The sequence below is a fragment of the Chryseobacterium sp. CBTAP 102 genome (genome assembly GCF_003201365.1).
GTDB lineage: Bacteria > Bacteroidota > Bacteroidia > Flavobacteriales > Weeksellaceae > Chryseobacterium > Chryseobacterium candidae.
This window is the reverse complement of the sequence record NZ_QICX01000004.1, coordinates 1-101,031: the sequence shown is the minus strand read 5'-3', so window position 1 is coordinate 101,031 and position 101,031 is coordinate 1. Positions and strand designations below refer to the sequence as shown.

At 35.7% G+C, this 101,031-nt stretch carries 101 protein-coding genes, 1 tRNA gene and 1 pseudogene; 68 read left to right on the top strand and 35 right to left on the bottom strand.

What is annotated here, in order from left to right; all coding sequences use genetic code 11:
- The first annotated feature begins 213 nt into the window (after positions 1-213).
- From purB to C8D70_RS07295, 9 genes are all read left to right on the top strand, one after another.
- The gene (gene purB / locus C8D70_RS07335) at positions 214-1,641 is read left to right on the top strand and encodes an adenylosuccinate lyase (protein ID WP_076597264.1); all 1,428 of its coding nucleotides are present in this window, start codon (positions 214-216) and stop codon (positions 1,639-1,641) included.
- Between the two features lie 48 nt (positions 1,642-1,689).
- Positions 1,690-2,661, top strand: a complete 972-nt coding sequence (locus tag C8D70_RS07330) for a WG repeat-containing protein (protein WP_228407999.1) — start codon at positions 1,690-1,692, stop codon at positions 2,659-2,661.
- Between the two features lie 17 nt (positions 2,662-2,678).
- Entirely contained in the window at positions 2,679-4,106 is a 1,428-nt protein-coding gene (locus C8D70_RS07325; RefSeq protein ID WP_110366885.1) for a serine hydrolase, read from the top strand.
- A 211-nt stretch (positions 4,107-4,317) separates the two neighbouring features.
- On the top strand, positions 4,318-5,319 hold the full coding sequence (locus tag C8D70_RS07320; protein ID WP_228407998.1) for a YhcG family protein: 1,002 nt from the start codon (positions 4,318-4,320) through the stop codon (positions 5,317-5,319).
- 26 nt (positions 5,320-5,345) lie between these two features.
- Positions 5,346-9,041 (top strand): phosphoribosylformylglycinamidine synthase, encoded by a 3,696-nt coding sequence (locus C8D70_RS07315; RefSeq protein ID WP_110366883.1) that lies wholly within the window; start codon positions 5,346-5,348, stop codon positions 9,039-9,041.
- The gene (locus C8D70_RS07310) at positions 9,022-9,435 is read left to right on the top strand and encodes a ribonuclease inhibitor (protein WP_110366882.1); all 414 of its coding nucleotides are present in this window, start codon (positions 9,022-9,024) and stop codon (positions 9,433-9,435) included. Before C8D70_RS07315 ends, C8D70_RS07310 begins: the two co-directional genes overlap by 20 nt.
- A gap of 451 nt (positions 9,436-9,886) precedes the next feature.
- Positions 9,887-10,516: an SGNH/GDSL hydrolase family protein gene (locus tag C8D70_RS07305; RefSeq protein WP_110366881.1), complete on the top strand. Its 630-nt coding sequence runs from the start codon at positions 9,887-9,889 to the stop codon at positions 10,514-10,516.
- Positions 10,516-10,848 (top strand): gamma-glutamylcyclotransferase family protein, encoded by a 333-nt coding sequence (locus C8D70_RS07300; RefSeq protein WP_076597270.1) that lies wholly within the window; start codon positions 10,516-10,518, stop codon positions 10,846-10,848. The genes C8D70_RS07305 and C8D70_RS07300 overlap by 1 nt, the downstream gene beginning before the upstream one ends.
- Before the next feature lie 334 nt (positions 10,849-11,182).
- On the top strand, positions 11,183-11,641 hold the full coding sequence (locus C8D70_RS07295) for a GyrI-like domain-containing protein (RefSeq protein WP_110366880.1): 459 nt from the start codon (positions 11,183-11,185) through the stop codon (positions 11,639-11,641).
- Positions 11,642-11,787: 146 nt separating this feature from the next.
- Here the strand turns inward: C8D70_RS07295 and C8D70_RS07290 are convergent, their stop codons facing one another.
- A complete protein-coding gene (locus C8D70_RS07290) occupies positions 11,788-12,144 on the bottom strand; it encodes a diacylglycerol kinase family protein (protein WP_110366879.1) in 357 nt (118 codons plus the stop codon).
- A gap of 184 nt (positions 12,145-12,328) precedes the next feature.
- On the opposite strand from C8D70_RS07290, the gene dnaN reads away from it, so the two are divergent.
- The 5 genes from dnaN to C8D70_RS07265 all read left to right on the top strand — a co-directional run bounded on the left by dnaN (position 12,329) and on the right by C8D70_RS07265 (position 18,830).
- A complete protein-coding gene (gene dnaN / locus C8D70_RS07285; RefSeq protein ID WP_110366878.1) occupies positions 12,329-13,459 on the top strand; it encodes a DNA polymerase III subunit beta in 1,131 nt (376 codons plus the stop codon).
- 349 nt (positions 13,460-13,808) lie between these two features.
- On the top strand, positions 13,809-14,639 hold the full coding sequence (locus C8D70_RS07280) for an AraC family transcriptional regulator (RefSeq protein WP_076597273.1): 831 nt from the start codon (positions 13,809-13,811) through the stop codon (positions 14,637-14,639).
- 63 nt (positions 14,640-14,702) lie between these two features.
- Positions 14,703-15,320 carry a DUF417 family protein gene (locus C8D70_RS07275; RefSeq protein WP_110366877.1) on the top strand — a complete coding sequence of 206 codons (618 nt, stop codon included), beginning with the start codon at positions 14,703-14,705 and terminating at the stop codon, positions 15,318-15,320.
- Positions 15,321-15,526: 206 nt separating this feature from the next.
- Positions 15,527-17,929 carry a phenylalanine--tRNA ligase subunit beta gene (gene pheT / locus C8D70_RS07270; RefSeq protein WP_110366876.1) on the top strand — a complete coding sequence of 801 codons (2,403 nt, stop codon included), beginning with the start codon at positions 15,527-15,529 and terminating at the stop codon, positions 17,927-17,929.
- Between the two features lie 490 nt (positions 17,930-18,419).
- On the top strand, positions 18,420-18,830 hold the full coding sequence (locus C8D70_RS07265; RefSeq protein ID WP_047433591.1) for an META domain-containing protein: 411 nt from the start codon (positions 18,420-18,422) through the stop codon (positions 18,828-18,830).
- Positions 18,831-18,878: 48 nt separating this feature from the next.
- Here the strand turns inward: C8D70_RS07265 and C8D70_RS07260 are convergent, their stop codons facing one another.
- The 7 genes from C8D70_RS07260 to C8D70_RS07230 form a co-directional block, all read right to left on the bottom strand.
- Positions 18,879-19,118, bottom strand: a complete 240-nt coding sequence (locus C8D70_RS07260; protein ID WP_002977986.1) for a hypothetical protein — start codon at positions 19,116-19,118, stop codon at positions 18,879-18,881.
- Positions 19,119-19,163: 45 nt separating this feature from the next.
- Positions 19,164-20,060 carry a 3-hydroxybutyryl-CoA dehydrogenase gene (locus C8D70_RS07255; protein ID WP_170872097.1) on the bottom strand — a complete coding sequence of 299 codons (897 nt, stop codon included), beginning with the start codon at positions 20,058-20,060 and terminating at the stop codon, positions 19,164-19,166.
- 10 nt (positions 20,061-20,070) lie between these two features.
- Positions 20,071-20,481, bottom strand: coding sequence for a hypothetical protein (locus tag C8D70_RS07250; protein ID WP_110366875.1), 411 nt, complete (start codon positions 20,479-20,481; stop codon positions 20,071-20,073).
- Positions 20,482-20,512: 31 nt separating this feature from the next.
- Positions 20,513-21,391: a CGA/CIA family class A beta-lactamase gene (bla-A, locus tag C8D70_RS07245; protein ID WP_110366874.1), complete on the bottom strand. Its 879-nt coding sequence runs from the start codon at positions 21,389-21,391 to the stop codon at positions 20,513-20,515.
- 68 nt (positions 21,392-21,459) lie between these two features.
- Positions 21,460-23,190, bottom strand: coding sequence for a cellulase family glycosylhydrolase (locus C8D70_RS07240; protein WP_110366873.1), 1,731 nt, complete (start codon positions 23,188-23,190; stop codon positions 21,460-21,462).
- A gap of 41 nt (positions 23,191-23,231) precedes the next feature.
- Complete coding sequence (locus C8D70_RS07235; protein ID WP_110366872.1) at positions 23,232-23,681, bottom strand: hypothetical protein; 450 nt, start codon at positions 23,679-23,681, stop codon at positions 23,232-23,234.
- Between the two features lie 285 nt (positions 23,682-23,966).
- Positions 23,967-24,929, bottom strand: a complete 963-nt coding sequence (locus tag C8D70_RS07230) for a Gfo/Idh/MocA family protein (RefSeq protein WP_076597280.1) — start codon at positions 24,927-24,929, stop codon at positions 23,967-23,969.
- Between the two features lie 134 nt (positions 24,930-25,063).
- Between C8D70_RS07230 and C8D70_RS07225 the strand changes: the two genes are divergently transcribed.
- From C8D70_RS07225 to C8D70_RS07210, 4 genes are all read left to right on the top strand, one after another.
- Positions 25,064-25,711 carry a hypothetical protein gene (locus C8D70_RS07225; protein WP_146212862.1) on the top strand — a complete coding sequence of 216 codons (648 nt, stop codon included), beginning with the start codon at positions 25,064-25,066 and terminating at the stop codon, positions 25,709-25,711.
- 101 nt (positions 25,712-25,812) lie between these two features.
- Positions 25,813-26,463 carry a protein-L-isoaspartate(D-aspartate) O-methyltransferase gene (locus C8D70_RS07220; protein ID WP_110366870.1) on the top strand — a complete coding sequence of 217 codons (651 nt, stop codon included), beginning with the start codon at positions 25,813-25,815 and terminating at the stop codon, positions 26,461-26,463.
- Between the two features lie 321 nt (positions 26,464-26,784).
- Positions 26,785-26,976, top strand: a complete 192-nt coding sequence (locus tag C8D70_RS07215; RefSeq protein ID WP_110366869.1) for a hypothetical protein — start codon at positions 26,785-26,787, stop codon at positions 26,974-26,976.
- Positions 26,977-27,112: 136 nt separating this feature from the next.
- Complete coding sequence (locus C8D70_RS07210) at positions 27,113-27,406, top strand: hypothetical protein (protein WP_076597284.1); 294 nt, start codon at positions 27,113-27,115, stop codon at positions 27,404-27,406.
- Between the two features lie 114 nt (positions 27,407-27,520).
- Here C8D70_RS07210 and C8D70_RS07205 read toward each other — a convergent pair whose 3' ends face one another.
- Complete coding sequence (locus C8D70_RS07205) at positions 27,521-27,958, bottom strand: endonuclease domain-containing protein (protein WP_110366868.1); 438 nt, start codon at positions 27,956-27,958, stop codon at positions 27,521-27,523.
- 245 nt (positions 27,959-28,203) lie between these two features.
- Between C8D70_RS07205 and C8D70_RS07200 the strand changes: the two genes are divergently transcribed.
- Positions 28,204-30,189, top strand: a complete 1,986-nt coding sequence (locus C8D70_RS07200) for a urocanate hydratase (protein WP_110366867.1) — start codon at positions 28,204-28,206, stop codon at positions 30,187-30,189.
- 585 nt (positions 30,190-30,774) lie between these two features.
- Here the strand turns inward: C8D70_RS07200 and C8D70_RS07195 are convergent.
- A complete protein-coding gene (locus C8D70_RS07195) occupies positions 30,775-32,577 on the bottom strand; it encodes an ATP-dependent nuclease (RefSeq protein WP_110366866.1) in 1,803 nt (600 codons plus the stop codon).
- Positions 32,578-32,890: 313 nt separating this feature from the next.
- Between C8D70_RS07195 and C8D70_RS07185 the strand changes: the two genes are divergently transcribed.
- A complete protein-coding gene (locus C8D70_RS07185; RefSeq protein WP_110366864.1) occupies positions 32,891-33,601 on the top strand; it encodes a DUF6261 family protein in 711 nt (236 codons plus the stop codon).
- Between the two features lie 601 nt (positions 33,602-34,202).
- Here C8D70_RS07185 and C8D70_RS07180 read toward each other — a convergent pair.
- Positions 34,203-34,580, bottom strand: a complete 378-nt coding sequence (locus C8D70_RS07180) for a helix-turn-helix domain-containing protein (protein WP_110366863.1) — start codon at positions 34,578-34,580, stop codon at positions 34,203-34,205.
- 583 nt (positions 34,581-35,163) lie between these two features.
- Positions 35,164-35,733 (bottom strand): thiol peroxidase, encoded by a 570-nt coding sequence (tpx, locus tag C8D70_RS07175; protein WP_181416102.1) that lies wholly within the window; start codon positions 35,731-35,733, stop codon positions 35,164-35,166.
- Between the two features lie 307 nt (positions 35,734-36,040).
- Here tpx (C8D70_RS07175) and C8D70_RS07170 point away from each other — a divergent pair, with 307 nt between their 5' ends.
- The 4 genes from C8D70_RS07170 (at position 36,041) to C8D70_RS07155 (ending at position 39,433) form a co-directional block, all read left to right on the top strand.
- Complete coding sequence (locus tag C8D70_RS07170; protein ID WP_110366861.1) at positions 36,041-37,669, top strand: NADP-dependent glyceraldehyde-3-phosphate dehydrogenase; 1,629 nt, start codon at positions 36,041-36,043, stop codon at positions 37,667-37,669.
- 166 nt (positions 37,670-37,835) lie between these two features.
- Entirely contained in the window at positions 37,836-38,195 is a 360-nt protein-coding gene (locus C8D70_RS07165; protein ID WP_076597292.1) for a hypothetical protein, read from the top strand.
- A 124-nt stretch (positions 38,196-38,319) separates the two neighbouring features.
- Entirely contained in the window at positions 38,320-38,829 is a 510-nt protein-coding gene (locus C8D70_RS07160; RefSeq protein ID WP_110366860.1) for an RNA polymerase sigma factor, read from the top strand.
- Positions 38,830-38,842: 13 nt separating this feature from the next.
- On the top strand, positions 38,843-39,433 hold the full coding sequence (locus tag C8D70_RS07155; protein ID WP_076597294.1) for a hypothetical protein: 591 nt from the start codon (positions 38,843-38,845) through the stop codon (positions 39,431-39,433).
- A gap of 41 nt (positions 39,434-39,474) precedes the next feature.
- On the opposite strand, the gene C8D70_RS07150 is transcribed toward C8D70_RS07155, so the two are convergent.
- The gene (locus C8D70_RS07150) at positions 39,475-41,013 is read right to left on the bottom strand and encodes a S41 family peptidase (protein WP_110366859.1); all 1,539 of its coding nucleotides are present in this window, start codon (positions 41,011-41,013) and stop codon (positions 39,475-39,477) included.
- A 170-nt stretch (positions 41,014-41,183) separates the two neighbouring features.
- Between C8D70_RS07150 and C8D70_RS07145 the strand changes: the two genes are divergently transcribed.
- Positions 41,184-42,281 carry an MBL fold metallo-hydrolase gene (locus C8D70_RS07145; RefSeq protein ID WP_110366858.1) on the top strand — a complete coding sequence of 366 codons (1,098 nt, stop codon included), beginning with the start codon at positions 41,184-41,186 and terminating at the stop codon, positions 42,279-42,281.
- Here the strand turns inward: C8D70_RS07145 and C8D70_RS07140 are convergent, their stop codons facing one another.
- A complete protein-coding gene (locus C8D70_RS07140) occupies positions 42,282-42,569 on the bottom strand; it encodes a GNAT family N-acetyltransferase (protein ID WP_047433564.1) in 288 nt (95 codons plus the stop codon). It abuts the gene before it with no gap.
- A gap of 375 nt (positions 42,570-42,944) precedes the next feature.
- Here C8D70_RS07140 and C8D70_RS07135 point away from each other — a divergent pair, with 375 nt between their 5' ends.
- From C8D70_RS07135 to C8D70_RS21175, 5 genes are all read left to right on the top strand, one after another.
- A complete protein-coding gene (locus C8D70_RS07135; RefSeq protein WP_110366857.1) occupies positions 42,945-43,403 on the top strand; it encodes a hypothetical protein in 459 nt (152 codons plus the stop codon).
- 104 nt (positions 43,404-43,507) lie between these two features.
- Entirely contained in the window at positions 43,508-44,413 is a 906-nt protein-coding gene (locus tag C8D70_RS07130; protein WP_110366856.1) for a helix-turn-helix domain-containing protein, read from the top strand.
- Positions 44,414-44,499: 86 nt separating this feature from the next.
- A complete protein-coding gene (locus C8D70_RS07125; RefSeq protein WP_110366855.1) occupies positions 44,500-45,501 on the top strand; it encodes an aldo/keto reductase in 1,002 nt (333 codons plus the stop codon).
- A gap of 82 nt (positions 45,502-45,583) precedes the next feature.
- The gene (locus C8D70_RS21180) at positions 45,584-45,718 is read left to right on the top strand and encodes a hypothetical protein (protein WP_262484573.1); all 135 of its coding nucleotides are present in this window, start codon (positions 45,584-45,586) and stop codon (positions 45,716-45,718) included.
- Between the two features lie 2 nt (positions 45,719-45,720).
- Positions 45,721-45,852, top strand: coding sequence for a hypothetical protein (locus C8D70_RS21175; protein ID WP_262509783.1), 132 nt, complete (start codon positions 45,721-45,723; stop codon positions 45,850-45,852).
- 129 nt (positions 45,853-45,981) lie between these two features.
- On the opposite strand, the gene C8D70_RS21315 is transcribed toward C8D70_RS21175, so the two are convergent.
- Both C8D70_RS21315 and C8D70_RS21035 read right to left on the bottom strand, forming a co-directional pair.
- Entirely contained in the window at positions 45,982-46,173 is a 192-nt protein-coding gene (locus C8D70_RS21315; RefSeq protein WP_410493707.1) for a transposase, read from the bottom strand.
- Positions 46,174-46,222: 49 nt separating this feature from the next.
- Positions 46,223-46,372 carry a hypothetical protein gene (locus tag C8D70_RS21035; RefSeq protein WP_170872118.1) on the bottom strand — a complete coding sequence of 50 codons (150 nt, stop codon included), beginning with the start codon at positions 46,370-46,372 and terminating at the stop codon, positions 46,223-46,225.
- 54 nt (positions 46,373-46,426) lie between these two features.
- Here C8D70_RS21035 and C8D70_RS07110 point away from each other — a divergent pair, with 54 nt between their 5' ends.
- Entirely contained in the window at positions 46,427-46,897 is a 471-nt protein-coding gene (locus C8D70_RS07110) for a winged helix-turn-helix transcriptional regulator (protein WP_228402675.1), read from the top strand.
- Positions 46,898-46,935: 38 nt separating this feature from the next.
- Here the strand turns inward: C8D70_RS07110 and C8D70_RS07105 are convergent, their stop codons facing one another.
- The 4 genes from C8D70_RS07105 to C8D70_RS07090 all read right to left on the bottom strand — a co-directional run bounded on the left by C8D70_RS07105 (position 46,936) and on the right by C8D70_RS07090 (position 52,141).
- Positions 46,936-48,234 carry a hypothetical protein gene (locus C8D70_RS07105; protein WP_110366854.1) on the bottom strand — a complete coding sequence of 433 codons (1,299 nt, stop codon included), beginning with the start codon at positions 48,232-48,234 and terminating at the stop codon, positions 46,936-46,938.
- A 6-nt stretch (positions 48,235-48,240) separates the two neighbouring features.
- Positions 48,241-50,460 (bottom strand): NADP-dependent isocitrate dehydrogenase, encoded by a 2,220-nt coding sequence (locus C8D70_RS07100; protein ID WP_110366853.1) that lies wholly within the window; start codon positions 50,458-50,460, stop codon positions 48,241-48,243.
- Positions 50,461-50,568: 108 nt separating this feature from the next.
- Complete coding sequence (locus C8D70_RS07095; protein WP_110366852.1) at positions 50,569-51,675, bottom strand: hypothetical protein; 1,107 nt, start codon at positions 51,673-51,675, stop codon at positions 50,569-50,571.
- A gap of 13 nt (positions 51,676-51,688) precedes the next feature.
- Complete coding sequence (locus C8D70_RS07090) at positions 51,689-52,141, bottom strand: T9SS type A sorting domain-containing protein (RefSeq protein ID WP_076597954.1); 453 nt, start codon at positions 52,139-52,141, stop codon at positions 51,689-51,691.
- A gap of 158 nt (positions 52,142-52,299) precedes the next feature.
- Between C8D70_RS07090 and tpx (C8D70_RS07085) the strand changes: the two genes are divergently transcribed.
- From tpx (C8D70_RS07085) to C8D70_RS06990, 20 genes are all read left to right on the top strand, one after another.
- A complete protein-coding gene (gene tpx / locus C8D70_RS07085; protein ID WP_076597953.1) occupies positions 52,300-52,800 on the top strand; it encodes a thiol peroxidase in 501 nt (166 codons plus the stop codon).
- Positions 52,801-52,876: 76 nt separating this feature from the next.
- Entirely contained in the window at positions 52,877-53,224 is a 348-nt protein-coding gene (locus C8D70_RS07080; RefSeq protein ID WP_110366851.1) for a VOC family protein, read from the top strand.
- Between the two features lie 124 nt (positions 53,225-53,348).
- Entirely contained in the window at positions 53,349-54,560 is a 1,212-nt protein-coding gene (locus C8D70_RS07075; RefSeq protein ID WP_110366850.1) for a DUF763 domain-containing protein, read from the top strand.
- A 266-nt stretch (positions 54,561-54,826) separates the two neighbouring features.
- Positions 54,827-55,417 carry a Crp/Fnr family transcriptional regulator gene (locus C8D70_RS07070; protein WP_110366849.1) on the top strand — a complete coding sequence of 197 codons (591 nt, stop codon included), beginning with the start codon at positions 54,827-54,829 and terminating at the stop codon, positions 55,415-55,417.
- A gap of 77 nt (positions 55,418-55,494) precedes the next feature.
- The gene (locus C8D70_RS07065; RefSeq protein WP_110366848.1) at positions 55,495-55,902 is read left to right on the top strand and encodes a VOC family protein; all 408 of its coding nucleotides are present in this window, start codon (positions 55,495-55,497) and stop codon (positions 55,900-55,902) included.
- A gap of 25 nt (positions 55,903-55,927) precedes the next feature.
- A complete protein-coding gene (locus tag C8D70_RS07060) occupies positions 55,928-56,389 on the top strand; it encodes a hypothetical protein (protein ID WP_076597949.1) in 462 nt (153 codons plus the stop codon).
- Positions 56,390-56,568: 179 nt separating this feature from the next.
- On the top strand, positions 56,569-57,093 hold the full coding sequence (locus tag C8D70_RS07055; RefSeq protein WP_110366847.1) for a DinB family protein: 525 nt from the start codon (positions 56,569-56,571) through the stop codon (positions 57,091-57,093).
- A 2-nt stretch (positions 57,094-57,095) separates the two neighbouring features.
- Positions 57,096-57,872 carry an alpha/beta fold hydrolase gene (locus tag C8D70_RS07050; RefSeq protein WP_110366846.1) on the top strand — a complete coding sequence of 259 codons (777 nt, stop codon included), beginning with the start codon at positions 57,096-57,098 and terminating at the stop codon, positions 57,870-57,872.
- Positions 57,873-57,961: 89 nt separating this feature from the next.
- Entirely contained in the window at positions 57,962-58,393 is a 432-nt protein-coding gene (locus C8D70_RS07045; RefSeq protein WP_076597946.1) for a VOC family protein, read from the top strand.
- Positions 58,394-58,473: 80 nt separating this feature from the next.
- A complete protein-coding gene (locus C8D70_RS07040) occupies positions 58,474-58,887 on the top strand; it encodes an SRPBCC family protein (RefSeq protein ID WP_076597945.1) in 414 nt (137 codons plus the stop codon).
- A gap of 36 nt (positions 58,888-58,923) precedes the next feature.
- Positions 58,924-59,163: a hypothetical protein gene (locus C8D70_RS07035; RefSeq protein WP_228402671.1), complete on the top strand. Its 240-nt coding sequence runs from the start codon at positions 58,924-58,926 to the stop codon at positions 59,161-59,163.
- 131 nt (positions 59,164-59,294) lie between these two features.
- Positions 59,295-60,161 (top strand): VOC family protein, encoded by an 867-nt coding sequence (locus tag C8D70_RS07030; protein ID WP_076597943.1) that lies wholly within the window; start codon positions 59,295-59,297, stop codon positions 60,159-60,161.
- Positions 60,162-60,238: 77 nt separating this feature from the next.
- The gene (locus tag C8D70_RS07025) at positions 60,239-60,667 is read left to right on the top strand and encodes an SRPBCC domain-containing protein (RefSeq protein ID WP_110366845.1); all 429 of its coding nucleotides are present in this window, start codon (positions 60,239-60,241) and stop codon (positions 60,665-60,667) included.
- Positions 60,668-60,762: 95 nt separating this feature from the next.
- Positions 60,763-61,221: an SRPBCC family protein gene (locus C8D70_RS07020; protein WP_110366844.1), complete on the top strand. Its 459-nt coding sequence runs from the start codon at positions 60,763-60,765 to the stop codon at positions 61,219-61,221.
- 104 nt (positions 61,222-61,325) lie between these two features.
- Positions 61,326-61,784 (top strand): DoxX family protein, encoded by a 459-nt coding sequence (locus tag C8D70_RS07015; protein WP_076597940.1) that lies wholly within the window; start codon positions 61,326-61,328, stop codon positions 61,782-61,784.
- Positions 61,785-61,956: 172 nt separating this feature from the next.
- Positions 61,957-63,960 (top strand): alpha/beta hydrolase family protein, encoded by a 2,004-nt coding sequence (locus tag C8D70_RS07010; protein WP_110367011.1) that lies wholly within the window; start codon positions 61,957-61,959, stop codon positions 63,958-63,960.
- 329 nt (positions 63,961-64,289) lie between these two features.
- Positions 64,290-64,868 carry an RNA polymerase sigma factor gene (locus tag C8D70_RS07005; RefSeq protein WP_034697053.1) on the top strand — a complete coding sequence of 193 codons (579 nt, stop codon included), beginning with the start codon at positions 64,290-64,292 and terminating at the stop codon, positions 64,866-64,868.
- An 11-nt stretch (positions 64,869-64,879) separates the two neighbouring features.
- Positions 64,880-65,212 (top strand): hypothetical protein, encoded by a 333-nt coding sequence (locus C8D70_RS07000; protein WP_076597938.1) that lies wholly within the window; start codon positions 64,880-64,882, stop codon positions 65,210-65,212.
- A gap of 91 nt (positions 65,213-65,303) precedes the next feature.
- On the top strand, positions 65,304-65,561 hold the full coding sequence (locus tag C8D70_RS06995) for a hypothetical protein (protein WP_076597937.1): 258 nt from the start codon (positions 65,304-65,306) through the stop codon (positions 65,559-65,561).
- 441 nt (positions 65,562-66,002) lie between these two features.
- Positions 66,003-66,650, top strand: a complete 648-nt coding sequence (locus C8D70_RS06990; RefSeq protein ID WP_110366843.1) for a J domain-containing protein — start codon at positions 66,003-66,005, stop codon at positions 66,648-66,650.
- Positions 66,651-66,656: 6 nt separating this feature from the next.
- On the opposite strand, the gene C8D70_RS20755 is transcribed toward C8D70_RS06990, so the two are convergent.
- Positions 66,657-66,806 (bottom strand): hypothetical protein, encoded by a 150-nt coding sequence (locus tag C8D70_RS20755; RefSeq protein WP_164723264.1) that lies wholly within the window; start codon positions 66,804-66,806, stop codon positions 66,657-66,659.
- Between the two features lie 486 nt (positions 66,807-67,292).
- Between C8D70_RS20755 and gcvP the strand changes: the two genes are divergently transcribed.
- Entirely contained in the window at positions 67,293-70,151 is a 2,859-nt protein-coding gene (gene gcvP, locus C8D70_RS06980) for an aminomethyl-transferring glycine dehydrogenase (RefSeq protein ID WP_110366841.1), read from the top strand.
- A 104-nt stretch (positions 70,152-70,255) separates the two neighbouring features.
- Here gcvP and C8D70_RS06975 read toward each other — a convergent pair whose 3' ends face one another.
- From C8D70_RS06975 to C8D70_RS06955, 5 genes are all read right to left on the bottom strand, one after another.
- Positions 70,256-70,654 carry a helix-turn-helix domain-containing protein gene (locus C8D70_RS06975; protein WP_110366840.1) on the bottom strand — a complete coding sequence of 133 codons (399 nt, stop codon included), beginning with the start codon at positions 70,652-70,654 and terminating at the stop codon, positions 70,256-70,258.
- A gap of 247 nt (positions 70,655-70,901) precedes the next feature.
- Positions 70,902-71,075, bottom strand: a complete 174-nt coding sequence (locus tag C8D70_RS20750; protein WP_168802023.1) for a hypothetical protein — start codon at positions 71,073-71,075, stop codon at positions 70,902-70,904.
- 253 nt (positions 71,076-71,328) lie between these two features.
- The gene (locus C8D70_RS06965; RefSeq protein ID WP_110366839.1) at positions 71,329-71,769 is read right to left on the bottom strand and encodes a hypothetical protein; all 441 of its coding nucleotides are present in this window, start codon (positions 71,767-71,769) and stop codon (positions 71,329-71,331) included.
- Positions 71,770-71,775: 6 nt separating this feature from the next.
- Positions 71,776-72,522, bottom strand: a complete 747-nt coding sequence (locus C8D70_RS06960) for a YggS family pyridoxal phosphate-dependent enzyme (RefSeq protein ID WP_110366838.1) — start codon at positions 72,520-72,522, stop codon at positions 71,776-71,778.
- On the bottom strand, positions 72,519-73,238 hold the full coding sequence (locus tag C8D70_RS06955) for an AAA family ATPase (protein WP_076597912.1): 720 nt from the start codon (positions 73,236-73,238) through the stop codon (positions 72,519-72,521). The genes C8D70_RS06960 and C8D70_RS06955 overlap by 4 nt, the downstream gene beginning before the upstream one ends.
- A 1,132-nt stretch (positions 73,239-74,370) precedes the next feature.
- Here C8D70_RS06955 and C8D70_RS06950 point away from each other — a divergent pair.
- Positions 74,371-74,706: a DMT family transporter gene (locus C8D70_RS06950; protein WP_047433528.1), complete on the top strand. Its 336-nt coding sequence runs from the start codon at positions 74,371-74,373 to the stop codon at positions 74,704-74,706.
- Between the two features lie 310 nt (positions 74,707-75,016).
- On the opposite strand, the gene C8D70_RS06940 is transcribed toward C8D70_RS06950, so the two are convergent.
- On the bottom strand, positions 75,017-75,445 hold the full coding sequence (locus C8D70_RS06940; protein ID WP_076597913.1) for a hypothetical protein: 429 nt from the start codon (positions 75,443-75,445) through the stop codon (positions 75,017-75,019).
- Between the two features lie 191 nt (positions 75,446-75,636).
- On the opposite strand from C8D70_RS06940, the gene C8D70_RS06935 reads away from it, so the two are divergent.
- Both C8D70_RS06935 and C8D70_RS06930 read left to right on the top strand, forming a co-directional pair.
- Entirely contained in the window at positions 75,637-76,713 is a 1,077-nt protein-coding gene (locus C8D70_RS06935) for a sensor histidine kinase (RefSeq protein ID WP_076597914.1), read from the top strand.
- Positions 76,713-77,435 (top strand): LytR/AlgR family response regulator transcription factor, encoded by a 723-nt coding sequence (locus C8D70_RS06930; protein ID WP_110366837.1) that lies wholly within the window; start codon positions 76,713-76,715, stop codon positions 77,433-77,435. Before C8D70_RS06935 ends, C8D70_RS06930 begins: the two co-directional genes overlap by 1 nt.
- Before the next feature lie 164 nt (positions 77,436-77,599).
- Here C8D70_RS06930 and C8D70_RS06925 read toward each other — a convergent pair whose 3' ends face one another.
- Complete coding sequence (locus tag C8D70_RS06925; RefSeq protein WP_110366836.1) at positions 77,600-78,229, bottom strand: class I SAM-dependent methyltransferase; 630 nt, start codon at positions 78,227-78,229, stop codon at positions 77,600-77,602.
- A gap of 204 nt (positions 78,230-78,433) precedes the next feature.
- Between C8D70_RS06925 and C8D70_RS06920 the strand changes: the two genes are divergently transcribed.
- Positions 78,434-79,789, top strand: coding sequence for a deoxyguanosinetriphosphate triphosphohydrolase (locus tag C8D70_RS06920; RefSeq protein WP_076597931.1), 1,356 nt, complete (start codon positions 78,434-78,436; stop codon positions 79,787-79,789).
- A 234-nt stretch (positions 79,790-80,023) separates the two neighbouring features.
- The gene (locus tag C8D70_RS06915; RefSeq protein WP_076597917.1) at positions 80,024-80,962 is read left to right on the top strand and encodes an SPFH domain-containing protein; all 939 of its coding nucleotides are present in this window, start codon (positions 80,024-80,026) and stop codon (positions 80,960-80,962) included.
- Between the two features lie 128 nt (positions 80,963-81,090).
- Here the strand turns inward: C8D70_RS06915 and C8D70_RS21030 are convergent, their stop codons facing one another.
- The gene (locus C8D70_RS21030; RefSeq protein WP_228407997.1) at positions 81,091-81,705 is read right to left on the bottom strand and encodes a DUF4377 domain-containing protein; all 615 of its coding nucleotides are present in this window, start codon (positions 81,703-81,705) and stop codon (positions 81,091-81,093) included.
- Positions 81,706-81,862: 157 nt separating this feature from the next.
- Between C8D70_RS21030 and C8D70_RS06900 the strand changes: the two genes are divergently transcribed.
- The 3 genes from C8D70_RS06900 (at position 81,863) to C8D70_RS06890 (ending at position 84,928) form a co-directional block, all read left to right on the top strand.
- Entirely contained in the window at positions 81,863-83,872 is a 2,010-nt protein-coding gene (locus C8D70_RS06900; protein WP_410493706.1) for a hypothetical protein, read from the top strand.
- Positions 83,873-83,983: 111 nt separating this feature from the next.
- Positions 83,984-84,439, top strand: a complete 456-nt coding sequence (locus C8D70_RS06895; protein WP_110366834.1) for a lipocalin family protein — start codon at positions 83,984-83,986, stop codon at positions 84,437-84,439.
- 24 nt (positions 84,440-84,463) lie between these two features.
- Entirely contained in the window at positions 84,464-84,928 is a 465-nt protein-coding gene (locus C8D70_RS06890; protein WP_110366833.1) for a hypothetical protein, read from the top strand.
- A gap of 420 nt (positions 84,929-85,348) precedes the next feature.
- On the opposite strand, the gene C8D70_RS06885 is transcribed toward C8D70_RS06890, so the two are convergent.
- From C8D70_RS06885 to C8D70_RS06875, 3 genes are all read right to left on the bottom strand, one after another.
- Positions 85,349-85,687 carry a DUF962 domain-containing protein gene (locus C8D70_RS06885; RefSeq protein WP_062675236.1) on the bottom strand — a complete coding sequence of 113 codons (339 nt, stop codon included), beginning with the start codon at positions 85,685-85,687 and terminating at the stop codon, positions 85,349-85,351.
- 157 nt (positions 85,688-85,844) lie between these two features.
- Complete coding sequence (locus tag C8D70_RS06880; RefSeq protein WP_076597921.1) at positions 85,845-87,527, bottom strand: APC family permease; 1,683 nt, start codon at positions 87,525-87,527, stop codon at positions 85,845-85,847.
- A 170-nt stretch (positions 87,528-87,697) separates the two neighbouring features.
- Entirely contained in the window at positions 87,698-88,030 is a 333-nt protein-coding gene (locus C8D70_RS06875; protein ID WP_181416101.1) for a hypothetical protein, read from the bottom strand.
- A gap of 257 nt (positions 88,031-88,287) precedes the next feature.
- Between C8D70_RS06875 and C8D70_RS06870 the strand changes: the two genes are divergently transcribed.
- The 6 genes from C8D70_RS06870 to C8D70_RS06845 all read left to right on the top strand — a co-directional run bounded on the left by C8D70_RS06870 (position 88,288) and on the right by C8D70_RS06845 (position 96,499).
- On the top strand, positions 88,288-91,251 hold the full coding sequence (locus tag C8D70_RS06870) for a tetratricopeptide repeat protein (protein ID WP_110366832.1): 2,964 nt from the start codon (positions 88,288-88,290) through the stop codon (positions 91,249-91,251).
- Positions 91,252-91,254: 3 nt separating this feature from the next.
- Positions 91,255-91,746, top strand: coding sequence for a hypothetical protein (locus C8D70_RS06865; protein ID WP_110366831.1), 492 nt, complete (start codon positions 91,255-91,257; stop codon positions 91,744-91,746).
- 35 nt (positions 91,747-91,781) lie between these two features.
- Complete coding sequence (locus tag C8D70_RS06860) at positions 91,782-93,545, top strand: TonB-dependent receptor (RefSeq protein WP_110366830.1); 1,764 nt, start codon at positions 91,782-91,784, stop codon at positions 93,543-93,545.
- A gap of 69 nt (positions 93,546-93,614) precedes the next feature.
- Positions 93,615-93,686: transfer RNA gene (locus tag C8D70_RS06855), tRNA-Arg, on the top strand.
- A gap of 1,040 nt (positions 93,687-94,726) precedes the next feature.
- The gene (locus C8D70_RS21025) at positions 94,727-94,864 is read left to right on the top strand and encodes a hypothetical protein (RefSeq protein WP_262509782.1); all 138 of its coding nucleotides are present in this window, start codon (positions 94,727-94,729) and stop codon (positions 94,862-94,864) included.
- Positions 94,865-95,374: 510 nt separating this feature from the next.
- Entirely contained in the window at positions 95,375-96,499 is a 1,125-nt protein-coding gene (locus tag C8D70_RS06845; RefSeq protein WP_110366829.1) for a hypothetical protein, read from the top strand.
- A gap of 149 nt (positions 96,500-96,648) precedes the next feature.
- Here C8D70_RS06845 and C8D70_RS06840 read toward each other — a convergent pair whose 3' ends face one another.
- Together C8D70_RS06840 and C8D70_RS06835 are read right to left on the bottom strand one after the other, a co-directional pair.
- Positions 96,649-97,287 (bottom strand): response regulator transcription factor, encoded by a 639-nt coding sequence (locus C8D70_RS06840; RefSeq protein WP_076597927.1) that lies wholly within the window; start codon positions 97,285-97,287, stop codon positions 96,649-96,651.
- A gap of 187 nt (positions 97,288-97,474) precedes the next feature.
- Positions 97,475-98,464: a hypothetical protein gene (locus C8D70_RS06835; protein WP_110366828.1), complete on the bottom strand. Its 990-nt coding sequence runs from the start codon at positions 98,462-98,464 to the stop codon at positions 97,475-97,477.
- A gap of 863 nt (positions 98,465-99,327) precedes the next feature.
- Here C8D70_RS06835 and C8D70_RS06830 point away from each other — a divergent pair.
- Together C8D70_RS06830 and C8D70_RS06820 are read left to right on the top strand one after the other, a co-directional pair.
- Positions 99,328-99,789, top strand: coding sequence for a hypothetical protein (locus tag C8D70_RS06830; RefSeq protein ID WP_110366827.1), 462 nt, complete (start codon positions 99,328-99,330; stop codon positions 99,787-99,789).
- Between the two features lie 435 nt (positions 99,790-100,224).
- Entirely contained in the window at positions 100,225-100,551 is a 327-nt protein-coding gene (locus C8D70_RS06820) for a transposase (RefSeq protein WP_076597930.1), read from the top strand.
- Between the two features lie 297 nt (positions 100,552-100,848).
- Here the strand turns inward: C8D70_RS06820 and C8D70_RS06815 are convergent.
- Positions 100,849-101,031: pseudogene (locus C8D70_RS06815) on the bottom strand (IS256 family transposase); the annotation flags it as partial.

Here is a 101,031-nt window from a genome sequence, read left to right as displayed (position 1 = left end):
TATGATCCATGCGAGTTTGGAAATTTTAGGAGTACATTCAAATTTTTAGCGGATGATTCCCGTCTTGAACTTTTGTATACTTTTGCTTCAAGGCAAAAGTATAAATGAAAATCTTTTATTTGATTCAGAATAGGGTTGAAAAATCATAAAATCAGAATTTTTATCTCTCACTGAAAAACCGTATTTTTGTGCATCTAAAAAGTAAAAGAACGAATGAATTCCTACAAAAATCCATTGGAAGAGCGCTACTCCAGTGAAGAAATGTTATTTAACTTCTCACACAATAACAAATTCCAGAATTGGAGAAAGCTTTGGATAGCTCTTGCTGAAATCGAAAAAGACCTCGGACTTGATATTACAGACGAGCAGATCGCTGAGTTAAAAGCTAATGCTGAAAACATCGATTACGTAAAAGCTGCAGAGTACGAAAAAAAATTCCGTCATGATGTAATGGCTCACGTTCACGCTTATGGTGATGTGGCGCCTTCAGCAAAAGGAATTATCCACCTGGGAGCAACTTCGGCTTTTGTAGGAGACAATACAGACTTAATTCAAATCCGTGACGGACTTTTAATCTTGAAGAAAAAGTTGGTGAACGTGATGAAAAATCTTTCGGATTTTGCGATTCAATATAAAGACCTTCCCACTTTAGGATTCACCCACTTCCAGCCGGCTCAGTTAACAACAGTTGGAAAAAGAGCTACACTTTGGTTGCAGAGTTTGGTTCTTGACATCGAAGAATTGGATTTCTTCCTTGAAACCCTGCGTTTCAGAGGAGTAAAAGGAACTACAGGAACTGCTGCAAGTTTCCTTGAACTGTTCAACGGTGATTATTCTAAAGTAAAGCATTTAGATAAAGAACTTTCAAAAAGATTCGGATTCGAAAAAGTTTTTGGAGTTTCCGGACAGACTTACGATAGAAAAATTGATGCGAAAGTAGTTGCTTTATTAGGAAATATTGCACAATCTGCGCATAAATTCACAAACGATTTACGTCTACTTCAAAACCTTAAGGAAATTGAAGAACCATTCGAGAAAAACCAGATCGGTTCATCGGCGATGGCTTACAAGCGTAACCCAATGAGAAGCGAAAGAATCGGAGCATTGGCAAAATATGTAATGTCTCTTACAACGAGTTCTGCAATGGTAGCTTCTACACAATGGTTTGAAAGAACACTGGATGACTCTGCAAACAAGAGATTAACAATTCCTCAGGCATTTTTAGCAGTTGATGCTATTCTATTAATCTGGAATAACATTATGAACGGAATCGTTGTTTATCCAAACAGAATCAACAAGCACATTATGGAGGAACTTCCTTTCATGGCAACAGAATACATTATCATGGAAGAAGTAAAAGCTGGTGGTGACCGTCAGGAAATCCACGAAGTGATCAGAGTTCACTCGATGGAAGCTTCCAAGAAAGTGAAAGAAGAAGGAAAAGAAAACGACCTTATCGAAAGAATCTTAAACGATGATTCTTTAAAACTGGACAAATCAAAACTGAAAGAAGTTTTAGATCCTAAAAACTTTATTGGTTTCGCGCCGATCCAGACGGAGGAATTCATTAAAAATGAAGTGCAGCCGATTATAGACCAAAACAAAGATTTAATAGGATTGGAAGCTGATCTTAAAGTATAAAACAATATGCAGTCTTTTGGGCTGCATATTTTATTTCCAACCCCGTTTATGAAAAAACTACTGGTAGCCATTTTATTAACACCAATCATTTCCTTTTCTCAAAATAAGGTGGATTTACATTATTTTAAATCCAAAGATTCTTTAGTTGGAGTAAAAGATAAAGCTGGAAAAATAATTGTTCCGGCACAGTTCAAAATCTTTTCATTCCTTAAAGACGGAGATCCTGTAGAAGGAGAAACCATTCTTTTTGATGGAAGTAAAGAAGGCGAAGAACCGGAGAAAAATGCATGGGGATATGTGTATGACAAAAATGGAAAATTTCTGTACCAGCCTTTCCTTTATGATAATGGAGCAGATTACTTCTCCGAAGGTTTAAGAAGATTGGTTAAAAATGGTAAAGTAGGATTTGCAGACCGAAACGGAAAGATAATTATTGAAGCTGAGCATGATTTTGCATTTCCTTTTAATTACGGATATGCCACCTTTTGTGACGGCTGCGACTGGGAAAAAACAAATGACGAGCACAGATCTATTGTAGGCGGAAAATGGGGTGTAATGAATGTCAAAGGACAAACCATTCAGCCATTGTCAAAACCAACAGAGAAAGAGGTGGAAATAGACGGAAAATATTATCCGAACCCTTTTCAATACAATGAAAAAGAGAAGAATATCCTTCAGTTTTTTGAAAAGCAGAAGAAAAAGCTTTCAGATCTTCATTATGTAAATTTTTACAGCAAACTCTCTGAAAAAGAAAAAAATCTGTTTTTTGAAATTGTAGAAAGACCCAAAGAAAACTTCCCCTTTTATCAGGTAAATGCCTATGATTACAGGAAAAAAGAATTGGATATGCTTTATAGTTTCAAATTTCTGGTCTCAGAAGATGGAAAAACATTTTATGCAATAGGGGATTTTAATGAAAAGAAGATTCCTTTTGAAAACTGGTTAAAGGAAGAAATAGAAAGTGCAGAAGATTTTCAGAGGAAGCATAAGGATAACCCTAATAAATTTATAAACAAATAGCAGAACTTACTTAGCAGATGACAAAACATATAATAGTATTGATGTTGGCTTTGGGATTTGTGAAAAATTATGCACAAACAGATAAAGCAGTTTATTCATTCATAGATGCAGCTGCGAAGAAAGTTGCAGAAGAATCAAAAGCATACTCAGTTTCTGTCGGAATTATAAAAGATGGAAAAATCTATACCAGACACTTTGGAGAAATAGACAAAGGAAAAGGGAATAAAGCGGATGATAATACTTATTTTGCTATAGCTTCCATTACCAAACTTTTTACAGGGCAATTGCTGGCACAGGCAGTCCTGGATGGGAAAGTAAGCCTTGACGATGATATACGCAAGTATCTGAAAGAACCTTATCCCAACTTAGAATACAATGGTGTTCCCATAAAAGTCAGGAATGTAATTTCTTATGAAACCGCCTTACCTAGAAATCTCCCTATTGATGATGAGCTGAGAAAAAACATGACAGATGAAACGGCTTTTCTATACGAAAAGCTTAATGACGGATATACAAAAGAAGACTTTAAAAAAGACCTGGCTGCTGTAAAATTAGATGCACAACCAGGTACAAAATATAAATACAGCAATACAAGTCTGGAATTAACCGGTCTTATGCTGGAAAATATTTACGGAAAGAGCTATGAAACCCTTTTGAAAGAAAATATCTTTTCAAAAACCGGAATGAACCATACTAAACTGGAGCTTGATAAAAATGAAGTTCAGGCTAATGGATATCATGATAATTATCGTTTAATGCCCGTTTCACGAAGCCTTCTGTGGGGTTCAGGGGGTTCGAAAACAGAATCTACAATGGGTGATATGGTGAAGTTTTTAAAAGAAGAACTCGATTTACAAAACAAAACCGTACAGGAATCTCAAAGAAATATTGAAAATAGTAAAGAAGCTTGGTATGGATATTTTTGGGACAGATATTGCATTACCGAACATGGTAAAAGAGGCTTTAAGCATGGTGGATCTTATGGGATAAATAGCCTGTTTACAGTGTTTCCAGAATTGAATATTGGAGTATGCATCATTGTAAACATTAATGGACCTGAAACATTTTCCGCACTTTATAATGGTACAACAAGTTTAGTAGCTGATCTTGTCTCTACTTCAGATAAAAAGCAGGTGTATGGATATTACATAAAGAAGGATAAAATCGTTTTTTCTTACGCACATCCGAAAAATATGAATGGAAACCTTATCAATACCATGACTGTAGCAGGAAGTTTCAATAACTGGGATCCAGAAAATAAAGAATATCAGATGATAAAGAAGGGTAAAAACCTTTATGAACTTGAAGTTCCTGTCTCTCGATTTGAAAAAGGAAAGTCCTATTCCTTTAAATTTGTACTGAATAAAGAAGAATGGATTGGAGCTTCTAAAAACGCATCCAATAATGACGGTACCAAAGATAATAATCTGACACTGGTATTATAGGAAAAAGATAGAAGAAAAAGAAAGTAAAAGAGTAAATTTGTACTCAATAATATAGAGTGGATGATAACACTCAAACAGAGGATCTGTACAGAATGCAACAATCTGATAGGGATACTCTGAACTCAGAAAGTAAAAAGAAAAATAAATCTAATATTAAAAATCTGATATTTAATTTTTAATGATGTTACAGAATCAAAATCATCAACAATTAATGACCGATCTTAAGGAGCTGGTAGACAAGACAAGAAGTCAGGTTGCAGCTCAGGTAAACTCGGCAATGGTGGTTTTATACTGGGAAATAGGGAAAAGAATAAATGAAGATGTTTTAGATAATAAGAGAGCAAAGTATGGCAAAGAAGTTATTGTACAGATCTCTCAACAACTTACGTTAGAATTTGGAAATTCATTTTCCGAGAAAAATATCCGAAAAATGATGCAGTTTGCGTCTGTTTTTAATGATTTTAATATTGTCGCATCAGCGATGCGACAATTATCGTGGACTCACTTCCTGCTTCTCATTCCTATTTCACAAGATACTAAAAGAAATTTTTATCTTGAAGTTTGTAAAATTGAAAATTGGAGTGTCAGAGTCTTGAGAGAAAAAATCAATTCTCTGCTTTTTGAACGAACAGCAATAAGCAAAAAGCCTGAGGAAATAATAGATAAAGAATTGAAAAACTGGTCTGAAAAGAATATTTTAAATCCTGATTTAGTTTTTAAAGACCCCTATTTTCTTGATTTTTTAGAATTGAAAGATACCTTTTCTGAAAAAGATTTGGAAGAAGCCATTATCGTGGAGCTGCAAAAATTCATTTCTGAGTTGGGAAGTGATTTTGCCTTTCTTTCAAGACAAAAAAGAATCACAATAGATAATAGAGATTACTACCTGGATTTACTTTTCTATCATAGGAAACTAAAATCTTTAGTTGTTATCGAGCTAAAATTAGGTGAATTTGAAGCCAGTCATAAAGGTCAGATGGAGCTATATCTCTCATATCTGAATAAATATGAAAAAGTAGAAGGGGAGAACCCTCCCATTGGTTTAATCCTTTGTTCAGGAAAAAATTCCGAACATATAGAACTCATGAATCTGGAAGGGGATAATATAAAAGTAGCAGAATATTTACTTATCTTACCTTCTGAAAAAGTTTTGCTTGAAAAATTGCATCGTTCAATAGAGATAGCAAGAAATAAATTTGAAAATAAAAAATAAATCTAATATTAAAAATCTGACATCTAATGTCTAATAACAAAAGAATTTTCGTAGAAAAAAGAGGAATTTTCGATGTTGAAAGTCCAAAAATTTTTGATGAAGTAAAAGCGGTTATCCCGGCAGTTCAAAGCGTGAAAGTATACAATGTATATGATATTTTCAACCTGAATGACGGAGAATTTGAAAAAGTGGTGAATAACACTTTCGTAGACCCTGTTACTGATATTTTACACTCAGAAAACCCTGCAAAAGCTATTCATTTCGGAATGGAATTTTTACCGGGACAGTATGATCAGAGAGCAGACTCTGCACAACAGTGTATCGCTTTGCTGACAGAAAATGAAAAATCAAAAGTAAGAAGTGGAAAGCTGATCGAATTTGAAGGCGTTTCCGAATCAGATTTGGTTAAAATCAAAGACCTTCTGATCAACAAAGTGGAATCTCAGGAAAAAGACTTATCCGTTCTGGATATTCCTGCAGAAGAAGCACCGTCAAAAGTAATCATCCATGAAAATTTCATCAATTTTAATGATGCTGAACTTGAAAACTTCTATAACAATCATGGTTTTGCATTAGGATTGGATGACCTGAAATTCATTCAGGAATACTTCAAAACTGAAGAAAGAAATCCTACGGAAACAGAATTAAAAGTATTAGACACGTATTGGAGCGACCACTGTCGTCACACCACTTTCGAAACACAGTTGTCAGACATTCAGTTTGAAGGTCAGTTCAAACACACATTGGAAACCATTTTCAATGATTATATCGAAAAAAGAAAATTCTTAGGCCGTGAGCTGAAGCCCATTTCATTAATGGACCTTGCAACAGTATGCGGTAAATATTTCCATAAGACAGGAAACCTGGATAATCTTGTTATCTCAGACGAGATCAATGCATGTACCATCCAGATTGAAGCAGAATACGACGGTAAAAAAGAGCCTTGGTATTTATTATTCAAAAATGAAACACACAACCACCCAACAGAAATTGAACCTTTCGGAGGGGCTTCTACTTGTTTGGGAGGTGCTATCAGAGACCCATTATCCGGAAGATCTTTCGTTTTCCAGGCGATGAGATTAACAGGTGCTGCAGACGTTTTAGAATCTGTTGACAAAACTTTACCAGGAAAATTACCTCAGAAAACCATTACAAAACAGGCTGCCAACGGATATTCATCTTACGGTAACCAGATCGGTCTTGCTACCACAATGGTTTCTGAAATCTATGACGAAGGCTACAAAGCCAAAAGAATGGAAGTAGGTTTCGTTACCGGAGCAGTTCCTGTAGATTGGGTAAGACGTGAAAAACCTGAAAATGGTGATTCCATCATTATCTTAGGAGGTGCAACAGGTCGTGACGGAGTAGGAGGAGCAAGCGGAAGTTCAAAAGAACAGGACGAGACTTCAATCCACACCATGAGTTCCGAAGTTCAGAAAGGAAATGCGGTAGAAGAACGTAAAATTCAGAGACTATTCAGAAATCCTGAAGTAACGAAGCTGATCAAAAAATCAAACGACTTCGGAGCAGGAGGAGTTTCCGTGGCAATCGGTGAGATTGCAGACTCTTTAGAAGTGAACCTTGATGTATTACCATTAAAATATGAAGGATTAAACGGAACCGAGCTGGCTATTTCTGAATCTCAGGAAAGAATGGCGGTGGTAGTAGATCCTCAGGATAAAGAAAAATTCATCAGATTCTGTGAAGCTGAAAACATTGTTGCCGTAGAAGTAGCAAAAGTGACAGATTCAGGAAGAATGCAGATGTTCTGGAAAGGAGACAAAATTGTAGACCTTTCAAGAGCTTTCTTAGATACCAACGGATGTTCAAAATCTCAGGAAGTGAAGATCACTCACCTTGAAGAAGTCAAAGAAGAAACAAAAGCTTTCACCGCAGAAAACTTCCTGAACATCTTAAAAGATAAAAACGTAGCTTCCCAGAAAGGACTGCTTGAAATGTTCGACTCTTCAATTGGAGCAACAACAGTAGCAATGCCTTTAGGTGGAAAATATCAGCAAACCTTAATGGAAGGAAGTGTGCAGACACTACCAATTTTAGGAGCAAAAGACATTAAAACCGTTTCTCTGGCGAGCTGGGGATTCGATGCTGAAATCTCAAAACAAAACTCATTATTGGGAGCATCTTACGCTGTTGTAGAAAGTGTGGCGAAGATTGTAGCCATGGGAGGTGATTATAAAAACATCAGACTTAGCTTCCAGGAATACTTCGAAAAATTAGGACAAAATCCTGAAAAATGGGGTAAACCTTTAGCTTCACTTTTAGGAGCTTATGATGCGCAGATCAATTTAGGTCTTGCAGCCATCGGAGGTAAAGATTCCATGAGTGGAACGTATCAGGATCTTAATGTTCCGCCAACCCTGATTTCTTTTGCATGTGCTAACGGAGATAAAGAAAATATCATTTCTCCTGAACTGAAAAGCGCAGGAAACAAACTGTATTTCTTCAATCATATCGCTCAGGAAAGCGGGCTTCCAGATTATAGTGCTTTAAAAGAAATTTTTGAATTCATTTTCGAAAACATCAAAGCAGGAAAAATTGTTTCTGTGAAAACAGTGAAAGAAGGAGGTCTTGCAGTTGCTTTAGCCAAAATGAGCTTCGGAAACAGATTAGGAGCAGAGATCAATGCTGATGAAAATGCATTATTAGCGAAAAATATCGGAAGCTTAGTTATCGAGGCGAAAGAAGAATTAAGCGCAGCTGCCCTTCAGTTGATCGGAGAAGTAAAAGGCTCAGGAACCTTGAAAATTAACGGTATTGAATCAAACATTACAGATCTTGTAGCTGCTAATACCAATACTTTCGAGAACCTTTTCCCGACAGTAGAAAAAGAAAAGATCACGGTTGAAATTGATGCAAAATCAAACTCAATCCATCCAAGAAATATTATCATTAAAAAACACGGGATTGCACAGCCTAAAGTGTTTGCTCCGGTATTCCCGGGAACCAACTGTGAATATGACACGCTGAATGCATTCCAGAAAGAAGGCGCTGTAGTAAGCAGTCTGCCTTTAATCAATATCAATCACCAGTTACTCGATGAAAGCATTGATGCATGGGTGGAAGAGATCAGAACATCTCAGATCCTTGCTTTCTCAGGAGGCTTCTCTGCGGGCGATGAGCCGGATGGTTCTGCAAAATTCATTGTAAACGTTCTGAAAAACGAAAAAATGAAAAATGCAGTACACGAATTATTAGGCAGAGATGGAATGATTATCGGGATCTGTAACGGATTCCAGGCATTGGTGAAATCAGGATTGTTACCTTACGGAAGAATCAAGGATTTGGATGAAAACTCTCCAACATTAGCTCACAATGCCATCAGAAGACACATTTCTCAGATGGTTACTGTAAAGGTAGTGAACGATGAAAGTCCATGGTTAAAAGGAATGAAAGGTCAGACTTACACCATTCCGATCTCTCATGGAGAAGGACGTTTCATGGCTTCAGAAGAAGAAATCAGGAAATTGTATGAAAACGGGCAGATTGCAACACAGTACATCGACTTCGATGGAAACATTGCTCACGGAATGCCGTTCAACCCGAACAATTCATTATTCGGAATTGAAGGAGTGACCAGCCCATGTGGAAAGATCTACGGAAGAATGGGACATCCGGAACGTTTTGCTGAAGGTCTCATGAAGAATATACCAACCGCGAATTATCACAACATATTCAAAAACGGTGTTGAATACTTCAAATAACAATACAAGAAAAATGATCGTCATCCATGGCGGTCATTTTTCGTCTTTAGGAGGTTTTTACGAAGAAGCTTCCCGCGTGCTGATGAAGGATTTGGATTGGAAAGTAGGAACGTTGGATGGCTTTGATGACATCCTTTACGGAGGTTTCGGAGTATTTGAAAACAAAGAAGAAATTGAAATCATCTGGAAAGAATCACAGAAGTCAAAAGAAGACTTAGGCTTTAAGGCTACCCGTGAATTCTATGAAAATAAAATCAGACAGGGAAAACCTTTCAACATAGAATTGATTCAGCGGAAATTAGACGAATTGATTGAAGGAAAAGAACAAACGCTTTTTGAAATCCTGATTGAAATTATAAAATCACATACCAATATTATACTGAGACTGGAATGATGAGTAATGAGTAATGAGTAATGAGTGGAAATTTTGTAGCGTTGACATTTCCAGCTAGCTTTATCAAATCAACTTGTTGATTCCTTCTTTGCTTACTTTGGTCAATATGCTAACAATAAGATCTTTGCGTCAAAAAAACAGAAAATATTATTAACCATTAAGAATAATAAAGATTGTAAGGTGAGTTAAGATTCATCTAGGATGAATAAATAAATAATAACTTCAGCTGTTACCTTAATAATTCTTCATTTCTTACAAAACCTTAATGGTTCAAATCACTTAATTCAACAAGGATATAAATACGTCTATTGCTGAGTGAAACGCCCTTGCGAACGAAAAAATTAATATAATACTTTGCGCCTTTTGCGTTAAAAACTTACAATTTGAAAGATATTAATATAATTTTTCTCACTATTTTTACTTTAACAAAAAAGGAAACAATAGAAGTTGAATGAAGAAAATTATGTACGGGCTGTTCTTTGGTGACAGCATTACTTACGGAGAATATGACGGAGTTTTTGGCGGTTGGGTAGATATTCTGAAAAGATATGCCCTGCAGAAATTTCATGAAGGAAACAGAGATGAACTCATCCTGTTCAATCTAGGAATAGGAGGAGAAACCACTGAAGGATTACTGAAAAGAATGCCTTACGAATTAAAAGCAAGAAATTCAGCTGATGGAAATATTGTTTTTCTAAGTTACGGAGCCAATGATCTTGCGGTAAAAGATGGAGTACAGATCGTAGATCCTGAAAAATTTAAAAATAATATTAAAGAAGCTGTAGCACATGCCAGACAGTTTTCCAATGAGATTTATCTGGTAAGTATTCTCCCTTTTTCTCAAAAGATACATGGAGTAGTGGTAAGCTCCGGGAAAAAGAGAATCAATGAAGATGTAGTGCTTTATAATCAGATTCTGAAAAATATTGCAGCCGAAGAGGCGTTGGTGTATATTGATTTTTATTCTGCATTTTTAGAAGATAAGGAAATTTTATTGTCTGCAGACGGTGTACACCCCAACGAAAAAGGCTATGGAATGATGGCCGAAATCGCAATCCCAATCATTGAAAAATATTTATAATGCCTCATTTATTTTCTTACGGAACCCTGCAGAAAGAGCAGGTTCAAATGGAAACCTTCGGAAGACTTTTACAAGGTGAAAAAGACACTTTATCAGGCTACAAATTAAGTATGCTTGAAATTACAGATCCTGAAGTACTTCGGAAAAGCGGTCAGCAATACCATCCCGTACTTGAATTTTCAGGAAATGATAATGATGAGGTTGAAGGAATGCTTTTTGAGGTGACAGAAGAAGAAATCCTTCAGGCTGATGAATACGAAGTGGATGATTACAAAAGAATCGAAACCGTTTTTAAATCTGGAAAAAAAGGGTTTATCTATGTCGGGAAATAGTCATTGCAAGCAACGCGAAGTAATCTCAAATAAGAGTTAGAACTATGATTCAAATGATTTTATCAAGGATATAATTCCAACGGTCTCTTTGTCATTCCGAGCAAAGCAAGGAATCTAAGCTTGAATCTTCTCTCGCAGATCTCGCAAATGGAATACTTTTAGACTTAATAGGTGCTTTTCTACTGATATGACAAATTTAATATTCAATAGAAGTGGGCTTTAGCCCACTTATCCTATAAAAATAAATTCACTGGCTTCAGCCCAAACTTAAAAAACTGCTGACATACCCTTGTCACAACCTGTTTTTATCTTTGTCCTAACAAAAAATCAAGAAATGAATAACGTAAAAGTGGCACCTTTTAAGGTCATCGGAATTTCAGTAAGAACAACCAATGAAAATGGACAGGCAGGAAAAGATATTCCGCTTCTATGGGAGAAAATGATCAGCGGGAATATTGTCAATTCCATTCCAAATAAAATAGACAATACCATTTATTCTATCTACACGGATTACGAAAAAGACCACACAAAGCCTTATACAACAGTACTCGGATGTAAAGTAGAAAATCTTAACTATATTCCGGAAGGAATGACGGGTTATTCTTTTGATGGCGGAGATTATCTGAAATTTACTACAAAAGGAGATCTTTCAAAAGACCTGGTAATTCATGAATGGTTAAAAATCTGGAATATGGACTTGGACAGGATATTTACTGCCGATTTTGAAGTCTACGGAGAAAAAGCACAGAATCCTTCAGACGCAGAAGTTGATATTTTCATCGCTGTGAAATAAAAGATGAAAAAATAAAATATCTCTAATCATCACAAATTTAGAACCGAAGGACTAAACATTCCCCTCCTCCGGAGGGGTGTCAACAATTCAAAGAATTTTTGACGGGGTGGTCTAAAACTTCCAGCTCCCAGCTTCTTTCTTCCGGCTCAGCTAAAAAAATATTTCCAGTACACCAGAATCCCAACACTCACAGAAGCAATAGCCGTAAGCACTACAGCTCCGGCTGCAATGTCTTTAATAAAGCCAATTCTTTTGTCGAAATCAGGTTGAACGATATCACAGATCTTTTCAATAGCAGTATTGAAAATTTCAGCACTTAGGACAGCAAATGAGGCTATAAGAACCAATGCTGCATCTGTATAACTTAAATCGAAATAAAAAATAAAGAAAAGGTTAATGAAGAATATCAGAAGCTCAATCTGGAAATTTCTTTCCGTCTTTATCATCATGAAAACACCCCGGAAAGCATTGAGAAAACTTTTATGGATAGGAGGTTTTTGCATGGTTTTGAACTTTTCAGGCAAAGATAGGCTTTGTATTTTGATAAAAAAATGAATCTCTGAAGAAATACAGGCATAATGTCAAGGCTCAAAACAAATTAAGGATCTTTGTGAAAAACTCCCCCATATTATTCTTTTCTTTGTTGTATCTATTTATTATATTTGTAGAAACTTATTTTATAAATCTATGAAATTTATTATTTCAAGTGGTGAACTGCAGAAGGCTTTGCAAACTGTAAGTGGCGTAATATCAAGCTCTCAATCGAGACCGATTTTAGAAAACTATCTTTTTGAATTAGACGGAAATAATGTTACCATTACAGCATCTGACGGCGAGACAACTCTTGTTACTTCTCTGGAAGTAAAGTCTGATGATACAGGTAAATTTGCTGTTCCTGCTAAAATTTTTCAGGATTTTATCAAGACATATGGTGAACAGCCTCTCACATTTGTTGTAAAAGACAATGCCGAAGGTACTGGAAGCCAGCTTGAGATTTTAGACGAAAAAGATAATTTCGCAGTAGCATTAGACAATGCTGATGACTATCCTGAATTGCCGGAATTCGACGCTTCACAAAGTGTAACGATGCCGGCAGGAGTTTTGTCTGAAGCGTTGACAAATACTTTATTTGCTACCAGTAACGACTCTCTTCGTCCGGTAATGACAGGAGTTCTTTTCCAGTTTGGAGAAAACGAAACCAATTTTGTTTCTACTGACTCCCACAGATTGGTGGTGTACAAAAGAGCTGACCTGATGAATGCCGAACCGATGGAGTTTATCATGCCTAAAAAGCCTCTGAACATTTTCAAAAATATCCTGGCAACTTCCAATGAAGACGTTACCATCGACTTCAATGAGAATATGGCTAAATTTACTTTTGGCAAGCATATCTGGATCTGCAGACTGATTGATGGAAAATATCCAAACTATACAGCGGTAATTCCGAAGGAAAATCCAAATGTATTGACGATCAACAGAAACCTTTTGTTGGGAGCGATCAAAAGAGCATCCATCATGTCTAATAAATCTACCAATCAGGTACGATTCAAACTTTCTGGAAATATTCTTCACCTTCATGCTGAAGATACTGAATATGCAAACAAAGCAAACATGCAGATTCCTTGTGACTACAACGGAGAAGATATCAACATCGGATTCAGTTCAAAATTCTTAACAGAAATGCTGACGATTTTAGGATCTGATGATATTACCATGAAAATGTCTCAGCCTAACAGACCAGGGATCATTGAACCTCTTGATGGTCTTGAAGAAAACGAAAATATCTTAATGTTATCAATGCCGGTTATCGGATTGTAATATTAGCATAACAAATAATAGAAAGCCGGAATTTTCCGGCTTTTTTTGTAGGGTCTAATCGACTTAGGAATTAGGAGCGTTAAGAAAATTTAAAGGTAATCCGCCAAAAAATTTCCATTGTCTGAGCATGGGATATATTATTGAACCGAAGAAGAATCAGACGATCCATGCGAGTTTGGAAATTTTAGGAGTACATTCAAATTTTTAGCGGATGATTCCCGTCTTGAACTTTTGTATACTTTTGCTTCAAGGCAAAAGTATAATAAGAAAAAGGCGTATTCAAAAGAATATTAAATAAATAGTGTTATTTGTGAATCATTAGCGTCATTAGTGTTTAAATCAACTCCTCATGGAAATAAAAATACAGCTTTATCACACTTCAGATTTTCCCTCAGAATTCACTACAGAAAACTACAGTGTAATTCTGTGGAAAGGGTCTGGTGTTTTCTCTGTAGATGCTATTAATTATTCTTACGGCGGATATAATATTCTGTTTCTTTCTCCTTATCAGAAGTTGAAACTGGCTGCTGAATCGGAGGAAAACATCCATATACTTTTCTTTCATGGGGATTATTATTGTATAGAGTATCACAAGGAAGAAGTAGCATGCAACGGGCTTCTCTTCAATAATATTTATCTGAATCCAGGCGTTGAGCTGTCAGAAGAAAACTTCAATTATATTCTTGAGCTTTTTAATCATATTCAAAAAGAAGAATCTGAAAAACATCCATTTTCGGAATCTATTATCAAGACCTATATTCAGCTAATTCTTGCTATTGGCAGCAAACAGAAAATCAGTATTGAAAATACCTTGGTTTCTAGCGAAAAGCTTCCCAATAAAAATGCTGCAGAATTTCAGAAACTGCTGGAATCCCATTTTAAAGCGGAAAAAGAACTGTCATTTTACAGTGACAAACTGAACATCACCAATAATACTTTGAGCAAAGCTGTAAAAAAAGAATTTTCCAAAACACCCACACAGCTTATCAACGAAAGAATTATCCTGGAGTCAAAAAAGTTACTGCATTTAACTTACAGATCTGTAAAGGAAATTGCCTCTGAGTTGGGATTTGCAGATGAATTCTACTTCAGCAGGTATTTCAAAAAAGCGGTAGGGTGTTCTCCAAAAAATTACAGAGAGAAAGTAGGAATCTCTGTGGTCGCAAAAATGTCCATGTAATATCCTGAAATGTCTATGTTGACGCTGTAACCATGTGAATACCTTTGATGGAAAATAAATCACATGAAAAACAACATAATTTACCAGCAACTCTTACAATTGGATGCTTACTTTTTAAATTTTCTCAGAATTTCAATTTTCATCGTTATGGTCTGGATTGGAGGCCTGAAGGCATTTCATTACGAAGCCGACGGAATTGTACCTTTCGTAGCCAATAGTCCACTGATGAGTTTTTTCTACAAAAATGCAGGTAATAAAGTTATTAATGCAGATAAAAAACGGGTTGCAGAATACACTTTGTATAAAAATCCGGAAGGAAAAGTGGTTCAGAAAAATATTGACTGGCATCAGGAAAACGGAACCTATGCCTTTTCCTACGGTTTAGGGACAATGATCGTTGTAATAGGAGCTATGGTGCTACTGGGAATTTGGTTTCCTAAAATTGGAGCTTTGGGTGGAGTATTAACATTTTTAATGTCATTGGTTACGTTGTCGTTTCTGATCACTACCCCTGAAGTTTATGTCCCCAATCTTGGCGGAGATGGAGTAACACCTCAGTCTGGTTTTCCATATCTGTCAGGAGCAGGACGTTTGGTTTTGAAAGATATTATCATGATGACCGGAGGGCTGGTATTATTTTCAGACAGCCTGAAGAAGGTAGTAAGACCTTTGAGGCAGTAGATTCCCGAATCAGCAGCTGAAAGATTAACGAAAATTTATTATCTTAAAATCGCTTCTAAATTTCTCTATTTCTCAAAAAAACACGACATTTGTAGCTCGAAAAATCATACCGGAATAAGGCGTGGAATTTCAAATAAAAGTTTCAAAATAGAACAGATGAAATCTTAAAACTCATCTGACGAATTAAATAAGAGATAGATTAACAAATGAAAATATCAAACAACTGGCTGAAGGACTTTGTAAAAACGGAATCAAAAACTGAAAGAATCGGTGAATTCCTTACAGATATTGGTCTTGAGGTTGAAGGGATAGATAAATTTGAAAGTGTAAGAGGCAGCCTGGAAGGAATTATTATAGGTAAAGTTTTAACTTGCGAAAAACATCCTAATGCTGACAAACTGAAGAAGACAACTGTAGACGTAGGAAACGGAAAGGTGCTGAACATTGTTTGCGGTGCTCCTAATGTAGAAGCTGGGCAAACTGTTCCGGTAGCTGTTGTCGGAACTAAAATCTATGACAAAACAGGAAACTTTTTTGAAATTAAAGAAGCCAAAATCAGAGGAGAGGTTTCCCAGGGAATGATTTGTGCAGAAGATGAACTTGGTCTTAGTGATGATCATGGAGGTATCATGGTACTGGATGAAACCCAATATGAAGTAGGGAAAAACTTTGCTGACTATTTTGAACTTACCAATGATGAGGTTTTTGAAATCGGGTTAACGCCGAACAGAACAGATGCTATGTCTCACTATGGTGTTGCCAGAGATTTACATGCCTACCTTTCTACAAACCAATTGAAGTCGCAATTTAATAAAGTAGCTTCTGAAGCTTTGAATAACGAGGGAACTCATGATTTTAAACTGGAAATTGAAGATGCAGAATTGTGTCCAAGATATATCGGAGCTGTGATTGAAGATGTAAAAGTTGCAGAATCACCATCGTGGTTAAAAGACAGATTGAAAGCGATCGGATTAAGCCCGATCAATAACGTTGTAGATATTACCAACTATATTCTTCACGGGTACGGACAGCCGCTTCACGCATTTGATGCAGATAAAATTGCAGATAAGAAAGTGAAAGTAGGTGTAGTAAAACCCGGAACGAAATTTACGACTTTAGATGGTGTTGAAAGAACATTGAATGGTTCTGAAATCATGATCAAAGACGGTAAAGATAAACCAATGTGTATTGCCGGAGTATTCGGAGGTGAGAACTCAGGAGTATCAGAAACAACGACAACAATATTCCTTGAAAGTGCTTACTTTAACCCGGTTGCTGTAAGAAAAGGAGCTAAAGCGCACAGCCTGAATACAGATGCTTCTTTCAGATTTGAAAGAGGAGTAGACCCGAATCTTACAAGAACAGCCATCACTCACGCTATTAAAATGATTCAGGAAATTGCTGAAGGAAAATTAGTAGGAGAGTTACTGGAGGAATATCCTAAGAAAATAGAAGATAACTATGTGATTATCAGATTCTCTAAAATTGAGCAGATTTTAGGAACAAAAATTCACAGAGAGAAAGTAAAAGAAATCTTAAAAGCATTGGAAATTCAGGTTTTAAATGAAATTCCAAACGGTTTTGAAATCTCTGTTCCTGCTTACAGAGCAGATGTAACAAGAGAAATTGATGTGATTGAAGAGATCTTAAGAATCTACGGATACAATAAAATTGATGCTCCACAGAAGTTTTCATTTACGCCGGTTAAACTGAGTACTAACGATCAGGATGAGCTGGAAAACAGCTGGGCAAGAACTTTACAGGGGCTTGGTTTCAATGAAGTGATGAACAACTCATTAACTTCTGTAAAAGATGAAACAGATGCTGTAAAGCTATTGAATCCTTTAAGCGGTGATCTGGCATTCATGAGAAAGTCTTTATTAGAAGGACTTCTTCAGAATACAGTATACAATATCAACAGAAAGAATCAGGATATCAAGTTCTTCGAATCAGGAAAAATTTATCACAAAAAAGATAAATACGAAGAAAGAAAACAATTAGCTTTATTGGTTTCAGGAAGAGATGTTGCCGAAAACTGGCTTCAGCCAAAATCTGCGGTAAGCTTCTATAATCTTAAAGCCTATGTAAAAGTTTTACTGGAAAGACTTGCTGTGGATTATAAAGAAGTTGCTTTGTCTGATGAAAGATTCTCTGATGCACTGGCATATGAAGTTGACGGTAAAGCATTGGTAAGAATTGGAAAAGTATCTCCGGCCTTATTAAAAGACTTTGATATTGATCAGGAATGTTTCTATGCAGAGATTGAACTGGAATATGCTCAGGAACTTCGTTCTAAAAATCAATTAAAATTCAAAGACATTCCGAAATTCAACAAAATCAGAAGAGATCTGGCTTTACTGATTGATAAAACGGTAAACTATCAGGATTTATATCAGACGGCTAAGAAGAACAAATCTCCATTCATTAAGAATATTAACCTGTTCGATGTATATGAAGGTAAAAATCTTCCTGAAGGTAAGAAGTCTTATGCGATGAGTTTTGAGTTGTTAAATGAAGAGAAAACTCTTGAAGAAAAAGAGATTACTGAAGTAATGGATTCTCTGATCAAAGCTTTCCAGAAGGAATTCAACGCAGAGTTGAGATCTTAATACTTGAAAATACATTTTATTAATAATAGAAACGGACTTTTTTAAGTCCGTTTTTTTGTTTTATTGAGTTGTTGTCAGGCTTGGGCTAAAGCCATTGGTCTGTTTGTGTTTTAAACAAACGGGCTGAAGCCCGTTCATATTGAATCGCATTAGTGATATTAGTGAAAATATTAGTGTTATTCGTGTTAAAATGAAAATTTTGTATAAAAACAATCTATCCACAGTCTTTGTCACTCCGTAGATGCCTCAATATATTTTATAAACCAGTTATAGTATAGATTCCTTCGGAATGGCAAAGGCAACGCTACAACTTTAGGGCAGATAAAGCTCTTATGTCTTAACGCTTTCAACCCTTTTTTTGATTATCAACAGTGTAAAAATAACTCTGAAAATTATTCAAAATATCAACTGTTAAAGAATAATAAAATTCATTGCAACCCGTTTAAATAATATAATTTCCGTAAATTTGGGTTAATTCAAAAAGAAAAAAATGAAAAATCTTTTTTTAAGTATATGTACAGCTGCAGTTTTGGCTTCATGTGGATCTATGACAAGCCCGTCTGCATCTAAAGTGGGAAAAGCTCAGCCTGCTCTTGCCAGCACAAAATGGACATTGGCTGAAACGGTAAAAGGTAAAGTTCCAACATTAAATATTGAAGGAGAAAAGATCACTGGAAATGCAGGATGTAATAACTATTTCGGAACGGCTACAATTGATCCTTCTACAGGAAGTTTTACAGCCGGACAGATGGGATCCACAAAAATGATGTGCAGCAACATCGGAGTAGAGCAGAATTTTATGGATATGATGGGAAAAGCTAATAAATATGTGGTTTCAGGAAATACTTTAGAATTGTACAAAGACAATCTTTTACTATTGAAATTCACTAAATCAGAATAAAAAACAAAAGGAACTCAATAGAGTTCCTTTTTTATGTTTAGAGTGTTATTAATCTTCCTCTTCTTCATCGTACTTAGCCAACTCTTCATCGCACCATTTGAATGCTGCTTCTACTACTTTAGTAGCCTCGTCTGCCATCGTTTCTTCATCATCACCTTCAAGATCATCTAACCACTCAACTTCTTCTTCCTCAACGTTTAAGATAAATCTTGGATATTCTGTATGAACCACGAATAGATCCTCTGGAAATTCCGAATTATCTGCTAATAAAAACTTTGGTAATTTCATTTTTTTAATGTTTTAACTTTCTCAAAGATAATTAAAATTATTGATTTAAGATGACTTCAAAAACATTTTTGAAACTTTTTCAGCTTTTTTGCTTTCAGAATAATCATAGAACCCTTCTCCTGATTTTACACCCAGTTTTCCGGCTGTCACCATATTGACAAGCAAGGGGTTCGGAGCGTACTTAGGATTTTTGAAACCGTCATACATAACGTTCAGAATAGCAAGACATACATCAAGACCAATAAAGTCTGCCAGCTGAAGCGGACCCATCGGGTGAGCCATCCCCAGTTTCATTACCGTATCAATTTCTTCTACACCAGCCACTCCGTTGTAAAGTGTCTCGATAGATTCGTTAATCATTGGCATTAAAATTCTGTTCGCCACAAAACCAGGATAGTCATTCACCTCTACAGGAACTTTACCCAAGGTTTTACTCATTTCATAAATGGCATCAAAAGTCTCTTTAGACGTAGAATATCCTTTGATGATTTCTACCAGTTTCATAATAGGAACCGGGTTCATGAAGTGCATACCGATTACTTTATCAGCTCTTTTGGTAGCCGCAGCAATTTTTGTGATAGAAATAGAAGAAGTATTGGTTGCAAGGATACAGTTGGCAGGAGCCAGCTCATCCATCTGACCGAAGATCTTCAGTTTAAGATCAAGGTTTTCTGTAGCAGCTTCTACAATAAGATCAGCAGATCCCGCAGCATCGTTCAATGCTGTGAAAGTAGTGATGTTGCCTAAAGTTTCAGCTTTTTGCTCCTCTGTAAGATTTCCTTTTGCAATGATTCTGTCAAGATTGGTAGTAATGGTTTTTAAACCTCTGTCCAAAGCTTCCTGGGATACATCTACAAGATTTACTTTAAAACCGCTCTGTGCGAAAGTATGTGCAATACCATTCCCCATGGTTCCCGCTCCGATAACTACAATGTTTTTGATCATTTTTCCTTTATTTTTTATAGATAGTTAAATTTTTTACCTCCGTAAGGTCAGATTGTGTGACAACAGCTGTTGAATCAAAAGTAACATTTCCTATACTCTGACTTTTTTTACTGTTGTTCTGGTTGGAAACAGTAGCCGTTAATCCTCTTATCAATCGTTTTTTCTGATTTTTTGTGAGGAAGTCTGTGCCAACGTATAACGTAAATTCGCCTTCTCTTCCCATGCCTTTTTGGATCAGGACTTCCATGCTTTTTATCTGGCTTTTATTCTTAAATTCTTTCAGAAAGCTCATCACAGGTTTATCAGATGCAGGGCCACAGCATACGCTTCCGTAGCTGATCTCTAAATAATTCTGATTCTTCTGAGCGTAAAAGAATGTGAAAGCGAATAGAGCCGTTGTTATTATTATTTTTTTCATGTTAAATCGCTTTAAAAATAAGCTTAATATTTTATTTATTAAAATTATCCCAAACGATCTTCGAAATATCGGAAACCATTCTCGTATTTACCCTTTCTGTTTCTGTGGAATTGCTTACAAATATGGCAATTGCGTAATGTTTTCCGTTGGGTAGAGTAATGATTCCCATATCGTTTTCTGCTACTGTAAGAATGTTATCGGGCTTTCCGGAAGAGCCTTTTTTATGGGCAACAGGTGTTCTTTTGGGCAGCTGTTCCACAATTTTATTAGTTCCTGTTGTGGTAGCGAGCATAATTTGCATTAAGAAATCTGTGGATTTCTTGGAAAGTAATTTTCCGTCATAGAATTTTTTTAAAAGTACTACAGTGGAGTTGGTGCTGCTTTCATTTCCATATTGATTTTTCCAGTCTTTATGCATATCATCCTCAGTATACTTAATTTGAAGGTCTTTCACCCCTTTAGAATCCATAAATTGCTGAACAACCTTGGGGCCTCCTATAAGTCTTAAAAGAAAATCACAAGTGTTATTATCACTCTGAGCTACTGTATACTTAATAATTTCTCCTAAAGAAAGCTCAATATTCCCTTCCGGATATTTTTCGCGTAAAGGAGACCACGTATTTTCAAGTAAGTCGGATTTTTTTATTAAAAATTTCTGATCTGTTGAAAATTTGCCTTTGTCTGCCATATCCAGCACAGTACTGGCCAGGTGGAATTTGAATACACTCAGCAAAGGGAGTTTTTTATCACCGTTTTTGCTGTATTTAAAATTACTTTCAAAACTCAGAACAGATACTCCTACGGTAGCTTTTTTATCCTTTATTATTGAATTTATTTTTTGATCCAGAGCTGATTTCTGAGCAGAAGCAAATGCCGAAACCAAAAGAAGAACAAATGTTATTTTTTTCATAGAAATGCAGTTAAAATAAATCCCTTTTAGAAGCCTAAAAGGGATTTGCAATTTAAGATAAATTCCTGTTATTTCAACTCAAAATAATTAAGGTTCGCCCCATCATTTTCGAAGACAATTCTGATTTTGTTTTCTCCTTTCTGTAAGATGATATTTTGGGCTGAAACCGTTTTCCAGTTTTCATTTCCTCCTGTTGATGCAAGTGAAACCGTCGCTAAAACTTTTCCGGAAGCTGTTTCAATTCTTATTTTAGAAGGATTAGCCGCCGAATATCTGATGTCTGCTGCATAATTTCTGTCTCCTTTGGACTGAACCGTGTACTGAAGCCATTCTCCGGTTTCTGTTTTTCCTACATAATACTGATTGGTAACTTTATCATTACATTTATAAATATCCACCCCATCATTTCTCATCTGCTGTCCGGAGTTCCATTCCGATCTTTTAGCCGGATCACTTACCCAAAGATTGATGAAATCCTTATCAAGATAGGCAGAGCCCATTCTTCCCAGATCATATTCCGAAGCGTATATTCTTCCCGGAGCCTGATGGTTTCTGAACGGTTTTGTAGTAGCATCTGTAATCTGCCTGAACATGGCATCAATCACATCTCTTTTAATCTCAGTGTTGTTTAGTTTATAGTTGTCTGCAATCTGTAGTAAAGCTTTTTTAGCATACTCTTTAGAAGGCTTTTCACCTCCGTTTTTCCAGTAATCCAATAATTTTTCATATTCAGGCGTGATTTTTACATTGGTAACTCCTGCAATATTATCAATCTTTTTCATCGGCCAGAAGGCATACCCTATATTGTGTTTGTCCAAAAGCTGAATAAGCTCAGTGAACCATACATTGGAATTCTCGCCGGTTTCCCCAAGCCAGATCGGCATATTGTGCTTCTCTCTGAGATCAAGGGCAAATTGAAGGGTTTGATCATCATTGTAATTCCAGTATTTATGAAAGCTGAAAGCCATATTATTATCCCAGATAGCCGGAAGTCCGTTATAATTGTTTCCCCATCCGTTTCCTTCAATGAAAATAATATGCTTTTTATCAACCTCTCTGATGGCTGCCGTAATGTCTTTCTGGAGCTTCCAGAGCGGAGCATTGGACATTTCATCCGTACCATTGGGGTTCTTTCCTGTGAAATTAATATTAGGTTCATTAATAAGATCATACCCTCCAATCCATGGATTGTCTTTATACCTTTCCGCCAGTTTTTTCCACAGCGCTACAGTTTTTCTCTGATTCTCTTCGTTGGCCCAAAGTGAAGGCTTGGATTTATCGTTATCAGAGATGTTCGCATCATTTCCCTGACCTCCGGGAGCGGCATGAAGATCCAGAATCAAATATATTTTGTTATCGGTGCACCATTGAAGAAGATCATCTGTCATTTTAAAACCTTCCTCCAGCCACGTATCTTTTCCTTTTACAGGCTCTTTTTCAATAGGAAGGGTATAAAGATTGTAATGCATCGGCAATCTTATAGAATTGAATCCTGCTTTGGCCAGAAAGTCGATATCCTGCTTTGTGATTCCGTTTTTCAGATAAGCTTTGTAGAACTCATTCATTCCGTCTTCACCAATTAATTCGGCAATCTTTTCCTTAATCTTATACTGAGGACCAGCAAAATCAGCAGTTTTCAGCATATATCCTTCCTGAAGCATCCAGCCACCCAGCCCAAGGCCTTTCAACTGAATATCTTCACCTTTATCATTAACGATTTTCTGTCCCGAAGTCTTCAGTAATTGTGATGTCCCAAATTGAGACAATAAAAATGCGGATAATAGAACGGCTCTTTTCATAGTAGTTTCGATGATTTAAAATAATAGGAATTTTTTAGAAATTAGTCATACTGAATGTTGGCATCATAGAAAGAGTCTACATTCAGACCATTTATTCTGCCAGGAATCCATTGTGTATGTAAAACAAAATCTTTCAATTGTTTATTGAATTGTTTTTCAAATATATTGTTTTTTTTGTTTTGAAATTCACTTTTTACTGATAAATCCTTAATTTCTCCGTTTTTAGTAATAATAAAAGAAGCTGAAGTATAGGAATAAAACTTTTCCTTTTTTGTACTATATCCTTGGGGAGTAGGAAATTTTTTTAGGTAATCGGTTTGCAGCTTTTTAAACTGATTGTCTGTGGTTGAGTTAGGATAGCGCGAAATATTATCGCATTGTTCATATGAAAATATTTCATCGGGATTATTTTTTATAAATAATTGTTTCGCCGTAAAACGCAATGAGTCTATAAATTTCTTTCCAAATCTTTCTAAAATAAGTCTGTTCATCTCGATTTCCCGGCAGTTTTCATACTGATCATTCGGAAATCTTACGCAAGATATGGGAATTTGCTGCGTTTTTATATGATTCTTGTTCAGAAGCTCTATAAATTCCTTTTCACCCAGATAATCATAGCCTAAGCCTGAAAAATTGGTCCAGGTATACTTTTTATAATTGAAATCATTTTGTGCCTGCTTTTTTTGATCATCACAATCTATCTTATAACCATTTTTTTTTGATTACAAGATAGCATTGTGATTGCTGCCAAAAATAGTGCAGACTTTATTTTCATGTTAATTGATCAGTTTCATAATCTCTAAAGCCACCTTCAACGCTTCAGTTCCGTCTTCAAGAGAAACTTCTACATTTTTGTCGCCAGTAATCGCATCAGCGAAAGAATTTAATTCGTCCAGAATAGCATTGTTAGGCTGGATATTCGGATATTCAAACAGAATCTGGTTCTTCTCTCCCTCTGCATTTTCAATAATCATATCAAATGGAGTAGGGCTTTCAGGAGCATCCTTCATCCTGATTACTTCAGCCTTTTTCTCAAGGAAATCAACGGAAATATAAGCATCTTTCTGAAAGAATCTGCTTTTTCTCATCGCCTTCATAGAAATTCTGGAAGTCGTAAGATTGGCAACGCATCCGTTTTCAAACTCTATTCTCGCATTGGCAATATCCGGAGTTTTGCTTACTACGCAAACGCCGCTTGCGTGAATATTTTTCACTTTAGATTTAGCAATACTTAATAAAATATCAAGATCGTGAATCATAAGATCCAATACTACGGAAACATCCGTACCACGTGGATTAAATTCTGCCAGTCTGTGGATTTCAATAAACATCGGATTGCTGATATATTCCTTGGTGGCAATAAAAGCCGGATTGTATCTTTCAACGTGCCCTACCTGTGCTTTGATTCCTTTTTCCTGGCACAAACGAAGAATTTCTTCTGCCTGTTCAAGAGTCTGGGTTACCGGTTTTTCAATAAAGAAATGAAGGCCTTTATCAATGGCTTTTAAAGCATAGTCATAATGATAAACAGTTGGAGTGACAATATCAAGCATGTCAATCTGTTCAAGCAATTCATCAAAATTTTCAAAATACTGATATCCGAATTCGGCTTCTAATTTCTTTCCGTTTTCAACATCTTTATCATGAAAACCTACAAATTCATATCTATCTGACTGATTAAGAAGTTTTAAATGTATTTTTCCCAAGTGTCCGGCACCTACCAAACCTGCTTTTAACATAGCTGTATTAAATTTTTGTAAATATAGTGAATGTACATTTATAAAATACATGACTTTTTACTTGGAAATGCACTAGATTAAAGGCATCCATTCATTAAAGAAATTACAGTAAATTAACGGTCTGAAAAATAACGATGAAAAGAATAATTTCGATTGTACTTATGGCTGGATTATCTACTGCAGCATGTATAGGAGATAGTCCGTATGACCCGCAGGCTCAATGTGGAACACCCACAAATTTGACATTTGAAAAAGTAAGCAACACCCTTTCCTGGAATATGAACACCATGGGCGAAGGGTATTATGAAGTGCAGTATGGAGAGCAAGGTTTCACTTTGGGAAAGGGAACTACAGTGGTTACCTACAAAAATTCCTATAGCCTCCCGCTCTATCAGAATAATAAATATGATCTTTATGTGAGGAAAAATTGTGGAATAGACAATGGACGAAGTAACTGGGCGGGACCTATTACTGTTTTGGCGGGTAATACGACAACTTGTGTACAGCCAGCGTATGCAACTTATACCAAAACAACTTCCTCCGCGCTTTCTTCTACTTTTGATGCTGCGGTATCCTGGGATAACGATGGCGTTTCTGCTTATGAAACTGTTTTGACGATAAGTTCTGCGCCACCTGCGAGTGGACAATTAGCAATGACAGGCCAAAAAGCCGTCTACACGGGATTAAGTAAAACCCAGACCTACAACTTTTTTGTCAGAAAGAGATGTGCTGATAATACCTTTAGCGCGTTTTACGGACCTTATCCTATAAAATGGAATTAAGTAACAAGTATAAAGCTGTCATTTTTTGATTGCTTATTTTTTGTGGATAATTCTTTGCTGCAATTTCTGAAATCTAATTTCTAATTTCTTACTTTTGTCAAATGCAGGATTCGTTTGTACATAAAGGAAAAAGAAAGATTTTAGTTGAGTATCTTCGAAACAGGATTGGAATTTCAGACGAAAATGTACTTTCGGCAATGAGTGAAGTTCCGAGACACCTTTTTATCGAAAGTATTTTTGAAGATTTTGCCTATGAAGACAGAGCATTTCCTATTCTGGCACACCAGACTATTTCCCATCCTTCCACGGTAGCGGAACAGTCTGAACTGCTGAAGGTAAAACCAGGTGAAAAAGTATTGGAAATCGGAACAGGATGCGGATACCAGACTGCCGTTTTAATGGCGATGAAAGCTCATGTATATACTGTAGAAAGGCAGAAAGATCTGTTTGATTTTTCCAAAAAGAAACTCAGAGAACTTCATCTGTTTCCAAAATTTCAGAGTTTTGGAGATGGTTTTGCGGGTCTTCCCACTTTTGCTCCTTTCGATAAAATCATCGTAACCTGTGGTGCTTCCACACTGCCTACAGAACTTTTAAAACAGCTGAATATAGGGGGAATAATGGTGATTCCATTAGGACCAACGGATGAGCAGGTTTTATACAGATTTACCAAAGTAGGCCCTACAGAATTTGAAAAAGAAGAATTTGGAGCGTATAAATTTGTTCCGATGCTTGGTAATACGAATCAATAGTAAGAAGATTTCTAAAGAGTGTGTCATTCTGAATGCAATGTAATGAAGAATCTTATTGACTAAGCAGTATGAGATTCTTTCTCAGTCAGAACGGCAAAAGCCAGATAATTTGACTTTTAGAGAACCTGTTTTCAAATATAAAATTCATCTGTTTTAATCAAAATTTAAAATCTTTTAATCCATTTCGGAATGAAAATTGATGGAATTAAAGCCCTCTGTATAAATTACCATCACAAAAAATAAATAGATCTTGAATCAAACATTCAGATGAAAAGAGATAATTTTTTTAATATTAAAGTTCAATAACCTTACTTTTTGCGAGTGAGGTTTTTTTATTTAAAATCATTAAATAACAGAACAATAAAAGTTTTTATCAATAAAAGAATTCCGGAAACAGGAATTGAAATGCTGAAAGAAACAGGTCTGGATGTTGCCCACCCGGAACGCATATCTGAGGAGAATCTTTTTTTGGATTTTCTGCTGCTGAAGCCCGAAACAGGATGGCGGGAATGACCGAAGGAAGTATTATCGCTATAGAAAGAAAATAAGAAAATGCCACATTGTGCAAATCCTGAAGTATATTCTGATTATTCAGCATAACTTGGAATTATTTTTGTTTTAAGTATGTAAACCCTTAAATAACACTATCATGATACCGGAAGACAATATTAATGAACAAAACAGAAAGCTGGAACAGATGGATTATAATCCTGATGAAGATATTTTCCAGAAAGAAAAACATATTCCGCTTGATGGAGACGGAAATCCTATTCTGAATGAAGATTTTGATGACGATAAAATAGATAAAGGCTTAGATATCCCCGGAGCTGAGGACGATGATGAAATGGAAGAAATAGGAGCAGAAGATGAAGAAAACAATTACTGGAGTCTCAGCGATAATGAAGATGACCACGAAGAAGAAAACGATGATGTTTTAACCTAAATTTTGACGATACGAAAACAAGCCTTATTGAATTTCAGTAAGGTTTTTTTATGGTGAATAACGACTCATATGGGTAAGGGCAATTCCCCTCTCTAGGAGGGATGGATTCAAAAATTAAAGAATTTTTGAAGACGGGGTGGTTCCATATTGAAGCACAATAAAATCCTCCAATTCCTTCATCACCAGACTCAGATTATTTCTTACATCAAAATCACTGATTCTGAGAACCAAAAGTCCTAAAGATTCAAGATATTCCTCTCTTATCCCATCATAAATCTGCTTTTCATCATGGCTTGATCCATCTATTTCTATAATGATCCCAAGCGTTTTTACATAAAAATCAACGATATAATTTCCGATAATCCTTTGTCTGTCAAAATCAATGGTATGAAATTTTTTTGCACGGACTTTCTTCCAGAAGATTACTTCACCTAAGATCCGGGCTTTACGCTTTTCTTTTAATAATACTTTTAAATAGGGATTGTAGGGAAGATTCTCAACGAAATTCCTACGGATGGGAATTCCGTTGATGGAGGTGAGGGTTTCTTTCATTATTGTGTTTTTAACCACCCCGTCTTTTAAAGCTTACACTTTAAAATCCACCCCTCCGAGAGAGGGGAATTGAGGCACATTTATTCAAATATAGTATTTAATATCAAATAGTGGTTGATTTATAGATTTGGTAATTTTGCTTAAACTTTAAACCATTCTTCCTTTCCCCTCTTGCCTATATTTCCTATTTTGAATATCTTTAAAACTTCAAACATTGTTTAAAACATAGACCTTTAAATAGTAATATGACATTTCAAGAACAGATACGGCAGGGGATTCCTGATCAGCTGCCACAACCGAAACCATACGAGACCAATATCAACCATGCTCCGAAGCGTAAAGAAATTTTAGGAGAAGAAGAGAAAAAGCTGGCATTGAAGAATGCTTTACGTTATTTCGATCCCAAGTTTCATGCAGAACTGATTCCTGAATTTAAGCAGGAACTTGAAGATTACGGTAGGATTTATATGTACCGTTTCCGTCCGGATTATGAAATGAAGGCAAGACCTATCACAGATTATCCCGGAAAGTCTGAGCAGGCCAAAGCCATTATGCTGATGATTCAGAATAACCTGGATTATGCCGTAGCACAGCACCCTCATGAACTGATTACTTATGGTGGAAACGGAGCTGTTTTCTCAAACTGGGCACAGTATCTGCTGACCATGAAGTATCTGTCAGAAATGAATAATGACCAGACATTGGTGATGTATTCAGGACATCCTATGGGATTGTTCCCGTCTCATAAAGACGCGCCAAGAGTGGTTGTAACGAATGGTATGATGATCCCGAACTATTCAAAACCGGATGACTGGGAGAAATTCAATGCATTAGGCGTTACCCAATACGGACAGATGACAGCGGGAAGTTATATGTATATCGGACCTCAGGGGATTGTTCACGGAACAACGATTACGGTATTAAATGCCTTCAGAAAAATCAAAAAAGAACCGAAAGGAGGCCTTTTCGTTACTTCAGGATTAGGAGGAATGAGTGGAGCTCAGCCAAAAGCAGGAAATATCGCGGGCTGTGTAACCGTATGTGCAGAAGTGAATCCTAAGATCACAAAAATCCGCCATGACCAGAAATGGGTGAATGAAATCCATGAAGATCTTGATGCATTGGTAAAAAGAGTAAGAGAAGCACAGACCAACAAAGAAACGGTGTCTTTGGCTTACCTTGGAAATATTGTAGAAGTTTGGGAGAAATTTGATCAGGAAGAGGTAAGAATCGACATCGGATCAGATCAGACTTCACTTCACAATCCTTGGGCAGGAGGCTACTATCCTGCAGGACAAACTTTTGAAGAATCCAATACCATGATGGCTGAAAACCCTGAACTATTTAAAGAAAAAGTTCAGGAAACATTGAGAAGACATGCTGCAGCCATCAATAAACATACAGCAAAAGGAACGTATTTCTTCGATTACGGAAATGCCTTTTTACTGGAAGCTTCCAGAGCCGGAGCTGATGTAATGGCAGAAAATCCAACATTGGGAAGAGAATTCAAATATCCGAGTTATGTACAGGATATTATGGGACCTATGTGTTTCGATTATGGTTTCGGGCCATTCCGTTGGGTATGTTCCAGCGGAAAGCCGGAAGATCTTCGGAAAACGGATGATATTGCCTGTGCAGTGTTGGAAGAAATGGTTAAAAACTCTCCGGAAGAGATCCAGCAGCAGATGAAAGACAACATCCAGTGGATCAAGGGAGCACAGGAAAATAAACTGGTGGTAGGTTCGCAGGCAAGAATCCTGTATGCAGATGCGGAAGGAAGAATGAAAATTGCGGAGGCCTTCAACAAAGCTATTAAAAACGGAGAAATAGGACCTGTGGTATTGGGTAGAGATCACCACGACGTTTCAGGAACAGATTCTCCTTACAGAGAAACTTCCAATATCTATGACGGATCAAGATTTACGGCGGATATGGCCATTCACAATGTGATTGGAGACAGTTTCCGTGGAGCTACATGGGTTTCCATTCACAATGGAGGTGGAGTAGGCTGGGGAGAAGTAATCAACGGAGGTTTCGGAATGCTGCTGGATGGAAGCGATGATGCCGACAGAAGACTTAAGTCTATGCTTTTCTGGGATGTGAACAACGGAATCTCAAGAAGAAGCTGGGCAAGAAACGAAGGCGCTGTTTTCGCCATTAAAAGAGCAATGGAAGCAGAACCCAATCTGAAAGTAACACTTCCGAATTTGGTAGATGAAAATTTACTGTAAAAACATTTTAGATACAAAGAAGAGGCTGTCTCAAAAGTCAAACAATCTGGCTTTTGTCATTCTGACGAAGGAAGAATCTCCTTGATAACCAAATATATGAGATTCTTCACTACATTTCATTTCGTTCAGAATGACACTTTTGAGACAGCCTCTTTTGTTTCTTATTGCAATAAAAGTTTAGATTTCTTTGGAATGACAAATGGAGCGCGTAGATATCCATACAGTCTGTCATTCCGTAGAAACCTAGGTTTTTTACTTGAAAATCCAGATTCCACGCTCCACTGTGTTCCGCTCTGAATGACAAATGGTGCATACTTAATTCGCACAATCAGCATAGAAATCGTCACCCTTTTTGTCATTCCGCAGAATCTCAACAATAATCCCATACTTTAATTTCCCAACAAATAAGCTTTGGGAAATTTTTCAAAGCTTATGCCTGATAATCCACAAGTTCATATTCCATTTGTTCATTTGGAAGCTTTATTTTTATTCAAATTCCATTTTGATTTCCTAATATTTTAGGGTTAAAATTTTGCTTGAAAATAGGGGATAATAGTTTATAATTTGAAAATAAGATGATAAGCTTTATATGTATTCACCAAAAATTTCCAACATCTTTGTTTTCCAATTAGGGGGTAAATTATCCCAATTATTATCCCATTCCAAAGTTTTTTTATACGCTTTGTATGGCTTTTCAGAATTAGCTTCATAACCTAACTCATCTTCAACACTATTTGTCATTACAACAATTCTTCCATTTCCATCTAGAGCGTCTGCAATTGGTTGATTGTATTTTGCTGCATTTGGTTCTGTTAAGTCTAAATCATGTACTACTATTGGTTTTATTCCCATTGAAGTTAAATATTTTATTAAGCCAATTATAGCGGCTTTTCCGCGAGCTTTAATAATTTCAAAGTCAGATAAAATTTTAAAGTATTTAGCTTTATCTAAAAGTTTTAAAGTTTCGCGTATTAAGATATCTTCTGTATCCCCCTCAACAATTATTACATTTTTAGTAAAGAATATTCTTGATACATAGTTGTCAATTTTCATTATCATTTTAACATAATTTTTATCAATTGTTTGAAGTTCTTTAAATTTTTCAGTAACATTAAAAGTATTGCATTCAACATGATTACCACAATTATAAAGTCTATTCAATATTTGCTTCGGTTTACGTGATAAATCAATGATATATGGTGAATGTGTTGATGCTATTATTTGTGAGGTATTAGAACTTAATTCATAAATTGCTTCCCTCATTTGGTTCGCAGCGCTTGGATGCAAATATGTTTCAGGTTCTTCAAAACAGACTATTAGTGAACGAGCATGATCATCTTCTTTTTTTGATAACCATGATTGTCTGTATCTTAACATGCCAAAAACAGCAGCTCTTATCATTCCAGTACCTTGATTATCAACAGAAGTCTTTATATTACTTGACATTTCAACATTGAAGGACGGTTTGAGACTTGAAGGATCACTTAGACTTGTAGTGGCATATAATTTAGAATCTGGAAAAACGGTGGATAAGACAATGTTTAATTCGTTCATCATTTTTCCAAACTCAGATTCACCATCTTGCGGATCCAATTCTTTTGCGAGATTATTTAGGTGAACTTGAGCGTTTTTAAAATGCTCAGAATTTTCTCTAACAGTTTGAAATAGTTCTCCAAGTGTAGTACTAAGAACTCCGTTGCCAGAACCTTGAATTTCATGTAATCCAACATCAACAGGAATTAATAAAAACCTTGGTAACATCTTAAGTACATTTCCAGGAATTCCACCTGGATTTTGAAACCAAGTTTCCTCTTCAGAAATATCCCAAATCTCATCAATTAAGTCTAATTTCTCTAGTGCAGCTTTACCTTTTCCAATATTTGATTGCAAATCAGGAAAATACTCTTCAATGGTCTCTTGAGACAGACCATTATCAATATAATCTTGAGGTTTTTTACAATCAGAATAAATATCTTTTATATTTCTAACTTTTGATTTAAATTCAATTATGACATCTTTACCTAATTCATATGTTTTTCTATATATAACGGATAAGCCCGTTTCCTCAGAATCTTCCGATTTCTCATAATTAAAAATTCTACCTTTAAATCCTCTCCATGTTTTAGCTTCATCGGGAAGGTTTCTAAATTCAGCTTCAAGAGTAATTATATTTGTATCAACTTTTACTTCATTAGTCTCATCATCTATTATTGAATGAAAATCAGCTGTTGTTAGTTGTTTTTTTGCAGTTAATAAGATATCTATTGCTTTTATAATTGAACTTTTACCACAATTATTTTGTCCAATAAGAAATGTTGCATCTCCAAAAATTACATTTACTTCTTTAAGTCTTTTATACCCTGAAATTTTTAATGAATAGAGTTTCATATATATTATTTGTATTGTTTTCAAATATAGAAATCTAACATAACATACAGCTACGGTTTTCCGTAATCTGAAAATTTTCCGTTTGCAATCTCCCAATCCCTCCAAAACTCTAAAACAATAGTAAAACAAATCACCCAAGCCCTCCGTTTGTTAAAAACAAATATGTTTGTGTCTTCCGGAGATCTCCGGAAGTCTCCTGCAACCTGCGGGAAATCTTCGGAGATGTCGGGAGGTTTCCCGCAGGTATGTTTGTAACAAAACAACTTTTTTATATATTTGATTGTTAATTTATTAAAACCAAAAACACAAAAAAATGAAAATTGCACTCACAGAACTGGGTACTAAAGATCTTGCGACTTTAGCCCAAAGAATTATTTCCAATGCCCAATCCGGCAAATATCCCGTTATCATCAGTCATCCCCTTGTTATAGATTTAGAGGATTCGTATGCAGAGTATGATAAGGTCTATACCAAACAGATCTACAGCGGAAAGGGGAAGGACGTAGCCACTGCCGATCAGGAAAGAGATATGGCTTACAGCAGCTTGAAAGCCTTCCTGAACGGCTACAGAAAGTTACCCTCTGCCACTAATTATCAAACTGCGGAGGAGCTGTATCAGGTTTTTAAAACGTTCGGGCTTAACCTCGACAGGCTGAGCTATTCTTCCCAAACCGCCCAAATGAAAAAGCTGATAGAGCAACTGGAAACCCCCGAAAATCAACAGAAACTTTCAGCGCTTTCTCTGAATACTGCATTTGCGGAAATGAAAGCAAAGCAGGATGCTTTTGAAATAGTGTTTGCAGAGCAGGCAGGAGCTAATGCAGATCTTCGCCAGATGGCAAGCGCAACAGCGATTCGTAAAAGTCTGGAGAAGACATTGAAATCGTATTTTAATCTGCTTACAGCGATGAAAGGGGTAGCAGGCTGGGAACTGATTTATAATGATACCAATGAACTGGTGAAAGCCGCAAAAAATTCTTCACTAGGGAAGAAAGAGGGTAGTGATCCTGAACCACAGAAATAATTTTTTGTTGGAAATCGCAAAGATTCAAAGTTTTAAAATATTTTTTTTAGGAAAAGGAAGCAAAGTTTTGTGGCTTTGCCACTGATGAAGCATTCTATAAAGGTTCGCTTCATACAATTAATCTTGGTTGATTCCCTCTTTGCTTCCTTGAATGATTTATTTTTAAATTAAGTTTGTTTATTATGTTGGGAAAACGCAAAGAAGCTAGGTTTTTAAAGTATTGTACTCTATTGTAAGGCGCAAGAAAATCAAAGATTTTCAGCAAAATGAAACGTTCTCAATTTTATCGGAGATAAAATCTTAGCGTCTTAAAAAGTATTCTTTACAATTATTTTGCGCCTTGGCGTTTCCAACAAAACAGCTACAACATTAAAAAAACTCAGTACAGAACTGAGTTTTATTTTTCTTAATGGTTATTTTCTTACAGTTTCTGGAGACTAGAATTTAGATTCCTTGCTTTGCTCGGAATGACAAACGGAGTGTTGAAATTTTATCGGAGATAAAATCCTGGCGCCTTAAAACAGAAAATTTTTAATATCATTTTGCGCCTTAGCGTTTAACCCAACTGCGATACAAAAAAACTCAGCATATCGCTGAGTTTTTATTTTTTCTTAAGAGCATTTAGCTCCTCTTGTAATCTCTGGTTTTCCTTCTTCAGATGTTCTATATAATCTCTCTGATTTTCAAGAAGGAATTCAGGTACATTACAATAAAGATTACCGTTTATGTTATTTCCAAAACCGCTACTTCCAGTAATATTTTCAAAATTATTGATCTGCTTTGCTTCCTCTTCTTCGTAAATTTCTTCCACAGGAACTTCCAGTAAGCGGGCAATTTTGTCCCATTCATCATTGAAAATCTTTACATCTCCGCTTTCTTTTCTGCTGTAGTTAGAGACATCAGTCGCAATATAATCAGCCACTTGCTGTTGTGTGAAGCCTTTTCTTTTTCTTACGTTGCGTAGTTTTTCTTTTTGCATGACCCGTATTTTCTACAAATATGCAAAATATTACCGGAAAAAATATTTCTTTTTGTTGGAAATTTTAAACGCTTGCTTCATACAATCAATCCTGATTGATTCTCTCTTTGCTCCCTTGAGTTATTCATTTTTAATTAAAACTTTGCGTTTTAGAGTTTTTTGACTGTGTTGGGAAAACGCAAAGGCGCAAGGCTTTAAAATATTGTATTCTATTTAAGGCGCAAGAAAATCAAAGATTTTCAGCAGAAATAAAACGTTCTCAATTTTATCGGAGATAAAATCTTTGCGCCATAAGACCGTTTATTTTAATAACAATTTGCGCCTCTGCGTTTCCAACAAAAGATCACAATACAAAAGAGGCTGTCTCAAAAGTCAAACAATCTGGCTTTTGTCATTGACTACGTCGAATCTTCGATTTCTGACGAAGGAAGAAACTCATTGATAACCAAACATATGAGATTCTTCACTGCATTTCATTTCGTTCAGAATGACACTTTTGAGACAACCTCTTTTTATTTTGAACCATTAAGAACATCGGTCTTCTTCTTCATATTCTTAACTATTTAAATTTTAATGTAATTTATTATTTCACCGCCGCAATGGCTGCTTCATAGTTCGGTTCCTGAGAAATATCCGATACCTGTTCTTCATAAATGATCTTGCCTGAAGGATCTATCACCACAACGGCTCTGCTCAGAAGTCCTTTCATTGGAGAATCTACCAGCTCCACACCATAGTTCCAACCAAAATCGGAACGGAAATCTGAAAGCATTACCACATTTTTGATTCCTTCAGCACCGCAGAATCTTTTCTGGGCAAAAGGCAGATCTTTGGAAATACAAAGGACTACAGTATTGGGAAGGTTTCCAGCCTCTTCATTGAAATGATGCACAGAAGCTGAACAAACACCAGTGTCTACACTCGGGAAGATATTCAGAATAACATATCTTCCTTTGAAGGAGTCCAGCGTCTGATCATTCATATTCACATCTGTAAGGGTAAATTGGGGAGCCGGCTTATTCAGTGCCGGTAATTTGGCATAAGTATGAACTTCTTTCCCGCCCATTAAAACAGTATTGGTTGCTTTAGATTTTTGAGCAAAGCCCACTGCAGAGAAGAATAGCAGTGTGCCGCAAACTAATTTTGAAAACATGAAATTTATTTTTAAGCTAAATTATTCTTTTTTTAGGAGCTAAGATTAATTTTAATTCAAATAGATCGAATCTATGGTCAGATTATTTTTTTCAACACAATTTACTTCTACCTTTATCTTACAAAATATAGTTGTTTCAAAGGTGTGATTCTGAATGAAATAAAATGTAATGAAGAATCTCATATAAAAATCAATAAAGATTCTTCCTTCGTCAGAAATCGAAGATTCGACGTAGTCAATGACAAAAGTCAAATAATTTAAATTTTGAGACAATTTCAAATTTATCACATAAAAAATAGAAAGATTTATGAGTTCAGAAAATACGGCATCATTCCATCACATTTTTAAAGGAGAAAACGAAATTCCGGAAGAATATAAAGTTCCGGTTATCCATCAGAGAACTTATCTTTTGAATGGGGAACTGGTAGAATGGAACGGCGATGTGACGGAAATTTATTCTCCGGTGTGCATCCCCACAGAAAACGGATTGGAAAGAAAGCTTCTGGGAAGTATCCCGAATATTGGTCCGAACGAGGCTATGGAAGTTCTTGAAGCCTGCGTAAAAGCCTATGATAACGGACTTGGAGAATGGCCTGCCATGTCTGTGGAAGGAAGAATCAAATGCATGCAGAAATTTGTCTATCTGATGATCCAACAGAGGGATCTGGTTATCAGACTGCTGATGTGGGAAATTGGCAAAACATTGGCCGATTCTACCAAAGAATTTGACCGTACTGTAGATTATATCAATCAGACCATTGATGCTCTTAAGGATCTGGACAGAGAATCTTCCCGCTTTCAACAGGCTGAGGGAACCATTGCACAGATCAGGAGAGCACCGCTGGGTGTGGTTTTAAGCATGGGACCATTCAATTATCCTCTGAATGAAATTTTTACCACACTGATTCCTGCTCTGATCATGGGAAATACTATTTTGTTTAAACTTCCCAAACATGGTGTTCTGGCTCATTATCCTTTATTAAACGCTTTCAGAGAAGCATTCCCGAAAGGAACTGTGAATACATTATATGGAAAAGGATCAGAAATTATCACTCCGGTTATGGAAAGCGGAAAAGTGAATGTGCTGGCTTTTATAGGATCAAGTAAAGTGGCTAACGGACTAAAAAAACTGCATCCGAAAGTGAACCGTTTAAGAGCTATTCTGAGTCTGGATGCTAAAAATGCAGCCATTGTTACTAAAAATGCAGATCTGGATGTAGCGGTGAGCGAGTGTATTTTAGGAGCGCTTTCTTTCAACGGACAGCGTTGTACAGCATTAAAACTGATATTCGTTCAGAAAGAAGTGGCGCTGGCATTTACAGAGAAATTAAGTACTGCGGTCTCTGCGCTGAAGGCCGGGCTGCCATGGGAAAAAGAGGTGAAGGTAACACCACTTCCGGAAGTCAACAAACCTGCTTATCTGAAAGAATGTATTGATGATGCCTTACAGAAAGGGGCTGCAGTGCTGAATAAAAATGGCGGCTATACAGATGAGTCTTTTGTTTTTCCTGCAGTAGTATATCCTGTAAACCGTGATATGAAGCTGTACCATGAAGAGCAGTTTGGTCCTGTAATTCCTGTTGTTCCGTTCGAAGATATAGAAGAACCTATAGAATATCAGGTGAATGCTTCCCATGGGATGCAGGTAAGTATTTTCAGTGAAGATCCGCATGAGGTAGCGAGACTCATTGATCCGTTTGTAAACCTTGTAAGCCGTGTCAATATCAATTGCCAGGCGCAGAGAGGTCCTGATGTCTTTCCTTTCACCGGAAGAAAAGACAGTGCAGAAGGAACACTTTCCGTATTTGATGCGCTGCGCTCATTCTCTATCCGGTCTCTGGTGGCTGCAAAGCTTACAGATTCAAACAAAGAGTTACTGAACACTATCGTCAGAGAACATGATTCCAACTTTTTAAGCACTGATTATATTTTCTGATTCTGACGGGTATTGTATTTAACATAAAATAAAAGTCCTCAACAAACACCTTGGTTTGTTGAGGACTTTTTTAACTTAATGCCGGAAAATAGAGTTTTGTGTTATAATAGGATGGTATTCTATAAAATTTCTATCTTTAGAACATTGAGTTGTAAAAAAATATCACATGGATGATTTTAAAAATCAGGTGTATTCTATAGAAGAATTCCTGGAGCTTGTAAAGAATAAACAGGATAGGAAAGCATCCTTTGACCCGGAATATAATTATGCGGTTTACTCTTCTACGGAAGAGTTTAAACCTGAAATGAAAGTTTTTATCGGAGATCCTTTGGATATCGGAGGGAATGATCATGAAATCTTACCTGATTTCGTTTTTCATAACAAGCTTCACTATATGTGTTCTGATGAAAATATTCAGGATGTGGTGGATCTTGCTTTCAGACAGCGTGCTGATGTTACCTCTTCGCAGCTTATTAATGCCCTGAACCATTATCTGAAAAAAGATGATTTCTTAGATTTTAAATAATAAAAGAATTACATACTTAAAATAAATAAACCTGATATAAAAAATGTCAGGTTATTTTTATTTCTTTTGTAAAAATCTGTAACAATTTTTTTAAACGAAAACTAACTCTATAGAGTAACAAGCTATGACCTCATTAGAACAAGAGTTTATACGTAAAATTGAACAGCATAAAGGAATTCTGTTTAAGATTTCTAAAATGTACATGACTGAAAAGGATGATCGTGATGATCTTTTTCAGGAGATTACCTATCAGCTATGGAAAGCATTTCCCGGTTTCAGAGGTGAAAGTGAATTTTCTACATGGCTATACAGAATTGCTTTGAATACCGCTATTATTTTCCTGAAATCAGAAAAGAGAAGAAGCTTTATTGCCCATGAAGATTTTTCTAATCAAATCATTATCCAGGAAGATTATGATGATCGTAAAGAAGAACGCCTGGCTGAAATGTATCAGGCAATACATCAGCTTAATTCTATTGACAAGGCTTTTATCTTCTATTATCTGGAAGATTTTTCAGGAAAGCAGATTGCAGAACAGATGGGAATTTCTGAAGGCAATGCAAGAGTGAAAATGAACCGGGCAAAAAATAGACTTAAAGAGATCTTAAGCCAAATAAAAACCAACCAACATTAAAATCAGTAATCCCATGAATATCGATGAATTGAAAAATACCTGGAACGAAGATATTGTGGAGGAAACTCCCGAAATAAGTATAGAACAAAGCAATAAACTGAATCTTCCTCTTGAAAAAATACGCAAAAATATGCGTGTGGAATTCTGGTGGATGATAGGAATCTTTGTCTTTGCTTTTCTGGTGTGCTCAGTATGCAGACCATTTAAACTTCAACTGTACATCACGGTATTGATTGCCTCCATGCTTATTGTCACTGTTTTCTTTTTCAGTAAGTTCTTTAAGCTATATAATGAAATCAGTAATCCTGCACCTAAGACTTATGATTCTTTGAAAGATCTCGTGATGCAGCTCAATCTTAATAAACAATATTATCTTTCCTATTACATCAGTTTTGCCCCGTTTCTTGTGTGTGAGATCCTTATTGTCCTGGAGTTTATCCCGTGGCCAAAGCCTTTGAGTGAATTGAAGATTGCAGTGATCTTAATTAGTACAGTAACCGCAGGATTATTTTTGCTTTATTTTGTTGGAAGGTTCTGGTATCAACGCTATTATGGAAGGTATATCCAATATATTGAAGATCTTTTGGAAGAATTAAAAAGATAAAAAGAGTTTGGCGGGCTGAAAGCCCGCCGAACCCATATTCATTACTGTCCTTTATTTTCTTTTTCTTTGGCAATTTCGTTCTTTATCCAATCCAGCTGTGGATCTTTTTGATCAATAATATCCTGCATGTTTTCAGTAACGGTCACATCCGGAACAACCCCTTTCCGTGAGTCTGAAAAATTGATATTAGGCTGAACCAGAAGCAGACCTATGGGAAATCTTATTTCAGAATTGGGAAGCTTCTGATAGGAATAAAAACCGGCAACAGTTCCGTCATTGGCGCCTCCTGTTTCTTCTCCCACCAGTGTTGCTCTTTTATCATTTTTAAGTTTGGCGGTAATAATAGAAGATGCAGAAAAGCTTCCTCCGTTGATGAGTACAAAAACTTTTCCGTGAAAGGCTTCCTTTTTAGGTTTTGTAGGTTTGTCAGCCTTCATTTTGTAGAATACCTTTCCATCCTTTTTATAAGTACTGAAAGTCTGTGCAAAAAAGTAACTCGGATAGGCAATACTTTTAAGAGCATATTCCAAAGGCGTACTTTTTCTGAAATAATTGGTGCGTAAAGGAGCATTTCTGGAAGTTAGCTGAGAGGGTTTTATCAGAGTAAACGGTTCATCAGCTAAATAGGAATACAGGTTATTGATTTCATACAAAGAGCCGCCATAATTATTTCGGACATCTATGATGAGGTAGGGAGATTTTGCATGGTGGATCCTGGCAAAAGTCTTTTTATAAAACTCATCCGAATAATCCCTGGAAAAGCTTTTCACCTTAATATAAGCAATAGTGCTGTCTTTGTCCAGAAACTTGAAGCTTCTGTTATAAGAATTACTCGAAGCTACATAATCGTTCAGCTTCTTTTCGGGAGTCTTTTTCTGCATTTCCTTATCCTTTTCAAGGTCTGAATCAGATTTTGCTTCTCTGGTTAAGGTATACGTTCTTTTTTCACCATTATAAAGGGTTTCAAGAGTGGCTTTGCTGCCAAAACCATTTTCCGCAGTATAAAAATTAAAGAACAGATCTTTTAAAAAGTACGGATGGAAAGTGGTATTATCACCATCACTGCTGATCAGGCTTCTGTACTTCCTGATGTAATCAGATACAGGAACATTATCGATTGATAGAATTTCAGTTCCAGGTTTTATGTGTTCGATAGAATCTTTGTTTTGAATGATATACATGCGGTCTCCAGATATATAATATTCAAAACGGCTGAACATTCCTTTTTGGTGTTCAAGTCTTTTAATTTCCTCTTTTGTAAATTTCTTTCTGGGAATTCTCAAGGAAAGATGTCCTTCACGAATTCCGGCAATGACAGGCTGAAGTTTAAAATAAAACTGAAGAGGAGTAAGAGGCTCGTTGATGGTCTGCTTAAGACTGTCAAATTTACGCTCCAGTTCCTTCCTGGAAATATACCAGTATAACTGAGGGTGCATTTGCTGTAATTTTGAATACGCAAAGTCCACATCCTCTTTAAGTTGCTCCGGTGGAATACATGAGGCCCGCTGTTCGTTGTGTTTTTGTACAGAAGCACAAGACGAAAAAATAGCGAGAAGAAATATTACCGAATAATTTTTCAATGTATCTGAGTTTTTTAGGGTGCTAAAATAGAAAGTTTAAAATTAATCCTGACCTAAACACCTGATAAATTTTTAAAAATACATGGTAAATTTAGTTAAAAAATAGAGTGAAATGGAATAAATTTTCATTTAAAAACAAAAGTCAATACATTTGATATTATTTTGTACAGATGATTTACTGGATTATTACCTGTTTGGTTGTTTTGACGATTACCTTTTTTATCGTGATCAATATGAAAGCGTTTGGTGGAGTTCCAAAAGGGAAGAGACTGAAACGCATAAAGCAGTCGAAACTCTATAAAAAGAGACAGTTCCGGAATATCAGCCATACTCCTTCCATTACAGAAGGCTACAAGATGTGGAAAGTAACCTATGATTTCTTCTTAGGAAAGAAAGATCCGCTGTTGAAACCTCTGAAAGCAATTCCATCCCTTCATACCAATCTGAAAAATATTGATAGAAATGAAGATGTATTCATCTGGCTGGGGCATTCCTCTTATTATCTGCAGACAGATGGAGTTTCGTTTTTAATAGATCCTGTCCTGAGTCTGTATGGTTCACCCTTTAAATACTTTAATAAGGCTTTCAAAGGCTCAGATATTTTTAAACCTGAAGACATTCCCGGCATAGACTATCTGGTTATCACACACGATCATTTTGATCACCTGGATTATCCCACCGTAAAATCTATTGAGGAAAGGACGAAAACGGCCATTATCCCTTTGGGAGTAGGAGCACACCTTGAAAGATGGGGATATGCTGAAAACAAGCTTATTGAAGAAGAATGGGGAACAGAAGTTATTCTAAAGAATGATATAAAAATTGTTTTTACTCCTGCCAGACATTTTTCCGGCAGAAGAGTAAAGCAGAATGATACGCTTTGGAGCTCATATGTTCTGATAACGCCTACGAGGAAAATTTTCTTAGGAGGAGACAGTGGCTATGATTCCCATTTTAAAACAATCGGTGAGCATTATGGACCTTTCGATTATGCTGTTCTTGAAAACGGACAGTATGGAGAGGCATGGAGGTATATTCACAAATTACCGGAAGATGTAATTCAGGCTGCTATTGATCTTAAAACACAGCGTATTATCCCTGTTCATGCTGCCAAATTTGCATTGGCACTTCACCCATGGAATGAACCCTTACAAAAGATAACGGCTCTTGGAAAAGAAAAACAGCTTAATGTCCTCACTCCCATGATCGGTGAGGTAGTAGACCTGAATCATCCGGGACAGGAATTTACAACCTGGTGGGAAAACTGATCAGGCATGCCATATTTCTTTATACCTTGCAGGGTGATTTTCAAACTGCTGTCTTACAAAATCACATTCCGGGTCTACAAGCAAATCTTTTTCTTCTGCATAGCGTACCAGCTCGTCCAGTAATAGTTTAGCATATCCTTTTCCTTCACGCTCTTCGTCAAGTTTCGTATAAAATACAATAAGCAGCCTTCCGTCAACCTCTATGGACATATAACCTGCCTTTTTCCCATCGATAAGTAACTGCAATTCATCCTGATATTGAGATACCTGAAACTTTATATTTTCCATAACAATGTAAGATTTGGTTGATTAAAACTCATTTGAGAAAATTACTTTAAAAATATTCTCTCCATTAAAATTACGAAATTAAATCATATGAAGTAATATTTTTCAGGAATCTTAACGGATTTTATAACGTAAATGAGGAAAAGATAAAAGATAAAAGATAAAAGATAAAAGATAAAAGATATTGTTGATAAGATTCTATACGCTGAGCTTTAGTCTATCTAACAATAAATTATTCAATAATTTGATAAAGAAAAAGGAAATATTTCAAATATAATAAATCATTTGTAATTTTTATTAACAAATATTAGTATTTATAATTAATAATTGGCACTTTAATTGACTAACCCTTCATGTTTAATTTTAAAGTGGAGTGAAATGAAAAAATTAATATTAACAGCATTATTGGTCGGGACATTTAGTTTGAGCTATGCCCAATCTGATGACTATAATGATTATAGAAGGAGTATCTCGGATATCAACTGGCAAAGAGTAATTACTGATCTTGTGCTTTCAACAACACAGGCTAATCAGATTTACGTGTTGAATGACAGATATCGTGATTATGATACCTGGAGCAGAGTCTATGTAGTAGAGCCGGGAAGATGGAGGAATGACCGTTATTCAGAGCTGGAAAGAATTTTGGGTAGAGAAAAGTATATCATCTTTAAAAAGAAATATTACAGAGGTCAAAATCCGGTAATCGTCTATGGAAGAAATAAAAACGATTATAAAAAATACCGTAAACAACAGGAAAAATATTACAAAAACCAGGAGAAATACTACAGAAAACAAAATAAACATCATGGTCACGGACATCATGATGATTGGGATTAACCCTATGATCAACCTAAATGGCTGGCATTTTTTGTCAGTCATTTTATTTTTGACAATCCGGTAGTATTGTTATTTAATTTGTTTGATTTTTATAACTTTGATCTATGGAATCACACGAGTCACTCAAAGGTTTTTATGAAAGAAATGCTCCCAATCTGGCATCACAGTGTATTGGTGTCAATACAATGGGGCATTTCAATGTATTTTCACGGGAATACTGTTCTCCACTCACGCCTTACAGCAGAAGAGATTACTATAAAATTTCACTCATCATAGGAAAAGGAAAACTTCATTATGCCGATAAATGGATCAAAGTGGACCGTCCGGCATTATTGTTTTCCAATCCCATTATTCCATATTCCTGGGAGGCGGATGATGAAGATCAGAAAGGCTGGTTCTGCCTGTTTACAGATCAGTTTCTGCACAATGGAACCCGTATGGGAAACCTGCAGGATTCTCCGCTTTTCAAGATTGGAGGAACACCTGTTTTCTTTGTAGATGAAGAACAGCAAAATATACTTGCTGAGATCTATACCAAAATGATGACAGAGATTCAGTCGGAGTATATTCATAAATATGATATGCTGAGAGCGTATCTTCATCTGATGATTCATGAAACGATGAAAATGCAGCCGGCAGAAAGTTTTGAACCTTATCAGAATGCTTCACAAAGGGTAGCCTCTTTATTTATGGAATTGTTGGAAAGACAATTTCCAATCGACAGTCCTGAGGCTTTTCTGAAATTAAAAACGCCGAATGATTATGCGCAGAGTCTCTCCATTCATGTGAATTCTTTAAACCGTTCGGTAAAAGAAATTACGGGAAAAACAACCAGCCAGCAGATTACCGCAAGGATTATTCAGGAGGCCAATGCCTTACTGAAACATACAGATTGGAATATTGCCGAGATTGCCTACGGATTAGGTTTTGAAGAACCTGCTTATTTTACCAATTACTTTAAAAAACAAACCGGAATTACTCCGAATGCCTTAAGAATGAATGTTGTTTGATTTTTATAATTCTTAGTTTGAAATCTATATCGGGGTTGGCTTCCGGATGTTCTAATTTTGTCATGTAAAATTAAATCATACCTATCATGAAATTTAAAAAATTAGGAAACACAGAAGAACATCTATCAGCAATCGGTTTAGGTTGTATGGGAATGAGCTTTGCTTATGGTCCCACAGATGAGCAGGAAAGTATCAATACTCTGCATAGAGCATTAGATTTAGGAGTAAACTTTTGGGACACAGCAGATATGTATGCCAATGGAGAAAACGAAAAACTGATCTCTAAAGTGTTAGTACCCAACAGAGATAAAATTTTCATTGCAACTAAATTCGGATTCAGGTTCAAAGATGGTAAAGCTAGCCACAGTGGCGCTCCCGGAACTTATTTTGACGGTTCTCCGGAATGGATAAGACAGGCCGTAGATTTAAGTCTTCAAAGATTAAAGATTGATACCATTGACTTGTATTATGCTCACAGAGTAGATCCAAATGTTCCTGTAGAAGAAACCGTGGGAGCGATGGCAGAACTGGTAAAAGCCGGTAAAGTGAAATATATCGGATTGTCTGAAGCTTCAGCGGAATCTGTCAGAAAAGCTAACAGAATTCATCCTATAGCAGCATTACAGTCAGAATATTCTATCCTTACGAAAGATGTTGAAAAGGAAATTCTACCAACCATCAGAGAGCTTGGGATTTCTTTAGTGCCATATTCACCGTTGGCAAGAGGACTTTTTACCAATATTTACGATATACAGAAACTGGGTGACGATGACTTTAGAAAATCATTACCGCGTTATCAGCAGGAATATCTTGAAAACAATACCAAACTGGCAGATGAGATCAATGAGTTTGCCGCTTCCAAAGGAGTAAAAGGAACTCAGCTGGCATTAGCATGGGTGTTGAATCAGGGAGATGATATTATCCCGATTCCCGGTACAAAGCGAATCAAATACCTGGAAGAAAATATTGCAGCAGTCAATATCGAACTTTCCCAGTCAGATCTGGATACGATTGATGGAATTCTGAAAAAATACCCGAACGTAGGAGAAAGGTATACCGAAGGTTCAATGAAATTGGTCAATAACTAAGAATTATTTATACAAAAGCTGGGTTTCTGATAATGGGAGCTCAGCTTTTTGTTTTTATGTTTAAAATAAAAATAGCTACGCTATGAATAGACAAGAATTATTAAAGAACGGATTGTTGGCAGGCACATTTAGTATGACCCCTTTTTCCGGTTTAATGGGCGAAAACAAAATGCTATCTGAAAAAACAGAGGAAGATCTTTCCGGTTTAAAAAAATAAAATTGGGAGAGCTTGAACTTTTCGTGCTCACAGACGGATATATTCATGAACAGAATCTGAACTCATTTGCCCCCAGAGGAATCGTTTCAGAATTGAAAACCATCCTCAAAGATAATTTCAGACTAGATAATTAGCGTGAGTTCGATATAACTATTGAAATAAATACAGTTGTTTAGTATCTACAAAATTGTTTTTAAGCGAAGGTTTTTTGTCCATGAAATTATATGCTATCAGTGCAGAAAAAATAGTATTGGAGTAATTGGCTATACTTCTGTGTCTTGAATGCTCCACCTGACAATTTTAAGCTGATCAAAGATGGTTTCCACAATGGCTCTTTTGCGTATCATATAGGCTTTGAACATTGGGGTTAGAGATTTTGTTTTTATATTCTTTTTAAGCTTTGTTACCAGATGAATATCCTGAGAAAAAAGATTTTGAAAAAGCTCTTTTGAGATATATCCTTTATCCCCAAAAACTTTCCCATAAAGCTTTTTAATGAAGCTTTTATATTGCAGTGGATTTATCTACAAAACTGATCCCGGTACAATCGGATAGATTCTCACTTTTCAGGAAAATACTCAGGGGCATAAAGCTTTGTTTTTTCAGCTCTACCATTCTGTTGTAGCTTACTGTTTTAGGGAAATACTCTTTCATGAATTTTTGCACATACCCCAAATAAAAGGACTTGAACTCTCTATACCCGGAAAGATGGAAAAGGATCTGGATGGTCATCACTTCCAAAACAGACATCGTAAATTTCCTGTTCCTTTTTTTCGTAGAAATCATGGCTTTTTCCCAAACTGGAATAAATTCTTTGCAAAAATCATCAACTTTGCAACTATAGAAAGAGATCAGACAGAAGAACTTAGAGCATTACAAGACACTCTTTATTTCATCGGAGGGAAATGGTGGATTCCTGTGATCAACTCACTACGTAATGGTAACAGGCGCTTCAGGGAAATTGAACGAAGTATTCCCGGAATTACCACAAGAATGCTTTCCAAAGAACTGAAAGATATGGAACTTAACAAACTGGTAAAACGCACCGTTTATCCGGAAACTCCTGTTTTAATAGAATATGAACCCACAGAATACAGCCCTACTTTTGGAAACATCATTATGGAAATGATCAACTGGGGGAGAGAGCATAGGAGAGTGATTGTGGAGGATTTAAAATAATACAAATAAAAAACCTCTCACTAAGGAGAGGTTTACAATTATTTGTCAAAAATTTCGATCAATATACTTTCAGGAATTACATCTGAATAATCATAATATTGAAGATTAAGCTGAGTAACTGAACTTATGCAAACAACCTTGTTATTGTAGTTAAATACTTTATAAGGGTATTTCTTTGTATTGATTGTCTTGGTTTTTGTGTAAGAATTGATGTTGTAAAACTCAATAGTTTTATTTCCACTTCCTGCAATAATACTGTTGCTATCAAAATCAAAACTTGAAAGTTTAGAGTTTCCGGAAGGTAGATCATTCTGGTAAATCATTTGCGAATTATATACTGAGCCGGAACTTGCAGTAATGATTCTTCCATCAGGAAATGCTTCAAATATTCTATAATTAAGAGGGTGGTCTCCATGATAAGAATCACTTTGATGGCTGATATAATTACCGTTAAGATCAAAAGTATAAAGGTTCATATCTACAGGTGAAATATTCTGTGTTATGGTATATAATTGTAAAGAATTCCCCACTACAGCTTTTTTCATCCTTCCAGTATAATAATAGTTAGATGATTGAGAAACTAGAGCCTTAGTCGTTCTGTCAATTGATTTAATAACGTTAGAACTACTAGAACTGTTGGAATTCGGAGAGCCATAAAGCTTACCATTGTGATAAATAGTACTTATAAGAGGCATTCCGAAGCTTATCTGATCTTTTAATGTCAAGTCGTTACCGTCATAAATATCAACCCAACCATCATTTCTTGGAACATATAATTCTACATTACCATTATAAATTCCAAGATCAGAATATCCTAAAGTAGCATTAGTACTGACCTGATGGGTGACTGAGCCTGTATTGACATCATAAAGAGTAATTTTTCCATTTGTATCTAAAAGATATAATTTTCCGGAATTTTTATCAAATTGAGCATCAAAAGTCTTAAGATTAAGCATTTTAATCTCAGGTCTTTCAATTTTTATAATGTTACTTTGAATCTCTTCACCATTAGCCTTAATACCGATGATCTGATATTCTAAATACGGGCCGAATGGCACCGTTGAAGTGAACATAAACTGATTTGGATTGCTATTGCCAATTTCTGACTGCATTCCATTTTGAGAGTCACTCCTTAGAATTTTATAGTATATATAATTATTATCACCGGTGAGCGTCCATTTTAAACTTACTGTTTCAGTGGTATCATTATAATTTGAAGTTAGATTGATCTTATTTTCTACAACAGGAGGTGTTACCACCTCCGTAATATCATCATTTGAATTGCTACATGAAAATATTGAAAAATAAGCAAATAATACAATTAGAGCTTTTTTCATAAAATTTTAAATTCCGTCAATAATTTCATTTAAAACAGTGCTAGGTCTCATTGCTGCATACGTTTTATATGTATCAGTTTTGTAGTATCCTTCAATATTCTGAGGTTTACCCTGAGCACCAATTAATTCTGCATTGATTACTTCTTCGTTTTCCTTCATAGCAGCAGCCACCGGAGCAAACTGAGCAGCCAGTTCCGCATCACCAGTCTGGTTTGCTAACGCTTCAGCCCAGTACATTGCCAAATAGAAGTGAGAGCCTCTGTTGTCAATCTGTCCTACTTTTCTTGCAGGAGATTTGTCGGTAGCTAAGAATTTGGCATTTGCTTCATCCAGTGTATCAGCTAAAACCTGAGATTTTGTATTCCCCTGAGTTTGTGCCAAATGTTCTAAAGAAGCCTGAAGGGCAAGGAATTCACCTAGAGAATCCCATCTTAAGTATCCTTCTTCCAGGAATTGTTCTACGTGTTTTGGAGCAGAACCTCCGGCACCTGTCTCAAATAAACCGCCACCGTTCATTAATGGAACAATAGAAAGCATTTTTGCAGAAGTACCCAGCTCAAGGATCGGGAAAAGGTCTGTTAAATAATCTCTCAATACGTTTCCTGAAACAGAGATTGTATCTTTACCTTCTCTTGCTCTTTTCAGCGTTTCAGTCATTGCATCTTTTACATCAAGGATTCTGATGTCAAGACCTGTTGTATCGTGATCAGCAAGATATTTCTCTACTTTTTTGATGATTTCTCTGTCGTGAGCTCTTCCTTTGTCTAGCCAGAAGATAGCCGGAGTATCAGATAATCTGGATCTGTTTACCGCTAATTTTACCCAGTCCTGAATAGGTGCATCTTTAGTCTGGCACATTCTGAAAATATCATCTTTTTCTACCTTCTGAGAAAGAAGAACGTTTCCAGCTTCGTCCTGAACTTCTACAGTTCCGTCAGCAGCTACTTGGAACGTTTTATCGTGAGAACCGTATTCTTCAGCTTTTTGAGCCATTAAACCTACGTTTGGAACAGATCCCATTGTAGTAGGGTCCAGTTTTCCGTGCGCTTTCATATCGTCTATTACAGACTGATAGAAACCTGCATAAGAACGGTCCGGAATAATGCAAACAGTATCTTCTTCGTTTCCGTCTTTGTTCCACATTTTACCTCCGCCTCTTACAAGAGCAGCCATAGATGCGTCAACGATGATATCAGAAGGTACGTGGAAGTTGGTAATTCCTTTATCAGAGTTTACCATTGCCACTCTAGGTCCGTTTGCCAAAGCAGCTTCAATATCAGCTTTGATGTCAGCTTCCTGAGCATTTCCTTTTATTTTATCGAAAAGATCTGCAAGACCGTTATTTGGATTGATGTCTAAAGACTTGAAAGTCTCAGCATATTTAGTAAATACTTCTTTGAAGAAAGTCTCAACAATAGCCCCGAAAATGATTGGGTCAGAGATTTTCATCATCGTTGCTTTAAGGTGAGCAGAAAGAAGTACATTTCTTTTCTTCGCTTCCTCGATTGCTTCCTGAACGAATGCTTTTAACGCATTTAAGTTCATTACAGAAGAATCAATGACTTCACCAGCCTGAATACCTGCGAAATCTTTTAATACAGACTCAGAACCATCATTTCCTTTGAATACGATTCTGTATTTTGTAGCATTTTCTAATGTAGTAGAGTTTTCTGTACCATAGAAATCACCGTTGTTCATGTGAGCTACATCAGTTTTGCTGTCAGATGCCCAGTCGCCCATTCTGTGAGGATTTGCTTTGGCATAGTTTTTAACAGCTTTTGGCGCACGTCTGTCAGAGTTTCCTTCTCTTAATACAGGGTTTACAGCACTTCCCAATACTTTCGCATATTTAGCTTTGATGGCCTTTTCTTCGTCATTTTTAGGCTCTGCAGGATAGTCTGGAACTGCGAAACCTTTACCTTGTAGTTCAGCAATCGCTGCATCCAATTGAGGTACAGAAGCAGAAATGTTAGGTAACTTAATGATATTAGCGTCAGGTTGAGTCGCCAGTTCTCCTAATTGAGCCAAAGCATCACTGATTTTCTGGTCATCTTTTAAAAACTCAGGGAAGTTGGCTAAAATTCTTCCTGCCAAAGAAATATCCGGAACCGCAATTTCGATATCTGCTGATTTTGTAAAAGCTTTTACAATAGGTAAAAACGAATGAGTAGCCAGCATTGGAGCTTCATCAGTAAGCGTGTAATAGATTTTTGATTTTTCTGACATTATACTGTTATTTTTTATTTGAAATTTTAAGTCCCGCAAATTTAGTAAATATCATTGTTTTATTTAAGATATTTCCATAAAAAAAAGAGGTCTGAGACCTCTTTAATTTTATATTTGTGTAATTGTATATGCTCCGCTACCGTTAAAGTTAATACCAAATTCCATTTTAACATTTTTTGGCGTTGCAGTAAGATTGGGGATTGTAATTGAAGCGCCGTCGATATCTAAACTTCCGTCATTTAAATTATCACCGAAATATTCACCATATAGGGCATCGTTAATTTTGATCTTAAATCCATAAAAGTTAGAAGAAGTTACCCCATTAAAGATAACAGAAAATTTCTGAGTGGAAGGATTATAAGATAAAGGAGAAACTGATACCTGAGAACTAGAATTATTCAGAATAATTTCAGGAACCAAATTTTTTATTACTACGGTTGTATAGCTGCTGTAATTTGTCATTCCAATACTGTAGAACCCGTTGGAGGGTGCCGTAAAATTTGTTCCGTTAGCTACAAGAAATCCAGAGTTGTCTGCTCCATATACCTGTGCGGAAGAAGAAGGAGATGCAATGAATTTTATTTGGGTATTGGCTGGAAGATATTTGTATCCTATTTTAGAATTTCCCTTGTTTCTCATAAAGTCTGCCGCAGAAGGATTGAAGGAATTATGAGAACCGTACATGTATAGGTCAGCAGGAAATGTACTGTTTGAAGATTGGCTTACAGGTAGATTCAAGTTACCGGAATTATCAACACTCAAGGTATAGTTTGTTCCATTCGGAGAAACCAGCGTAATTCCCTGTCCGGCACCTGTTACCACTGTTTTGGCAACCTGAGCATAAGGAACACTCATCAATTGATTTACCCCAACGTTGGTATAATTAGAACCGCCATTGGGATCCATTTCCACTTTTACAAATTTGGTGTTTGTTCCCCAGTTGATCGCTCCGAAGTTTCCGGTGTTGGCTGTTCCCTGCCCGATATTCAGGTTAACAAGACCTTTAGCGTTCGTAGTTTTAGTATGAGTTTCGGAATATAAAACCGTTCCTGTAGCTGAGTTTTCTAAAATGCTTACCTTCAAAGAAACATTCCCATTGGCAATCGGAGTCCCGGCTGCGTTAAAAGCAATTGTCTGGTAGCTGAAAGCTTGTGGAACCTGTGCACTTAATAACGTAGCAAGGAATAACCCTATAGTAGAATATAATTTTTTCATGTTCAGATAGTTTTTAAGGTTTTTTAATAATTTTAATGGGTTTAATATCAGAATTTTTGAAAACGATCATATAAACACCTTGTTGAAGCTGTCTTAGATCCAATCGTTCTGATTCTAATTTTGTTGTAAAGAAAAGCTTTCCGGAAAGGTCATAAATTTCTGCGCTTTCAATTTTTGATTTTGAATTTAATTTCACGTAAATAAAATCAGCGGTAGGATTGGGATAGATTTTTACATTGTCTTTTTCAAGTTCAGAAACTCCTAAAACTTGTAAAACAGATTGATAAAGCATTCCCATAGTGCCTGAATTTGCCTGATCAGGATCGGTTGGGATAACATAAATTTCTCCTACCGAATGCGTAAAGCTATCCTCTGAAACTGCACCGGAATTGATATTTCCAATCACAGACTGGGAAAAACCCAAAAAAGGAACTCCAAATAGCAGAAGAGCAATTTTTTTTCTCATTTTTCATCATTTTTTAAGGAGGGTAAATATAGATTTTTTTGCAAAAAAAGTGGGAAATTTAAGTTTTTTTATTTTCACTTTAAGATTAATTTAACCATAATAAAACTGTGAAAATTTTCTTTTTTGATTAAATTTGGAGAACTAAAAAAATAAATATTATGTCAACGACAATCACTTTAAAAGGAAACGAAGTACACACAATAGGAACATTGCCATCCGTAGGAAGCACAGTAAAAGATTTTGCACTGGTAGACTCGGGATTAGCAGTAAAAACGCTGGAAACTTTTGCCGGAAAGAAAAAAGTATTCAATATTTTCCCAAGTATTGATACGCCTACCTGTGCTGCTTCTTCCAGAAAATTCAATGAAGAAGCTTCAAAGCTTGATAATACGGTTATCATCAATGTTTCTAAAGACCTTCCGTTCGCATTGGGAAGATTCTGTGCCGCTGAAGGATTGAATAATGTAGAAACGCTTTCAGATTTCAGAGGCAGTTTTGGAGATGATTATGAAGTGACTATCACAGATTCACCTTTGAAAGGTCTGTTGAGCCGTGCCGTGATTGTTACAGACGAAAACAATAAAATAGTTTATACTGAGCAGGTTCCGGAAATTGCTGATGAACCTAATTATGATGCTGCTCTTGCTGCATTGAAATAGTAGAAATAATTTTTTGTAAAAAGCCTTGTGAATGTAATTTTTGCAAGGCTTTTTTTTGAATAAAAACGAATGTAAAATGGTAAAAAGAATCGTAGCCAATATTAAAACCGATGATCTTTCCAGAGCCCGTCAGTTTTATCAGGATATTCTGGAGCTGGATGTTTTGATGGATCATGGCTGGATCAAAACGCTTGGTAATGATGAAGAAGCCCAAATTCAGGTAAGTTTTGCCACACAGGGAGGAAACGATACGGAAGTTCCGGACCTTTCCATTGAAGTGGATAACGTAGATGAAGTCTATGATAAGATGAAAAATACGGGTTTTGAAATCACTTATGAACTCACTAATGAAGACTGGGGAGTCCGCAGATTTTTTGTGAAAGATCCTTTTGAGAAGCTGATCAATATACTGTCTCACCAGTAAATAGAAATACAACTACCCAAGATCTGAAAAACATCATTCTGCAGAAAGACTATTTCTTTTTAATGGCCAGATTAATTTGACCCCAATCATAAAAAAAACGGAATATTAAAGCTATTTTTGTATAATGAAACGTTCAGGAACAGCAGATTTACCCCTTCACTATGGTAAAGTACCGCCATGGCTGTATGAACGTATGTCTGTTCTGGGACTTTCCATTATTGAAGTCATTCTGATGGATTATGGTAAAGATGAGGTTTTGCGCCGTCTGGCAGATCCCTTCTGGTTTCAGAGTTTTGGAGCGGTGATGGGAATGGACTGGCATTCTTCAGGAATTACCACTTCCGTTATGGGCGCTTTAAAACGCTCTGTTAATCCTAATTCGCAATCTCTGGGACTTTATATCTGTGGTGGAAAAGGGAAGTTTTCCCGTGAGACTCCATCAGAGTTAATTAAAATTGCAGATAAAACCGGTCTGAACGGAACCGATCTTGTAAGAGCCAGCAAACTTTCGGCAAAAGTAGATAATACAGCTATTCAGGATGGGTATCAGCTGTATTTGCACAATTTTATTCTTTCAGACAATGGGAACTGGAGTGTTATTCAGCAGGGAATGCATGAATCCGACGGAACTGCAAGACGTTACCACTGGCATTCCGAAAACATTACCTCATTTGTAGAACAGCCGCACACAGGAATCAACGGAATTTCCAGAGGGAAAATTCTTAACCTTACCGATACTGAAGCTTCGGAAAACAGAAAAGGAATTCTGGATATTTCTCATACTGATTCCGCAGAAGTGATGAAGGATTTCGCCAGACTGATTCTTCCTGCCCATCATGATGTTCAGGCCTCTGATGTTGATTTGAAAAGGCTGGGAGCACTTCTGTATGTTACCAGAGAACAGCAGCCTCAGAATTTTGAAGATTTGCTGATGCTGGAAGGGGTAGGGCCAAGAACCATGCAGTCATTGGCTTTGGTAAGTGAAGTGATTCACGGTGCGCCGTCAAGATTTGCTGATCCGGCGAGGTTTTCATTTGCCCATGGAGGTAAAGACGGACATCCTTTCCCCGTGCCGATCAATACGTATGATGAAAGTATCAGCATCCTCAGAAAAGGGATTGAAAAGTCTAAACTGGGAAATTCTGATAAGCTGAATTCTTTAAATAAACTTCACCAGATCGTTACTGAAGCAGAAAAAGATTTTACCCCGGATTTTGATATCCGGCAGGTGATTGAAGAAGAAAGACAAAATTCGTGGCGTTTCGGTGGCAAAACTGTATTCGGTGATGCCCGGAAACCCAATTCTCCAAAATCTATACAGCTTTCACTCTTCTAAGTTTCCTGTTTCTTTTAAAAGTTGGCGATTACTATTATCGGGAAATAGTTATTCCTATCCTCTGGAGGGGTGGCAAAAATTCAAAAAAATTTTGACGGGGTGGTCAATATGTTCAAATAACTGTTTAAATTTTATCCGCTTTCAAGTATCTATTATTTCAGTATCATAGATAACCTTCTATGAATACTTAAATGACTTCGTTTAATGTTTTTTACCTTTAATTCAATTAAAAATTTTACTTTTAAGGACTTAAAAAATTGACACCAATGACCAGCAAAGCTTTAGAAATCTGCTATGATTTTCCCTTCTTTTTCCCTGAAGAACTTGCAGAAATATTTCAGGCACATGAAAAGAGATCATTCCAAAAAGGCGATTTTATTCTTGAAGAAGGAAAAACAGCTAATGAATATTATATTCTTGAAAGCGGATTGGCGCGTTCTTACGTTTATGATTTCAATGGAAATGAAGTAACCACACACTTTTTCATAGAAAATGAAGTCATTATTGAGGTTTTGTCGATGTTTCAAAGAGTTCCCTCTCAGGAAAATATTGTTTGTATTACAGACTGCGAATGCTGGAGACTGGATTATGATACCTTCCAGGAGCTGTTCCATAAAATCCCTAATCTCAGAGAATGGGGAAGATCATGGATGTCTCAGGAACTTTTTGCCTACAAACAGAGATCTGTGGAAATGTTCACGCTTTCAGCAACCAGAAGATATCTGAATCTGCTGGAGCAGAAATCTAAAGTCATACAATTTGCACCTTTAAAACAGATTGCCTCCTACCTGGGAGTTACAGACACATCCCTGAGCCGCATCCGTAAAGAAATCGTTTCACATCCTAAGAAAAATTAAATCTTGCCCTATGACAAGTTGATTTTCATTGCACCTTGGTAATTTTGGATAACAGTTTAACACTAAAATTACAAAAAATGAAAGTCAGTCAGATTTATGTGAACCTTCCGGTAAAAGATGTTCAGAAAACCAGAGAATTCTGGACGAGGATAGGTTTTACCATCAATGAAAAATTCTCCGATGATAGAGCAGCCTGTGTTGTTTTAAATGATACCATCTATATCATGTTTTTGCAGGAAGATTATTTTATGACCTTCACCAGTAAACCCATTGCTAAAGAAAATACCAGTCAGGTAATTGTTGCAGTAGGTTTAAACAGTCGTGAAGAAGTGGATAAAGTAGTAAACACTGCAGTAGAAAACGGAGCATGGCAGCATGAAGAACCGGAGGATTACGGATGGATGTACCAGAACTCTTTCTGGGATCCGGACGGACATGGCTGGAATATTACTTTTGCCGATATGTCTCAAATGCCGGCAGAATAAGCCTCATCACACAAACACTTCTTATATGGAAACACAATCAAACGATATAGAAATCATAAAAAATCAGGTAGCCAGTACCTATTTTGTGATTACTATGAATATCGATGGTATCACCCATGAAGAATCTATGATTTTTCCCAATGGTGAAGCCAATTGTATGAACTGGATTCTTGGGCATTTAATTTATATCAGAAATCCTTTACTGAACATTTTGGGGGAAGAATCTGTCTGGGACAGCGAAAAGTTTTCCTTTTACAACAGAGGAGAAATTGCTTTAGATCACAAAGACAAATTGATCAGTTTTGAAGATTTAAAATCCTATTTAAAACAATCCCAGGACACACTGGAAGCCAAACTCAATACTCTTCAAAGTTTCAAATCTGAAATGATTAAAGATATATCAACCCTCAGTCTTCATGAAATTTACCACAGCGGGCAGTTAGGTTATCTCCGTAGAATTTTAGGAAAACCGGGTGCTATAAAATAGCATGCTATTTTTAGATTCCTTGTATTGCTCGGAATGACAAGTACATCGCTGAAATATTAGTATTATCTTTTTAGATGAGTACAATTTTATCGCAGATAAAATTCTTGCAACTTAAAAACGCATAGTTTATAAAATTCTTAGCGTCTGAGCGTTTCTCAAAACTCTAATCTCTAATTACAATGAATACACCAGAATCAAAAAAAATGGAAGTCATTATTCCGGCTTACAGAATGCATTCCCAAAGCTTTATGAATGTTTTGGATGGCATTTCGGAAGAAGACGCCTTGAAAAGAATTGAAAATAAAACCAATCATATTGTATGGATGGCCGGAAACCTTATCAACATGCGCTATGGTTTGGGCTGGGTACTTGGACTTCGGGAAGAAGACCCTTACAGCGATTTGTTTTTCCAGGGAAAAGCACTGGATGAAAGTTTTAAATATCCCACTCTGGCTGAACTGAAAGAAAACTTTCATAGAATTTCAGCCAAAGTCTTTCAAAAACTTCATGAAGTAACCGATGAAGAGCTGGATGAAATATTTGAAATAGGAATGAATATCCCTTTCATCAAAGAAACAAAACTCAATTTTGTCGGAATGTGTATCGGCCGTGAAGACTATTTGTGCGGACAGATAGGCTTGATGAGAAGAATCTTAGATTATCCGGGAATGAAATATGATGTAGACGAAAATCTTAAATACTAATAATGAATCCAGTAGAAAAAGGCTATAAAAAAGTCAACGGAATCCAGTTGTATTACGAGATCTACGGATCAGGAAAGCCTTTGGTTCTGATTCATGGAGGCGGTTCTTCTTTCCTTTTCGATTTTAAAGAAGTGATAGCGAGACTGGAAGGAAAATTCCAGCTTATAGGAATTGATCTCCAAAATCACGGCCGCAGTGAGCATCGTGATATTCCGGAAACATTTGAACAGGATGCAGATGATGTTGCCGGACTTTTAACAGAACTGAATATCGGGAAAGCTTCATTCTGGGGATTCAGCAACGGAGGAAGTACCGTAATGCAGATTGGCCATCGTCATCCTGAGATTGTTGAAAAACTGGTTGTTGCGTCAGCTTTTTATAAAAGAAGCGGTATGATAGACGGCTTTTTTGAAGGAATGCAGGAAGCCACTTTCGAATCAATGCCGGAACCTTTTAAAATTAATTTTTTAAGCCTCAATCCTGATTTTTCAAAACTGGAAAACCTTTTTGAGAAAGACTGCAAAAGGATGCAGATGTTTGAAGACTGGAATGATGAGGTATTGATTTCCATTAAATCTCCTGTATTATTCATCAGTGGAGATCAGGATGTGATGAAGCCGGAACATACTGCCGAAATGTGGCGGTTGGTGAAAAACTCCCGTTTGATGATACTTCCCGCTACTCATGGCACTTATATGATGCCTGATTTTGATGGAAGTATTGATGCCGGCTTAATAGACTTTACAGTCAGAGAAGTAGAGAAATTTTTAAACCATTAAGCGTTTTATATTCATAATAAATTAATTAATCCTTAATGGATTAACAGTAGAAACAATATTTTATAATAATAACTTTAAAATTTAAAATCATGGCTAAATTAAATCCATATCTAAATTTCGATGGAACAGCTGAAGAAGCGTTCAATTTTTACAAGACTGTTTTCGGTGGTGAATTCGTTGGTGGAATTCATAAGATGGGAAATGCTCCCGGTACAGAAAACCTGTCAGAAGAAGAAAAAAACAGGGTAATGCACATTGCTTTGCCTGTGGGAGGTGATCTTTTAATGGCATCCGATATCGTACCCGGATTCGGACAGACTCTTACCGTAGGAAACAATAATTATGTATCCATTTTCCCTGATTCAAGAAGTGAAGCAGACAGGATATTTAAAGAGCTTTCTGATGGCGGAAACGTGGAAATGCCAATTGAAGATCAGTTTTGGGGAGACTATTTCGGATGTTTTCAGGATAAGTATGGTGTTCATTGGATGGTGAACTATAATGAAGAATATGCAAAATAATCTTATATTTAACTAATGATAATAAAGAGATGCTCATTTTTTGGGCAGCTCTTTATTTAAACTTTTAAAAATGTAGAACTATGGATCCAATTAAAATAGACATCACAATTTTAGCGCCGGTGGAGAAGGTTTGGAATTATTTCAATGAACCTAAACACATTATGAAATGGAATTTCGCCCACGAAAGCTGGCACTGTCCTGGTTCTGAAAATAACCTTGTAGAAGGAGGCAAATTCAAAAACAGAATGGAAGCGAAAGACAAAAGTTTCGGATTTGATTTTGAAGGGGTATATGATGAGATTATTCCGTATGAGATCATTAAATATCATATGGAGGATGGGCGGAAAGTAGAAGTAGTATTCGATAAGATAGACGAAAGTACAACGAAAGTGATTGAGATTTTCGATCCGGAAAAACAAAATTCTGTGGAAATGCAGCGGGATGGCTGGTATGCTATTCTGAACAACTTCCATAAGTATGTTGAGAATCATTAACTATATTTTTTTGTAGCCATGATCAATTTAGTTATCATGTCAAAGAGTTTAAACTCTATTTATGCTTTTAATTATGACTCTGATGCGGAATTCCTTCACGGAGTTATTGCAATACCGGCAAGAAGAGCCTTAGAAAAAGAAAAAATAAATTCTTTGGAAAAACTTTCAGATTATTCCGAAAAAGAAATCATGCAGCTGCATGGTTTCGGTAAAAATGCAATGATGAAACTGAAGAATTATATGAAAGAAAATCAGGTCTGCTTTAGAGAAGCATAATACATATACAACCGGAAAATTTTACAGTGTCATTGCGTTGAAACGAAAGTGTACCGTTTAAATGCAAGGGCATAAGATCTGTTTTGTTGTATAGAAAAGTAAATTACATCACTCTATTAAAATTTAACATTATGAATAACGATATTTTCCCATGTCTGTGGTATGATGGAGACGCCAAACAGTCTGCAGAATTTTATTGTAAAGTGTTCGGAGGCGAAATCACAGCAGATACTCCTGTCGTAATGAATATTGATTTGTTTGGACAAAGGATTATGCTTCTGAACGGAGGCCCGCAGTTCAAAAAAAATGCTTCTATCTCTTTTATGGTGATCTGTGAAACAGAAGACGAAGTCCAAAGATACTGGGATCATTTACTGGATGACGGAATGGCTTTGATGGAACTGGGATCTTACTCATGGAGCCAGAAATATGGATGGGTTCAGGATAAATACGGCGTAACATGGCAGCTGTTTCTGGGAGAAAAAGCAAGCGACCAGAAAATAATTCCTACTTTGATGTTTATCCATGCAAACAATGGAAAAGCAAAAGAAGCAATGGAGCTTTATACCAAGACTTTTCCCAACTCAAACATAGGAAATATATTGACCTATGGAGCAGGAAGTGAAGGACATGACATCCCGGAACCGGCAGAAAATGTACAGCACGCCCATTTTGTCATTGACAATTACAGCTTTTTCTGCATGGACAATTCCTATGATCACCCCTTTGATTTTAATGAAGGTATATCTTTAGTAGTGATGACTGATGACCAGGAACAAACCGACAGATACTGGAATGCCTTTACAGCCGATGGAGGAAGAGAAAGTATGTGTGGCTGGCTGAAAGATAAATACGGATTGAGCTGGCAGATAGTTCCTAAAAGACTTATTCAGCTGATGAATGATTCCAACCAGGAAAAAGCCTATAAAGTTGTTCAGGCTATGATGAAAATGCAGAAAATTATCATCCGTGATCTGGAAGATGCTTATAATTCTTAAATATTTTCGGCGTATTGTTTGATGTATTTTAGAGAAAAGATTTACACACTCTAAAAACACCTAATAATTAAAAAGATATGGAAAAATTATCATACGAAATAGAAATCAATGCCGAACCTGAAAAAGTATGGACTGTCCTTTGGGGCGATATTACCTACAGACAATGGACAACCGCATTTACAGACGGCTCTTTTTATGAAGGAACGCTTGAAGAAAATAATATTGTTAAATTTCTTGATCCCAAAAACAACGGGATGTACAGCAGGGTAGAGAAAGTGATTCCCAACGAGGAAATAAAATTTTTGCACCTTGGAGAAATTTATGAAGGTATTGAAGTCCCTCAGGATTGGGGTGAAGCTACAGAAGCTTACTTTCTTGAGGAGAACGAAGAAGGAACTTTACTGAAAACAGAGGTTCAGACTCCGGCAGAATTTAAAGAATTTTTTGAAGAGAAATTTCCAAAGGCAATGTCTCTCGTAAAACATCTTTCAGAAAATCAGCTGTAAATAAATCAGCTGGAATTGGAATTAAAGAAAAAATCATTCGGGCTTTGAGATTACTTCGCCTGGCTCGCAATGACCACGCTAAAAAATTGAAACAAATGGAAACCTTATCATATGAAACAGTAATTGATGCTCCTGTGCAGAAAGTGTGGGACATCCTATGGAATCCTGAAACATATAGTGAATGGACCAAGTATTTCGGAGCAGGATGTGTCATGAAATCCGACTGGAAAATAGGAGGGAAAACCTATTTTCTTAATGCAGAGGGAGAAGGGATGGTCTCTACTATAGACAGCATGGACGAACCTAATCAGATCGTGTTCAAACACTTGGGAATGGTAGATAAAGAAGGCAATGAAGACACCCGGAGCAAAGAAGTCATGGAATGGAACGGAAGTTTTGAGAAATATTTTCTGATAGACTTTGACGGAAAAACAAAACTTCATGCCGAAGTTCAGGTTAAAAAACAATGGCAGGATCATATGAATACAGGTTTCACAAAAGGACTGATGGTTGTAAAAAGTCTTGCAGAAGGAGTAGGCCCTGGCTCAGTGTGATGAAACTCAAAATTAAGAGTTCAAGGCTTAAAGTTGTTGCCTTGATTTGAGTACTGATTCCTAATCTCTGCCACCTAAAAACTATTATCAATAACCTATAAAGAATGAAACTACTCGTAATACTTTTCGCAACGTTTATTCTGGCTTTGCTGGGCACTTTTTTGTTTCAGGGAAAACCGGATTTTATATTTTCAGGGAACTTGGGAATGGCTGTCTTTGTTATATTTACAGGCTTTTCCCATTTTAAATTTCAGAAAGGGATGGCGATGATGATCCCGGATTTTATCCCTGCCAGAATGTTTTGGGTATATTGTACAGGCGTTCTGGAAATTGCAGCAGGAATCGGCTTGATGATTCCGACAATTCGTGAAATAACAGCTGTTTTACTCATTATTTTTTATGTATTGGTTTTCATAGCCAATATTAATTCTTCCAGAAAAAACATTAATATTTTTAAAGCCGATTATACCGGTCCGGGAATGAAATACCTTTACAGTCAAAGGATTCCCATGCAGATTATTTTAATTGTCTGGACATGGTATTTTGGAATTTATTTACACTAAAAAAGACAGTCTGTAAAGCGCTGTCTTTTTATATAATTGAGATTTTTTTTAACTAAATGAGATAAAAAATGTAACATTTTATAGGTATAAGTTGTCTTATTAAGGAAATGCATTTGTTTTTATTATTCTAAAAATGAAATGCCTATATAACTTAACCTTTAAAACAGAAGTTATGAATCTAAATCACAGCATTTTAGGTACAGCCCTCATCGTACTATCCACTATTATGACCAACGCACAGAGTTCTACTGCCAAACTGCCGGGAGATCCTACTTTGCCATCTTCCAAGACTCATCTTGAAAAGCTTATCTCCTATGATAAAGGAGACTTTACATATAAAGTTGAAGACTACTTTGCAAGACCAAAAGCCTCAGCCTTTAAAATCTCTCCTGATGGAAAATATCTTTCCTATAAAGAAAAAGATCAGGAGAAAAAAAATCACGTCTATGTAAAAGATTTGAGCACAGGAAAAATTACCAAAGCCATTGTAGAAAAAGATGACCTGATAAGAAACTATGGCTGGCTGAATAAAAAACGTCTTTTCTATACTCAGGATAGAGGAGGGAATGAAAATATCCACCTTTATGCTACAGATACAGATGGAAGCAACCAAAAGGATTTAACACCTTTTGACGGTGTAAAAGTGCAGTCCATTATTCCTGTAAAAGACACAGATTTTGTTGTTGTTACAATGAATAAAAACAACAAACAGATCTTTGAACCTTTTAAAATCAATTTCGTTACCGGCGAAATGACCCAGCTGTATGAAAATAAAGATGTAAACAGCCCTATAGACGATTACCTTTTTGATAAAGATGGAAACCTGAGAGGATACAGCGTCCTTGAAAACGGATTAACTACAAAAACTTATTATAAAGATCTGCAGACCGGAAAATTCAATCTGATTAAATCTGCAGACTGGTCTGATACCTTCAGTATTATCGAGTTTAATGAAAATTCTAAAAATAAAGATGAAGCGTATGTAGTAACCAATCTGGATAGTGATAAAGCAAGAATTGTGCTGTATGATCTGAAAAAAAATGCAGTAATTAAAGAAATTTATTCTAATCCGGTATATGATGTAAGTTCAATAAGCACAGCAGGTAAGAACAGAAACTATGAGCTTGACTACATCAGCTATGAAGGCACTAAGGGAGAAACCGTACCGGTAAGTAAATTTTATAAGGAAATACATGACAAATTAAAATCTCAGTTTGGAGACAAGGAATTTGGAATTGCTTCCTCTGATGATAATAATGATAAATTTCTGGTTGTTGTAGGAAGTGATAAGCTCTACGGAACCTATTATGAGTACGACACCAAAACCAAACAGACCAAACTTCTTTATAACCTGATGCCACAGCTGAAGGAAGAAGATATGGCCGAAATGAGACCTATCGAATTTAAAAGCAGAGACGGGTTAACAATCCATGGATATATTACCCTGCCTAAAGCTGCACTGGAGGGTAAAAAAGTTCCTCTGATTGTAAATCCTCACGGCGGTCCTCAGGGAATCAGAGACAGGTGGGGATTCAATCCTGAAACACAATTGTTTGCAAGCAGAGGATATGCCACGCTGCAGGTTAATTTCAGAATCTCCGGAGGATATGGAAAATCATTCCAGAAAGCAGGTTACAAGCAGATTGGAAGAAAAGCAATGGATGATGTGGAAGACGGTGTAAAATATGCCATTGAGCAAGGATGGGTAGATAAAGATAAAGTTGCCATTTACGGAGGAAGCCACGGTGGATATGCAACATTGATGGGATTGATCAAAACTCCGGATTTATATGCATGCGGGGTGGATTATGTAGGCGTATCCAATATCTTTACTTTCTTTGATTCTTTCCCGGAATACTGGAAGCCTTATAAAGAAATGGTAAAACAGATCTGGTATGATCTTGATAACCCCGAAGAAGCTAAGATTGCTAAAGAAGTTTCTCCGGTGTTCCAGATTGATAAGATTAAGAAACCTTTATTTGTAGTACAGGGAGCCAATGACCCAAGGGTAAACATCAATGAATCTGATCAGATTGTAAAAGCAATGCGTGCCAAAGGATTTGAAGTTCCTTATCTGGTAAAATACGATGAAGGACACGGATTTGGAAAAGAACCGAACAGAATAGAACTCTACAAATCGATGCTGGGATTCTTTGCTGAAAATTTTAATAAGTAAATTATTAATTTTAATAATATTGAACGGAAGGCTCGGGTCTTCCGTTTTTTTGTTTTTATGACTAGGTGAGTGTTTAGATTCCTACGGAATGACAAGCTGTATGGATAAACTATCATTACAATTGTGTCATTCCGCAGGAATCTCAAATGATGTTAGAAATTGAGAATGGATAAAAAGGTCTTTACCATTCTTAAACATAAGTAATGAGTAATGAGTAATCAGGAATAATTGAGATGATAAAATACCGATGAATAAAAGAAAAACTGAATTGTAAGAAAAATATTTTAAATTTATTAAAGTAAAACCAAAAGGCTAACCGTCATAGCAATATGGAGGTTGTCGAAAAAATAACAATGCCACAGAAGGAGAAAGAAAGCATCATCTCACAAACCGTTTCCAACTACGGAGGGAAGCTGATGTCTTATATTCGTCCGAAAGTGAAAAACACGGAGGATGCGGAAGATATTCTACAGGAGGTGTGGTATCAGTTCAGTAGCCTTACGAATCTTTCTGAGATCGTAAACGTTGGAGGCTGGCTGTACAGGGTGACTGCGAATAAGATCACAGACCGTTACCGGAAAAAGAAAACAGAAAATCTTGAAGATTTTGTATATGAAGATGAAGACGGCAGTTTTTCTATCAAGGATATCCTTTTGATGGATGAAAGTGCCGGTCCTGAAGTGAAGATGTTTCAGGATGAGATCTGGAAAAAACTGTTTGAAGCGCTTGATGAACTTCCTGAAAAACAAAGGCTGGTCTACGTAGAAAATGAACTGAACGACAAGACCCTCCAGGAGATCGCCGATGAACAGGGAGAAAACATCAAAACCATCATCAGTAGAAAAAACTATGCTGTGAAGCACTTAAGAAACAGATTGAGAAAGTTATACGAAGATTTAAAAAGTTAGAAAAAGAAATTATGAATCATAAACACAAAAAGGGTTGGATTTTTTTATTGCTATGCCCGCCATTAATTTTAGCAGCTGTTACATGGATTGTAATGATGCTTTGGAACTGTCTTCTTCCGGAGATTTTAGGAGCCAGAACAATTACTTTCTGGCAGGCCATGGGAATACTGATCTTAAGCAAAATTCTTTTCGGAGGGTTTCATTTCGGTAAAGGAATGAGAGACTTTAAAGAAAGAAAGATGAGAGAGAAAATGGAAGGTTTATCTCCTGAAGAAAGAGAGAAGTTTAAAGAAGTCTGGAGAAATAGATGCTCCGGTGGATTCTTCAACAGAAATAACGAATAATTTGAAATTTTTAAAGAAGTAGTAAAGTAAAATTAAAATTCATTCGTCTTTATAAAAAACAAGAAGTAGTAAAATTTAAAATTTTGAAAAAATGAAAAATTCAGCATTAAAAGGAGCTCTTGGAGCATTAGCCGTTGTAGGTGTAGCCTTAATCGCTAAAAAAGCAATACAAAGAAAAAGATTTATCAAAGGTATTTTTGATGAGTACGGAATTAAAGAAAAATCACCTTTCGGACTGGCAGATAAGATCAGAGAAATGAATGAAGAAGACTATCAGGAACTGAAAGGGAAATTCAAAAAAGAATTCCATTCAAGATGCTGCAGAAAGGATAATATCTGCGAAGCATAAGAAAAGTAAAAGCTAAATTGAAATTGTTACATTCCGGCTCGGGAAGCTTCGCTTCCCGAGCCGGAATTTTTATTTAAAAGAAATGTGAAGATAATACAGGTGGTTACACATTATAGATCTGCAGCATGGAGCTTGGTCTGTAGGAGAATTATTGTCAGCATAAAGTAAGATTCTCCACTTTGCTCGCAATGAGAAAAACAGCTGTAGAAATCATCCAATTCTTATTATTTTTAGCAGAATGAATTTTATCGGAGATAAAATCATTGCGCCTTAAAATATATAGTAGAGAGAAATTTTTAGCGCTTTCGCGTATTCCTACAAGAAACTTATACAATTGCTTCATCTTTGATTCGCAATGACTTTTAGATCTGTTCTTCTAACAAAATTTTACGGTAAAGATCAAACACGAAGAAAAATAAATCCTTATTTTTGTATTGCTCAATGAAAGATTACTACTATTTTCTCGGTATATCACAGGATGCTTCGGAAGAAGACGTCAAAAAAGCCTATCGAAAACTGTCTTTAAAATATCATCCTGATAAAAATGACAATGACGATTTTTTTGCAGACCGTTTCCGTGAGATTCAGGAGGCATATGAGACCTTAAGTGACCGCGCGCTCAGACGTACTTATGATCAGAATTTAGAAAGTCATCAGCGAAGTTTCAGATATAATATTCCGCCAGCTGTCAAAACTTTTACAGCGAATAAAATTCATGCGAAAAAAGGAGAGGAGATTATCATCAACTGGCAGACGAGTAATGCTGATGTGGTGAAGGTATTACCTTTCGGACTGGAAAAACCGTATGGAGAGAGGGTCTTTAAGATCACAGAATTTAAGGACGGAAAATTCCAGCTTTTGCTTCATGCAACCAATTCTCTTTTGCACAAAACGGTTGTTCAGGGAATTACCATCACAGAAGTTTTTGAAAACGATTCTGAAAAGTTCAAAAATTCGGTGGAAGAAATGTTTAAGCCGCAGCCCGTAACAAGAATTAACAAGTCGGGTCAGCCTAAGATAATGATGCTGATCTGGGGAATTATCATCCTGGCGATTGCTATCTATCTGCTGATTAAAAACTTCAGCTAATTGACTTTATGCCATTTTCTTTCTTCCAGGGCATTTTTTACATCTTTTCCCTTTCTTGAATTTTTTACAGCACGATTTTTTTTCACAGAACATCTCTTCGTTATTGAATGAGTAAGGTGCCAATGGCGGAACTTTAAATGGGACAATCATATTCATGCTGCAAATATATTAATTTAGAATAAATATAATTAATAAAATTTCATAAAATTCTTAAAACCTGATGTATAGCAGTATGAAACTGCTCTGTCCGGAATTGGAGAACTGAGATTTCAAACATGATAACTTCTTAATTCATCATGAATAAAGTTGAAGTTTGTGTTTTGAATAAAATTCTGTATTATATCTTTTTTTAAGCTTAGATTTAATTCATACAGTAGAGTTGTTGAAAAATTTTTAGGTGTTTTAATAAATGTAAAGGTGTTTAATTATGTTGAAATTGATGTTTTTATTGTATATTATGTATAGAATAATGAATATTGTTATTGAAACTAATGTGAACTCGTCTGAAGCTTATGAAAAACAAAGTGTGATAAAGAATCACAAATATTTTTGTGAATTATCAGCCCTGATATACTCTTGTACAATCGTTCAGAAAATTGTAATTTTACCCATCTTTTTACAAACAAAATCTAATAAATAAAAATGAATACAGAACAGTTTGTGAGCCGTCACATTTCCCTTAATGAAGCCGATAAACAGGCGATGTTGGAGAAACTTGGCGTTTCTAGTATTGAAGAGTTAATTTCTCAAACCATCCCTTCTTCTATCCGTTTAGAGAAAGATCTTGAGATCTCGGAACCACTTTCTGAATACGAAATGTTGAACCACTCAAAAGAATTGGCATCTAAAAATACAGATTATACAAGTTATATCGGATTCGGATACCACAATACACTTTTGCCTTCAGCAATCCAGAGAAATATTTTCGAAAATCCTAGCTGGTATACGGCGTATACTCCATATCAGGCAGAAATTGCACAGGGAAGACTTGAAGCTCTTCTTAATTTCCAGACTGTAGTATGTGACCTTACCGGTTTTGCATTAGCTAATGCATCTTTATTGGATGAATCTACTGCTGCTGCTGAAGCAATGCACATGTTCTTCAACAATAGATCTAAGGACCAGAAAAAAGCAGGAGCGAATAAGTTCTTCATTTCTGATCTGGTACTTCCTCAAACAGTTTCTGTATTAAAAACAAAAGCTGAAGGACTGGAAATAGAAATCGTAGTTGGAAATCATAAAACGCACCAGTTTGACGGTTCTTATTATGGAGTTTTATTACAATATCCAGGTAAAAACGGAATCGTTTTAGATTATACCGAGGATATCGTAGAATATAAAAAACTTGATCTTCAGGTAGCTGTTGCCTGTGATCCGATGGCTTTGGTTAAGCTGAAATCTCCTGCAGAAATGGGGGCAGACTGCGCAGTAGGAACTACACAGAGGTTCGGTATTCCATTAGGATACGGAGGTCCTCACGCCGCTTTCTTCGCTTGTAGAGAAGATTATAAAAGAGATATTCCCGGAAGAATCATCGGGGTTTCTCAGGATATGTACGGAAGACGTGCATTAAGAATGGCATTGCAGACAAGAGAGCAGCACATCAAAAGAGAGAAAGCTACTTCAAACATTTGTACAGCTCAGGTTCTTTTGGCGGTAATGGCTGGTATGTATGCTGTTTACCATGGGCCTAAAGGATTAAATTATATTGCTGATCAGATCCACTTTAAAGCAAACGCTTTGAAAAACGGTCTTAAAGCATTAGGATATCAGGTAGTAGAAGAGCCAATCTTCGATACTGTGAAAATCACTATGGCTGAAGAAGAGAAAGCAAGATTGGTAAGACTGATGCTTGATCACAGACTAAACTTAAACTACTTTACAGAAGGAGTAGTAAGCATTGCGATCAACGAAAGCACAACATTAGAGAAATTAAACTATCTGATGGCTTCTTTCGCTCAGTTTAAAGACAAGCAGACTTTCAAATTAGAAATTAAAGAAGGATACAGCATTCCGGAAGAGAATTTAAGAAAAGACGAAATTCTTACAGAAGCAGTATTCAACAAATACCACACGGAAACAGAATTGATGCGTTACATCAAGCGTCTTGAGAGAAAAGACTTATCATTAACTCATTCAATGATTTCTTTAGGATCTTGTACCATGAAACTGAACGCAGCCACTCAGATGTTACCGCTTTCATGGGAAAACTGGGGTGCAGTTCACCCATTTGTACCTGTAAACCAAGCTGAAGGATATCAGGAAATGATCCGTGAATTAGAGAAAGACTTAGCAGAAATTACAGGTTTTGCAGGAACTTCACTTCAGCCAAACTCCGGAGCGCAGGGAGAATATGCAGGATTAATGGTGATCAGAGAATACCATATTTCAAGAGGAGACCACCACAGAAATGTAGTATTGATCCCGCAGTCTGCACACGGAACCAACCCGGCTTCTGCTGCAATGGCAGGAATGAAAATCGTTGTAGTGAAAAACCTTGAAAACGGGGAAATCGACTTCGAAGATCTTAAAGCTAAAACAGAACTTCATTCAGCCAACTTATCAGCTGTAATGATCACTTACCCTTCTACTTATGGATTCTTTGATGCTAACATTAAAGAAATTACCAACCTTATCCACGAGCACGGAGGACAAGTATATATGGATGGTGCGAATATGAACGCTCAGGTAGGATTTACAAGTCCTGGAAACATCGGAGCAGACGTTTGCCACCTTAACCTTCACAAAACTTTCGCAATTCCTCACGGAGGCGGAGGTCCTGGAGTAGGCCCAATCTGTGTTGCTAAACACTTAGTACCTTTCCTTCCTTCTAACGCGAACATCAGAATCGGTTCCAAAGAAGCTATTGAAGGTATTTCTGCTGCACCTTACGGTTCAGGATTAATCCTTAATATTTCTTACGCTTACATCAAGATGTTAGGAACAGAAGGTCTTAAAAAGGCTACAGGACATGCCATCATGAATGCTAACTACCTGAAAGAAATTTTAGCAGAGCATTTCCCAATCTTATATTCTAACGAAAACGGAAGAGTAGCTCACGAATGTATCGTAGATTTCCGTCAGTTCAAGTCTTTAGGAATTGAAGTGGCTGATGTGGCGAAGAGATTAATGGATTATGGTTTCCATGCTCCTACCGTTTCTTTCCCGGTTGCAGGTACACTAATGATTGAGCCTACAGAATCTGAAAGCAAGGCTGAAATTGATCGTTTTGCTGAAGCGTTGATCTCTATCAAAAAAGAAATCGATGAAATTGCAAACGGTGAAGCAGATGCTACCAACAACGTACTGAAAAATGCTCCTCACACAGAACAATTGGTGATCTCTGATTCTTGGGATAAGCCATACAGCAGAGAAAAGGCTGCTTATCCACTGGAGTGGGTGAGAGACCACAAATTCTTTGCTTCTGTATCAAGAGTAGATGAAGCTTACGGAGACAGAAACTTAGTATGTACGTGTGAGCCGATTGAAGCTTATATGTAATCTCAGTTTTTAAGCATAATAAATCCCTCTCAGCAATGAGAGGGATTTTTGTTTTTATAGTCATTGCGAGCATAGCGAAGCAATCTCAAAGCACGAATGATTTTTTACTTGCTTTTAATCAGTTCTTCAAGCCTGGTCATCATATCATCTTTTTCCTTCAGCATTCTTTCGTAAAGCGCAATTTTTTCCTCGTGAAGCTGGATGATTTTATCAATAGGATTGTAGTTATTAACAATTACACCTGTCGCATTATCATGAAAATTACTTGCAATAATATTTACAGCCTGTTCTTCATCAAAATTCTGGAATGCTTCCACAGGGATTTTCAAAACCTCAGAAATCTTTTGAAGAAGCGGATCTTCAATAGTTTCTTTCTGTTCCAATAAAGAAATTTTCTTCTGGCTCCACTCATCACCTAAATCCAGTGCTAAAGCTTCCTGTTTGATCCCCAGCATTTCTCTGAATCTTTTTACATTTCTTCCCTGATGTATCTTTTGTTCCATTTGTGGTTTATAAGCTTAATTAAAGTTTTATAATGAGTAAAGATAGAAAATTGTGGTGGAAAAATAGGATATGTCCAAAGTTATTTTTTAGGGGTTAAATCTTTGTTTAATCTGATATTTTGGTTACACCAAAGTCAGGTAAATTTCCAGCAAGTTGTGCAGATAGTAAACGGAAGTTCTTTTTTTATCCAAACAAAATCACCTCCCAAAAATTGAGAGGTGTCATAGTGTTTAAGTTCCGGTTTTTCTATCTTCTTTTAAAGCTATACGCAATCAGAATGGCGATGCCCATAGTAAGTACGGTTATCATTGAAATAGTTTCAAGTGAAATTCCGCTTTTTATCTGTGTGTTTTCTTTTTCACATGAAGAAAAGAATAATAATGTCATGAAAAGACATACCGATAGTAATTTTTTATCCATAAATGTATTTGTTTGGTTACGAAACATTTACAGCAAAAAGTATACCGAATTTGTAGACTATGGAGTAGGTTTATTGACTTGTCCTTTTAGTTAATACCTGGGATAATGAGTAACAAAGGCTTTCTTATTGATAGTCCTTCGACAGGCTCAGGGTGACAACCCGAATACTAACCGGAATTTTTAAGCGCTGTCAGGCTGAGCCTGTCGAAGCTATTATTACTAAAAGGATAAGGTAATGAGATTATTTTACTTTTTAATTTCCATTTAAATTTTTGGAGACTTTATTTATTACCGAAATATAATGAGAATAATGAATAATGATACCGGCAGTGAAAAGTAGAGAAGCTATTATTATCTCAGTAGTCAGGTGATTTAGGATAAAATGCAGGATCAGGAAAAGTACAGCGGAATAGATCAGGGAAAATAGTATAGAATAAAATGCGTTTGTTTTGTAAATAAGAATTCTTGTATTTTCGTTGTAGCAGAAGTATTCTTTGCAAGGTGAGAAGACTAATGGAGATTTGTTTGCAAAATCAAGTTTAAACATTTTGTTTTCTCCTATGATGGTACCGTCAGCAAGAATAATATCAGTTAAGTCCCTTTCTATAATTGAATAGCGTACTTCATCAGTGACGTTTTTAAACGTTTTACTATCTTTTATTTCTCTTTCAAAAGTATAAGTAAATGGAAACATATAATTTTATGTTTTTTTATTCGTTTTACCCTCGTTCCAATAATAGCTGTCCGGGTAGATTCTCGTTCCAAAAACAGCAGTGCCCACCCGTACAATGGTTGCGCCTTCTTCAATAGCAGTTTCCAGATCTCCGCTCATGCCCATTGATAGTTCTTTCATTTCTACGTTGGGAATATTTTCGGTAATAATCTCCTGCTGAAGATTTTTCAGGATTTTAAAGCATGCTCTTACTTTATCGGTTTCAGCACTGAATAAACCAATCGTCATCAGTCCCTTTATTTTTAAAGTAGTGTATTGGGAGATCTTTCGGGTAAGTTCAATGGCTTCACCGGGATCAATGCCAAATTTGCTTTCTTCATTGGAGGTATTGACCTGAATTAAAACCTCCATCGTTCTGTGTTCAGCTAAAAGTCTTTGATGAAGTTTTTCGGCCAGTTCCAGGCGGTCAAGAGACTGAACGCAGGTAACATCGTATTTCAGGATCTCTTTGATTTTGTTGGTCTGAAGATGGCCTATAAAATGATTTTCATGAGGAATGTCTTTCAGGTCTTCATATTTCTCCTTCAATTCCTGTACTTTGTTCTCTGCGATTAATTCCTGTCCGTTTTCCAAAGCAATTTTGATACGCTCTACAGAAACAGTTTTTGTAGCGAGTAATAACCTGACATCATGAATATTCCTTTCGGATTGCTCACAGGCCTTTTTTATTCTTTCATTGATAACGGTGAGGTTGTGGAGAATATCTTCTTTCATGATGCCAGGGTTTCTTTGGCTTCCAGTTTTTTAATTAAAGCAGCTTTAACGGCTGTTAAAGCGTAATCCTTAGCTTCAGCAAAAGAAATCGAGTATTTTCTTTCAACAGTTCTCATCTCTTCAGGAAACTGAGCGAGTAATTGATCGTAGTATGTATCCAGAATCTCAGCAGAAGGCATTTCATAATTAATTTTTAGCTGGAAGCGTCTTAAAAGAGCCGTGTCAATAATCTCAGGATGATTGGTGGCACAGATTAAAAGCGCATTTTCAGGATAATAATCAATCAGCTGAATCAAAGTATTAACCAATCTTCTCATTTCACCCACATCTTTGTCATCACTGCCTCTTGCCTTTCCGATCTGATCCAGTTCGTCAAGAAAAAGTACGGATCTTTCTCTGGCTGCCTTATCAAAAATCATTTTAATATTCTGGGATGTTTCTCCGATACGGGACGAAACAATATTACTAAGATTTAAGATAATAATATTTTTTCCCAGAGCATTGGCAATAGCCTTCGCTGTCATTGTTTTTCCACATCCGGAACTTCCTTCAAGTAAAATCTTATGGTTAACCGGCAGACCGTACTCCTGAAGTTCTTTAACGTAAGTGTGCTCCTTGATAAGTTGTGTAAGCTGTTCCTTGTTGTTAGCATTGAGAAATACTTCGTTAAGATTTACCTGCTCTTTATCCTGAATAATAAGGTTGTACAGATTCATAATGACAATTAAAAGATTATTGAATAAACAAAGATAAAGCTTTATTGAATGCCAAAAAGAATCCTGAATAATAATAAACACATGGTCCAACGGATACTGAATGATAAATGATAAATGATAAATGATGAATGGATGCTGGTATCAGCAACAATCTGTGGGAAAAAGACTATAAAAAAAAAGAAAAGCCAGACTTGCGACCGGCTTTTCTCATTTGGATATTAAAATTTGTTATGAAACTAAGATCTTTCTGCTTATGTTTTTGAACCCTTTTACCCGATGGGGTAAAAGAGCGATCCGATTTCTCAGACTAAAAACATAAAACAATATAATTAGTATAGATATTCTATAGGCTTGTTTTGTTTTAAGATTAGTTTCTTTCTCTTCTTACAGTCATGAAATATGAAGTAATTACTATTAAACCTGTTACGATACCGATATAAGTTACCATTTTGTATTATTTTTAATTATTTGACTTTTTTTTATCAATCTTTCAATTGCAATATTACTACTTTCAAATCATGTGCCAAAGTAAAACACCATGATGTTTATCAGTGTATTACAGTGATTCCTGTTCATTTAATGGTGACTTTTGTTTATATTAAATTAATATATTATTGAGAATTTATTAATACTTTTATTGTTCTATTTGTAAAATTATGTGAATGTGTTAATCGTTTATCGACTTCTATATTGGAGTTGATAAAACAAATAATAAGCAATGCCTGGCATAATATTGTTTTAAAATGTATTTTCCGGACATTAATTTTTCACTTCAAATAGATTTTTATGTTAATAAAATTTATTTTAACGGTAATTTTTATGATGGAAATTTTGTCAGATGTCATATTTCATGTTAAAGAGAAATTTTTTTGTGCCAAAAATGAACACAAAGTTGCCTGCTGAGTGATTTTTTTCAGGATCAGTAATGTCTATTCAAAGAAAGAGGTTGAAAATAAGATACTGAATGCTGTTTGAACCCTATAAAAACAATGACTGAATTATTGTACCTTCAAAAGAACTGATCTTTCATAGGGATAATAAGTACCTGTTATTTTGGGAACAAAGAAAGCCTAAGAATATCCTTTTTGAATTACCCGGGCGCATTTACTACTTTTGTATAAAGAATGAATTTATGGGACGCAGTTATATTTTTCTCGCCTTGGCTATTATATTTGAGATTATTGCCACTACTTTTCTGAAGAAATCTGAGGAATTCTCCAAACTATGGCCATCGGTAGTGACAGTCATTGGGTATGCCTGTGCATTTTATTTTTTGAGTCTTACCCTTCGTCAGATTCCTGTAGGGATCACCTACGCTATATGGTCCGGCGTAGGAATTATTTTTATAACGATGATTGGAGTGATAGCATTTAAACAGATCCCGGACCTGCCCGCCATTATTGGTATTGCACTGATTGTGATTGGAGTGATTATTATTAATGTATTCTCAAAAATGGGAACTCATTAAAAATAAATTACTGATGTTTTTGCATCTGTTTCCAATGTTGGACCTTCGTTTTGTATAAGAAGAACTTTCCAGTTTATATTTGAACTTTAAATATCCGTGGAACTCAATGCCGTTAAATAATGTAAAAGGAATTGTTGGATTTTCCTTTAATGATTCCCTTATTCCTTTACTGAATACGGTAGGACCTGTAGTAGCATGTATATTATTCGGATAGCGGTGAGTGTTTATATTATCAATCATCAATTCTGATAAAAGGATCATAAGAAATTAAATGCTCTGGAATTAATATAGGTTCTCATTCCATGGTAGTTTATCTTAAGGGCTGAATAATAGATTGGAAAAAATTAAATGTAAAAATCCTTTCATAGAAGATATCCAGACTGTTTTCAATAATGGCATCCGTATAACAGGCCGGATCCGGAACAAATGTTTCTTCTACAAAAACAAACCAGAGCTCCGAGAGTCCGTATTTTCTTCTAAACTCTTCAGAAGCATTGCTGTCAGGCACAGCAGAATGTTTCAGGTCACAAAAAAGAATTCCTTTTTTCTCTCCTTCATGATCTACAATATTAATGGAATGGTGCAGGTAGCTGATAATTTTTATTTTCGCATCAAAACATTCTATAAAATGGTGCAGATCAATAAGCTGTATTACTTTTTCTTCCTGTTGAGATTCTGTCATAAAAAAACATTCCAGTGATATTTCCTGTGTCAGTTCGTGAAAAGTTGTTAATTCCATATGTGTTCATTTACAGTACAAAGAAATAAAGAAAAGAAGAACGTAAATTGGTTTTTATACAAAATGGCAGGTATTTTATACAAAATCCGGAAGCATGATCATTGGTATAATAAAATAGAGGTTTTGTATAATAAAATAGTTGTAATTTCTGTTATTGTCTATTTTTGCTAATGATAAAATGAGCCTATCCTATGAAATACAGTCCGTGGAAATTTGAAGAAACCTTTGTAATGGATTTTTTGGTGGAAGCGAAGTATGGACTCCGTAGGCATCTGCTCTTCCTGCTCTTCTTTTTCATTTTGATCTATAGCGCGAGGTTCTGGCATTGGTACTCGGGAATATATCAGTATTATGTTTTATTCTTTGTATATACAATTCTTATCACAATGGTGTACATTAATATATATGTATTGGTTCCCCGTTTTTTCTTTAAAACAAAATATGTTACTTATCTTGTTCTGCTGGTTCTGATGGGAGTAGTGGGTCTTAATTTTATAGGATATGGTTTCAGGCTGTTCTTTGATGAATTCAGAGTGAAAAATATTCTTAGGGAAAATGAGAAAGGAGGAATTTATGAAGGAGTTCTGATGTGTATTCCGATTATCATGACGACAACGACGATTAAACTTCTACAGAAATGGATCAGTGATAATAAAAGAATCAACGAGCTGAGCAGACTCACCATGAGCATGGAACTGAATGAGTTAAGAAATCAGATCAATCCGCATTTTCTTTTTAATATGCTGAATAATGTAAAAGCGTTGATCAGAACAGACCCTGCCAAAGCCTCTGTGGTGATTGTAAAACTTTCTGAGTTTCTCAGATATCAGCTGTATGAAAACAGTGAAGAGAAAACGCTGCTCACTTCAGAGATTGATTTCCTGTCCAATTTTTTAAACCTTGAAAAAATAAGGCGTGACAATTTCTCTTTTGATATTCGGATCAATACTGATAAAAGAATTGTGAACAGCATTTTTGTTCCTCCCAATCTGTTTACCACTTTTGTAGAAAATGCCGTGAAACACAGTGTAGATATCAGTGGAGCAGAATCCTACGTGAAAATAGAAATCAATACCGATAGCAGACAGCTTTATTTCAGGTGTGTGAATTCCATAAGGACTGGCTATATCGTTTCAGACAAAAAAAACAGCGGACTTGGGCTCGCCAATATTACCAGAAGGCTTGAGCTTCTCTATGGTGATACTTTTGATCTTCAGATAGAATCAGGAGAGGTAGAATATAGTGTAAATTTAAAAATTCCCGTTTGATGAATTGTATAATTGTTGATGATGAACCTCTGGCAAGATCCGAGATGAGATCCCTGATCACTGAAATTTCCAAAATTGAAATCCTTGGGGAATTTTCCAATGCGCTGTCTGCTCTCGAATTTCTTAAAGACAATGATATAGATCTTATTTTCCTTGATATAGAAATGCCTTTGGTAACAGGTCTTGAGTTTGCAGAAATGCTTCCGAAAAAATCCCTGATTATTTTTACAACCGCTTATTCCCAATATGCACTGAAAAGCTACGAACTGGAAGCTGTTGATTATCTTTTGAAACCTATTGATCCCCAAAGACTGGAAAAAGCCATTGAAAAAGCCATACTTTATACTGGACTTTTGTCTAAAGATACGGTAAAGAATACGGTAGAATCCAATACAGCTGACTTCCTTTTCATTAAAGCAGAGCGAAGATTCTATAAAATCAGTTTTTCAGATATTAAGTTTATAGAAGGGCTGAAAGACTATGTAGTCATTCATACAAAGCAGCAGAAACTGATCACTGCAATGAATTTAAAAACCATCCATCAGAAAATCTCCGGTGAGAGCTTCATCAGAGTAAGTAAATCCTATGTTGTCAATATGAATTATATTGATTCGTTTGACAATCATAATATATACCTCGAAGATTCCGAGATTCCTCTTGGTGAAGTATACAGAGCCGAATTTTTCACAAAATTTGCCGGAGGACTTCTGAACTCAGATTAAAAAAATAAGTAATGAGCAATGAATAATGAGTAATAATTAATAGGCTCAAACCATTTAAAAAAAATCTGTGTAATCTGTAGTTAAATAAAAACAAAATAACTACGGGCTAAAACTGTTCAGAGAAAACAAATTCCCTTTCAACAGCTTTAGCCCAAACTTAAAAATTATGCCGGCTTTTGTCCCACAAAACGAATCACAGAACCTGTCCCGTTGTGAAACAATCCTTCGCTAAGCTCAATTTCTGTTTCTGCTAATTCAATAATATCATAATTTGGAAAATCTGTCTTGATTTCTTCAATAGAGAACAGGGATTCGACATCTTTCGGACCTCCCACTTTTTCATTCTTTGCAATATATTCAAGATGATTTTTACTGAAAGCTTCGAAAATAATAAAACCACCTTCACGCAGGTATTGATTCAGCATTTGGTGGATAGAAGATTTAATATCTCCCGGGAAATGAGCGTAAATAAGAGCAATGGCATCAAACTGTCCTTTCTGATAATTTAAAGTAGAAAGTTCTCCCACCTGATAATCAATAGCAATTTGTTGTTTCTCTGCAAGCTGTAATGCTTTATTTCTGCCATTGGCACTGATATCGAAAGCAGAAACCTGCCATCCTTGTGTCGCTGCAAAAACGGCATTTCTGCCTTCACCTTCTGCCGGAAAAAGTATTTTTCCAGGTTTTAATTTGCTGAGCTGTTCTCTCAGGTAATTGTTGGGTTCTGTTCCGTAGGCAAACTCTTCGCTGCTGTACCTTTCATCCCATCTGTTGAGCCATGTGCTATCTGTCATTGTAAAAAGAATTTAAAATTGGCATAAAGAAAAATCATTCATATTCTTCCGTTGTATTAGTTGCATCAAATGTAGAATATTTCCTCAAGCTTTCTGACCTCAAAAAAAAGTTTACTATCATAGATTTTTTGAATGACAGATCTGTTTAATAAAAATCTAAATACTATTCCATACAATTAAAATTTGGAGTAATTTTGAAAAATGATGAATTTAAACCAGATTTTCACCAATCAACGTACAGGAAACAATCCACAGACCAAAGCTTCACGAACTGATTTTCAAAGAGATTTCGACAGAATTATCTTCTCTTCTGCCTTCAGAAGACTGCAGAACAAAACGCAGGTTTTTCCTCTTCCGGGAAGTGTTTTTGTACATAACAGACTTACGCATTCTTTGGAAGTATCATCCGTAGGAAGAAGTTTGGGAAGTATTATCGGTGAATTTATTGCTGAAGATTTTAAAAATGAACTGACTGAAGATTCAAAGAATTTCTATCTCTATAATTTAGGAAATGTAATTGCTGCTGCATGTTTATGCCATGATGTAGGAAACCCCGCTTTCGGACATTCCGGAGAAGATGCCATTGCGAGTTATTTTGAAAGAAATGAAAAAGATCTGAAATCAAAGTTCAATGAAAAAGAATGGGCGGATCTGGTTAATTTTGAAGGAAATGCTAACGCCATCAGAGTGCTGGCACAGCAGCAACAGGGAAAAGATGCCGGAGGAATTCAGCTGACGTTCTCTACACTGGCAAGTATTGCAAAATATCCGTGTGAAGCGGTTGCAAAGAAAAAAGGGATCATTCACAGAAAGAAATTCGGGTTTTTCCAGAATGAAAAAGATATATTCCTGGAAATTGCCAAAGGAACCCAGCTTATTTCTGAAAGTGAAGAACCGTATATTTTCAAAAGACACCCTTTTGTATGGCTTGTAGAAGCAGCCGACGACATCTGCTACAACATCATTGATATGGAAGATGCCCACAGGCTGGGAATTGTTTCAACAGCAGACTGTAAAAACTTATTTTTTGAGTTGGTAAAATCTGAAACAGATGATGTTCAGAGAATTGAAACAAAACTTAGTTCAATCTCCAATGAAAACGAACAGATTTCTTATTTAAGAGCAAAAGTGATTAATGCACTCATCAATAAATCGATTGAGATGTATAAATCCAACTTTGAGACGATCCTTGAAGGAAATCTTAGTAATGGCTTACTTGATATTTATAAAAAAGAAAATAAAGCGTTGCAGGATATTGAGAGTTTCTCGGTAGAAAAAATTTACAACCATAAAGCAGTTGTTGAAATTGAAAATGCCGGGTATAACGTAATGTATGAGCTGCTTGATCATTTTATTCCTTCCATTCTGAAACCTAAAGACAGCAGAAAATCTTATGATGAAAAAGCGTTGAAACTGATTCCAAAGCAATTTATTTACAATGACGGAACCGATTATCAGAAAGTTCTTGGGGTTATTGATTTTGTTTCAGGAATGACGGACAATTACGCTACCGATTTATATAGAAAAATTAAAGGAATAGACATTGGGATGACTGTCTAGATTCTATTTGTTATAATCATTGAGAAGCCTCTACTATTAATGACTGCATTAAAGTAGAGGCTTTTTTATGCTTTAAAAGTAAGCGATTCTAGAATAATCAATAATTCCTGTGCTTGATTTCCAGGAGATTATATTATAAGGCTTTCACTTATTTTTCTTATATTTAAACAACACATATAGAAGTGTTTTTAACAAAACAGGATTTTTAGCGACATATTAAAAAAATTAACAACTATGGGTATATATCTAGCACCCGTTATTTTCTTCGGGCTTATCATTTTGTTTGCTTCGTTTTTTGTAGTTAAGCAGGAAACAGCAGCTATTATCGAACGTTTCGGGAAATTCCAGGGAGTAAAACATTCAGGGCTTCATCTTAAACTTCCAATTATAGATCAGATCGCTAAAAGACTGAATCTTAGAATTCAACAACTGGATGTGATGATTGACACCAAAACCCTGGACAATGTTTTCATCAAAATGAAAATTTCCGTTCAGTATCAGGTGATCAGAAACCAGGTAGGAGATGCTTACTACCGCCTGGAAAATCCTGAAAATCAAATTACATCTTTTGTATTCGACGTTGTACGTGCTGAGGTTCCTAAATTGAAGCTGGATGATGTCTTTGTAAGAAAAGATGATATTGCGGTGGCGGTAAAGAGTGAGCTTCAGGAAGCCATGAACAGTTACGGGTATGATATTATCAAAGCTTTAGTAACAGATATTGATCCGGATGAGCAGGTGAAACATGCCATGAACAGGATCAATGCTGCTGAAAGAGAAAAAACAGCGGCAGAATATGAATCTGAAGCACAAAGAATCCGTATTGTAGCGGTTGCAAAAGCAGAAGCTGAATCTAAAAAACTACAAGGGCAGGGGATTGCAGACCAAAGAAGAGAAATTGCAAAAGGTCTTGAAGAGTCTGTAAGAATGCTGAATAATGTGGATATCAATTCTCATGAAGCATCAGCGCTTATTGTAGTAACACAGCATTATGATACCTTACATTCTGTAGGAGCAAGCAACAGAAGTAATCTTGTGCTTCTTCCCAATTCACCCACTGCAGCAAGCGGAATGCTGAATGACCTTGTAGTGGCCATGACAACGGCAAATACAGTTGGAGAAGCTACCAAAGGAAAATATCCTGATCCTCCTCAGAAAGAAACCGGATTTTAAGATAAAAGGAAAAAGAAAAAGATGAATCAATGGAAAAAAAATGATTGTCAAAAATAACTTCATGCTTCATTCTTCCAGCTTTCCGCAAAATAAAACCGCTTCTGAATTTTCAGAAGCGGTTTTATTTATTATTTCTTCGTTTTAGAAACCTGTTCTATCAATGTGTATTTGATTGAAGAAGCATCAGCGGGCGGATTTTCAATTTTTTCTGTTTTTACTTTTAAAACATATTCATATCCCGGCTCATAGGTGAAACCTTCAATATTGCTATAGAAATTCGTCCAGCTTTCAGACGCATTTTCTTTTACCTGCATACATTTCATACGGCCTGCTCCGGCAGAACAATCTACGGTTTGTGGTCCTACAATAAGTGTTTTTGCATTGGCTGCCATTGCTGTTTTTTTCGTTTTGGAAACCTGTTTTACCAAAGTGTATTTTATGGAAGATCCATCAGCGGGCGGATTTTCAATTTTTTCTGTTTTTACTTTTAAAACATATTCATACCCCGGTTCATAAGTAAATCCTTCGATATTGCTGTAGAAATTCGTCCAGTTCCCGGAAACATTTTCTTTTACCTGCAGACATTTCATAGGAGCTACTCCTGTACAATCTGCTGTCTGTGGTCCTACGATGAATGTTTTTTCATCACCTGCGGATGCATTGGCTGTGGTTGTACATTGTGTCATGGCAAATAACGCTAATGCGGGTGCTGCTCCTTTTAGAATTGTTGCTATACTTTTCATAAACTTGATTTTTCCCCATACCTCGCAATTACCATGCCGAAAAAAAATCCCGAATTTGTAGTACTTCTGCTATTGTTTTTTACTTTTTTAATCATTTAATTTGAATTTCTTAAACACTAACCACAATATAATTCTTATAATAAATATGGATAATCAAATGCAAGTTGAAAATTACAGGATTCAAAAACCTGAAATATGGGCAGGAAATATCGGGGATGAGGAAATAAAAAGCCGAATCAAAGATTCCGAATTTGCCAGAAGACAAATTGATGAAGGACGTGATTACTGCTATTTTTTAGACAAAAAATACTATACAAGCAATACGGAAAACAGTGAGTATGTCTGCATGGCCTATACGCTGAACGAGCCTGGAAACCTTGAAAGAGCTTCTGTTTCTGATGTCATTGTAGAGGAAAATGAAGTCTATCAGATTCACAGAATCAGTGTGTTGAGAGATGGTGTACTGATCGATAAGATTCCGGACACAAAAATTAAAGTTCTTGACAGTGAAAACCAAAGCAGTGGAGGAGTGCTGAGCAGTAATAAAAAAATCAATATTACCATCAAAGATCTGAGGCTGTATGATGTTCTGATCTTAGAAGATTCAAGGATTAAAGAATTTACAGACCGTGATTTTCTGAGAAAGGAATTTTCAAAATATGTCTGGGTAAGTCCTGATAATTATTGGGCTTATGGAAGTTTTAAATTCACTTTTATCAACGATCGCGAACAGACTATTGCCTATAAAAAAACATTTTTCAGAGATGAACAGGGAAATGTTCTGGAACCGGAAATCAATCATCTGAAAAAAGGAGAAAGATTTGTCATTGAAGAAGAAAACTATATCAATCCTGTGGATTCCGGACGTGAAATTTTTCCTTATATAGACTTTGCTACAGAAAACAGCTGGAAAGATCTTTCCAACTATATTGTACCGTTCTATGAGGAGATTTTTAACAAATCTTCTTTACAGGATTTCGCTCCAAACCTTGTTGAAAAACTGGATGCCATTGCTGATCAGGATGAAAAGCTGCAGTTTGCCATAGAATATGTACAGAATCATATCTATTACATCTTCAATGCCGATGAAATGAATGGTCATAAGCCACAGGAACCATCAGTAACCTATGAAAACAAACAGGGAGACTGTAAGGCAAAGTCGGTTTTATTGAAAGTGATCCTTGATTATATAGGAGTAGATGCATCTGTAGTGCTGGTAAATTTTAATACGGATTATTATATTAAATACTATCTGCCATCATTGTTAAGTTTCAATCATGTTGTCCTAAAAGTGAATTATAAAGGTGAAGAATATTTCATTGATGCTACCATCCGTGATGAATTCGGATTGATTGAAAACAGAGGGTTTATTTATTTTATGCATTATCTGGAAGTGAAAAAAGATCAGGTACTTCAGGTAAGAAAATCTTATAAATTTCCTTATTTCTGCATTAATGAAAAGGTGGATTTAAATGCACAGGGCAATACCGGAAAACTTACTCTGTCAACTACTTACAAAGGAAACAGAGCCAATGCTATGAGAAGGTATTTTAAGAGTACCAATAAAAGAGAAATCATAGACAGCTGGAACAGCTTCCTTTTCTATGCGCTTAATTATTCGGGTGACCGTAATGGTACAGATGTCCGAAACGTATTCAAAGATGCCGCTATTGATGTAGTAAGTGATGATAAAAGACTGAATGAAGTAAAGATCCAATATACCGCAACCATTGAGAATCCTTATTTTGCAGATCCACAGAAAAACCGTTTTCTGATGTATTTTGACCGAAATGTGGTGAAGGCGGGAGCAAGAGATTTTATTCATAAAGATTTACCTTTCTGGCATAATTTCGACAGTGAGAAATATGAAATCAATTTGCAGACGGATCAGAAAATTGATACTGAAGAAAAATATACAGTACAGGAAAGTACTATATCCAATCCTTATTTTGACTATAAAAGCCGGAAAAAAGTACACAAAAATGGAGCAAGTGTGTCTATTGAGTACAATCCTCTGATCAATATTGAAATTCCGCAAAGTGAGTTTGAACAGTTCAGAACAGATCATCATACCATTGCCGACAGTAATTTCGGACTGGGAATTGATATTATTGAGCCGGGACTTATGAATATGCTTAAATTCAGCTTTAAGAAGAAATTTAAATAGAATATCTTAAGTTCAAAGTTTAAGGTTTCGGGTTTTGGCGGGCGGCGAAGCCGCCCGCCAAAACCCGAAACCCTCATTATTCGTTTACAATCAAAAAACACAAATTTCATTATGCATAAGATATTTTTTCTTGCTCCTTTTACAGCTGTTTCTCTTGTCAGTGCTCAAAATTTAACCCAAGAGAACGTTACAGGATTCTGGAAACTAAAGGAAGCCGGATTTTATGAAGATCAAAAGAAAGTGGTAAAAGAATTTGATAACTGCCGTTTAATGAGGAATTATGCGATCAGGGAAGATGGTTTTGCTATTTATAACTATATAGAAGGAAAATCTGGCGATTGCAGGCCTTCAGAACCGAGGCTTTCTTTTTGGAGGATTGTAGACAACAGAATTCAGTTTTATGTGGATGACCAGAATATTCTTGAAGAAGTGGAAGTAACGATAAATAAAGATCATACAATAACCTTTTCCAGCTATATTCCTGAACAGAAAAAATTAAATGGAGATGCTTTCTCTGAAAAAATAGCCAACACGGTTCACTATGATATTCTTGAAAAACAATTTTGATTATAAATGTAAAATTTTTGATGTATGAATTATGTAACGGTTATCTATCTCGTGAATCTGATATTGTATGCCATGTATTTCTTTGGAAGAGCAGGTAGTGAAGTTGAGGTATCAGGAATGGATTATGCTGTTTCCGGAACTTTATCTCTCTTTCTGATCTTCGCAGGATATCTGAATGCAAAGAAAAGGATGATCTACAGAACCGTTCTGTGGATGTTTTTTGTGAATGTTTTCTTATTCGTTTGTTCCGGTTTGTTTGATCAGTTTGGAAACGATTTTAATATTCTTTCTACAGGTAACAGTGACAGTTTTCTTTTTACATTGGCACTTATTGTTTATAACGGTTATCTTTTTCCTCTAACGGTTATTCTTGAGGGATCGGGTTTGTCATTAATAATACCTGTAGTATTATCATTTATCTTGCCTTCATTGGGATATTTAATAGGGAAGAGGATGTATACAAATAATCAAAATCCCACTGAATTATAATCATTGCGAACCGAAGGTGAAGCAATCTCAATATTATTCATAAAGCTGCTAGTTGGAAAACGCAATGATGCAGGAATTTTACAAACTATATGTTTTTAAGACACAAAGATTTTATCTCCGATAAAATTGTACTTCTTTAAAAATGACACAGAGATTTCACCAGCATTTTTGTCATTCCGGGCAGAGCAAGGAATCTAAACTTTAATATCCTTTACAACTCTTGGAAACCAGGCAGATATTATTAAAAAAAATCCGCATAATCTGCATAATCTAAGAGGGAAAATAATATCATCACCTGCTGAAAATCTCGTATTAAGCGCAGTAGAAATGTTCTTTCTCTTTAAAAAATATACGGAATGTAAAAAACTCTTATACTTTTGCGTTTTCCAAAACTAAAAAAAGAATCAGAAAGTTTTAAAGTTATTCCTGATTTTGAGGCTGGTTATTGGAGGTAAAGAATTTCTGCTTCCCGATTAATAGTTCAAAAAACAGTCTGAAGTCCGAAATTAAAGACCATAAAGGATATTTAAAAGTAGCCGGTTTGTTTTTCTCAATCACAGCATGACTGAACCAGGCAAATCCATAGCCTACAATCGGGATATACCAAAGAAATCTTTCTTTTCCGGAACTGATGACATACCATATAACGAAAAATACGAGAAACGTTCCGATAAAATGAAAAATACGGGTACCTGTTTTACTGTGTTCAGTAAGATAAAACTGATAAAACTCTCTGTATGTTTTGATTCTTTCAGCCATGGCGGTTAGTTTATGGGTTCTTAATGAAGCTAAAGCAATAATTCTGCCGATTTTTATCAGAGGGTAAAAAATAAAAAAGGCAAAATTGCAAATCAGTTTCTCCATCAGAGTAACCTTTCTGCCATTTTGCCTTTTCGCAATTTTGTTTATTGCTTATTTAACTCTTCTTTAGTTCTTTTCCAAGCTTGCTGTTTTTGTATCCGTAGCAGAAATAAATAACCATACCGATCAGGAACCACATTCCAAACCAGAACCAGTTCTCATGGCTCATTCCCGTAAGAAGATACAGACATGAACTTAATCCAATCAATGGAATTAATGATAGATTCTTGATAAAAGCTACAACACATAGAATCAGGTTGATGATAATAAAGAAGAAAATAGAAGCTCTGAATTCTCCTTCATTAGGATCTGACCAGTTCATCAGATTGTCAAAAAACTCCGGCTGCCATTTGTAGAAAGCCAGTAAGCCACCGATGAAAATAACCGGGAAAATAATTTTACCATTCACATAAGGAAGGTGAAATCTGCCTTTGATTTTTTCCTTGGCAGGAAGTAGAAGTACTCCCGCGCATACCAGTACAAAAGCGAAAATAGTTCCGATACTTGTAAAATCAAGGATAAAAGTTTTATCTGTAAACAGGATAGGAATACCTACTACAATTCCGGTAACCACAGTTGCATAGGAAGGTGTTTTATACTTTGGATGTACCTTTTGGAATCTTGCAGGCATCAGTCCGTCACGGCTCATAGCGTACCAGATTCTCGGCTGTCCCATCTGGAAAACCAATAATACGGTTGTAATAGCTACAATGGCAACGAAGGAAACCACAAGTTCCATCCAGGCTACATTGGCATTTGTTTTTTCAAATATGAATGAAAGAGGATCTCCTACACCATCAAATTTCTTGTAATCTACCATCCCTGTTAATACCAGTGTCAAAGCGATATAGATTACCGTACACAGGACAAGAGAAATAATCATTCCTTTTGGCAGGGTCTTTTGCGGATCTTTGGTCTCTTCAGAAAGTACACTTAAGGCATCAAATCCGATATAGGCAAAGAATACTCCGGATACGGCGCTCATTACCCCGGCAAAACCATTCGGCATAAAGGATGGAGTTCCGGTTGCAGGACTTACAGGAGTCCAGTTGTCAGTATTAATATAAGCAAAACCGACAAGAATAACCAATATAATGACCCCAAGCTTTAAGATAACCAGAGAGTTGTTGAAGTTTTTACTTTCTTTTACTCCCACATAACAAAGCCATGTGATTAAACCGTTAATAACCAATGCCGGAATATCTACAATGAATTTCAAACTTCCAATCAATGGTGCTGTTTTCCATGCATTTAACAGTTCTTTGTTTTCTGAACCATATTGAACGGCTTTCCTTGCTTCAGTATAGCTGCAGGTCAGATAATCAGGAATATGCATTCCGAGGCGTCCTAAGAAACTCGTAAAATAATCCGACCACGAAAAGGCTACGTAAATATTCCCGAAAGAATATTCCATGATCAGAGCCCATCCGATTACCCAGGCAATCAGTTCCCCAAAACTGGCATAAGCATACGTGTAGGCAGAACCTGCAGTAGGAATTCTGCTGGCAAATTCAGCGTAGCATAAAGCGGTAAAGCCACAGGCAAAACCGCAAATCAAATATAGTAGGATAACACCGGGACCGCCTCTGAAAACGGCTTCTCCCAAACTGCTGAAACTCCCAGCTCCTATAATAGCCGCGATACCAAAGAATACAATGTCCCATACACCCAAGACTCTTAAAAGCCCCGTTGAAGTATCTGTATCTGAATAGATTTTTCTTCTAAAAAGTTGACTCATTCAATAACTATATTTGATTTGAAAAAAAGCAAATGTAATGATTTTTTATTTTGATGTTAACAGTTGTTAAGAACATTTGGGTAAAAATACTCAAACAAAAAGTTTTAGTCTCTATAAACAGGGATTTCCACAAAGCTGTCGTTTTTCATTATTCTTCGCATAGCTGGCTCTTACAATATGAGTTGACAGAAGAGAGGACTTCCCATCCGGCAAAATCTGGTACAGATAAGTATCCGTGTCAAAATCTTTTTTTCAGCAAGAGAAACCAGTGAATTTTTATAATCCTGAGCGACCATCTGCAAACGGAAAAGATTATCCATAAGGTCAACCGTGTTTTCAGGTTTATACTTTGCGGACTGAAGTTGGGAAATCACTTGCCGGGCAAGTACGGGTATCTGCTCTTCCAATATAAGAGAGTCATTTACAGCTTTCTTTGGGAAGTAAAATTTTTGTGCCTGCAGAAGGTTTACAAAAATTAATGCTAAAAGAATCTTAAATTTCATAAGATGGTGTGTTTATGGTATGTTTTTAGCTGCTTTTGAAAAAGTATCAAATTAACGTATGTTTTTGATAACTGTTTATTAAAATTGTTTACATTTTATCAAACGAAAGTAGTAAATTTTATCATTGTACAGTGAGAAAATTTTCATTGTTATGAAATAAGTATTAACATCCATTAACGCTGTTAAAACTTGCTTAAACAATAAGTTTTTAATATTTTCGTTACCTTATTTAGACTAATTTTCTTATATTAAGAAGAATGAAATCAAAAAAAATACTTTTAGCGGCTGCTGTAATTTATTTCGGAATCTCCGATGCTCAACAGTCTCAATATTTTACCCAGAAAGAAAATTACAGGTTCAATCTAGCCGAAAATCTTTATCAGACCAAAATATACAATGCTTCCCAATACGAATATGCAAGACAATACTTCTACAATCAGAATTTGTCCCGTTCAAAAAAGGAAGCTGCGCAGTTTTTTGATAATGTGATTGGTGTGATTCTTCAGAAAAATCATGCTGAAGAAGGATTAACGGCTTTCATGAAAGAATATCCTGATTCTGCTTATTTTGCTCAGGCTAATCTTCCGCTGGCTGATTATTATTTAGCAAAAAAAGACTTTGACAAAGCACTGGAAACACTTAAGAAAGTGAATCAGTATCAGCTTTCAAAAGAGGAAAATACCCAGTATATTCTGAAGCTTGGATATGCAAAATTCATGATGGGTGATTCCAAAGGAGCTACTGATGCCCTTGAAGAAGCTTATAAAACAGCAGACCAGTCTCAAAAAGGAGATATTGCTTATATGTTGGGGCATTTATATTACAGCAACAGGCAAAATGATAAAGCGTTCCAGTATTTTGATTCTATTAAAGATCAGGATAAATTCTCAAAGCTTGTTCGTCCTTATTATGTACAGATGTACTATAATGATAAGAATTACAATCAGGCTATTACAGAAGGAACAGCTTTGTTAAACGAAAATATTTCAGATTCTTATAAAGCAGAAGTACATAAGATCATCGGGGAGAGTTATTTCATGAAGAATGATTACAGCTCTGCTTACCCACATTTGAAAGATTATCTGAGTGTACAGCAGAATCCATCCGAAAACGATTTGTATGAGATGGGATTTGTGGCAGCACAGCTTAAAAAATACGATGAAGCGGTTTCTTATTACAACCAGCTTCTCAACAGTAATTCTGCTTTAGCACAAAATGCTTACTACCAGTTAGGAAATGCTTATCTGGCTGTAGATAAAAAGCAGGAAGCGCTTTCTGCATTCCGTTCTTCTTACCAGATGGATTATGATGTAAAAGTGAAAAAGCTGGCTCATGAACAGTACGCTAAATTAAGTTACGATATCGGTAACCCGTTTGAAAGTCCTTCGGCGGTGATCCAAAGTTATATCAACGAAAATCAGAATGGTGCCAATGCCACAGAAATGAGATCATTATTGGTGAAATCGTATCTGTATTCCGGAAACTATAAAGAAACGCTGAATGCTATTGACAGGCTGCAGAGTTCTACTCCTGAGATCAACAAAGTAGATCAGGAGGTTTCTTATTTATTAGGGACTGAAGAGTTCAACAAAGGAAATTATGATGAAGCTGAGAAATATTTCTTAAGAAGTCTTGGCTTTAACATCAATAAAGAATTCAACAGCAGAGCTTTATACTGGCTGGCACAGGTATATTACCAGAAAGGAAATTATCCGTCTGCTATTGTTCGATATGAAAAGCTTCTTACTGAAAGCTTCCCTGAAAAACAACAGCTGCCTTACGATTTGGGATATGCCTATTTCAAATCTAAGAAATTTGATCAGGCAGAAACGTACTTCAAACAATATCTTGCCAATCCGAAACCGGAGTTTAAAAACGATGCAGAACTTCGTCTTGCAGATATCCATTATGCCAACAATGATCTGAACGAGGCAATCGCTATCTATGATAAAAATGAAGATGCTACGGATTATACTTTGTATCAGAAAGCAATGGCTTTAGGATTCAAAGGAGATACTCAGGCAAAGATTACTAACCTTAAAAACCTTTTATCCAAATATCCGGACTCTGAATATTACGATGATGCTCAATATGAAATAGGAACAGCATATGCTGCTCAGGATGATTTTGCCAATTCCAATGATTATTTCGGAAAAGTAATTAAAGGTTCTTCTGACAAAGATCTGATCGCGAATGCTTCTATCTACAGAGCGCAGAATTATATTGATCAGAATCAGAATGAAAAAGCACTTTCCGAATTGAAATCTTTGGGCGAGCAGTATAAAAATACAGCTTATGCCCAGAAAGTGGTGCAGGCGGCAAAACCGATCTTCACGAAAAACGGAGATGTTTCAGGATATGAAACTTTCGCAAGAAATATAGGGGTAGATGTAGATGCTGCTGAAATTGATGAGATCAACTTATCTACAGGTAAGCAGTTGTTTGCTAAGAAAGATTATAAAAATGCCATTTCTTACTACGAAAAGTATCTGACACAGAACCCTACAGGTGAAGGATTGTATCAGGCGAAATATGAATTGGGAGAAAGTTACTATCAGACAAATAATTCAACCAAAGCTTTACTTGTTCTTCAGGAAGTGGCTGGAATTCAGAATGATTACCAGGATGACGCACAAACCCGTTTAGCTCAGATCTTTATTGCACAAGGCAATACTGCGGAAGCGAAAAAGTATCTTGAAGGCATTAAAAACTCTTCCAACATCAGCATTAAAAACTATGCGAATGTAGAGCTGATGAAACTGTACGCACAAGAAAATAATTTCTCTGAAGCTGAAAAATTAGCCAACGCAGTTATTGCGAATTCTAAAAACTCAGCGGCCGTTATTGAAACTGCGAAAGTAATCAAAGCAAGAAGTCTGATGAACTCAGGAAAAGATAAAGATGCACAGGCAGCTTATGCTTCTCTTGAAAAATCATCCAATACTTCGGTAGCAGCGGAAGCTTTGTATGCTAAAGCCTATTATCAGAACAAAGGAAAGGCATTTAAGTCTTCTAATGAAACGATCTTCAAGCTGGCTAATAACTATGCTTCGGAAGAATTCTGGGGAGCAAAAGCCCTTGTATTGATGGCGAAAAACTATATCGGTCTGAAGGATAACTATCAGGCAAGTTATACCTGCGATCAGATCATTGCGAACTACAAAGATTTCCCTGAGATCGTAGCAGAAGCTAAAGAAGTTAAAAAACTGATTAAGAAATAATACATGAAGGTGTTTAAAATTGCCCTATATTCTTTTTTGATTTCTACTTCTCTCTGGAGCTGCATTCCGTCGTATATTGCATATCCAAGGGAGTATAACCATGCAAAAGCTGATTTCAAAAAGCAAAAAGCTTTTGTAGTGAACAAGGATCTTGAGGAAGAATTTAAAATTTTAAAACATTCCGACATTTATGAAATTGTAGAAGACAGCAGTTATGCGGCTAAAATAACACTGCACCCGATGAAAACCTATACTCCTCATTGTGGAAACCCAATGATTGGAAGTATGCTTACCGTCGGATTACTGCCTTCCGGATTTCCGTATACTATTTCCTACAGTTATGATATTGCTGAGAACAATACAGCGAAAAATTATCAATACAAATTACAAGTTTATCAAAGCCTTTGGCTGTTTAATATATTCAGACTGGGGAGAACTTTTTCAAAACAGTCGGGCAAAGCTTTATTGGGCAGTTATATGGCTTCCAGTAAATAAAAACCCGTTATATATTTTTTTCAAATAAAGAAAATATGAACAAGAAGATTCAAATATTATCCATATTATTTTTAGGAATTTCGTCAGTGGCGTTTTCCCAGATCAAGGAGGAAAAACTGGTTCTTAACAAAAAGAGGGAACCGGAAGTGAAGAAGATCGAGAAGAAGAAGACTTCTGTGGAAACCATTAAAAATTATCCGCCGGAAGAGAAATCACAGACTCCTGTGAAATATACCATCACGGATGTTCCTGCTGTTTCAGACTTCAAAACGTCAACCATTCAGGGAGAAGATGTAGCTCCAAAATTTGACGGAACCGCTCAGAATAACTATTTCCAGTTCGGAATGGGTAATTACGGGAAAGTTCTGGTAGACGGAAATGTTTCAAAAACCCTTGAAAATAAGCTTGAAGTAGGAGCAGATGTTCACATTCTTTCCACCAATGGTCTTAAAAAAGATTACGATTGGAAATCCGGACAGACTTCAGCCAATGTTGGTGCTTTCTTAAACTCTTACGGAGAAAAGGGGAAGTTCAACCTTAACGCTGAATATGGCTTAGACAGCTATAATTACTACGGAATTTATGCCATGCAGCCTACCGGAGAGCTTGATCTGAAGCAAAAGGTCAATCAGTTTAAAGTAAACGGGTACTATGATTTTTACTCCAATGAAATCTTAAATGATGTAAGAGTAAAATCATCATTCCTGAAAGATCATTTTGATGCTTCAGAAAACCAGGTTTCCATTCTTGCTAACTTCTCCAAGCATGCTGTTGAATTAGGAAAATCTGGAATCAATCTGAATGCTGATCTGGGAGTAGGGTTAGATGCTGTGAAGACAGACTTTGCAATCAGAGATAAAAATTCTTCCAATTTCTTCAATACTAATCTGACTCCGAAAGTGACGTTCAGAAAAGGAGACTCTTATTTGATGCTGGGTTCTTCATTCTCTTTCCTGAATGCTAAGAATTCCAACGATCAGATGGAACAAGTGAAAAACAATAAGACCTACTGGTTTCCACAGGCAGAATTTCAGTTTGCTGCAGCTAATGAATTTAAATTCTATGGAGGGGTAGACGGTGGTCTGAAGCTGAATACGTATGGAGATATGTTACAGACCAATCCATTTATTCTTTCTGACCAGTTTTTAAAGCCTACAGAGACGAAATATCATTTTTATGTAGGATTGAGAGGGGACATTGATGAAACGCTGAAATATGACTTCTCTGCAGGGTACGGAAAAATGAGAGATATTATGTTCTTTAAGGCTAACGGTCTTTTCGATAACAATTCTGTTAATCGTTCTGCGTACAATTTCGCCAATACATTCTCTGCGGTTTATGATGACGGTAATGTAAGCGATATCAAAGGAAGTGTACAGTATTTCCCATTGGCCAACCTTATTATCGATGGAGAATTAAGGTTCACAAAGTACGATCTGAAGACTTACGACAATATTTATAACGTTCCTTTGTTCAATGCGAGCATCGGAGCTAAATATACGATGCTTGACAAGAAATTATTGCTTGGATTCAAAGGGATCTTTGCAAGTGACAGAACTACAAACTCTTATGCAATTGAAGCATTAGGCGCTCCGAACGTAATTTATCAGTCTACGGAGAATACAAATGATAAAGTTGGCGGGTATGCTGATTTAAATCTTTCCGCAGAGTATAAAATTCACAAAAATTTCAGTATTTTCGCACTCGGAAATAATCTTCTGAGTTCAAAATACCAGACGTACAAAGGCTACAAAGTCTTAGGTGCACAGATTCTGGGAGGCGTGAAAATTACTTTCTAAAACATAAAAGGCAATGATGATAAGTAATCAGGTATTACTCATTACTTATCATTTATTACTTATCAATACGGCTGCATAGTTTAATGGATAGAACTTCGGATTTCGGCTCCGACAGTGAGGGTTCGAATCCTTCTGCGGTCACAAAGCTCCTTTTTAGGAGCTTTTTTATTATATCACCTCGAGAATAGTCTTTTCGTCTGATGAAACAGATACTTTTACAAAACCACTAAATTCATCTTCAATTGCGTTTTGTATTATTAATGCTAAATCTTTCTCTTGATGTATATGTGATAAAATATCAAACTCATGAGTTATTGTTTTTAATTGTTAAGAAGCCAATATACAGACAGTTTGAACTGATCTATCTTACGGTTTCCCGTAGAGTGATAGCAATAAGTGATTTTACATACCACATCACTGGTTTGTGAAATTTTTTTTACGTATCTTTAAATTGTTCGATTTATTTTTAATTTCGGATTATATGTATTCAACCTCCTGCTGTAATGGGAGGTTTTTATTTAAAATATACCACAAAATGGCAGATTTCTTTAAACAGTGATATTATTGGCATAAGCGTTGTTAATGATAATAGAAGTTTTTAAGGTAAATTTTATTTAACACCGAATCATTTAACTTATAATTCATTTTTTACTTTCTCCTCCTGGTTCGCCGGGAGGTTTTTGTTTGTATCCTATAAAAACCAATTTTTAAAATTTATCGTATATCAAGATGCAGCTCATTTTTTTGAGTTTTCATGGTTATTAGTTTTTATCCCCGGAATTATCTGGGGATTTTTTGTGGGGGGCAAATTCTGTCTTATAAAGGATTTTAGTTTATTGTAGAAAGATTTATATGAAATATATTAATATTTATTATCATATTTGATTAAAAATATATCTGATTTTGTAAAACGGAACGGTGAATTGTACATATGGTTCTGGAAACTTTTTTTGTATACTGCGAGAGGTTTGTGAACTATGAACTCAACGGAATTGAACCTGATAATAGGCGATGGAGAAAAGGGCGTTGTGTCATGGAAATACGGTTGAAGTTTTATAGTAAATGATCGGTAAGAATGTAACTGATTTTTTGAGAAAATCAAACAGAATTGATGAGTCACAGTGATTCCTTATTCAGAAAGAAAATCCATTTCCAAAAAGAGAATATTTAGCAGTGACAAAATGGATATTAAAGAGTTTAAAAGATTGATTTCCGGAATGACTGAACAACTGGCACATCAACTCCGCCAGGAAAGATCGTTATCTGCTATGGTAGTTGTGAATATCAGATATGCCAATTTTGATACAGAAACGAAATAATGTTATGTAGCCTATACATCTGCAGATCATCCATAACTTTTCATTTATATTTCACTATTTACAGAATTATGTAGTTTTAAAACTACATAGATAGGATGCAATACTACATATATGGTAATTTATTTTTACACAGTAAGCTTATTTTTTTGTTTTCTCTGTTTTAAATTTGCACTATCAAAATGAATGAGTTTAATTCTTGAAAACAAGAGAACCATTAATTCAGTAATAAAAATGCAAATAGAAGAAAAGTAAAATATATTTAAACTCTTAAAAAATAGTAACAGAAGCCATCCGTAGAACACTACATCTATCTAAAATTACACGGCCTTTATAAAGATTTTAATTCCACTTTTTTGTTTATTCTTAAACAAAGAATCTAGTTTTTTCTTATTCCATTTCAACATAAAGGTGTGTTGATCAGTTTTGTGCTGGTATTGGCCAGGTTTAATTGGATTTACTTAACAGTCCTATATTTTTCACTTCAAAAGTTTAAACACTAAAATTAAAGCAATGAAAAAAAATTTAACAACTTTATTAACTGCAGCCCTATTGGTAGCCTCTTCTGGCATTTTTGCACAGAAAACAGGGGTAGGGATTAACACTACAGCACCTAATTCCACATTGGATGTCAATGGAAAACTAGGAAATACTGATATTGACGGACTTCAGGCACCAAGACTTACCCGCGCACAGCTTTCTGCTAAAGGAGATACTCTTTACGGAACCAATCAAAAAGGAACATTGATATACATAACAGATATTTCAGCTGGTGATAATACAGGACCCAGGCTTAATATCGACAGTATTGGGTATTACTATTTTGATGGTACAGCATGGCAAAAACTGATCTATAATAATATTTATAATGCAGATGGTACTCTTACCAATACCAGAACGGTTACTCAGGATGGAAAGGATCTGATATTCGTGAATCAACAAACTACAACCATTAATAATAGTGCCGGCGTTGGTATAGTGCAGGATTCTGGTATAGGAACAAGATCTTCAATGGGGTTTTCCAATAACGGAAATTATTCTTTATTTATCTATTGTGATACCAATTCGGCAGCACAGATGCTAGCTACCGGAAAAAGTACATCCCTTTCTTTAGGAACCAGCAGTACACATGTTCCTACCGGAATAGATTTTATAACAACATCGGCTGGAGATGCTTTAGGCCAGGTACGAATGCATATTTCGCCAGCAGGGAATATTAGAGCAATTAATAATCTGGCAGTAGGGCATGGTACGGAACCTGCTTTTGGTTCAGAAAAATTAAATGTAAACGGAAGTATTAAAACTGCTACAGCTACTTATCCTGATTATGTATTTGAAGAATATTATACTGGGAAATCTTTACTGAATTCTAAATATAAATTTTTGAATATTTATGATACTGAAAAATTTATCAAAGAGAACAATCATTTACCTGGTGTAACTTCTATTAATGATTTAGCAAAAACGGAAAATGGCCTTTATTCATTTAATTTATCAGAGCTTTCAACCCAGACTCTGGAGAAGGTAGAAGAACTTTATTTGCATGTTATAAAGCAGCAAGCACAGATTGACTCTCAAAGAGGACAAATTAATGAACTAATTAACCTGACCCAACAATTACAAAAGAAAACTAAATGAAAAAAACATTTGTAACAATTGCTATAATAACTTTACTATTCTGATAGAATACAGGATATTAAAAAAAACGGAATACCTATTCCGTTTTTTTTATACCCTCAATGTTATTCCTCAGCAGGTCTTTTTTGACAAACCTTAATATTGGGCGCTTATCTAGGCTTATGTATCTTGTTTTTATCTCCTAACCTTACCAGATCAACGGTGTTTTTAATATTCAGTTTTTTATAAATTCTCGATTTGTAAGTACTTACAGTAGAAAGATGAAGATTTAACTCATTCGATATTTCAATATTTCCATAACCTTTAGCCAGCAGATCAAATATTTCCTTTTCTCTTTCGGATAAAGTTTCCAGTGGATTAATGGGAGTATCTTTTTTAGCTGATAAAACCAGCTTTTTTACAATATCCTGAGAGTAATACGTTCCGGTTTCAAATATTTGCTGAACTGCCTCAAGGATATTGTTTTCATCCGATAGTTTATTAATATATCCATCAGCTCCCTCAATGATATACTGTACAGCAATATCATCGTCATATACTGAAAAAACAAGGATTTTGAGATTGGGTTGTATTATTTTTATTTCATCAATCATATTCAAATATTTGCTTTCCGGCATATTGATATCTAAGATGAGCAGGTCAAACAACTCTGCGCATAGTTTTTCTGTGAGTTCAGTATAGGATTCTGCACAGGAAATTGTTACATCTTTGTAGTGAGATTCAAGAATTAGGGTAGTACCTAATCTTACCACGAAGTGATCATCTGCAATAATAATTTTTCTAGTCATTTTTTGTTTTTTAATTTAATTCATATTATCGTTCCGTTGGGTGTATTATTTTTAAATTCAATTTTACCATTGATCCTCATGAGAAGCTGTAGAATAATAGGCAGTCCTAAACTGTGTTTTTGTAAAATAAGTTTTTCATAATAGGTCATTTGTTCTTTGTTTATTCATTTCCGTGTATCTTTTAGCTTCAGAAAAAATTCCTGCTATCTTCAATAGTAGAAAGTTCTATGATTCCATTAGTGGTGTTTTTAACCACATTGTCTATGAGATTATGGATAGTAACAGCAAACATTTTTTGATTGTTTTTTGTGCGAGTTGGATCTTTAATATTGTTGATAATAAGAGGATTTTGCTCTTTAGCTGTAACCTTAGAAAAAGCTTTTTTAGCTTCTATTACCTCATAAATGTTATAAATTTCAGCGTATTCCTTTAGTGGTTTCATAAAATTGTAAAAATCTACAGAAGATGTGTAGAAACTTTCGAAATATTTCTTTTGTATGCAATGATCATGTTCGTCAGTTTCATAGAGCTTTTGTGCTGTAATGGATAATTTTATGGGAGTAATAGTAATAATATCATGACATATTGTCTCCAATATTTTTTTCTGCCGCAAACTCTCTTTTCGGAACTGTTCCTTGGTATATTCATGTTTTGAAAATGTTTTTGATATTTTCCGGCTTCTTATTGCAATAATTTCTTCAAGTTCCTTTATGTGGACTATTTTTTTATCAAAATAAATGAAGACGTCTTTATGATCTGTTTTTTCCTGAGTTCCATTTTCTACAAATAATCCATACAACTTGATTTCATGTAATGCTGTTTTTGTGCAATTGTTCTGATGATTTACAGTGCTTACATTTCTTTTGCTAAGTAAAACAATGGTTTCTGTATAAGCCGTAAAATCATAAATAGAATCTTTTTCAATATTTCCAAAAAATGCAGAAAACCTCTTATTTTTAAGCTTAAAATGATTATAGGTTACAAAATTATTTCCATCATGGCGTACTAAGCCGCTTTCCGTACTCAGCCATATAAATCCGTATTTATCTTTAATGATATCTTTTACACTATTCTTGGGAAGTCCATTATCTGTGTCATACCATACAGAAGCTGCTTCTTGGCTATAGCAAAGTTGTATCCATAATAGGAATAGCAATATGAATGCTTTAAAAGACATTGGTATAAATTAAAGTAGTTGATGCATTTGTGTTTACTCCGTTCAATTAATATAAATGTAGTAAAAATTATTCATTGTTTAAAGAATTAAATGACATTTATAAACTACATGCGGTTAGATTAAAAATGACAACGTTAGTAATGTATCTTTACAGTAATTATTTTATGTTTTGTCAATGTTATCAGATATTTGCAGTATGAAATTATTACTTTCTTTTAGTGATTTAAGTTTATCATTTATTCATGTAATTTAAAGTAAAATTTTAATTTTATTTCACTTATTTGTGATTTTAATTCGCTTGTTTAATTAAAACAGCAAGTTTATATGATTAAATTTTGGGTTAGAATAAATTGATCCTAAATAAAGAAAAGATGAACAGTAAGTATATAAGTATGAAGAAGAATGGGTATGATTAAGATCGCAAAAAGCACACTACATATACCAGACTGTATTTTTTGCACAAACCGGAAGTATAGGGATCAATATAATATTATTTCTAAAAACATTCCGTATAAACAGACAGTCACCTGTTAGAGATCTGCCGATTATTGCTGCTAAACTTCTAGAGTTGCTGCCATAAATGCAGAAAAATTTAAACCCTTTGATCCAAACGATTTTATTGTACGCAAGTTTGATAGTGTAGAATTGTTATATGGACTAGAAAATGTACATCAGGACAAAATCTTACCAACCCGGTTTTTATACAAAATTGAAGGGTACAGTCCAAAGGATATAGTTATTAGATGAATTAAGATTTTTAATTACAGTTTCGAATTCGTAGCATGACACTTTCCGCCATTTGGTTTTAAAAATATACAGATAGGATATAAATAAGAATAGAAAATTTTAATAATTGAATGTTAATGAAAATAAATAATAAAAAAAGAGTAAGTCAATATATGATTTCTCAGTTAATTATATTGGCGTTGCTTTTATTGACTATTACTATTCACATGTATTTGGGGTACAATTCAGTTTTAGTAATTTTATTCGTAATAGCATTACTTGTATATGGACGGTTAAAAAACCAGTTTATATTCGAATATGAGAATTCAGGACATGTGATTTCCATTAAAAGTTATCAATGGTTTTCAGGTGGGAAAAAATATCAGGTCTTTGAAATGCCACAAAAAAAAATTGTAAGGATAGAAATAAAGGAAAGGACTTTTCGTAAATATTTAATAATTCTTTTTTCAAATTCTTCAGGCAGGATATTAAGAAGAAATATTGATATTACTTTTTGTAGTGAGAATGAAACTCAGCAGCTTTTAGGAGATATATCCAACAATTTAGTAAAAGAAAAATCAGGAACTTATTTCTTATAAAAGTAAAAGATTTTGCTTTTTGAATACAGATAAATTTTGAAAACGGAAAATTTCAAAGATATTCATATTGGTGCTTTGGTATATGAGCATGTAAATGAACAAGATATTGATATGAGCAGAATTTGTAGATTATTACATTCAACAGAAAATGAGATGCTGGAAATGTATTCTATGATATCATTGGATGTGGATATACTTCTAAAATGATCAAAACTATTGAGATATGATTTTTTTTCTCTATCCCACCCATTTTATCCTGTACCCTCCGGTCGCCAGACACAATAAAAATGAAGGGAGGTCAAAACTACCTCAGTTCCGGAAAAGTTTATAAACAAAGGAAATGATAGACTATATACTGAAGATCTTGAAAGATAAAAAGAAGACTCCTGTAGAAATCATGGATCATTACAGGATTCCCAAATCAACATTGAATAAATGGAAAAGCAAGAACAGATAATAAATACAGGACCTGATTATAAAAGGATTTATCACGATTTTATAGAGTCTAAATGCCCGGATAAATTGAAATATGTAAAGCGATATCTATCAAAAGAAATAATGTCTTTATCTGATATTTTGAAAGTTAATAATATTATATTTTATGATAGATTATCTGAAAATCAAAAATTCAAATCCTATGATAAACAAACTATTTTTGAAATTCTTGATTATCAAAAGAGGTATAAATTAAGTAATAGTCAGTTAGCCAGACATTTTAAATTAAGCAGAAATACCATTGCAAAGTGGAAGCGTATATTTTAAACGAATTATATTAGGTAGATTTACCTTGTTTTTATCTAAGTTTTAAACAGTATCTCCAGCAATATTTATTATTAATTTCCACGGCATGGAAAAAATTAATAGCTTTAGTACTCTTATTTACAGACATTAAATTTACAGGTAATATGTTTGACTTCAAACATTCCTTTTTTAAAACTTAATAAGATTAATGATTAAATATTACATAGAAATTGTAGCGATTCCTAAAAATTGAAAAATGCAAAACTTAGAAGACACTATCCCACAAAGTGTGTAAGTTAAAAAGTCAGGGCTTGGATTTTATAATCTGAGCCTTTCTTCAAAAATAAGCATAAACTGGTTAAGAACAATACCCCAATTTTGAATTGGCATTGTCCATTTTTTAGTAGCTTCTTTTAAAGCGAGATACACTGATTTCATGACGGCATCATCTGTAGGAAAAGACATTTTGTTTTTGGTGTATTTTCTGATTTTTCCGTTGAG

Excerpts from the sequence above, each read along its gene's own strand:
- purB (WP_076597264.1), top strand. The coding sequence starts at position 214 with ATGAATTCCTACAAAAATCCATTGGAAGAGCGCTACTCCAGTGAAGAA.
- C8D70_RS07330 (WP_228407999.1), top strand. The coding sequence starts at position 1,690 with ATGAAAAAACTACTGGTAGCCATTTTATTAACACCAATCATTTCCTTT.
- C8D70_RS07325 (WP_110366885.1), top strand. The coding sequence starts at position 2,679 with ATGACAAAACATATAATAGTATTGATGTTGGCTTTGGGATTTGTGAAA.
- C8D70_RS07320 (WP_228407998.1), top strand. The coding sequence starts at position 4,318 with ATGACCGATCTTAAGGAGCTGGTAGACAAGACAAGAAGTCAGGTTGCA.
- C8D70_RS07315 (WP_110366883.1), top strand. The coding sequence starts at position 5,346 with ATGTCTAATAACAAAAGAATTTTCGTAGAAAAAAGAGGAATTTTCGAT.
- C8D70_RS07305 (WP_110366881.1), top strand. The coding sequence starts at position 9,887 with ATGAAGAAAATTATGTACGGGCTGTTCTTTGGTGACAGCATTACTTAC.
- C8D70_RS07300 (WP_076597270.1), top strand. The coding sequence starts at position 10,516 with ATGCCTCATTTATTTTCTTACGGAACCCTGCAGAAAGAGCAGGTTCAA.
- C8D70_RS07295 (WP_110366880.1), top strand. The coding sequence starts at position 11,183 with ATGAATAACGTAAAAGTGGCACCTTTTAAGGTCATCGGAATTTCAGTA.
- C8D70_RS07290 (WP_110366879.1), bottom strand. The coding sequence starts at position 12,144 with ATGCAAAAACCTCCTATCCATAAAAGTTTTCTCAATGCTTTCCGGGGT.
- dnaN (WP_110366878.1), top strand. The coding sequence starts at position 12,329 with ATGAAATTTATTATTTCAAGTGGTGAACTGCAGAAGGCTTTGCAAACT.
- C8D70_RS07280 (WP_076597273.1), top strand. The coding sequence starts at position 13,809 with ATGGAAATAAAAATACAGCTTTATCACACTTCAGATTTTCCCTCAGAA.
- C8D70_RS07275 (WP_110366877.1), top strand. The coding sequence starts at position 14,703 with ATGAAAAACAACATAATTTACCAGCAACTCTTACAATTGGATGCTTAC.
- pheT (WP_110366876.1), top strand. The coding sequence starts at position 15,527 with ATGAAAATATCAAACAACTGGCTGAAGGACTTTGTAAAAACGGAATCA.
- C8D70_RS07265 (WP_047433591.1), top strand. The coding sequence starts at position 18,420 with ATGAAAAATCTTTTTTTAAGTATATGTACAGCTGCAGTTTTGGCTTCA.
- C8D70_RS07260 (WP_002977986.1), bottom strand. The coding sequence starts at position 19,118 with ATGAAATTACCAAAGTTTTTATTAGCAGATAATTCGGAATTTCCAGAG.
- C8D70_RS07250 (WP_110366875.1), bottom strand. The coding sequence starts at position 20,481 with ATGAAAAAAATAATAATAACAACGGCTCTATTCGCTTTCACATTCTTT.
- bla-A (WP_110366874.1), bottom strand. The coding sequence starts at position 21,391 with ATGAAAAAAATAACATTTGTTCTTCTTTTGGTTTCGGCATTTGCTTCT.
- C8D70_RS07240 (WP_110366873.1), bottom strand. The coding sequence starts at position 23,190 with ATGAAAAGAGCCGTTCTATTATCCGCATTTTTATTGTCTCAATTTGGG.
- C8D70_RS07235 (WP_110366872.1), bottom strand. The coding sequence starts at position 23,681 with ATGAACAGACTTATTTTAGAAAGATTTGGAAAGAAATTTATAGACTCA.
- C8D70_RS07230 (WP_076597280.1), bottom strand. The coding sequence starts at position 24,929 with ATGTTAAAAGCAGGTTTGGTAGGTGCCGGACACTTGGGAAAAATACAT.
- C8D70_RS07225 (WP_146212862.1), top strand. The coding sequence starts at position 25,064 with ATGAAAAGAATAATTTCGATTGTACTTATGGCTGGATTATCTACTGCA.
- C8D70_RS07220 (WP_110366870.1), top strand. The coding sequence starts at position 25,813 with ATGCAGGATTCGTTTGTACATAAAGGAAAAAGAAAGATTTTAGTTGAG.
- C8D70_RS07210 (WP_076597284.1), top strand. The coding sequence starts at position 27,113 with ATGATACCGGAAGACAATATTAATGAACAAAACAGAAAGCTGGAACAG.
- C8D70_RS07205 (WP_110366868.1), bottom strand. The coding sequence starts at position 27,958 with ATGAAAGAAACCCTCACCTCCATCAACGGAATTCCCATCCGTAGGAAT.
- C8D70_RS07200 (WP_110366867.1), top strand. The coding sequence starts at position 28,204 with ATGACATTTCAAGAACAGATACGGCAGGGGATTCCTGATCAGCTGCCA.
- C8D70_RS07195 (WP_110366866.1), bottom strand. The coding sequence starts at position 32,577 with ATGAAACTCTATTCATTAAAAATTTCAGGGTATAAAAGACTTAAAGAA.
- C8D70_RS07185 (WP_110366864.1), top strand. The coding sequence starts at position 32,891 with ATGAAAATTGCACTCACAGAACTGGGTACTAAAGATCTTGCGACTTTA.
- C8D70_RS07180 (WP_110366863.1), bottom strand. The coding sequence starts at position 34,580 with ATGCAAAAAGAAAAACTACGCAACGTAAGAAAAAGAAAAGGCTTCACA.
- tpx (WP_181416102.1), bottom strand. The coding sequence starts at position 35,733 with ATGTTTTCAAAATTAGTTTGCGGCACACTGCTATTCTTCTCTGCAGTG.
- C8D70_RS07170 (WP_110366861.1), top strand. The coding sequence starts at position 36,041 with ATGAGTTCAGAAAATACGGCATCATTCCATCACATTTTTAAAGGAGAA.
- C8D70_RS07165 (WP_076597292.1), top strand. The coding sequence starts at position 37,836 with ATGGATGATTTTAAAAATCAGGTGTATTCTATAGAAGAATTCCTGGAG.
- C8D70_RS07160 (WP_110366860.1), top strand. The coding sequence starts at position 38,320 with ATGACCTCATTAGAACAAGAGTTTATACGTAAAATTGAACAGCATAAA.
- C8D70_RS07155 (WP_076597294.1), top strand. The coding sequence starts at position 38,843 with ATGAATATCGATGAATTGAAAAATACCTGGAACGAAGATATTGTGGAG.
- C8D70_RS07145 (WP_110366858.1), top strand. The coding sequence starts at position 41,184 with ATGATTTACTGGATTATTACCTGTTTGGTTGTTTTGACGATTACCTTT.
- C8D70_RS07140 (WP_047433564.1), bottom strand. The coding sequence starts at position 42,569 with ATGGAAAATATAAAGTTTCAGGTATCTCAATATCAGGATGAATTGCAG.
- C8D70_RS07135 (WP_110366857.1), top strand. The coding sequence starts at position 42,945 with ATGAAAAAATTAATATTAACAGCATTATTGGTCGGGACATTTAGTTTG.
- C8D70_RS07130 (WP_110366856.1), top strand. The coding sequence starts at position 43,508 with ATGGAATCACACGAGTCACTCAAAGGTTTTTATGAAAGAAATGCTCCC.
- C8D70_RS07125 (WP_110366855.1), top strand. The coding sequence starts at position 44,500 with ATGAAATTTAAAAAATTAGGAAACACAGAAGAACATCTATCAGCAATC.
- C8D70_RS21180 (WP_262484573.1), top strand. The coding sequence starts at position 45,584 with ATGAATAGACAAGAATTATTAAAGAACGGATTGTTGGCAGGCACATTT.
- C8D70_RS21035 (WP_170872118.1), bottom strand. The coding sequence starts at position 46,372 with ATGAAAGAGTATTTCCCTAAAACAGTAAGCTACAACAGAATGGTAGAG.
- C8D70_RS07110 (WP_228402675.1), top strand. The coding sequence starts at position 46,427 with ATGGAAAAGGATCTGGATGGTCATCACTTCCAAAACAGACATCGTAAA.
- C8D70_RS07105 (WP_110366854.1), bottom strand. The coding sequence starts at position 48,234 with ATGAAAAAAGCTCTAATTGTATTATTTGCTTATTTTTCAATATTTTCA.
- C8D70_RS07100 (WP_110366853.1), bottom strand. The coding sequence starts at position 50,460 with ATGTCAGAAAAATCAAAAATCTATTACACGCTTACTGATGAAGCTCCA.
- C8D70_RS07095 (WP_110366852.1), bottom strand. The coding sequence starts at position 51,675 with ATGAAAAAATTATATTCTACTATAGGGTTATTCCTTGCTACGTTATTA.
- C8D70_RS07090 (WP_076597954.1), bottom strand. The coding sequence starts at position 52,141 with ATGAGAAAAAAAATTGCTCTTCTGCTATTTGGAGTTCCTTTTTTGGGT.
- tpx (WP_076597953.1), top strand. The coding sequence starts at position 52,300 with ATGTCAACGACAATCACTTTAAAAGGAAACGAAGTACACACAATAGGA.
- C8D70_RS07080 (WP_110366851.1), top strand. The coding sequence starts at position 52,877 with ATGGTAAAAAGAATCGTAGCCAATATTAAAACCGATGATCTTTCCAGA.
- C8D70_RS07075 (WP_110366850.1), top strand. The coding sequence starts at position 53,349 with ATGAAACGTTCAGGAACAGCAGATTTACCCCTTCACTATGGTAAAGTA.
- C8D70_RS07070 (WP_110366849.1), top strand. The coding sequence starts at position 54,827 with ATGACCAGCAAAGCTTTAGAAATCTGCTATGATTTTCCCTTCTTTTTC.
- C8D70_RS07065 (WP_110366848.1), top strand. The coding sequence starts at position 55,495 with ATGAAAGTCAGTCAGATTTATGTGAACCTTCCGGTAAAAGATGTTCAG.
- C8D70_RS07060 (WP_076597949.1), top strand. The coding sequence starts at position 55,928 with ATGGAAACACAATCAAACGATATAGAAATCATAAAAAATCAGGTAGCC.
- C8D70_RS07055 (WP_110366847.1), top strand. The coding sequence starts at position 56,569 with ATGAATACACCAGAATCAAAAAAAATGGAAGTCATTATTCCGGCTTAC.
- C8D70_RS07050 (WP_110366846.1), top strand. The coding sequence starts at position 57,096 with ATGAATCCAGTAGAAAAAGGCTATAAAAAAGTCAACGGAATCCAGTTG.
- C8D70_RS07045 (WP_076597946.1), top strand. The coding sequence starts at position 57,962 with ATGGCTAAATTAAATCCATATCTAAATTTCGATGGAACAGCTGAAGAA.
- C8D70_RS07040 (WP_076597945.1), top strand. The coding sequence starts at position 58,474 with ATGGATCCAATTAAAATAGACATCACAATTTTAGCGCCGGTGGAGAAG.
- C8D70_RS07035 (WP_228402671.1), top strand. The coding sequence starts at position 58,924 with ATGTCAAAGAGTTTAAACTCTATTTATGCTTTTAATTATGACTCTGAT.
- C8D70_RS07030 (WP_076597943.1), top strand. The coding sequence starts at position 59,295 with ATGAATAACGATATTTTCCCATGTCTGTGGTATGATGGAGACGCCAAA.
- C8D70_RS07025 (WP_110366845.1), top strand. The coding sequence starts at position 60,239 with ATGGAAAAATTATCATACGAAATAGAAATCAATGCCGAACCTGAAAAA.
- C8D70_RS07020 (WP_110366844.1), top strand. The coding sequence starts at position 60,763 with ATGGAAACCTTATCATATGAAACAGTAATTGATGCTCCTGTGCAGAAA.
- C8D70_RS07015 (WP_076597940.1), top strand. The coding sequence starts at position 61,326 with ATGAAACTACTCGTAATACTTTTCGCAACGTTTATTCTGGCTTTGCTG.
- C8D70_RS07010 (WP_110367011.1), top strand. The coding sequence starts at position 61,957 with ATGAATCTAAATCACAGCATTTTAGGTACAGCCCTCATCGTACTATCC.
- C8D70_RS07005 (WP_034697053.1), top strand. The coding sequence starts at position 64,290 with ATGGAGGTTGTCGAAAAAATAACAATGCCACAGAAGGAGAAAGAAAGC.
- C8D70_RS07000 (WP_076597938.1), top strand. The coding sequence starts at position 64,880 with ATGAATCATAAACACAAAAAGGGTTGGATTTTTTTATTGCTATGCCCG.
- C8D70_RS06995 (WP_076597937.1), top strand. The coding sequence starts at position 65,304 with ATGAAAAATTCAGCATTAAAAGGAGCTCTTGGAGCATTAGCCGTTGTA.
- C8D70_RS06990 (WP_110366843.1), top strand. The coding sequence starts at position 66,003 with ATGAAAGATTACTACTATTTTCTCGGTATATCACAGGATGCTTCGGAA.
- C8D70_RS20755 (WP_164723264.1), bottom strand. The coding sequence starts at position 66,806 with ATGAATATGATTGTCCCATTTAAAGTTCCGCCATTGGCACCTTACTCA.
- gcvP (WP_110366841.1), top strand. The coding sequence starts at position 67,293 with ATGAATACAGAACAGTTTGTGAGCCGTCACATTTCCCTTAATGAAGCC.
- C8D70_RS06975 (WP_110366840.1), bottom strand. The coding sequence starts at position 70,654 with ATGGAACAAAAGATACATCAGGGAAGAAATGTAAAAAGATTCAGAGAA.
- C8D70_RS20750 (WP_168802023.1), bottom strand. The coding sequence starts at position 71,075 with ATGGATAAAAAATTACTATCGGTATGTCTTTTCATGACATTATTATTC.
- C8D70_RS06965 (WP_110366839.1), bottom strand. The coding sequence starts at position 71,769 with ATGTTTCCATTTACTTATACTTTTGAAAGAGAAATAAAAGATAGTAAA.
- C8D70_RS06960 (WP_110366838.1), bottom strand. The coding sequence starts at position 72,522 with ATGAAAGAAGATATTCTCCACAACCTCACCGTTATCAATGAAAGAATA.
- C8D70_RS06955 (WP_076597912.1), bottom strand. The coding sequence starts at position 73,238 with ATGAATCTGTACAACCTTATTATTCAGGATAAAGAGCAGGTAAATCTT.
- C8D70_RS06950 (WP_047433528.1), top strand. The coding sequence starts at position 74,371 with ATGGGACGCAGTTATATTTTTCTCGCCTTGGCTATTATATTTGAGATT.
- C8D70_RS06940 (WP_076597913.1), bottom strand. The coding sequence starts at position 75,445 with ATGGAATTAACAACTTTTCACGAACTGACACAGGAAATATCACTGGAA.
- C8D70_RS06935 (WP_076597914.1), top strand. The coding sequence starts at position 75,637 with ATGAAATACAGTCCGTGGAAATTTGAAGAAACCTTTGTAATGGATTTT.
- C8D70_RS06930 (WP_110366837.1), top strand. The coding sequence starts at position 76,713 with ATGAATTGTATAATTGTTGATGATGAACCTCTGGCAAGATCCGAGATG.
- C8D70_RS06925 (WP_110366836.1), bottom strand. The coding sequence starts at position 78,229 with ATGACAGATAGCACATGGCTCAACAGATGGGATGAAAGGTACAGCAGC.
- C8D70_RS06920 (WP_076597931.1), top strand. The coding sequence starts at position 78,434 with ATGAATTTAAACCAGATTTTCACCAATCAACGTACAGGAAACAATCCA.
- C8D70_RS06915 (WP_076597917.1), top strand. The coding sequence starts at position 80,024 with ATGGGTATATATCTAGCACCCGTTATTTTCTTCGGGCTTATCATTTTG.
- C8D70_RS21030 (WP_228407997.1), bottom strand. The coding sequence starts at position 81,705 with ATGAAAAGTATAGCAACAATTCTAAAAGGAGCAGCACCCGCATTAGCG.
- C8D70_RS06900 (WP_410493706.1), top strand. The coding sequence starts at position 81,863 with ATGCAAGTTGAAAATTACAGGATTCAAAAACCTGAAATATGGGCAGGA.
- C8D70_RS06895 (WP_110366834.1), top strand. The coding sequence starts at position 83,984 with ATGCATAAGATATTTTTTCTTGCTCCTTTTACAGCTGTTTCTCTTGTC.
- C8D70_RS06890 (WP_110366833.1), top strand. The coding sequence starts at position 84,464 with ATGAATTATGTAACGGTTATCTATCTCGTGAATCTGATATTGTATGCC.
- C8D70_RS06885 (WP_062675236.1), bottom strand. The coding sequence starts at position 85,687 with ATGGCTGAAAGAATCAAAACATACAGAGAGTTTTATCAGTTTTATCTT.
- C8D70_RS06880 (WP_076597921.1), bottom strand. The coding sequence starts at position 87,527 with ATGAGTCAACTTTTTAGAAGAAAAATCTATTCAGATACAGATACTTCA.
- C8D70_RS06875 (WP_181416101.1), bottom strand. The coding sequence starts at position 88,030 with ATGAAATTTAAGATTCTTTTAGCATTAATTTTTGTAAACCTTCTGCAG.
- C8D70_RS06870 (WP_110366832.1), top strand. The coding sequence starts at position 88,288 with ATGAAATCAAAAAAAATACTTTTAGCGGCTGCTGTAATTTATTTCGGA.
- C8D70_RS06865 (WP_110366831.1), top strand. The coding sequence starts at position 91,255 with ATGAAGGTGTTTAAAATTGCCCTATATTCTTTTTTGATTTCTACTTCT.
- C8D70_RS06860 (WP_110366830.1), top strand. The coding sequence starts at position 91,782 with ATGAACAAGAAGATTCAAATATTATCCATATTATTTTTAGGAATTTCG.
- C8D70_RS21025 (WP_262509782.1), top strand. The coding sequence starts at position 94,727 with ATGGATATTAAAGAGTTTAAAAGATTGATTTCCGGAATGACTGAACAA.
- C8D70_RS06845 (WP_110366829.1), top strand. The coding sequence starts at position 95,375 with ATGAAAAAAAATTTAACAACTTTATTAACTGCAGCCCTATTGGTAGCC.
- C8D70_RS06840 (WP_076597927.1), bottom strand. The coding sequence starts at position 97,287 with ATGACTAGAAAAATTATTATTGCAGATGATCACTTCGTGGTAAGATTA.
- C8D70_RS06835 (WP_110366828.1), bottom strand. The coding sequence starts at position 98,464 with ATGTCTTTTAAAGCATTCATATTGCTATTCCTATTATGGATACAACTT.
- C8D70_RS06830 (WP_110366827.1), top strand. The coding sequence starts at position 99,328 with ATGAAAATAAATAATAAAAAAAGAGTAAGTCAATATATGATTTCTCAG.
- C8D70_RS06820 (WP_076597930.1), top strand. The coding sequence starts at position 100,225 with ATGGAAAAGCAAGAACAGATAATAAATACAGGACCTGATTATAAAAGG.